At 73.1% G+C, this 113,307-nt stretch carries 97 protein-coding genes and 1 tRNA gene (2 of these 98 cut by a window edge); 34 read left to right on the plus strand and 64 right to left on the minus strand.

Annotated features, from left to right (window positions below):
• Positions 1-1,003 carry the 3' portion of an aminopeptidase N gene (pepN, locus tag ACIGW4_RS08880; protein ID WP_399579339.1) on the plus strand. Its footprint begins 1,574 nt before the window's first position, so 1,003 of the gene's 2,577 nt are visible here — the last part of the coding sequence; its start codon lies beyond the left edge, outside the window; the stop codon is at positions 1,001-1,003.
• A 185-nt stretch (positions 1,004-1,188) separates the two neighbouring features.
• Here the strand turns inward: pepN and alc are convergent, their stop codons facing one another.
• From alc to ACIGW4_RS08900, 4 genes are all read right to left on the minus strand, one after another.
• Positions 1,189-2,313, minus strand: coding sequence for an allantoicase (alc, locus tag ACIGW4_RS08885; protein WP_123452345.1), 1,125 nt, complete (start codon positions 2,311-2,313; stop codon positions 1,189-1,191).
• Between the two features lie 193 nt (positions 2,314-2,506).
• The gene (locus ACIGW4_RS08890; protein WP_399579342.1) at positions 2,507-3,433 is read right to left on the minus strand and encodes a LysR family transcriptional regulator; all 927 of its coding nucleotides are present in this window, start codon (positions 3,431-3,433) and stop codon (positions 2,507-2,509) included.
• Between the two features lie 24 nt (positions 3,434-3,457).
• A complete protein-coding gene (locus ACIGW4_RS08895) occupies positions 3,458-4,435 on the minus strand; it encodes a DMT family transporter (RefSeq protein ID WP_399579344.1) in 978 nt (325 codons plus the stop codon).
• Between the two features lie 5 nt (positions 4,436-4,440).
• A complete protein-coding gene (locus ACIGW4_RS08900) occupies positions 4,441-5,439 on the minus strand; it encodes an EamA family transporter (protein WP_399579346.1) in 999 nt (332 codons plus the stop codon).
• A gap of 144 nt (positions 5,440-5,583) precedes the next feature.
• Here ACIGW4_RS08900 and ACIGW4_RS08905 point away from each other — a divergent pair, with 144 nt between their 5' ends.
• Entirely contained in the window at positions 5,584-6,096 is a 513-nt protein-coding gene (locus tag ACIGW4_RS08905) for a MarR family winged helix-turn-helix transcriptional regulator (RefSeq protein ID WP_123452353.1), read from the plus strand.
• A 141-nt stretch (positions 6,097-6,237) separates the two neighbouring features.
• Here ACIGW4_RS08905 and ACIGW4_RS08910 read toward each other — a convergent pair whose 3' ends face one another.
• From ACIGW4_RS08910 to ACIGW4_RS08920, 3 genes are read right to left on the minus strand one after another with little or no spacing between them, the layout of a single operon-like run.
• Positions 6,238-6,468: a hypothetical protein gene (locus ACIGW4_RS08910; protein WP_123452355.1), complete on the minus strand. Its 231-nt coding sequence runs from the start codon at positions 6,466-6,468 to the stop codon at positions 6,238-6,240.
• 20 nt (positions 6,469-6,488) lie between these two features.
• Positions 6,489-8,630: a 4-alpha-glucanotransferase gene (gene malQ / locus ACIGW4_RS08915; protein ID WP_399579348.1), complete on the minus strand. Its 2,142-nt coding sequence runs from the start codon at positions 8,628-8,630 to the stop codon at positions 6,489-6,491.
• Between the two features lies 1 nt (position 8,631).
• On the minus strand, positions 8,632-8,832 hold the full coding sequence (locus ACIGW4_RS08920) for a hypothetical protein (protein ID WP_185094539.1): 201 nt from the start codon (positions 8,830-8,832) through the stop codon (positions 8,632-8,634).
• 304 nt (positions 8,833-9,136) lie between these two features.
• On the opposite strand from ACIGW4_RS08920, the gene ACIGW4_RS08925 reads away from it, so the two are divergent.
• Positions 9,137-12,316, plus strand: a complete 3,180-nt coding sequence (locus ACIGW4_RS08925; RefSeq protein WP_399579350.1) for a beta-N-acetylglucosaminidase domain-containing protein — start codon at positions 9,137-9,139, stop codon at positions 12,314-12,316.
• 76 nt (positions 12,317-12,392) lie between these two features.
• On the opposite strand, the gene ACIGW4_RS08930 is transcribed toward ACIGW4_RS08925, so the two are convergent.
• Entirely contained in the window at positions 12,393-12,956 is a 564-nt protein-coding gene (locus ACIGW4_RS08930) for an HNH endonuclease (RefSeq protein WP_123452363.1), read from the minus strand.
• Positions 12,957-13,212: 256 nt separating this feature from the next.
• Here ACIGW4_RS08930 and ACIGW4_RS08935 point away from each other — a divergent pair, with 256 nt between their 5' ends.
• The 14 genes from ACIGW4_RS08935 (at position 13,213) to ACIGW4_RS09000 (ending at position 32,129) form a co-directional block, all read left to right on the plus strand.
• The gene (locus ACIGW4_RS08935; RefSeq protein WP_398708683.1) at positions 13,213-14,274 is read left to right on the plus strand and encodes a mechanosensitive ion channel family protein; all 1,062 of its coding nucleotides are present in this window, start codon (positions 13,213-13,215) and stop codon (positions 14,272-14,274) included.
• A 169-nt stretch (positions 14,275-14,443) separates the two neighbouring features.
• The gene (locus tag ACIGW4_RS08940) at positions 14,444-15,658 is read left to right on the plus strand and encodes an ROK family transcriptional regulator (RefSeq protein WP_123452365.1); all 1,215 of its coding nucleotides are present in this window, start codon (positions 14,444-14,446) and stop codon (positions 15,656-15,658) included.
• Between the two features lie 53 nt (positions 15,659-15,711).
• Positions 15,712-17,055 carry an ABC transporter substrate-binding protein gene (locus tag ACIGW4_RS08945; protein WP_123452367.1) on the plus strand — a complete coding sequence of 448 codons (1,344 nt, stop codon included), beginning with the start codon at positions 15,712-15,714 and terminating at the stop codon, positions 17,053-17,055.
• Positions 17,056-17,061: 6 nt separating this feature from the next.
• On the plus strand, positions 17,062-18,003 hold the full coding sequence (locus ACIGW4_RS08950; protein WP_123452369.1) for a carbohydrate ABC transporter permease: 942 nt from the start codon (positions 17,062-17,064) through the stop codon (positions 18,001-18,003).
• Positions 18,004-18,006: 3 nt separating this feature from the next.
• Complete coding sequence (locus ACIGW4_RS08955; RefSeq protein ID WP_398708678.1) at positions 18,007-18,909, plus strand: carbohydrate ABC transporter permease; 903 nt, start codon at positions 18,007-18,009, stop codon at positions 18,907-18,909.
• 6 nt (positions 18,910-18,915) lie between these two features.
• Positions 18,916-20,181 carry a 6-phospho-beta-glucosidase gene (locus ACIGW4_RS08960; protein WP_123452372.1) on the plus strand — a complete coding sequence of 422 codons (1,266 nt, stop codon included), beginning with the start codon at positions 18,916-18,918 and terminating at the stop codon, positions 20,179-20,181.
• Positions 20,172-21,161, plus strand: a complete 990-nt coding sequence (locus ACIGW4_RS08965; RefSeq protein WP_399579354.1) for an N-acetylglucosamine kinase — start codon at positions 20,172-20,174, stop codon at positions 21,159-21,161. The genes ACIGW4_RS08960 and ACIGW4_RS08965 overlap by 10 nt, the downstream gene beginning before the upstream one ends.
• Positions 21,162-21,452: 291 nt before the next feature.
• A complete protein-coding gene (locus ACIGW4_RS08970; protein ID WP_399579357.1) occupies positions 21,453-22,880 on the plus strand; it encodes a hypothetical protein in 1,428 nt (475 codons plus the stop codon).
• Between the two features lie 11 nt (positions 22,881-22,891).
• Entirely contained in the window at positions 22,892-23,923 is a 1,032-nt protein-coding gene (locus tag ACIGW4_RS08975; RefSeq protein ID WP_399579360.1) for a glutamate ABC transporter substrate-binding protein, read from the plus strand.
• A 56-nt stretch (positions 23,924-23,979) separates the two neighbouring features.
• A complete protein-coding gene (locus ACIGW4_RS08980; RefSeq protein WP_399579362.1) occupies positions 23,980-25,266 on the plus strand; it encodes a hypothetical protein in 1,287 nt (428 codons plus the stop codon).
• 59 nt (positions 25,267-25,325) lie between these two features.
• A complete protein-coding gene (locus ACIGW4_RS08985; RefSeq protein WP_399579630.1) occupies positions 25,326-27,938 on the plus strand; it encodes a tetratricopeptide repeat protein in 2,613 nt (870 codons plus the stop codon).
• A gap of 2 nt (positions 27,939-27,940) precedes the next feature.
• Positions 27,941-29,329: a PP2C family serine/threonine-protein phosphatase gene (locus ACIGW4_RS08990; RefSeq protein ID WP_398708672.1), complete on the plus strand. Its 1,389-nt coding sequence runs from the start codon at positions 27,941-27,943 to the stop codon at positions 29,327-29,329.
• A gap of 65 nt (positions 29,330-29,394) precedes the next feature.
• On the plus strand, positions 29,395-30,720 hold the full coding sequence (locus ACIGW4_RS08995; RefSeq protein ID WP_123452382.1) for a VWA domain-containing protein: 1,326 nt from the start codon (positions 29,395-29,397) through the stop codon (positions 30,718-30,720).
• A gap of 41 nt (positions 30,721-30,761) precedes the next feature.
• A complete protein-coding gene (locus ACIGW4_RS09000) occupies positions 30,762-32,129 on the plus strand; it encodes an FHA domain-containing protein (protein ID WP_399579366.1) in 1,368 nt (455 codons plus the stop codon).
• 9 nt (positions 32,130-32,138) lie between these two features.
• Here ACIGW4_RS09000 and ACIGW4_RS09005 read toward each other — a convergent pair whose 3' ends face one another.
• The gene (locus ACIGW4_RS09005) at positions 32,139-33,089 is read right to left on the minus strand and encodes a methyltransferase domain-containing protein (protein ID WP_123452386.1); all 951 of its coding nucleotides are present in this window, start codon (positions 33,087-33,089) and stop codon (positions 32,139-32,141) included.
• 120 nt (positions 33,090-33,209) lie between these two features.
• Between ACIGW4_RS09005 and ACIGW4_RS09010 the strand changes: the two genes are divergently transcribed.
• Positions 33,210-33,614, plus strand: coding sequence for a globin (locus ACIGW4_RS09010; protein ID WP_123452388.1), 405 nt, complete (start codon positions 33,210-33,212; stop codon positions 33,612-33,614).
• Between the two features lie 159 nt (positions 33,615-33,773).
• On the plus strand, positions 33,774-34,409 hold the full coding sequence (locus ACIGW4_RS09015; RefSeq protein ID WP_359587536.1) for a hypothetical protein: 636 nt from the start codon (positions 33,774-33,776) through the stop codon (positions 34,407-34,409).
• Here the strand turns inward: ACIGW4_RS09015 and ACIGW4_RS09020 are convergent.
• The 8 genes from ACIGW4_RS09020 to ACIGW4_RS09055 form a co-directional block, all read right to left on the minus strand.
• Complete coding sequence (locus ACIGW4_RS09020; protein ID WP_399579372.1) at positions 34,399-34,788, minus strand: GNAT family N-acetyltransferase; 390 nt, start codon at positions 34,786-34,788, stop codon at positions 34,399-34,401. The two genes, ACIGW4_RS09015 and ACIGW4_RS09020, sit on opposite strands and share 11 nt — an antisense overlap.
• Positions 34,785-35,447: a hypothetical protein gene (locus ACIGW4_RS09025; protein WP_399579375.1), complete on the minus strand. Its 663-nt coding sequence runs from the start codon at positions 35,445-35,447 to the stop codon at positions 34,785-34,787. Before ACIGW4_RS09025 ends, ACIGW4_RS09020 begins: the two co-directional genes overlap by 4 nt.
• The gene (locus ACIGW4_RS09030; RefSeq protein ID WP_123452396.1) at positions 35,444-35,869 is read right to left on the minus strand and encodes a thioesterase family protein; all 426 of its coding nucleotides are present in this window, start codon (positions 35,867-35,869) and stop codon (positions 35,444-35,446) included. Before ACIGW4_RS09030 ends, ACIGW4_RS09025 begins: the two co-directional genes overlap by 4 nt.
• Before the next feature lie 7 nt (positions 35,870-35,876).
• Positions 35,877-37,541 (minus strand): energy-dependent translational throttle protein EttA, encoded by a 1,665-nt coding sequence (gene ettA, locus ACIGW4_RS09035; RefSeq protein ID WP_123452398.1) that lies wholly within the window; start codon positions 37,539-37,541, stop codon positions 35,877-35,879.
• Between the two features lie 198 nt (positions 37,542-37,739).
• Positions 37,740-39,164: an LAETG motif-containing sortase-dependent surface protein gene (locus tag ACIGW4_RS09040; RefSeq protein ID WP_399579377.1), complete on the minus strand. Its 1,425-nt coding sequence runs from the start codon at positions 39,162-39,164 to the stop codon at positions 37,740-37,742.
• A gap of 225 nt (positions 39,165-39,389) precedes the next feature.
• A complete protein-coding gene (locus ACIGW4_RS09045; protein ID WP_399579380.1) occupies positions 39,390-39,839 on the minus strand; it encodes a single-stranded DNA-binding protein in 450 nt (149 codons plus the stop codon).
• 193 nt (positions 39,840-40,032) lie between these two features.
• Positions 40,033-41,847, minus strand: coding sequence for a GTP-binding protein (locus ACIGW4_RS09050; RefSeq protein ID WP_399579382.1), 1,815 nt, complete (start codon positions 41,845-41,847; stop codon positions 40,033-40,035).
• A gap of 1 nt (position 41,848) precedes the next feature.
• A complete protein-coding gene (locus tag ACIGW4_RS09055) occupies positions 41,849-43,489 on the minus strand; it encodes a dynamin family protein (RefSeq protein WP_359587532.1) in 1,641 nt (546 codons plus the stop codon).
• A gap of 292 nt (positions 43,490-43,781) precedes the next feature.
• Between ACIGW4_RS09055 and ACIGW4_RS09060 the strand changes: the two genes are divergently transcribed.
• Positions 43,782-43,854: transfer RNA gene (locus tag ACIGW4_RS09060), tRNA-Arg, on the plus strand.
• 167 nt (positions 43,855-44,021) lie between these two features.
• Here the strand turns inward: ACIGW4_RS09060 and ACIGW4_RS09065 are convergent.
• From ACIGW4_RS09065 to ACIGW4_RS09125, 13 genes are all read right to left on the minus strand, one after another.
• The gene (locus ACIGW4_RS09065; protein WP_399579385.1) at positions 44,022-45,422 is read right to left on the minus strand and encodes a tyrosine-type recombinase/integrase; all 1,401 of its coding nucleotides are present in this window, start codon (positions 45,420-45,422) and stop codon (positions 44,022-44,024) included.
• Positions 45,422-45,619, minus strand: coding sequence for a helix-turn-helix transcriptional regulator (locus ACIGW4_RS09070; RefSeq protein WP_399579387.1), 198 nt, complete (start codon positions 45,617-45,619; stop codon positions 45,422-45,424). Before ACIGW4_RS09070 ends, ACIGW4_RS09065 begins: the two co-directional genes overlap by 1 nt.
• A 71-nt stretch (positions 45,620-45,690) precedes the next feature.
• A complete protein-coding gene (locus ACIGW4_RS09075; RefSeq protein ID WP_399579389.1) occupies positions 45,691-47,079 on the minus strand; it encodes a phage/plasmid primase, P4 family in 1,389 nt (462 codons plus the stop codon).
• Positions 47,076-47,972, minus strand: a complete 897-nt coding sequence (locus ACIGW4_RS09080) for a DNA primase (RefSeq protein WP_399579391.1) — start codon at positions 47,970-47,972, stop codon at positions 47,076-47,078. The genes ACIGW4_RS09075 and ACIGW4_RS09080 overlap by 4 nt, the downstream gene beginning before the upstream one ends.
• Positions 47,973-48,090: 118 nt before the next feature.
• A complete protein-coding gene (locus tag ACIGW4_RS09085) occupies positions 48,091-48,279 on the minus strand; it encodes a hypothetical protein (RefSeq protein ID WP_399579394.1) in 189 nt (62 codons plus the stop codon).
• Between the two features lie 30 nt (positions 48,280-48,309).
• Positions 48,310-48,666: a hypothetical protein gene (locus tag ACIGW4_RS09090; protein ID WP_399579396.1), complete on the minus strand. Its 357-nt coding sequence runs from the start codon at positions 48,664-48,666 to the stop codon at positions 48,310-48,312.
• Positions 48,663-49,259 carry a hypothetical protein gene (locus tag ACIGW4_RS09095; protein WP_399579399.1) on the minus strand — a complete coding sequence of 199 codons (597 nt, stop codon included), beginning with the start codon at positions 49,257-49,259 and terminating at the stop codon, positions 48,663-48,665. Before ACIGW4_RS09095 ends, ACIGW4_RS09090 begins: the two co-directional genes overlap by 4 nt.
• Positions 49,260-49,487: 228 nt before the next feature.
• Entirely contained in the window at positions 49,488-51,845 is a 2,358-nt protein-coding gene (locus ACIGW4_RS09100) for an FtsK/SpoIIIE domain-containing protein (RefSeq protein ID WP_399579401.1), read from the minus strand.
• Positions 51,846-51,926: 81 nt separating this feature from the next.
• Positions 51,927-53,123, minus strand: a complete 1,197-nt coding sequence (locus ACIGW4_RS09105) for a hypothetical protein (RefSeq protein WP_399579404.1) — start codon at positions 53,121-53,123, stop codon at positions 51,927-51,929.
• Positions 53,120-53,362, minus strand: a complete 243-nt coding sequence (locus ACIGW4_RS09110) for a hypothetical protein (RefSeq protein ID WP_399579407.1) — start codon at positions 53,360-53,362, stop codon at positions 53,120-53,122. The genes ACIGW4_RS09105 and ACIGW4_RS09110 overlap by 4 nt, the downstream gene beginning before the upstream one ends.
• Entirely contained in the window at positions 53,359-53,547 is a 189-nt protein-coding gene (locus ACIGW4_RS09115) for a hypothetical protein (protein WP_399579409.1), read from the minus strand. Before ACIGW4_RS09115 ends, ACIGW4_RS09110 begins: the two co-directional genes overlap by 4 nt.
• On the minus strand, positions 53,544-53,813 hold the full coding sequence (locus ACIGW4_RS09120; RefSeq protein ID WP_399579412.1) for a hypothetical protein: 270 nt from the start codon (positions 53,811-53,813) through the stop codon (positions 53,544-53,546). Before ACIGW4_RS09120 ends, ACIGW4_RS09115 begins: the two co-directional genes overlap by 4 nt.
• A 612-nt stretch (positions 53,814-54,425) precedes the next feature.
• Positions 54,426-55,205: a GntR family transcriptional regulator gene (locus ACIGW4_RS09125; RefSeq protein ID WP_399579414.1), complete on the minus strand. Its 780-nt coding sequence runs from the start codon at positions 55,203-55,205 to the stop codon at positions 54,426-54,428.
• Between the two features lie 57 nt (positions 55,206-55,262).
• Here ACIGW4_RS09125 and ACIGW4_RS09130 point away from each other — a divergent pair, with 57 nt between their 5' ends.
• Positions 55,263-55,691, plus strand: coding sequence for an NUDIX hydrolase (locus tag ACIGW4_RS09130; RefSeq protein ID WP_399579416.1), 429 nt, complete (start codon positions 55,263-55,265; stop codon positions 55,689-55,691).
• 260 nt (positions 55,692-55,951) lie between these two features.
• Here ACIGW4_RS09130 and ACIGW4_RS09135 read toward each other — a convergent pair whose 3' ends face one another.
• The 6 genes from ACIGW4_RS09135 to ACIGW4_RS09160 all read right to left on the minus strand — a co-directional run bounded on the left by ACIGW4_RS09135 (position 55,952) and on the right by ACIGW4_RS09160 (position 61,722).
• Positions 55,952-58,495, minus strand: coding sequence for a tetratricopeptide repeat protein (locus ACIGW4_RS09135; protein ID WP_399579419.1), 2,544 nt, complete (start codon positions 58,493-58,495; stop codon positions 55,952-55,954).
• Between the two features lie 13 nt (positions 58,496-58,508).
• A complete protein-coding gene (locus ACIGW4_RS09140) occupies positions 58,509-58,943 on the minus strand; it encodes a hypothetical protein (RefSeq protein ID WP_399579421.1) in 435 nt (144 codons plus the stop codon).
• A 748-nt stretch (positions 58,944-59,691) separates the two neighbouring features.
• A complete protein-coding gene (locus tag ACIGW4_RS09145) occupies positions 59,692-60,204 on the minus strand; it encodes a GNAT family N-acetyltransferase (protein ID WP_123452445.1) in 513 nt (170 codons plus the stop codon).
• On the minus strand, positions 60,201-60,620 hold the full coding sequence (locus ACIGW4_RS09150) for an arsenate reductase ArsC (protein ID WP_123452447.1): 420 nt from the start codon (positions 60,618-60,620) through the stop codon (positions 60,201-60,203). Before ACIGW4_RS09150 ends, ACIGW4_RS09145 begins: the two co-directional genes overlap by 4 nt.
• Entirely contained in the window at positions 60,617-61,333 is a 717-nt protein-coding gene (locus ACIGW4_RS09155; RefSeq protein ID WP_399579425.1) for an aquaporin, read from the minus strand. The genes ACIGW4_RS09150 and ACIGW4_RS09155 overlap by 4 nt, the downstream gene beginning before the upstream one ends.
• Positions 61,330-61,722, minus strand: a complete 393-nt coding sequence (locus tag ACIGW4_RS09160) for an ArsR/SmtB family transcription factor (protein WP_398708656.1) — start codon at positions 61,720-61,722, stop codon at positions 61,330-61,332. The genes ACIGW4_RS09155 and ACIGW4_RS09160 overlap by 4 nt, the downstream gene beginning before the upstream one ends.
• Positions 61,723-61,811: 89 nt before the next feature.
• Here ACIGW4_RS09160 and ACIGW4_RS09165 point away from each other — a divergent pair, with 89 nt between their 5' ends.
• Both ACIGW4_RS09165 and ACIGW4_RS09170 read left to right on the plus strand, forming a co-directional pair.
• On the plus strand, positions 61,812-62,234 hold the full coding sequence (locus ACIGW4_RS09165) for an ArsI/CadI family heavy metal resistance metalloenzyme (protein ID WP_399579429.1): 423 nt from the start codon (positions 61,812-61,814) through the stop codon (positions 62,232-62,234).
• Positions 62,235-62,372: 138 nt separating this feature from the next.
• Positions 62,373-63,245, plus strand: coding sequence for a PhzF family phenazine biosynthesis protein (locus tag ACIGW4_RS09170; RefSeq protein ID WP_398708653.1), 873 nt, complete (start codon positions 62,373-62,375; stop codon positions 63,243-63,245).
• Positions 63,246-63,283: 38 nt separating this feature from the next.
• Here ACIGW4_RS09170 and ACIGW4_RS09175 read toward each other — a convergent pair whose 3' ends face one another.
• On the minus strand, positions 63,284-64,171 hold the full coding sequence (locus ACIGW4_RS09175; protein WP_398708651.1) for a LysR family transcriptional regulator: 888 nt from the start codon (positions 64,169-64,171) through the stop codon (positions 63,284-63,286).
• 124 nt (positions 64,172-64,295) lie between these two features.
• On the opposite strand from ACIGW4_RS09175, the gene ACIGW4_RS09180 reads away from it, so the two are divergent.
• Entirely contained in the window at positions 64,296-64,751 is a 456-nt protein-coding gene (locus ACIGW4_RS09180) for a cupin domain-containing protein (protein ID WP_398708649.1), read from the plus strand.
• Here ACIGW4_RS09180 and ACIGW4_RS09185 read toward each other — a convergent pair.
• The gene (locus ACIGW4_RS09185; RefSeq protein WP_399579434.1) at positions 64,730-66,589 is read right to left on the minus strand and encodes an IucA/IucC family protein; all 1,860 of its coding nucleotides are present in this window, start codon (positions 66,587-66,589) and stop codon (positions 64,730-64,732) included. The two genes, ACIGW4_RS09180 and ACIGW4_RS09185, sit on opposite strands and share 22 nt — an antisense overlap.
• 238 nt (positions 66,590-66,827) lie before the next feature.
• Between ACIGW4_RS09185 and ACIGW4_RS09190 the strand changes: the two genes are divergently transcribed.
• A complete protein-coding gene (locus ACIGW4_RS09190) occupies positions 66,828-68,441 on the plus strand; it encodes an IucA/IucC family protein (RefSeq protein ID WP_398708646.1) in 1,614 nt (537 codons plus the stop codon).
• Here ACIGW4_RS09190 and ACIGW4_RS09195 read toward each other — a convergent pair.
• The 3 genes from ACIGW4_RS09195 to ACIGW4_RS09205 form a co-directional block, all read right to left on the minus strand.
• On the minus strand, positions 68,416-69,765 hold the full coding sequence (locus ACIGW4_RS09195) for an esterase-like activity of phytase family protein (protein ID WP_399579435.1): 1,350 nt from the start codon (positions 69,763-69,765) through the stop codon (positions 68,416-68,418). The two genes, ACIGW4_RS09190 and ACIGW4_RS09195, sit on opposite strands and share 26 nt — an antisense overlap.
• A 185-nt stretch (positions 69,766-69,950) precedes the next feature.
• Positions 69,951-70,817: a hypothetical protein gene (locus tag ACIGW4_RS09200; RefSeq protein WP_399579437.1), complete on the minus strand. Its 867-nt coding sequence runs from the start codon at positions 70,815-70,817 to the stop codon at positions 69,951-69,953.
• Positions 70,818-70,917: 100 nt separating this feature from the next.
• On the minus strand, positions 70,918-72,714 hold the full coding sequence (locus tag ACIGW4_RS09205; RefSeq protein WP_399579439.1) for a DUF2079 domain-containing protein: 1,797 nt from the start codon (positions 72,712-72,714) through the stop codon (positions 70,918-70,920).
• 51 nt (positions 72,715-72,765) lie between these two features.
• Between ACIGW4_RS09205 and ACIGW4_RS09210 the strand changes: the two genes are divergently transcribed.
• Entirely contained in the window at positions 72,766-73,911 is a 1,146-nt protein-coding gene (locus tag ACIGW4_RS09210) for a winged helix DNA-binding domain-containing protein (RefSeq protein ID WP_399579442.1), read from the plus strand.
• Here ACIGW4_RS09210 and ACIGW4_RS09215 read toward each other — a convergent pair.
• Genes ACIGW4_RS09215 through kdpF form a run of 4 tightly spaced genes read right to left on the minus strand, consistent with a single transcriptional unit; the run spans position 73,851 to position 78,414 of the window.
• On the minus strand, positions 73,851-74,540 hold the full coding sequence (locus ACIGW4_RS09215; protein ID WP_123452469.1) for a potassium-transporting ATPase subunit C: 690 nt from the start codon (positions 74,538-74,540) through the stop codon (positions 73,851-73,853). The genes ACIGW4_RS09210 and ACIGW4_RS09215 overlap by 61 nt on opposite strands.
• 6 nt (positions 74,541-74,546) lie before the next feature.
• Positions 74,547-76,655 carry a potassium-transporting ATPase subunit KdpB gene (gene kdpB / locus ACIGW4_RS09220; protein ID WP_399579445.1) on the minus strand — a complete coding sequence of 703 codons (2,109 nt, stop codon included), beginning with the start codon at positions 76,653-76,655 and terminating at the stop codon, positions 74,547-74,549.
• A complete protein-coding gene (gene kdpA, locus ACIGW4_RS09225) occupies positions 76,652-78,316 on the minus strand; it encodes a potassium-transporting ATPase subunit KdpA (protein ID WP_123452473.1) in 1,665 nt (554 codons plus the stop codon). The genes kdpB and kdpA overlap by 4 nt, the downstream gene beginning before the upstream one ends.
• 8 nt (positions 78,317-78,324) lie before the next feature.
• On the minus strand, positions 78,325-78,414 hold the full coding sequence (gene kdpF, locus ACIGW4_RS09230; protein WP_123452475.1) for a K(+)-transporting ATPase subunit F: 90 nt from the start codon (positions 78,412-78,414) through the stop codon (positions 78,325-78,327).
• Between the two features lie 408 nt (positions 78,415-78,822).
• On the opposite strand from kdpF, the gene pucL reads away from it, so the two are divergent.
• Positions 78,823-79,740, plus strand: coding sequence for a factor-independent urate hydroxylase (pucL, locus tag ACIGW4_RS09235; protein WP_123452479.1), 918 nt, complete (start codon positions 78,823-78,825; stop codon positions 79,738-79,740).
• A gap of 9 nt (positions 79,741-79,749) precedes the next feature.
• On the opposite strand, the gene crcB (ACIGW4_RS09240) is transcribed toward pucL, so the two are convergent.
• Positions 79,750-80,106, minus strand: a complete 357-nt coding sequence (crcB, locus tag ACIGW4_RS09240; protein ID WP_123452481.1) for a fluoride efflux transporter CrcB — start codon at positions 80,104-80,106, stop codon at positions 79,750-79,752.
• On the minus strand, positions 80,103-80,519 hold the full coding sequence (gene crcB, locus ACIGW4_RS09245) for a fluoride efflux transporter CrcB (protein WP_398708632.1): 417 nt from the start codon (positions 80,517-80,519) through the stop codon (positions 80,103-80,105). Before crcB (ACIGW4_RS09245) ends, crcB (ACIGW4_RS09240) begins: the two co-directional genes overlap by 4 nt.
• A 427-nt stretch (positions 80,520-80,946) precedes the next feature.
• Between crcB (ACIGW4_RS09245) and ACIGW4_RS09250 the strand changes: the two genes are divergently transcribed.
• Positions 80,947-82,209, plus strand: a complete 1,263-nt coding sequence (locus ACIGW4_RS09250) for a transposase (RefSeq protein ID WP_123452484.1) — start codon at positions 80,947-80,949, stop codon at positions 82,207-82,209.
• Positions 82,210-82,307: 98 nt separating this feature from the next.
• On the opposite strand, the gene ACIGW4_RS09255 is transcribed toward ACIGW4_RS09250, so the two are convergent.
• The 4 genes from ACIGW4_RS09255 to ACIGW4_RS09270 all read right to left on the minus strand — a co-directional run bounded on the left by ACIGW4_RS09255 (position 82,308) and on the right by ACIGW4_RS09270 (position 88,008).
• Positions 82,308-84,335, minus strand: coding sequence for a helix-turn-helix domain-containing protein (locus ACIGW4_RS09255; RefSeq protein WP_399579449.1), 2,028 nt, complete (start codon positions 84,333-84,335; stop codon positions 82,308-82,310).
• Between the two features lie 234 nt (positions 84,336-84,569).
• The gene (locus tag ACIGW4_RS09260; RefSeq protein WP_260174367.1) at positions 84,570-85,466 is read right to left on the minus strand and encodes an AfsR/SARP family transcriptional regulator; all 897 of its coding nucleotides are present in this window, start codon (positions 85,464-85,466) and stop codon (positions 84,570-84,572) included.
• 364 nt (positions 85,467-85,830) lie between these two features.
• Positions 85,831-86,313 (minus strand): DUF1772 domain-containing protein, encoded by a 483-nt coding sequence (locus ACIGW4_RS09265; protein WP_399579451.1) that lies wholly within the window; start codon positions 86,311-86,313, stop codon positions 85,831-85,833.
• A gap of 33 nt (positions 86,314-86,346) precedes the next feature.
• Entirely contained in the window at positions 86,347-88,008 is a 1,662-nt protein-coding gene (locus tag ACIGW4_RS09270; protein ID WP_399579454.1) for a von Willebrand factor type A domain-containing protein, read from the minus strand.
• Positions 88,009-88,223: 215 nt separating this feature from the next.
• Between ACIGW4_RS09270 and ACIGW4_RS09275 the strand changes: the two genes are divergently transcribed.
• Positions 88,224-88,955 carry a DNA-binding response regulator gene (locus tag ACIGW4_RS09275; protein WP_123452493.1) on the plus strand — a complete coding sequence of 244 codons (732 nt, stop codon included), beginning with the start codon at positions 88,224-88,226 and terminating at the stop codon, positions 88,953-88,955.
• Between the two features lie 3 nt (positions 88,956-88,958).
• On the opposite strand, the gene ACIGW4_RS09280 is transcribed toward ACIGW4_RS09275, so the two are convergent.
• From ACIGW4_RS09280 to iolC, 6 genes are all read right to left on the minus strand, one after another.
• Entirely contained in the window at positions 88,959-89,870 is a 912-nt protein-coding gene (locus ACIGW4_RS09280; protein WP_399579457.1) for an ABC transporter permease, read from the minus strand.
• A complete protein-coding gene (locus tag ACIGW4_RS09285; protein WP_359587506.1) occupies positions 89,867-92,569 on the minus strand; it encodes an alpha/beta fold hydrolase in 2,703 nt (900 codons plus the stop codon). The genes ACIGW4_RS09280 and ACIGW4_RS09285 overlap by 4 nt, the downstream gene beginning before the upstream one ends.
• A 174-nt stretch (positions 92,570-92,743) precedes the next feature.
• Positions 92,744-94,246, minus strand: a complete 1,503-nt coding sequence (gene mmsA / locus ACIGW4_RS09290; RefSeq protein ID WP_399579459.1) for a CoA-acylating methylmalonate-semialdehyde dehydrogenase — start codon at positions 94,244-94,246, stop codon at positions 92,744-92,746.
• Positions 94,247-94,269: 23 nt separating this feature from the next.
• Positions 94,270-96,132: a 3D-(3,5/4)-trihydroxycyclohexane-1,2-dione acylhydrolase (decyclizing) gene (gene iolD, locus ACIGW4_RS09295; RefSeq protein ID WP_399579460.1), complete on the minus strand. Its 1,863-nt coding sequence runs from the start codon at positions 96,130-96,132 to the stop codon at positions 94,270-94,272.
• On the minus strand, positions 96,129-96,941 hold the full coding sequence (iolB, locus tag ACIGW4_RS09300) for a 5-deoxy-glucuronate isomerase (RefSeq protein WP_123452503.1): 813 nt from the start codon (positions 96,939-96,941) through the stop codon (positions 96,129-96,131). Before iolB ends, iolD begins: the two co-directional genes overlap by 4 nt.
• A 9-nt stretch (positions 96,942-96,950) precedes the next feature.
• Positions 96,951-97,898 carry a 5-dehydro-2-deoxygluconokinase gene (gene iolC, locus ACIGW4_RS09305; RefSeq protein ID WP_399172347.1) on the minus strand — a complete coding sequence of 316 codons (948 nt, stop codon included), beginning with the start codon at positions 97,896-97,898 and terminating at the stop codon, positions 96,951-96,953.
• Positions 97,899-98,072: 174 nt separating this feature from the next.
• Here iolC and ACIGW4_RS09310 point away from each other — a divergent pair, with 174 nt between their 5' ends.
• Together ACIGW4_RS09310 and ACIGW4_RS09315 are read left to right on the plus strand one after the other, a co-directional pair.
• Positions 98,073-98,993 carry a sugar phosphate isomerase/epimerase gene (locus tag ACIGW4_RS09310; RefSeq protein ID WP_123452507.1) on the plus strand — a complete coding sequence of 307 codons (921 nt, stop codon included), beginning with the start codon at positions 98,073-98,075 and terminating at the stop codon, positions 98,991-98,993.
• Between the two features lie 305 nt (positions 98,994-99,298).
• Positions 99,299-99,496, plus strand: a complete 198-nt coding sequence (locus ACIGW4_RS09315; RefSeq protein ID WP_123452509.1) for an AlpA family transcriptional regulator — start codon at positions 99,299-99,301, stop codon at positions 99,494-99,496.
• 51 nt (positions 99,497-99,547) lie between these two features.
• On the opposite strand, the gene ACIGW4_RS09320 is transcribed toward ACIGW4_RS09315, so the two are convergent.
• From ACIGW4_RS09320 to ACIGW4_RS09335, 4 genes are read right to left on the minus strand one after another with little or no spacing between them, the layout of a single operon-like run.
• The gene (locus ACIGW4_RS09320; protein ID WP_399579464.1) at positions 99,548-100,831 is read right to left on the minus strand and encodes a tachylectin-related carbohydrate-binding protein; all 1,284 of its coding nucleotides are present in this window, start codon (positions 100,829-100,831) and stop codon (positions 99,548-99,550) included.
• Between the two features lie 32 nt (positions 100,832-100,863).
• Positions 100,864-102,177, minus strand: a complete 1,314-nt coding sequence (locus tag ACIGW4_RS09325) for a hypothetical protein (RefSeq protein WP_399579467.1) — start codon at positions 102,175-102,177, stop codon at positions 100,864-100,866.
• Between the two features lie 29 nt (positions 102,178-102,206).
• Positions 102,207-103,505, minus strand: coding sequence for a hypothetical protein (locus tag ACIGW4_RS09330; protein ID WP_399579469.1), 1,299 nt, complete (start codon positions 103,503-103,505; stop codon positions 102,207-102,209).
• Between the two features lie 30 nt (positions 103,506-103,535).
• Positions 103,536-105,821 carry an MMPL family transporter gene (locus ACIGW4_RS09335; protein ID WP_399579470.1) on the minus strand — a complete coding sequence of 762 codons (2,286 nt, stop codon included), beginning with the start codon at positions 105,819-105,821 and terminating at the stop codon, positions 103,536-103,538.
• A 164-nt stretch (positions 105,822-105,985) separates the two neighbouring features.
• On the opposite strand from ACIGW4_RS09335, the gene ACIGW4_RS09340 reads away from it, so the two are divergent.
• A complete protein-coding gene (locus ACIGW4_RS09340; protein WP_123452519.1) occupies positions 105,986-106,639 on the plus strand; it encodes a TetR/AcrR family transcriptional regulator in 654 nt (217 codons plus the stop codon).
• Here ACIGW4_RS09340 and ACIGW4_RS09345 read toward each other — a convergent pair.
• Positions 106,617-107,849, minus strand: a complete 1,233-nt coding sequence (locus tag ACIGW4_RS09345) for a cation:proton antiporter (RefSeq protein WP_399579472.1) — start codon at positions 107,847-107,849, stop codon at positions 106,617-106,619. The genes ACIGW4_RS09340 and ACIGW4_RS09345 overlap by 23 nt on opposite strands.
• A 134-nt stretch (positions 107,850-107,983) precedes the next feature.
• On the opposite strand from ACIGW4_RS09345, the gene ACIGW4_RS09350 reads away from it, so the two are divergent.
• Both ACIGW4_RS09350 and ACIGW4_RS09355 read left to right on the plus strand, forming a co-directional pair.
• Positions 107,984-108,208 (plus strand): heavy-metal-associated domain-containing protein, encoded by a 225-nt coding sequence (locus ACIGW4_RS09350; RefSeq protein ID WP_190156744.1) that lies wholly within the window; start codon positions 107,984-107,986, stop codon positions 108,206-108,208.
• A gap of 72 nt (positions 108,209-108,280) precedes the next feature.
• Entirely contained in the window at positions 108,281-110,485 is a 2,205-nt protein-coding gene (locus ACIGW4_RS09355; RefSeq protein ID WP_399579474.1) for a heavy metal translocating P-type ATPase, read from the plus strand.
• Between the two features lie 368 nt (positions 110,486-110,853).
• Here ACIGW4_RS09355 and ACIGW4_RS09360 read toward each other — a convergent pair whose 3' ends face one another.
• Together ACIGW4_RS09360 and ACIGW4_RS09365 are read right to left on the minus strand one after the other, a co-directional pair.
• Complete coding sequence (locus tag ACIGW4_RS09360) at positions 110,854-112,143, minus strand: citrate synthase (protein ID WP_030685223.1); 1,290 nt, start codon at positions 112,141-112,143, stop codon at positions 110,854-110,856.
• A gap of 179 nt (positions 112,144-112,322) precedes the next feature.
• A protein-coding gene (locus ACIGW4_RS09365) for an ATP-dependent RecD-like DNA helicase (RefSeq protein ID WP_399579476.1) crosses the window boundary here: on the minus strand, positions 112,323-113,307 show its 3' portion. It continues 1,241 nt past the right edge of the window; the window shows 985 of its 2,226 coding nt (coding positions 1,242-2,226); its start codon lies off the right edge, out of view; its stop codon occupies positions 112,323-112,325.

A 113,307-nucleotide genomic window follows, 5' to 3' on the forward strand; every position in this document is an offset into this window, starting at 1 on the left:
GCAGCTCGTCGGCAAGGCCCGCCCGGCGGTCGTCCTCCTCAACGACGACGACCTGTCGTACGCCAAGGTCCGCTTCGACGCGGAGTCCCTGGCGAACGTCACCGCGCACCTCGGCGACATCGCCGAGTCCCTCCCGCGCGCCCTGTGCTGGGCCTCGATCTGGGACATGACCCGCGACGGCGAGCTCCCCACCCGCGCCTACCTGGACCTGGTGCTCTCGAACATCGCCAAGGAGTCCGACATCGGCGTGGTGCAGTCGCTCCACGGCCAGGTGAAGGCCGCGCTCGACCTGTACGCGGCGCCGGAGTGGCGCGAGGTCGGCCTGACGCGCTGGACGGACGCGACGCTGGCGCACCTGCGCGCGGCCGAGCCCGCCGGCGACCACCAGCTGGCGTGGGCGCGCGCCTTCGCGGCGACCGCCCGCACCCCGCAGCAGCTGGACCTGCTGGCGGCCCTCCTGGAGGGACGCGAGTCGATCGAGGGCCTGGCCGTCGACACCGAGCTGCGCTGGGCGTTCGTCCAGCGCCTCGCGGCCACCGGCGTCTACGACGAGGCGGAGATCGCCGCCGAGCTGGAGCGCGACCGCACGGCGGCGGGCGAGCGGCACGCGGCCACCGCGCGCGCGGCCCGTCCGACGGAGGCGGCGAAGGCGGAGGCCTGGGCCTCGGTCGTCGAGGACGACAAGCTGGCGAACGCCGTGCAGGAGGCCGTCATCGGCGGCTTCGTCCAGGCCGACCAGCGCGAGCTGCTCGCCCCGTACGCGGAGAAGTACTTCGCGTCGATCAAGCACGTCTCGGAGACCCGCAGCCACGAGATGATCCAGCAGATCGTGGTCGGCCTCTACCCGACGCTCCAGGTCTCGCAGGAGACGCTGGACGCGACGGACGCGTGGATCGCCGCGAACGAACCGGTCCCGGCGCTGCGGCGCATGGTGACGGAGTCCCGCGCGGGCGTCGAGCGCGCCCTGAAGGCGCGGGCGGCGGACGCGGCGGCGGCGAAGTAGTCCGACCGGGTGAACTCTGGGCCGGGTGAAACCCCGGGCCGGGTGAAACCCCGGGCCGGGTGAAACCCCGGGCCGGGTGAACGACGAAGGGGCGCCCTCCCCCACGGGGGCGCCCCTTCGTGCTTGGAGTCCGCCCGGCGGACGGGCGTCGGCGCGCGGCCGCACCGCCGGGCGGAAGCCTTCCGTCAGCCGCCGAGGGCCGCGTACCGGGCGCGCAGGTCGGCCGCGCCCTGCTCCGTCAGCGTCCCGTGGAGCCGCATCCGGGCGACGCCGCCGTCGGGGAAGGCGTCGAGCCGGACGTGGGTGACGACGGCCTGGGCGGGCAGCTTGAAGCGGTGCAGGGTGTCGGGCTGGAGGCGGGTGCGCGGGATGATCTCGAACCACTCGCCGCTGTCCCCGTTGCGGCCCTGGAGGGCGATCCAGCCGGCCGAGTTGCCCTTGAGGTAGGCGGTGTCGATCTCGACGGCGCGGACGGCGCCCTGCGCGACCAGCCTGAAGCGGACCCAGTCGTTGGTGCCGCGGACCCGGCGGCGGCGGTTCTCCCAGCCGTCGTCCATCTTGCGGGAGGTGCCGGGCAGGATGATCTGGGTCGGCGAGGAGTAGAACCTGTCCGAGGCGTCCTCGTACGAACCGCCGTTGAGCACGGCGATCAGGTCGAGGGTGCCGAGGAGCTCCAGCCACTCGGGGTCGGGCACGACCTCGCCGTGGACGCGGAGCCGGGCGACGCCGCCGTCGGGGTGCTGGCAGAGCCGTACGTGGGTGAAGCGGCGCTCGGCGTCGATGGTGAAGCCGTTGGCGGCGTGGCCGCGGACGGGGGTCGGCGGGACGAGCTCCTCCCACTTCGCGTCGAGCAGCTCGGCGGGGCTGGGCGAGCCCTCGACGGCGGTGGCCTGGATGCTGACCTTCTGCGGGTAGTTGCCGCGGAAGTGGGCGGTGTCGACGATGATTCCGCGGATCACGCCGGGGGCGCCGAGGCGGACGATCGCCCAGTCGTGGTCCTCGGGGGCGGGGAAGACGTTCTCGGCGTCGACGCCGCGGCGGCGGCGGGTCTCCCAGCCGTCCATGATCTTGCCCTTGTGGCCGAAGTGCTCCGGGTCGAAGACGGCGCGCTCGCGGACGAGGAGGTTCTCCCGCTCGGCGAAGAACTCGTCGTTGGCGGCGACGACGCCGGCGCCGAGGCGGCGGTCGGCGAGGTCGACGAGCTCGGTGAAGGGGAAGTCACCGGTGCGGTAGTCGGCGTAGGGGTCCCCGCCGGCGTAGGGGGCGGCGTCGTTGGCGTGCGGGTCCTGGTTCGCGTCGAGGCTGCTCATGGGTCGAGCTTCCCGCCGTTCCGGCGTCCCGGTCCATCGAATGTTTTCGACGATGCCGTTCAGTTCTGCTGAACGATTGCGGCGGGCTCGCGGGGCAGGTCCGCCGAGAGGTCGCGGGGGCCGGTTCCGCCGAGAGGTCGTGGGGCCAGTGCGCCGAGAGGTCGCGGGGCCGGTCCGCCGGAAGGTCGCGGGGTCAGTTCTGCTGCACGGTCTCGCGGCCCGCCGCCGCCTGGCGGAGCGCGGAGAGGACCCGGGCCACCGCCGGGCCCTCCTCCGCCCCGCTCCGTACCGCCGCGACGACGTGGCGGCGCGGCTGGTCGGCGGAGAGGACCCGCATGACGACCCCGGTCCCGCTCCGGCGGTCCGCGGAGGCCATCCGGGGCACGAGCGCGATTCCCATCCCGGCCTCCACCATGGCGAGGATCGCGGTCCAGCCGGAGGCGCTGTGGGCCTGCTCGGGCACGAAGCCGGCGGCCTCGCAGGCGGCGGTGGTGATCTCGGACCAGGGCCCCGAGCCGCCGAAGATCCAGGGCTCGGCGGCGAGGTCGGCGAGCCGCAGGCCGGGGGCGTCGGCGAGCGGGTGATCGGCGGGCAGCGCGACGTCGAGGGGGTCGGCGAGCAGCGGGACCCGGCTGTACTTGGGGTCGCGCGCGGAGGGCGCGTGGGCGGCGAGCGAGAGCGCGAGGTCGACCTCGCCGGCCGTGAGCAGCTCGTACGCCTCCGCGGCCTCGGCCTCCCGGACCCGGACGTCGAGCCCGGGGTGGGCGGTCCGCAGCTGGCGCACGGCGGGGACGAGGAGCGCGGGCACGGAGGTCGGGAAGGCCGCGACCCGCACCTGGCCGGCCTCGCCCCGCAGATAGCCGTCGAGTTCGGCGTCGGCGCGCTCCAGCTGGGCGAAGACGACCTCCGCGTGGCGCAGCACCAGATGGGCGGCGTCGGTGAGGCGGACCCGGCGCCCCTGGGCCTCCAGGAGCCGCACGCCGAGCTGCTTGGCGAGGTTGGTGAGCTGCTGGGAGACGGCCGAGGGGGTCATGAGCAGCGCCTCCGCGGTGGCGGTGACGGTGCCGCGGTCGCGGAGGGTGCGGAGGATCTGGAGCTTCTTGATGTCCCACTCGGTCATGGGGCGCAACTTATCGGGCCCCGTCTACGTGGCCGAGCTCAGCGCCACCCCGCCGAGGATGAGGACCATGCTCGCGCCGCCGAGGAGGCCGAGCCGTTCGCCGAGGAGGGCGTACGAGAGGAGGGCGACGCAGACGGGCTGGAGGTAGTAGACGATCCCGGCGCGGGCGGCGCCGATCAGGGTGACGGCCTTGTTCCAGGCGAAGAAGGCGACGGCGGAGGAGAGCACGCCGACGTAGACGAGGGGGCCGACGGTGCCGGTGGTGGGCTCGAAGCCGCCCTGGACGGCGAGGCTGATCCCGTACGCCGGGAGGAGCATGAGGGCGCCGAGGGCGAAGGTGGTGAAGAGGAAGGCGAGGCCGCCGAGTTCGGCGGGGCGGCGCTTGAGGAGGGCGCTGTACGAGGCGAAGCAGAGGGCCGCGGCCATGACCCAGAGGTCGCCCGTGGCGAAGTCGGGGGCGAGGGAGCCCTTGCTGACGAGGAGCAGGACGCCGACGCAGGCGATGAGCATGCCGGTGGTGCGGCGCGGGCCGAGGCGGTTGCCGCCGAGGCGGGCGAAGAGGGCCATGAGGACCGGGGAGGCGGCCATGATCATGCCCATGTTGCCGGCGGAGGTGGCGGTCCCGGCCTGGTTGACCAGGGTGTTGTAGACGGTGATGCCGAGCAGCGACGCGAGGGCGAGGAAGCGGAGGTGACGGCGGATCAGGTGCCGCTGCCGCCAGGCCTCGCGGGCGGCGAGCGGGGCGACGGCGACGAGGGCGACGATCCAGCGCCAGAAGGCGGCCTGGACCGGGGGGACGGTGTCGTGGAGGGCGCGGGCGACGACGAAGCTGCCGGACCAGACGACGGTGGCGAGGAGGGCGAGGAGCACGCCGAGGCCGGCGCCCCTGGCGGGTGCCGGCCTCTCGGTGCGTGCGGTGTCGGTGGCGGTCGTGGCGGTTGCTGCGGTTGCTGCGGTTGCTGCCGGGGATTCGGTGGGGTTGCGGGCGGTGTCCAGGCTCATGACCCTTACCGTCGCACCGCCGAAACCTCCAGGTCCATCGAAACTTCCTGACCGGTCTTTTCAGTGGAGCTGAAAGGTGCCTGAGGGGCCTCGGGGGCCTCGACCGCCTTGGGGGCCTTGGGGGCCTTGGGGGCCTTGGGGGCCTTGGGGGTACGGGGGCTCAGCTGGCCGGCCAGGGTGGCGCCGAAGGCGATCACCATGCCGAGGACCTGCACCGCGCCGAGCGCCTGACCGAGCGCCGCCCAGCCGATGACGGCGGCGGTGATCGGCGAGAGCGGGCCGAGGAGCGTGGCCGAGGAGGCGCTGAGGCGCTCGATGCCGCGGAACCAGAGGAAGTACGAGATCGCGGTGTTGCCGAAGGCGAGGTAGGCGTAGCCGGCCAGGTTGGTGCCGGTCAGGGCCGGCGGGGCACCCTCGATCAGGAAGGCGAGGGGCAGGATGACCAGGCCGCCGGCGGTGAGCTGCCAGCCGGTGACCGCGAGGGCTCCGACGCCCTCGGGGCGGCCCCAGCGCTTGGTGAAGACGATGCCGGCGGACATCGAGAGCGAGGAGAGCAGTCCGGCCCCCACACCGATCAGGTCGAAGGCGGCTCCGGCCTTGAGGACGACGAGGCTGACGCCGAAGGCGGCGGTGACGGCGGTGAGCAGGGCCTTCACCGTGGGCTTCTCGCCGAGGAAGAGGGCCGCGAGGCCGACGACGAAGAGCGGGCCGACGGAGCCGACGACCGCGGCGACCCCGCCGGGCAGCCGGTAGGCGGCGAGGAAGAGCAGCGGGAAGAAGGCGCCGATGTTGAGGGCCCCGAGGACCGCGGACTTCCACCACCAGGCGCCCTGCGGGAGCTTGCGGGTGAGGGCGAGGAGGGCGAGGCCGGCGGGCAGGGCGCGCATGAGGCCGGTGAAGAGCGGCCGGTCGGGCGGCAGGAACTCGGTGGTGACGAAGTAGGTGGAGCCCCAGGAGATCGGGGCGAGGGCGGTGAGCGCGGTGACTGCTGCCTTGCGGGACATGACGGGTTCCCCCCTGGTTGGGCGGGCCGGTGACCCGGGGCTTGAGACCCCGGACCGGCTTGGCGGTAATTAACTTACCACTAAGCTACTTTCTTGCAAGAGGCTTTCTTGCGATCGAGTCACTCGAAAGAGGAGACTGGCGCCATGAACACGAAGAACCCCGGCCCCGCCCGCGACGCCGTCGACGCCATCGCCGACCAGTGGGCGGCCGTCCGCCCCGACCTCGACACCGTGCCGATGGCCGTCTTCGGCCGCATCTACCGGCTGTCCAACGCCATGCGCGGCAGGGTGGACAAGGCGTACGCGCCCTACGGCATGGCGCTCGGGGAGTTCGACGTGCTCGCGACGCTGCGCAGGTCCGGAGAGCCGTACACGCTCTCGCCGCGCGAGCTGACCGCCACGCTGATGATCACCACCGGCGGCATGACCGGCCGGCTGGACAAGCTGGAGAAGGCCGGGCTGCTCACCCGCAGCCCCGACCCGAACGACCGGCGCGGGCTGCGGGTCACCCTCAGCGAGCGCGGCAGGGAACTGGTGGACCAGGCCGTCGAGGCCGGCCTCGCGGAGCAGCGGGCCGCCCTGGAGGCCGCGCTCACCGAGGAGGAGGCGGCCCAGCTGACCGGACTGCTGCGGAAGCTGCTCGCGACCACGGTGTGAGGGGCCCCCTGAACGGGGAGGCCCCGCGGAGGAGGGCCTCCCCGCACGCGGAGGCCCCGCGGAAGAGGGCCCCGACGCATGCGAGGGCGCCGCACGGTACCTCGTACCGTGCGGCGCCCTCGGCGGAGACCTTCGAGGCGGTTACGCCTTCTTCTTGGACTTGTCGAGCACCATCACCAGGCCGGCGATCACCAGGAACAGCACCAGCGGCGTCGCCACGTACAGGCCGAGGGTCTCGGCGACACTCAGCTTGGGGGCCGGGTCGTCGCCGTCGTCTCGGGCGTTCGCGAGCGCCGGGGACGACATGAGCAGCATCATCAGCGTCGTACCGGCCGCGAGCGAGCCGGCGCGCAGAGCGTTCTTCTTGTCCACGGTGCAAACGTAGCGAACACCTAAACGTGCCGCGCGCCCGGGGGTGCCGTACGGGCGTCCGAAGCCCCCGCACCGGCGCCCGGGGCCTCCGCACCGGTGCCCGAAGCCTCCGTCCCGGCCCGGAGCTCGCGCAGCAGGCCGTGGGCCCGGGGCGAGGCGGCGAGCCGCTCCAGGGTGAGCGGCTGGCCGTCCGGGCCCGCGAGCGGCAGCCGCCAGTTGGGGTACTGGTCCCAGGTGCCCGGCAGGTTCTGCGGTCTGCGGTCCCCCACCGTGTCCGGCAGCCAGACGCCGACCATCCGGGCCGGGGTGGCGAGCAGGAACCGGTGGACGGCCCTGATCTCCGCCTCCTCGTCCCCCGGGCCCTCCGGCAGCAGCCCCTTCCGTTCGAAGAGGCCCAGCCACTCGGCGGTCTCCGCCGTGTCCGCCGCCCGCTCGCGCTCCAGGTCTCCGGCGAGCAGCCCGAGCCGGTGCCGCAGGCCGACGTGGTCGCCGGAGAGCCGGGCGGCGGTGGAGGGCAGGTCGTGGGTGGTGGCGGTGGCGACGCACTCCGCGCGCCACTCCGCCGCGGGCAGCGGCCGGCCGGTGCCCTCCCAGTCCCGCTCGAACCAGAGCACGGAGGTCCCGAACACCCCGCGCCGCGCCAGCTCCTCCCGTACGCCCGGCTCGACCGTGCCGAGGTCCTCGCCGATGACGAGGGCGCCGGCGCGGTGCGCCTCCAGGACGAGGACCGCGAGCATCGCCTCGGCGTCGTACCGGACGTACGTGCCCTCGGTGGGCTCGCGGCCCTCCGGCACCCACCACAGCCGGAACAGGCCCATCACGTGGTCGATGCGCAACGCGCCCGCGTGGCGGAGGAGTTCCCGGAGGAGGCCCCGGTACGGGGCGTAGCCGGCGGCGGCGAGGGCGTCGGGCCGCCAGGGCGGCAGGCCCCAGTCCTGGCCCCGGGAGTTGAAGGCGTCGGGCGGGGCGCCGACCGACATGCCGGTCGCGAAGGCCTCCTGCTGGGCCCAGGCGTCCGAGCCCTCGGGGTGGACGCCGACCGCCAGGTCGTGGACGATCCCGATCTCCATGCCGGCCTCGCGGGCGGCCGCGGCGGCGTCGGCGAGCTGCCGGTCCGTCAGCCAGGCCAGCCGGCAGTGGAAGTCGACCCGGGCGGCCAGGTCGGGGTCGGCGCGCACGGCGGCCTCCGCGGCGCGCGGCGCGCGCAGCTCCTCGGGCCAGGTCCGCCAGTGGGGGCCGTGCCGCTCGGCGAGGGCCTGGTAGGTGGCGTGGTCCTCCAGGGCCCGGCCGCGCCCGGCGAGGAAGTCGTGGAAGTCGGCGCGGCGGCCGGGGCCGGGCTCCACGGTGCCGAGCACCAGCTCCAGGGCCCGCCGCTTGACCTCCCAGACCGCGTCCCGGTCGATCAGGGCGCCCTTGTCGAGGACCTGTTCGCGCAGTTCGGCCGCCTCGGCGAGGATCCGGTCGAGCTCCTCGCGGCGCTCGGGCCCCACGAGGGCGTACTCGGGGACCTCCTCGATCCGCAGGTGGACGGGGTCCGGGAAGCGGCGCGAGGACGGCCGGTACGGAGAGGGGTCGCTCGGCGCCCCGGGCACGCCCGCGTGGAGCGGGTTGACCTGGACGAACCCGGCGCCGTGCGCGCGGCCCGCCCAGGTGGCGAGCTCTCGCAGGTCGCCGAGGTCGCCCATGCCCCAGGAGCGGGTGGAGAGCAGCGAGTACAGCTGGATCAGCAGTCCGTAGGCGCGGCGCCGGGGGCCGGGCACGCGCGCGGGGCTCACGATCAGGGTGCCGGTGGCCGCGCGCCCGTCGGGGGCCTGCGCCTCGACCGTGTGGACGCCGAGCGGCAGTCCGGACCAGTCCCGGCCGGTGACCACGGCGCCGTCCTCGGTGGTGACGCGCAGGCGGGTGCCGGGCGGCAGGTCGGCCGGCGGCCGGGCGGGCCCGCCGTCCCGCCACCGCACCAGGGTCGGCGGCAGCAGGCGCTCCCGGTCGGCCCGCTCCGCCGCGTCGAGGGCGTCGGCGACCGCCTCGGGGGTGGCCGCGTCGACGCCCAGGGCGGCCAGGACGGCCACCACGGTGGCGTCCGGCACGGGCACGGTGACGCCTTCTGACGGGCTGTGGGCGGTGGCGACGCCGTGACGGGCGGCGAGACGGGCCAGGGTCACTTCACACTCCGGGGGACTCCGGGCCGCCCGCGCTGCCGGGGGCGGTGGGTTCGCTGGTCAGGGGTGCCGCCACGGCCAGCGGCGGCTCGCTGGTGAGGGGGGAGGCGTCGGGCAGGGGCGGTTCGCTGGTCAGCGGTTCGCCGGCCTGGGCCGACTGCTGGGGGACGCGTATCCGTCCGAGATGACGGGCGGTCGTGGTCACGGGGGTCTCCCGGTTCGTCTCGACAGGTTTGACCTGGGCAATGACAGAGCCCTACCCAGCGCACCTCGTTTTACCGGCGGAACACCACGAAATGGCGTCACCTCGCCGACGGCTCGCCGGGCAAAGCCGACACATCGGCCACGCGCATTGACACCCCTGTGCGACGGGTGGTGGGCTCGTGACCCACTCGTGACCAACCGGCGGAGCCGCCGGGGCCTGTCTTTCGGGTCAGCCCGGCCTGATCCGTCGGGTCAGCCCGGCCTGATCCGAGAGACGGGCCCTACCAGGCCGAAGGGAGACCCTCGTGCACCTCGGGGGCAGGAAGCGCACCGCGACGGCCGTCGCCGCCGCCGTCATCGGCGGCCTCCTCGGCGGCGCGGTGCCGGGCTCGGCGCAGGCGGCCCCGAAGGCCCCCGCGACCCCGACGGCACCTGTTGCTCCGACGGCGCCGGCCGCCCCGACGGCTCCCGCGACGCCGTTCTCCCCGTCCCCCACGGCCCCCGCCACGACCACCACGAGCGGCTCCGCCGCGCGCGTGCCCGCCGTCTGGCCCCGGCCGCAGTCCCTGACCGCCGCCGGGCCCTCCGTACGCCTCGGGGACGAGGTGACGCTGCTCGCGGACGCCGACGCCGATCCGTACGCCCTCGCCGCCCTGCGCGCGCTGCTGCGGGGCGCCGGGGTGCGGACCGTCCACCCCGGCCTGCCCGGCCGGGGCCCGGTCCTGCGGGCCGCCGGGCCCTCCGGCGGGGGCACCGGCTCCGGCTCAGGCGCCGAGGAGGTCCTGGCCGCCCTGCGCGTCCCCGAGCGGCTCGACCTCCCGCGCGGCGGCTACCGGCTCGCGACGGGCCGCTTCCAGGGGCGGGACACCGTCGTCCTGGACGGCGTCGGCGAGGACGGCCTGTTCCACGCCGTGCAGACGCTGCGTCAGCTCCTCGGCAACGGCCGGGAGGTCCCCGGCGTCCTCGTCCGCGACTGGCCCGGCACGGCCGAGCGCGGCATCACCGAGGGCTTCTACGGCCGCCCCTGGACCCTGGAACAGCGGCTCTCCCAGCTGGACTTCCTGGGCCGGACCAAGCAGAACCGCTATCTGTACGCGCCCGGGGACGACCCGTACCGCCAGGCGCAGTGGCGCGAGCCCTACCCGGCCGCGCAGCGGGACGGGTTCCGCGCGCTCGCCGAGCGGGCCCGCGCGAACCACGTGACGCTCGGCTGGGCCGTGGCGCCCGCCCAGTCCATGTGCCTGGCCTCGGACGGCGACGTGACGGCGCTGACGCGGAAGCTGGACGCGATGTGGGAGCTCGGGGTGCGCTCCTTCCAGCTCCAGTTCCAGGACGCCTCCTACGACGAGTGGCACTGCGACCGGGACGCCGACGAGTTCGGGCGCGGCCCGGAGGCCGCGGCCACCGCCCACGCGCGCGTGGCGAACGCCGTCGCCCGGCGCCTCGCCGAAGGGCACCCGGGCGCCGAGCCGCTCACCGTGATGCCGACGGAGTACTACCAGGACGGCGCGAGCGCCTACCGGACGAGGCTCGCCGAGGCGCTCGACGCGGACGTGCGGGTGGCGTGGACGGGCGTCGGCGTCGTCCCGCGCACGATCACCGGCCGCGAACTGGCGGGGGCGCGCGCGGCGCTGGGCGACCACCCGCTGGTCACCATGGACAACTACCCGGTCAACGACTACGCCCAGGACCGGCTCTTCCTCGGTCCCGCCACGGGCCGCGAGCCCGCCGTGGCCGCCGGCTCCGCCGCCTTCCTCGCGCACGCCATGGAGCAGCCCGCGGCCTCCCGCGTCCCGCTCTTCACCACCGCCGACTACGCCTGGAACCCGCGGGGCTACCGGCCCCGGGAGTCCTGGCGGGCCGCGGTGGACGACCTGGCGGGGCCGGACCCCGCCGCCCGCGAGGCGCTGCGCGCGCTCGCCGGGAACGGCTCCTCGTCGATCCTCGACCCGTCGGGCGAGTCGGCCTATCTGAAGCCGCTCCTGGCGGCGTTCTGGGCGTCCCGCGCGGGCACCGACGCGGCCGTACGGGAGAAGGCGGCGCGCGAGCTGCGGTCCGCGTTCACCGTGATGCGCCGCGCCCCCGAAGGGCTCACGGCCGCGGCCGGCGGCACCCTCGACGACGAGACGGGCCCCTGGCTGGAGCAGCTCTCCCGGTACGGCCGGGCGGGCGAGGCGGCGGTCGACATGCTCCTCGCCCAGGCGCGCGGCGACGGCGCGGCGGCCTGGCGGGCGCAGCTGGACCTGGAGGGGCTGCGGAAGGAGCTGGAGGCGAGCCGGGTGACGGTCGGCCCGGGGGTCCTCGATCCGTTCCTCACGCGCGCGGTGGCGGAGTCCGCGGCCTGGACCGGCGCCGACCGGGCCCCTGCGGCCCGGGCCGACCGCGCCCCCGGCTCGTACACCGTGCGGCTGGACCGGGCGCGGCCCGTGGAGGCCCTGACGGTCATGGCCGAGCCGGGCGGGGCCGGTGGCCGGGGGGACGCGCGCGTGGAGGCGTACGTCCCGGGCGAGGGCTGGCGGCCGCTCGGTCCGCTGTCGGCGTCCGGGTGGACGCAGGCCGAGCTGAAGGGGCTGACGGCGGAGGCGCTGCGGGTGGTGTGGAGCGGCGACGGTCCGGCGCCCGGGGTGCGCTCGCTGGTGCCGTGGTTCGCGGACGGGCCGCGGGTCGGTCTCGCCCTCGCGCGGACCGAGACGGACGCGGAGATCGGCGGCCCGGCGCAGCGGGTGGACGTGGAGCTGACGGGCCGGCGCGCGGGCGAGGTGCGCGGGGCGCTGACGGCGAAGGCCCCGAAGGGGATCACGGTGCGGCTGCCGGCGCGGGCCGTGGTGGGGCGCGGCGCGCGGACCGGCGTCCCGCTGGAGGTGTCGGTGGCGGCGGGCGTGCCGGCCGGTTCGTACCGGGTGCCGGTGTCCTTCGCGGGCGAGGAGCGGGTCCTGACGGTCCGGGCGTTCCCCCGGACGGCGGGCCCGGACCTGGCGCGGACGGCGACGGCCTCCTCCTCGGGCGACGAGACCCCGGACTTCCCGGCCTCCTCGGCGGTGGACGGCGACCCGGCGACCCGCTGGTCCTCGCCGGCGGAGGACGGCGCCTGGTGGCAGCTGGAGCTGCCCGAGCCGGCCCGGATAGGGCAGGTGGTGCTGCACTGGCAGGACGCGTACGCCTCCCGTTACCGGGTGCAGGTCTCCGCCGACGGACGGATCTGGCGGACGGCGGCGACCGTCGCGGACGGCAGGGGCGGCCGGGAGTCGGTCCGGATGGACGCGGCGGACACCCGTTTCCTGCGGGTCCAGGGGGAGGCGCGGGCGACCCGCTTCGGCTACTCGCTCTGGTCGGTGGAGACGTACGCGGTGGCCCCGCAGCAGCCGCCGCAGAGCCCGCGGAAGCCGCAGGCCCCGGAGACGCCGTCCGAGGGCACGTCGACCCAGGGCACGCCGGAGGACGGCGCGCCGACCCAGGGCGCGCCGGAGGAGCGGCCCGCGCCCTGAGGCGCGCGCCGCTCCGTCCCGTACCGGCGGAAGCCCCCGCGTACGCGAAAGGCGCCGCGCACGCGAAAGGCCCGGCTCAACCCGTCGTCAGCGCCCTCGCGGGGGCGTCTGCGACGGAGTCGATCCGGGCCATCACGTCCACGGCGCCGTACGGCTCCAGGTACGGCAGCCAGCGGGGGTCCCGGTGGCCGGTCCCGATGATCCGCCAGGCCAGGCCGGTCGGCGGGGCGGGCTGGTGCCGCAGCCGCCAGCCCAGCTCGCGCAGGTGCCGGTCGGCCTTGACGTGGTTGCAGCGGCGGCAGGCCGCCACCACGTTCTCCCAGGCGTGCGTGCCCCCTCGGCTGCGCGGGATGACGTGGTCGACGCTGGTGGCGACGGCCCCGCAGTACGCGCAGCGCCCGCCGTCGCGCGCGAAGAGCGCCCTGCGGGTCAAGGGAACGGGCCCCCGGTAGGGGACCCGCACGAAGCGCTTCAGTCGCACCACACTGGGAGCGGGGAGGACTTGGGACTCGCTGTGCAGGAAGGCGCCGGACTCCTCGAGACAGAGAGCCTTGTTCTCCAGTACGAGGACGAGTGCGCGGCGGAGCGGTACGACGCCGAGCGGCTCGTACGACGCGTTGAGGACCAGGACGTGCGGCACGGATGCCTCCTATGACGCCGGCGGCGCGTGGCTCGCGCCGGGACGAACTGCTCTCAGTCTCTCCTCATGCCTGGTCGCGGCGCCACCACGTATCGGGATCGGGGTGGTGGCCCCGGGGTGTTCTCGACCACATCGGCATCTCTCCCTGCTATGTGCCCAGGTGAGGTCGGTCTCTCCCTCGAACAGGGCTACGGGACCACGTCCGACGCCCCGTTACTGTGGATGGCCTGCGTACGCGATGCCTGGAGGTTGTCCCGTGTCCTGGTCCGCCCTGGCGGCTGCCACCGAACCCGAACCGATGCCGGTGACCCTGGACGAAGCCGCGGAGAGGGCCACGAACGCGGCCAGCTGGGTGGAGGAGAACTGGTCCACCTGGCTGAACACCGGGCTGCGCATCCTGCTGATCCTGGTCGTCGCGCTGCTGCTCCGGATGGCCGTCCGCCGGGCCCTGACGAAGCTGATCGAGCGGATGAACCGCTCGGCGCAGGCGGTGGAGGGGACCACGCTCGGCGGTCTGCTCGTCAACACCGAGCGGCGGCGGCAGCGCTCGGAGGCGATCGGGTCGGTGCTCCGCTCGGTGGCGTCGTTCCTGATCCTGGGCACGGCCGCGCTGATGATCCTCGGCGCCTTCAAGATCGACCTGGCGCCGCTGCTCGCCTCGGCGGGTGTGGCCGGTGTGGCGATCGGTTTCGGCGCGCGGAACCTGGTGACGGACTTCCTGTCCGGCGTCTTCATGATCCTGGAGGACCAGTACGGCGTCGGGGACTCGATCGACGCGGGCGTGGCCTCCGGCGAGGTCGTGGAGGTGGGCCTGCGGGTGACGAAGCTGCGCGGCGTGGACGGCGAGATCTGGTACGTGCGCAACGGCGAGATCAAGCGGATAGGGAACCTCAGCCAGGGCTGGGCGACGGCCGGCGTGGACGTCACCGTCAGGCCGACGGAGGACCTGGAGAAGGTGCGGGCCGTGATCGCCGAGGCGGGTGACGCCATGGCGAAGGAGGAGCCCTGGAACGAGCGCCTGTGGGGCCCCGTGGAGGTGCTCGGCCTGAGCGAGGTGCTGCTCGACTCGATGACGATCCGGGTCTCGGTGAAGACGATGCCGGGCAAGAAGCTGGGCGTGGAGCGCGAGCTGCGCTGGCGCATCAAGCGGGGCCTGGACGAGGCCGGCATCCGGATCGTGGGCGGTCTCCCGCCCCAGCCCGAGGAGTCGCCGGCCGACCCGACGGCCGGAGTGGCGGCCCCGTCGGTCTTCGCCTCGACGACCTCCCCGCAGTCGACGGCGGCGACCCCCCTGCCCAAGTCGGACCTCTCCAAGTAACCGCTCCCACGAGCCGCACGCCCCCGCAGGTGACGCTTCGGCCGCCTTCGGGGGCGTGTCGCGTCCCCGGGTATTGACGTCCCCGTGACGGCCGCCTTACCTTCCTCCCAACTCAATAGGAAACTTTCCTAACAGTGTGTGGAACCAGACGAGGGCAGGTGCGAGTCCCATGGCCGGTACGACCCCGGGAACCCCCGGCACCCCGCGCGTCCTGCGGGCCATGAACGACCGTGCCGCCCTGGACCTGCTCCTGGAGCACGGGCCCCTCTCGCGGACCCGGATCGGCAGGCTCACCGGGCTGTCCAAGCCGACCGCCTCCCAGCTCCTCGCCCGTCTCGAAGCGGCCGGTCTCGTCGTCGCCACCGGGACCACCGAGGGACGGCCCGGGCCGAACGCGCAGCTCTACGCGGTCAACGCGCGGGCCGCGTACGCCGCCGGGCTCGACGTCGACCAGCACCGCATCCACGCCGCCGTCGCCGACCTCACGGGCGGGATCGTCGGCGCGTACGAGCTCCGCACCCCCGGCCGCTCCGCCTCCGACGTCGTCCGCCAGGTCACCGAGGCCCTCGCCGGGGCCGTCGCGGCGGCCGGGATCGCCCGCGAGGACGTGCGGCGCCTGGTCATCGGCACCCCCGGCGCCTTCGACCCGGCCACCGGTCGCCTGCGCTACGCCTCCCACCTGCCCGGCTGGCACTCCCCCACCCTCCTGGAGGAGCTGGCCGCCGCCCTCCCCATGCCGTTCGAGTACGAGAACGACGTCAACCTCGTCGCCGTCGCCGAGCAGCGCCTCGGCGCCGCCCGGGGCCACACCGACTTCGCCCTGCTGTGGAACGAGGGCGGGCTCGGCGCGGCCCTCGTCCTCGGCGGGCGACTGCACCGGGGCTTCACCGGCGGCGCCGGCGAGCTCGGCTTCATGCCCGTGCCCGGCACACCGCTCGTCCGGCAGGTCACCAAGGCCAACTCCGGCGGCTTCCAGGAGCTCGCGGGCATCCAGGCCGTGCCCCGGATCGCCCGCGCCGCCGGGATCGAGACGCCCGACCACCCCTTCGTGCCGGTGGTGACCGGGCTGCTGTCCCGGGCCGCCGAGACCCACGAGGACGACCCGCGGTACGCGGAGCTGCTCGACCGCTACGCCGAACGCCTCGCCACCGGACTCGCCTCCCTCGTCGCCGTCCTCGACCCCGAACTGATCGTGCTCGCCGGGGACGCCCTCGTCCACGGCGGCGAACCCCTCCGCGCGCGTGTGCAGTCCGAACTCGCCGACCTCGCCCCTTCCCGGCCGCGGCTCGTCCTCTCCGCCGTGCGCCGGAGCCCCGTGCTGCGCGGCGCCCTCGAAAGCGCCCTCGCCACCACGCGCGACGAGGTCTTCGACACCTCGCGCTGACCGCCCCCGCTCCTCCGCCCCCGCCCGAAACCCGCCCTCAGGGAGACCTCGTCATGCCCGTACGTCCACGCAGAGCCGCCGCCGCGCTCGCCGCCACCGCCTCGATCGCCCTCTTCGCCTCCGCCTGTACCGGCTCCGCGAACAACGCCGCCACCGACGACCCGAACGCGCGGACGACGATCACGTTCTGGCACGGCTGGTCGGCGCCCGCCGAGGTCAAGGCGATCGAGGACAACGTCGCCCGCTTCGAGAAGGCCCACCCGAACATCAAGGTGAAGCTCGTCGGCGACATCAACGACGAGAAGCTCGGCCAGGCACTGCGCGCGGGCGGCTCGAACGGACCGGACGTCGTGTCCTCGTTCACCACCTCCAACGTCGGCAAGTTCTGCTCCTCCGGCGCGCTCGCCGACCTGGGGCCCTTCATAGCGAAGTCGAAGCTGGACCTGGACAAGACCTTCCCGAAGGTCCTCCAGGAGTACACCCAGTTCGAGGGCAGGCGGTGCGCGATGCCGCTGCTCTCCGACGCGTACGGCCTCTACTACAACAAGGACGCCTTCAGGAGGGCCGGCCTCGACCCCGAGGCGCCGCCGAAGACCTGGTCCCAGTTCGCCCAGGTCGCCAAGAAGCTCACCAAGCCCAAGGGCGACTCCTACGAGCAGCTCGGCTTCATGCCGAACTACCTCGGCTACGAGACCGTCGTCGAGCACTACATGTCGCAGTGGGACCACGCCTACTTCGACGAGGACGGCAGGTCGAACGTCGCCAAGGACCCGGCCTTCGCCGAGATGATGACGTACCAGAAGTCCCTCGTGGACTCCCTCGGCGGCTTCGAGAAGCTCGACAGGTACCGCACCACCTTCGGTGACGAGTGGGGCGCCAAGCACCCCTTCCAGACCGGGCAGGTCGCCATGCAGCTGGACGGCGAGTGGCGGCTGAACTTCATCAAGGAGGCCAAGGTGAAGTTCGACGTCGGCGTCGCGCCGCTGCCGGTCGCGGACGACGAGATCGCCGAGTACGGCAAGGGCTACCTCTCCGGCACGATCATGGGCATCGCGCCGCAGAGCAGGAAGCAGAACGCGGCCTGGGAGCTGGTCAAGTACATGACCACGGACACCGACGCCGTGGTGGGCTTCGCGAACGCCATCGGGAACGTGCCCTCCACCTTCGAGGCGCTGAAGTCCCCGAACCTGAAGTTCGACGACCGCTTCAAGGTCTTCCTGGACATCGCCCGCCACCCGGAGTCCACCACCCCGGACGGCGCCGTGAACGGCCCCGCCTACCAGGAGACCCTCTCCAGCCTCGCCCACAAGTACGAGAGCGGGAGGATCACGGACCTCAAGAAGGGCCTCGCGGACGCCGCCGCCCAGATCGACCGCGACATCGCCGCGGCGAAGTAGTCCGCCATGACCACGTACACGCTCCGCGCGAAGCGACGGCGCGACGCGCTGCGCGCCGCGCTGTTCATGTCGCCCTGGCTGATCGGGTTCGGCTTCTTCTTCGCCTATCCGCTGGTCTCCACGGTGTACTTCTCGTTCATGCGCTACGACGGCCTCAACCCGCCGACCTGGCGCGGCCCGGAGAACTGGACGTACGTCTTCTCCGACCTGCCCAAGTTCTGGCCGGCGATGCAGAACACCCTCTGGCTGGCGGTCGTCATGGTGTCCTGCCGGGTCGTCTTCGGCCTCGGCGTCGGCATGCTGATCACCAAGATCAAGCAGGGCGCCGGGATCTACCGCACCCTCTTCTACCTGCCGTACCTGGCGCCGCCGGTGGCCGCCACGCTCGCCTTCGTCTTCCTGCTCAACCCCGGCACCGGCCCGGTCAACTCGTTCCTGGAGGCGGTCGGCATCCCCGCCCCCTCCTGGTTCAACGACGCGGACTGGGCCAAGCCGGCCCTCACGGTCCTCGCCGTGTGGGGCGTCGGCGACCTCATGGTCATCTTCATGGCCGCCCTGCTCGACGTGCCGAAGGAGCAGTACGAGGCCGCCGAACTGGACGGCGCGTCCCCGTGGCAGCGGTTCCGGTACGTCACGCTGCCGAACATCTCGCCGATCGTGCTCTTCGCGGTCGTCACCGGGGTCATCGGCGCGATGCAGTACTACACCCAGCCGATCGTGGCCGCCAAGGTCGCCTCGGGGGTGATGGGCGGCTCCGGCGTCACCTTCCAGCCCGGCTACCCGGACGACTCCACGCTGACCCTCCCGCAGCTGATCTACAGCCTCGGCTTCAGCCAGTTCAACTACGGCGCGGCCTGCGTGGTGGCGCTCGTGCTCTTCGCCTTCTCCATGGCCTTCACCGCGCTGCTGATGCGGCGGCGCGGCGGCCTGATCGGCTCGGGTGACTGAACCATGACGACCGCGACCGCAACCGCCCCCTCGCCCTCCCCCGCCCAAACCGCGGCGAGCCCCGCCGAGAAGCGGGCCCGCCGCAAGGCGCTGCTGCACTGGATCGCCGTGCACTCGCTCGGCATCGCCGCCGCCCTGTTCTTCGTCCTCCCGTTCGTCTTCGTCTTCCTGACCTCCCTGATGAGCGACGAGCAGGCGCTCACCCGGGACCTGACGCCGAACTCCTGGCACTGGGACAACTACGTCCGGGTCTTCGAGACGGCCGGCTTCCTGACCTGGTGGAGGAACTCCCTGCTGTACGCGGGACTCGGCACCCTCCTCGTCGTGGTGTCCTCGATCCCCGTGGCGTACGCGCTCGCGAAGTTCCGCTTCCGGGGCCGGCACCTGTCGCTGCTGCTCGTCATCGCCATGATGATGCTGCCGCCGCAGGTCGTGATCATCCCCATGTACCTGTTCTGGGCGAAGCAGATGGACCTCTCCGGCACGCTGTGGCCGCTGATCGTCCCGATGGCGTTCGGCGACGCCTTCGCCGTCTTCCTGCTGCGCCAGTTCCTGCTGACCATCCCGAACGAGTACGTCGAGGCCGCCCGGATCGACGGCTGCGGCGAACTGGGCACCCTGGTGCGGGTCGTGCTCCCGATGGCGAAGCCGGGCATCGCCGCCGTCGCCCTCTTCCAGTTCTTCTACTGCTGGAACGACTACTTCGGGCCGCAGATCTACGCGTCCGAGAACGCGGCCGCCTGGACGCTCAGTTACGGCCTGGAGTCCTTCAAGGGCGCGCACCACACCGACTGGAATCTGACCATGGCCGCGACCGTCCTGGTCATGGCCCCCGTGATCCTCGTGTTCTTCTTCGCGCAGAAGGCGTTCGTCGAGGGAGTCACACTGACCGGAGTGAAGGGCTGATACGAGATGAAGCTCGCTGTCGTGGGGGGCGGTTCCACCTACACCCCCGAACTGATCGACGGATTCGCGCGCCTGCGCGACACCCTGCCCCTCACCGAACTCGTCCTCGTCGACCCCGCCGCCGAACGCCTGGAGCTCGTCGGCGGCCTGGCACGGCGGATCTTCGCCAAGCAGGGCCATGACGGCAAGGTCGTCACCACGGGCGACCTCGACGCCGGGGTCGAGGGCGCCGACGCCGTCCTGCTCCAGCTGCGGGTCGGCGGACAGGCCGCCCGCGAGCGGGACGAGACCTGGCCGCTGGAGTGCGGCTGCGTCGGCCAGGAGACGACGGGTGCCGGCGGTCTCGCGAAGGCGCTGCGGACCGTGCCGGTGGTGCTGGACATCGCCGAGCGGGTGCGGCGCACCAACCCCGACGCCTGGATCATCGACTTCACCAACCCCGTCGGGATCGTCACGCGCGCGTTGCTGCGGGCCGGGCACAAGGCCGTCGGGCTGTGCAACGTGGCCATCGGCTTCCAGCGGAAGTTCGCGAAGCTCCTCGGCGTCACCCCGTCCGAGGTCCACCTCGACCACGTCGGGCTCAACCACCTGACCTGGGAGCGGGCGGTACGGCTCGGGGGCCCCGAGGGCGAGGACGTGCTGCCCCGGCTGCTCGCCGGGCACGGCGACGCGATCGCCGGGGACCTGCGCCTGCCGCGCCCGGTCCTGGACCGGCTCGGCGTCGTCCCCTCGTACTACCTGCGGTACTTCTACGCGCACGACGAGGTGGTGCGGGAGCTCGGCACGAAGCCCTCGCGGGCCGCCGAGGTCGCGGCGATGGAGCGGGAGCTCCTGGAGATGTACGGGGACCCGGCGCTCGACGAGAAGCCGGCGCTGCTCGCCAAGCGGGGCGGCGCCTTCTACTCGGAGGCGGCGGTGGACCTGGCGGCCTCCCTGCTCGGGGGAGGAGGGTCGCCGTACCAGGTGGTGAACGCGTACAACAACGGCACGCTGCCGTTCCTGCCGGACGACGCCGTCATCGAGACGCAGGCGGCGGTCGGCCCCCACGGCGCCACCCCGCTGCCGGTCGCGCCGGTGGACCCGCTCTACGCCGGGCTGATCGCGAACGTGACGGCCTACGAGGACCTGGCCCTGGAGGCGGCGCTCCTCGGCGGCCGTGACCGGGTGTTCAAGGCGCTGCTCGCGCACCCGCTGGTCGGGCAGTACGCGTACGCCGACGGGCTCACCGACCGGCTGATCGCGCACAACCGGGAGCACCTCGCGTGGGCGTGAACCTGGACGGAACGCTCCTCGCGGTCGACGCGGGGAACAGCAAGACCGACGTCGCGGTGGTCTCCCGGGGCGGGACGGTCCTGGGGGCGGCGCGCGGCGGCGGGTTCCAGCCCCCTCTGGTGGGGGTGGGGGCGGCGATCGACGGGCTCGTGGAGATCGCCGGGAGGGCGTGGGCGGAGGCCGGCGGCGCCGGTCTCCCGCCGGAGTTCGCGCACGTCACGGCCTGTCTCGCCAATGCCGACCTGCCGGTGGAGGAGGCCGCGCTCCGGGAGGAGCTGCTCGGCCGGGGCCTGAGCCGGTCCGTACGGGTGCACAACGACACCTTCGCCGTCCTGCGGGCCGGACTCGACGAGCCGCGGGGCGTGGCCGTGGTGTGCGGGGCCGGGATCAACTGCGTCGGGATGACGCCGGACGGGCGGACCGCGCGCTTCCCCGCGATCGGGAAGATCTCCGGGGACTGGGGCGGGGGCGGCGGACTGGCCGACGAGGCCCTGTGGTTCGCGGCGCGCGCCGAGGACGGGCGGGGGCTGCCCACCGCCCTCGCCGGCGCGCTGCCCGCGCACTTCGGCCTGGAGTCGATGTACGCGCTGATCGAGGCGCTGCACCTGGGCGAGATCCCGATGGCGCGGCGGCACGAGCTGGCGCCGGTGCTGTTCGCGGTCGCGGCCGGGGGCGATCCGGTGGCGCTGTCGCTCGTGCACCGGCAGGCCGAGGAGGTCGTCGCCCTGTCGTACGTCGCGCTCCGCCGGCTCGGGCTGCACCACGAGGAGGCGCCGGTGATGCTGGGCGGCAGCGTGCTCGCCGCCCGCCACCCGCAGTTGGAGGAGCGGATCCGCGAACTCCTCGCGGTGCGGGCGCCGAAGGCGGTGATCGGCTTCGTGACCGCGCCGCCGGTCCTCGGCGCGGGGCTCCTCGCCCTGGACGAGGTGGCGGCGGGCCCGGAGGCGAAGGCCCGGCTGCGGGAGCGGTACGAGGGCTGAGCCCGGCGGGTGCGGGGCGTTCCGTCATGGGCGACGGGGCGCCCCGCACGCATGTTCACCTGTTCGAGCGATGGCCGATACGGAACCGATCCGGGCCGGACGACGTATTCAGAGTGAGGGGTTCGCCCGCTGATGCGTGGGAGGCATGGGGCACGATAGGTACAAGATCCAGTCAATCCCGGTGTGCGGACGGCCCCCTGCGGCCATACTGCTGGCCGGGTGGTCCACCACCGGAACCGGACCCACCGGCCGGCCGGACGGGCCGACGTCAGCGACCGAGGGGGAGGTCAAGTGACACACCCGCCGAACGCGCCCGCCGCCTCGGCGGCGCGGGGCACGGCTCAGGCGCCCGTGCGCCCCGGCGGCCTGCCCGCGCAGCCGTCGCCCGCGCCCGTCGCCGCCCCGCCCGCGGGGCGCGGCGCCTGGGCCGTGGGACGGGAGCGGCTGCGGGAGGCCGCGACCACCGAGCCCGGCCGCCTCCAGATCCTCGGAGCCGTACTGGCGCTGCTCGTCGTCGCGTTCGGGGCCGTCACCGCCCTGGAGGTCACCGGCCGGGCCTCCGCCGCCGACGACGTCGTCAGCCGCAGCCAGCCGCTGAGCGCCGACGCGGCCGCCATCTACCGCTCCCTCGCCGACGCCGACACCACCGCCGCGAGCGGATTCCTGGCGGGCACCCTGGAGCCCGCGGAGTCCCGCGCGCGCTACACCCGGGACATCACCACCGCCTCCCGGCTGCTCGTCAAGGCCGCGGCGAACACGGACGGTTCGTCCGCGTCGGCCCGCGAGATCGCCACCCTCAACGAGCAGCTCCCCCGCTACACGGGCCTGGTCGAGCGCGCCCGGGCCGCCAACCGGCAGGGGCTGCCGCTCGGCGGCGCCTACCTGCGGTACGCCAACCAGCAGATGACCAGCGCGCTCCTGCCGGCCGCCGAGCGGCTGTACGCGGCGGAGACGGAGCGGCTGCACCGGGACGACGACTCGGCCCGCCTCTGGCCGTTCCTGTCGCTCGTGCTCGGCCTGCTCGCCCTCGGCGTCCTCCTCTGGGCCCAGCGCCGCGACTACGCCCGCACCAACCGGGTCTTCAACCACGGGCTGCTCGCCGCCACCGCCGCCACCGTGGTCACCCTGCTGTGGCTCCTCGCCGCGCACACCGTGACGCGGGCCGAGCTGAACAGCGCGCGGGCGCACGGGCAGGAGTCCCTCCAGGTCCTCAACACCGCCCGGATCAGCTCGCTCACCGCCCGCGCCAACGAGAACCTGACCCTGGTCGCCCGGGGCGCCGTCCTCACCGAGGACGGCAGGAACGACAAGTACGAGGCGGACTACACGGCGAGCATGGGCGCCCTGACGACGGCGCTCGCCGCGGCGCGCGAGCTCGCCGACGACGACGCCGGGCGCGGCCCGGTGGACGACTCCGCCGCGCGCGCGGCGGACTGGCGCGAGCGCCACAAGGAAGCCCGCGCGAAGGACGAGGCCGGCGACTACGAGGGCGCCCTCGCCCGGGTCGTCGGCGCCGAGGACTCCACCGGCCGGTCCTTCGACCAGGTCGACGCGGCCCTGGAGCGGGCCCTCGCGCACGAGCAGTCCGAGTTCACCCGCTCCGCCGGGGCCGCCAGGGACGCGCTGACCGCGCTGCCGCTGGGCGCGGCGGCCCTAGGGATCCTGGGTGCGGCGGGCGCCGTGCTCGGCATCAACCGCAGACTGTCGGAGTACCGGTGAGAGGGGGCGGCATGCCGAACGGCACGGACCCGCTGATGCGGCGGGTCGCCAGGCGGCTGCGGGGCTGGGGCGGGGTGGCCACCATGGCCCTGGCCTGCGGGCTCACCGCCTCGCTGACCCTGCTGCCCCTCGCGCACGAGGGGAGCGGCGCGGCGGCCGCGCCCCGGACGCCCGGCCCCGGCGTGGGCACCGGCGTCCAGATCAAGGCCGACACCTGCGAGCACCCCGAGGCCTCCCTCACGCCCTCGTCGGCGGACGGCCCGTCGGTCCGGGCGATCAAGGACCGCGGGAAGCTGATCGTCGGCGTCGACCAGTCCAGCTACCGCTGGGGCTACCGGAACCCGGAGAAGGGTGTCCTGGAGGGCTTCGACATCGACCTGGCCCGGGCCATCGCCAAGGACCTCCTCGGCGACCCGACGGCGATCATCTTCCGCGCCATCCCGACCAACCAGCGGATCGCCGCGCTGAACAGCGGCAAGGTCGACCTCGTCGTGCGCACCATGACGATCAACTGCAAGCGGATCGAGCAGGTCGCCTTCTCCACCGCCTACTTCCAGGCCGGCCAGCAGGTCCTGGCGCCCAAGCTCGACAAGGGCATCACCGGCTACGACGCCTCGCTGCGCGGCAAGCGGATCTGCACCGCCGAGGGCTCCACGGCCTACGACGCCCTCGCGGAGAACTCCTTCGGCGCGGTCTTCAAGGACGAGGCCGACGGCACCAAGGACGACAAGGACCTGCTGACCGTCCCCAACCAGCTGGACTGCCTGGCCCGGCTCCAGATGGGCGAGGTCGACGCCGTCGTCACCGACAACGCCCTCGCGGCCGGCCAGGCCGCGCAGGACCCGGCGGTCGAGCTCAAGGGCCGGCCGTTCACGAAGGAGTACTACGGGGTGGCGGCCAAGCTGGGCAACGACGACCTGGTGCGCCGGGTCAACCAGGTCCTGGTGGGCTACCGGCAGGGCCCCTGGCAGGCCGCGTACAAGCAGTGGCTGGAGAAGGACCTCCCCGGGATATCGGGGCCACCCGCTCCGTTGTACAAGTAGCGGCCTTGTCCGCGCCCCGACGAGCAACCCTGTACACGAAGCGGAAGAGGTGACCGATGGGCGTCACGGGACCCCCCGGGCCGGTGATGGACCGGGACGAGGTGGACCGTGCGCTGGCGCGGCTCGGCGCCGAGCACAAGGCGATCGAGGACTCGCTCCTCGCGCTCCAGGACCACGCGGGCCGCAGGCTGCTCGAAGGGGCCGAGCTGACCGGGACGACCCGGGACCGGTGGGCGGCCGCCGAGCGGACCATCACCCTGCTCTGGACCTGCTTCGACGTGTACACCGGCGCCCTGCGGGAGGCCCGTGAGGTGCGCGCGCGGCGCCGCTGGCCCGGCCGGGAGGAGCTCGCGGAGCTGACCGACCGGCTGCGCGGCGACACCGTGCTCGTCCCGGGCGGGGCCGCCGAGGGCGCCCTGCTCACCGAGCGGTTCAGCCTGGAGGGGCTGGTCCGTCGGATGAACGAGCTGTACGCCTCCTCGCTCGACCTGGTCGTCACCGCCGACGCCGTCTGGTCGGCGCTGCCCGCCCGGATAGACCTGCTCGCCGCCGAGCTGGGCCGGACGCGTTCGCTGGCGCACTCGGTCGGCGTGCGGCCCGGGGAGCACCCGGCGGGCGACGAGCTGGAGGCGATCACGGCCGAGCTGACCGCGCTGCGCTCCCAGGTCGTGACCGACCCGCTGGCGTTCTGGCGACCGGCGGCGGGGAGTTCGGCGCCGGGCGGCGGGCGGCCCGACACCGAGCGGTACGACCGGGCCGCCCTGGCCCTGGAGGACGTCCGGCGCGAGATCGAGGCGGTCCTCGCGGTCCGGCAGGACTCCGAGGACCGGCTGCTCCGGCTGCGGGACGTGCTCTCGCGGGCGGACCGGACGCTGGCCGAGGCCCGTTCGGCGCGCGGCGAGGTCCTCGCGAAGATCGCCGCCTCCGAGGTGCCGGCCGTCAGCGGGCCGCCGATCGTGCTCCAGGAGCGGCTCGCGGCCGCCGCCGAGTACCGTCGGCGCGCCCAGTGGCACCGGCTCTCCCCGCTCCTGGAGTCCCTGGAGCGGGAGGCGGAGGACGAACTGATGCGGGCCCGCGAGCAGTTGACGGCGGTCACGGCGCCGCTGGCGGTCCGGGCCGAGCTGCGCGGCCGGCTCGACGCGTACCGGGCGAAGGTGGCGCGGCTCGGCGCGGCGGAGGATCCGCTGCTCGTCGAGCGGTACGACGCGGCGCGCCGGATGCTGTGGAGCGCGCCCTGCGATCTGCGGGTCGCGGAGCAGGCGGTGCTGCGCTACCAGCAGGCGGCGGCGGACGTCCTGTCCGGGCCGAGGGACGCGGGAGACGCGGGAGGACGACAGTGGTGAGCGGGGAGACGGGCGTGGGGAGCTGTCAGCGTCCTTCGTGCGAGGGTTCGTACGAGGACATGGGGGGCGGCGAGCTGTACTGCGACACCTGCGGGCTCGCCCCCGTCGTCGCGCCCGGGGGTCTGATCGGGTCGACGCCGACCGGGATGGCCGTGCCCGGCAAGGGGACGAGCGGTGTCGGCGGGCCGGACTCCGGCTCCTCGCGGAGCGGTTCGCGGGCCTCGTCCCGGGCCTCGTCCCGGTCCTCGACCTCGCGCCGGTCGGTCTCCGGCCGGCTCTCGCGCTCGCTCTCCGGCGCCTCCGGCGTCTCCACGGGCCGCTCGGTGTCGGTGCGCAGCTCGGGCTCGTCGACCGGGCAGTCCGCCCGGAACCGGCTGGGCGCGGGCCTGGTGACGATCCCCGAGGTGCCGCGCCCCGACCCGCGGGCGGCGGTGATGGAGAACGCCGAGGTCCCCGAGCGGAAGCGTTTCTGCTCCCGTTCGGACTGCGGGGCCCCGGTGGGCCGCGCGCGGGGCGACCGGCCGGGCCGCACGGAGGGCTTCTGCACCAAGTGCGGGCACCCGTACTCCTTCGTGCCGAAGCTGCGCGCCGGCGACATCGTCCACGGCCAGTACGAGGTCGCGGGCTGCCTCGCGCACGGCGGACTGGGCTGGATCTACCTCGCCGTCGACCGGGCCGTCTCCGACCGGTGGGTGGTCCTCAAGGGCCTCCTCGACACCGGCGACCAGGACGCCATGGCCGCGGCCATCTCCGAGCGCCGCTTCCTCGCCGAGATCGAGCACTCCAACATCGTCCGCATCTACAACTTCGTCGAGCACCTCGACCAGCGCACCGGCTCCATGGACGGCTACATCGTCATGGAGTACGTCGGCGGCAAGTCGCTCAAGGAGATCGCCAACGACCGGCGCACCCCCGACGGCCGGCGCGATCCGCTGCCGGTGGAGCAGGCCTGCGCGTACGGCATCGAGGCCCTGGAGGCGCTCGGGCACCTGCACAGCAGGAACCTGCTGTACTGCGACTTCAAGGTCGACAACGCCATCCAGACCGAGGACCAGCTGAAGCTCATCGACATGGGCGCGGTCCGGCGGATGGACGACGACGAGTCCGCGATCTACGGCACGGTCGGCTACCAGGCGCCGGAGGTGGCCGAGGTCGGTCCGTCGGTGGCGAGCGACCTGTACACGGTGGCGCGCACGCTCGCCGTGATGACCTTCGACTTCCAGGGCTACACGAACGTCTTCGTGGACTCGCTGCCCGACCCGGAGCACATCGAGGTCTTCCGGACGTACGAGTCGTACTACCGCTTCCTGGTCCGCGCCACCGACCCGGACCCGGCCCGCCGGTTCGCCTCCGCCCAGGAGATGGCGGAGCAGCTGACGGGCGTGCTGCGCGAGGTCGTGGCGCTCCAGTCGGGGCGGCCGCGGCCGGCGCTCTCCACGTTGTTCGGCACGGAGGTGCGGGTCACGGACACGGAGCTGTTCGCCGAGCTCACGGAGGACGTGTCACTGCTGGGCGCGCGCCGGGCGCGCGGGCGGCGAGGGGCCCCCGCCGCCGGGGCGCTGCCGCCGGGGGCGATCCCGGGGCAGGCGCCGGCCGCCGGGTCCGGTGCGGCACCGGGACGGACGCCTGGGGCGGTTCCGGGGCAGGCCCCCGGTGCGGCTCCGGGGCAGACCCCCGGTGCGGTTCCGGGGCAGGCGCCGGCCGCCGGGGCGTCCTCGTCCGCCGGGGCCGGGCTCGGAGGGGCGCTCGCGCCGCTCGACGCGCCCGCCACCGCGCTCGCGCTCCCCGTGCCGCGCGTCGACACGAGTGACCCCAACGCCGGTTTCCTCGCCGGTCTCGCGGCCGCCGCCCCGGGCGAGCTGCTCGGGGCGCTCCAGGCCGCGCCCACCCCCTCCGCCGAGCTTCGACTGCGCACCCTGCGGGCCCAGTTGGAGCTGGGCGACCTGCCCGCCGCCGCGCGGACCCTCGCGGGCCTGGAGGAGCGGGACCCGGACGACTGGCGGGTCGTCTGGTACCGGGGCGTGGCCTCCCTGGTGACCGGCGACCACGAGCACGCGGCGCTGGCCTTCGACGCCGTCTACGACGCCTTCCCCGGCGAGCCGGCGCCGAAGCTGGCCCTCGGGATCTGCGCCGAGGTCCTCGGCCAGCTGGACAACGCCGCCGAGTACTACCGCCTGGTGTGGGCCACGGACCCCGGCTTCGTCAGCGCGGCCTTCGGACTCGCCCGGGTGCGGCTCGCGGCCGGCGACCGCACCGGAGCCGTACAGGCCCTGGAATCCGTACCGGAGGCGTCGATCCACTACACGGCGGCGCGGGTCGCGGCCGTGCGGGCGCGGCTGCGGCGGCGCCCGGCGCACGAGCCGCTCGGCGCCGATCTGACGGCGGCCGCGGCGCAGGTCTCCGCGCTCCAGGGCTTCGGTCTGGACGCGGTGCGCCGGGAGCGGTTGTCGACGGAGGTGCTCGGGACGGCCCTCGACTGGGTACTCTCCGGGAGTCCCGGTGCGGCACCGGGCGGCGGCGCGCTGCTGCTCGGAAGTGAACTGGACGAGCGCGGACTGCGCTTCGGCCTCGAACGCTCGTACCGGGTGCTGGCCCGGCTCGCCCAGCGGGGCGAGGAGAGGATCGAACTGGTGGAGCGGGCCAACCGCTTCCGCCCCAGGACGTGGGTGTGAGGATGTCCCAGAAGCCGAAGCCGTCGCACGGACTCGCCGCCTGCCCGGGCTGCGCGGAGCCGCTGGACTCGGGTGACCGGTTCTGCGGGGCGTGCGGCTACGACCTGTCGGCCGTGCCGTCCGCCGAGGCCGGTCCCGACCGCCCGACCGTGGCGATCGGCACCCCCGTGACCTGGCCGGACGCCCCGCCCCGCGAACCCGGTTCGCTCTCGACCATGACCCAGCATCCGGGCGACCTCCCGGGCACCGACTCCGGCGGCCGTGACCTTCCGACGACGGAGATCCGCACGGACGGCCCCACGCCGCCCGAGCCGGTCCCCGCGTCCGGGTCCGCGTCCGCGTCCGCCGCGTCCGGTGGGGACTTCGAGCTGGCCGCGCCCGATCCCCGTGCCGCCGTGCGGGTCGACCAGGCTCCGGCCGCCGAGGCCGTACCCGCGCCCGCTCCCGCTCCCGAGGCCGCCCCCGCCGCCGTGCTCTGCGTGGCCTGCCGGGCCGGGCGGGTGGACACCGACGGGTACTGCGAGAACTGCGGGCACGCCCAGCCGCGCGAGCGCGACCACATGGAGCGGGAGCTCGCCGGCGTCGCCGCCGTCAGCGACCGCGGGCTGCGCCACCACCGCAACGAGGACGCGTTCGCCGTCTCGTCGACCACCCTGCCCGACGGCTCCCCCGCCACCCTCGCGATCGTCTGCGACGGCGTCTCCTCGGCGACCCGCCCCGACGAGGCCTCCGCCGCCGCCGCCGAGGCGGCCGGCGCCTCGCTGCTCGCCGCGCTGCCCCGGGGCACGCACCCGCAGCAGGCGATGCACGAGGCGATCGTGGCCGCCGCCGAGGCCGTCAACTCCCTCGCGGAGGAGCCCGGTCAGGACGGCGCGGAGCACGATCCGCACCGCCACCGCAACGCCCCGGCCTGCACCATCGTGGGCTCCGTCGTCGCCTCCGGCCTGCTCGTCGTGGGCTGGGTCGGCGACAGCCGGGCCTACTGGGTGCCGGACGACCGCAGCACCCCGCCCGCCCGGCTCACCGAGGACGACTCGTGGGCCGCGCAGATGGTCGCGGCGGGCCTGATGAACGAGGCCGAGGCGTACGCGGACGAACGCGCCCACGCGATCACCGGCTGGCTCGGCGCCGACTCGTACGAACTGGACCCGCACACCGCCGCGTTCAAGCCGGATCGTTCCGGCGTGGTGGTGGTCTGCACGGACGGACTGTGGAACTACGCGGAGGCCGCGGAGGACATGGCCCGCGTCGTCCCGGCGGACGCCGCGGACCGTCCGCTGGGCGCCGCGCAGGTCCTCGTCGGCCACGCCCTGGACGGCGGGGGCCACGACAACATCACGGTCGCCCTCGTCCCGTTCACCGCCGCACCCCGAGGGGCAGGATCCGCCTGAGAGCGGTCGCCGATCCCCGTCCCCTTCACCGTATGTCGCGCCTGTCGCGTAGGAGCCGAAAACAGATGGCGAACTTCTCCAAGCCGACCGTGCCCCAGTTCTCCGTGGACGTCTACCAGAACGAGTTCCTGCCGGAGGGCGGCCGGGACGTCAACGCGATCGTCACGGTCACCTCGACCGGCGGCGGCACCACCGGAGCCCTCGCGGGCGGCGGCCCGGCCTCCGCCGGTGTCGTGATCATGGTCGACTGCTCCGGCTCGATGGACTACCCCGCGACCAAGATGCGCGGCGCGCGGGAGGCCACCGCCGCCGCCGTCGACACCCTGCGCGACGGCACGCACTTCGCCGTCGTCGCCGGGACGCACGTCGCGAAGGAGGTCTACCCGGGGAACGGCGGCCTCGCGGTCGCCGACGCCCGGACCCGCGCCGAGGCGAAGGAGGCGCTGCGCCGGCTCTCCGCGGGCGGCGGCACGGCGATCGGCACCTGGCTGCGCCTCGCCGACCGGCTGCTCTCCTCCGCCGAGCTCACCATCCGGCACGGCATCCTGCTCACCGACGGCCGCAACGAGCACGAGTCGCCGGAGGAGCTGCGGGCCGCGCTCGACGCCTGCGCGGGCCGGTTCACCTGCGACGCGCGCGGGGTCGGCACGGACTGGGAGGTCAAGGAGGTCACCGGGATCGCCTCGGCCCTCCTCGGCACCGCCGACATCGTCGCCGACCCGGCCGGGCTCACCGCCGACTTCACGGCGATGATGGAGCACGCGATGGGCAAGGGCGTGGCGGACGTCGCGCTGCGCCTGTGGACCCCGGTGGGGGTCGAGATCATGTTCGTGAAGCAGGTGGCGCCGTCGGTCGAGGACCTGACGGGCCGGCGCACCGAGGCCGGGCCGCGCGCCGGGGACTACCCGACGGGCTCGTGGGGCGACGAGTCCCGCGACTACCACGTGAGCGTGCGGGTGCCGCAGGCGGCGGTCGGCCAGGAGATGCTCGCCGCCCGGGTCTCCCTGCTCGCCCCTGACCCGGCGGGCGGCGATCCGCGCCCGCTGTCTCAAGGACTGGTACGGGCGGTGTGGACGGACGACCTCGCGATGTCGACGTCGATCAACCCGCAGGTCGCGCACTACACGGGTCAGGCCGAGCTCGCGGACGCCATCCAGCAGGGTCTGGATGCCCGCAAATCGGGCGATCGCGACGGCGCGACGGCCAAACTGGGCCGTGCCGTGCAGCTCGCGGCGGCCTCCGGCAACGCGGACACCGCGAAACTGCTTTCGAAGGTGGTCGACGTGGTCGACGCGGCGACCGGTACTGTGCGTTTGAAGGCGAAGGTCGCGGAAGCGGACGAGATGACACTCGAGACCCGTTCCACCAAGACCGTTCGCGTCAAGAGGTAGCCCGGCCACCGGGCCGGACGACGAGAGGGGGAAGCACCGACATGCCGACCTGCCCGAACGGACACCAGTCGGTCTCCGACGACTGGTGCGAGGTCTGCGGCCATCGCATGGCCGGGGCGGGTGCGCCGACGGGTGCCGTACCGCCGCCTCCCCCGCCGCCGCCCCCCGCCTACGGATACCCCGGCCCCGCGGGCCCGGGCCAGCACGGTCCCGGCCCGGCCGGTCCCGGTCAGGCCCCGCCCGGCCCGCCGCCGGGCGCTCCCGGCGGCTTCGGTCCGGGAGGCCACGGTGGGCCCGGTGGCCCCGGCGTGCCCCCGCCCCCGGCCCCCGGCGGCTTCGGCCCCGGTGGCGACCCGAACGCGACGGCCCAGGCGGAGCTGTGCCCGCAGTGCCGTACGCCGCGCGAGCACATGGCGCCGTTCTGCGAGGAGTGCCGCTGGAACTTCCTCACGAACACGGCGACCTCGTACACGCCGCTGTCCCCGCACAACGCGCCCCACGGCGCCCCGCCGCAGCAGCCCGGGCCGCCGCCCGGCCTGAACCTGCCGCCGGGCTTCCAGTCCCCGCCGCCCGCGCCGCCGCAGCAGCAGCCGGACCCGTTCGGCTACCAGGGTTCGCGGCCCTCGCAGGTGAACCGGCCGGCCGAGCCGCTGGGCGCCGAGCCCACGCACCACCAGGCCCCGCCGCAGCGCCCGTCGGCGCAGCAGCAGCCGCCCGCCCCGCCCGCGTACCTCCAGGCGCCCGCCCAGGCCCCGGCCCCGCCCGCGCCGCCCCAGCCGCGCGCGGACGACGACTGGGTCCTGTCGCCGCCGTCGCAGCACCAGCCGCCCCAGGCCCCGCCGGCCCCGCCGCAGCACCAGGCACCGCAGGCGCCGCCGTACCAGGCACCCCCGCAGCACCAGGGGCACCAGGGCCCTCCGCCGCACCAGGGACCCCCGCCGCAGCACCAGGGGCAGCAGCAGCCTCCGCAGCAGTTCCAGCCGCCGCGGCAGCCGCAGCAGCCCCTGAGCTGGACCGCGGTCATCGGTCCCGACCGCGAGTACTTCATGGCGATGATGCAGCGCAGCGGTCCGGAGGCGACGGGCCTGAACCTGCCCGCGTACTCGCCGGACAAGCACGTGCCGCTCCGGGGCAACCAGGTCTCCATCGGCCGCCGTCGGCACTCCACCGGCGAGTCCCCCGACATCGACCTGTCGGTGCCGCCGGAGGACCCGGGCGTCTCGCACCAGCACGCCGTGCTGGTGCAGCAGCCGGACGGCTCGTGGGCGGTGGTGGACCAGAACTCCACCAACGGCACCACGGTCAACGGCGGCGAGGAGCCGATCCAGCCCTACGTCCCCGTCCAGCTCCAGGACGGCGACCGGGTGCACGTCGGCGCCTGGACCACGATCACGGTCCGGCTCGCCTGAGCGGCGGCCTCAGCGCAGGGGCCAGGCGTACGGCCCTCCGGGGTCGTCCAGCCAGGCCCACTGCCGGTCGCCGCTGACCGTCACCCCGAAGCGCTCCCGCCCCGGCCGCCGCTCGCGCAGCCAGAGCGAGAGCGCTTCGCGCCGGTCGAGGGTCCCGCCGACCAGACCCCACAGGAAGAGGAAGCGCTCGTCCCCGGCGGGCCCGGGGCGCGGGTTGTCGTGCTCCGGGGCCCCGGCGGCGACGCCCCGGAGCGCCACGAAGTACGCGGAGGTCGCGAGGAACCGCCCCTCCGCGTGCGCGGCGTCGCGCACCCGCAGCAGGATCAGCCCGGTGGACAGCGGCGCGAGGACGAGCGCGCCGGGCCGGCACTGGGCGAGCCAGGGATACGGGACGGAGGGCACCGCGCAGGTCGCCACGATCCGGTCGTACGGGGCGTGCTCGGGGCAGCCGCGGGCGCCGTCGGCGGCGAGCACGGCGGGCCGGTACCCGGCGGCGGCGAGGTGGGTCCGGGCGGACTCGGCGATCTCCTCGTCGAGGTCGACGGTGGTGACGTGCTCCTCGCCGAGGCGGTGGCAGAGCAGGGCCGCGTGGTAGCCGCTCCCGGCGCCGATCTCCAGGACGTCGTCCCCGTCGCGTACGTCCAGGGCGTCGAGCATCAGGGCCATCAGGGAGGGCTGGCTGGCGGAGGAGACCAGCTCCCCGTCCCGCACCCGGGTGGCGATCGCGGTGTCGGCGTACGCCCCGCGCAGCCAGCGGGCCCGGCGCTCCGGCTCGGGGTCGCCGGCCCAGAGCCGCTCGTAGCCGCCGGGCGCGGAGACGTAGTAGTACGGGACGAAGAGGTGGCGCGGCACCTCGGCGAAGGCCGCCCGCCAGGCGGGATCGGTCAGCAGGCCGTCCGCCTCGATCTCCCGCACGAGCGCGCGCCGCTCCCGCGCGCCTGCCTGGGCGAACTCGTCCATGGGTCCACTCTCCCGCCCTCCGGGGCTCCGGGGCGAGCGGCCGTACGGGCGGTCCGGGGGCGGTCGGGGAACGGTCCTAAGCCTCCGGTCCTCGGCCGGGGCATCTGAGACGATGGAACGGTGAACGAGATTCCCGGGGAAACGACGCAGGAGCAGACCTTCTACGAGCAGGTCGGGGGCGAGGAGACGTTTCGCCGCCTGGTCCGCCGCTTCTACGAAGGGGTCGCGGCCGACCCGCTGCTGCGCCCGATGTACCCCGAGGAGGACCTCGGCCCGGCCGAGGAGCGACTCGCCCTCTTCCTGATGCAGTACTGGGGCGGCCCCCGCACCTACAGCGACCACCGCGGCCACCCCCGCCTCCGGATGCGCCACGCGCCGTTCACCGTGGACCGGGCCGCCCACGACGCCTGGCTGCGCCACATGCGCGACGCCCTCGACTCGCTCGGCCTGGCGCCGGAGCACGAGAGCGAGCTGTGGCGGTATCTGACGTACGCGGCGGCCTCGATGGTGAACAGCGCGAACTGAGGGTGAGCAGCGCGGACTAGCGGGTCGCCGCCCCGCGGCCCGCACGGCGGGAGCGCCCCCGGCCCACGGCGCGGCGCAACCGGACACGGTGGAAAGGGCGTCCCCACCCACGGATCCGGCGGATCCGGCCGACTGCCGAAGCCGTTCACGGGGGTGCCCATGCGCAAGGCCGTGCCGTACGCCGGGGCGCTGCTCGTGCCCGCCGTCGCCGGAACGCTCCTGTGGCGGTGGGCGGACCGGAGCCTGCGGAGCCCGCACGGCCTGCCCACCGTCCTGGCGCTGGTCGGCGGCCTCGCACTGACCGCCGTCGCGCTCCTGGCGCACAACGCGCTCTTCCGCGAGGGCGGCGGCATCGCCGCGGTCGTCCTGCTCCTGGCGGGCCTGACGGCGGTCTGGGTGGAGGCGCGGGATTCCGCGGTCCTCGGCGCGGTCACCGACTGCGTCGTGGTGGGCGAGGTCCGGGTGACCCACCACCCGACCTTCGGCGAGGGCGCGCCGGCCCCCAAGACGCTCTACCACCACACGCTGGACTGCGTCGGCGGCTATCCCGCCGAGTTCTCGGCCGAGGAGCGGATCGCCGGGCCGGGCGGGGCGGTCCGGATCGCGTACGACCCCGACCGCCGCATGGATCCGGTCCTCGCCCGCGACAACGAGTCCCACGGCTCCCCGGTGATCCCGACGTCCCTGCTCGTGCTCTCGGCGGCGCTGTCGGTGACCGCGATCGCGCGGGAGGGACAGGGGGAGGGAGACGGGGAAGGACGTGGGGAGGGCCGTCGGAAGGGACTCAGCTCGTGAGGTCCATGAGCCCGGCGGCGGTGGGCCGGAAACCGCAGCGCTCGTGGAAGGCGGCGAGGTGCGGCTCGTAGTCCACGTGCAGCCAGTGCGCGCCGCGCTCGCGGGCGGCCGCGGCGGCGGTCCGCACGAGGGTGGCGCCGAGGCCCCGGCGGCGCTCGTCGGGGTGGACGGTGGTGTCGAGGAGGAAGGCGTGGACGCCGCCGTCCCCGACGACGTTCACGTATCCGACGAGCCGCCCGGCGCGGCGGGCGGTGACCCGGAGCAGGCTGCGGGCGAGGACGGAACCGAAGTCGGTGTCCCGGTGTCCGGGCCAGGCGGCGCGGAAGAGGACGTTGAGCTCGTCCCCGCCGAGAGGCCCGTCGACCTGGACCTCGGTCATCGGGGGGCGACGCCCAGCGAGAGCGGGGGCACGGTGCGCAGCGCGATCGAGCCGTACGGGGTACGCAGCCGCAGCCACGGCCCGGAGGCGAACAGGGCCGTCGGCGCCTCCCCCGGGGGAAGGAAGCCGAGGGACTGCGCGGCGTGCACGGCGCGCAGCGGCAGCCCGGTGGCGCCGAGGGTCCGGGACCAGATCTCGCGGCCGAGGGCGTCGCGCTCGGCCCGGGTGCGCCGCTCCTCGGGCAGTTCCTCGTCCCGCGCCCGGAACTCGGCGACGGCGGCGGCGACCGCGCCCCGCAGCTCCGGGACGCCCGGCAGCCCGGGGACCGGCTCCCAGCCGCCGCGCGGCGGGAGGACCCCGGTCCACGGCGGGCCGGTCACGGAGTCCGGGACGACCGCCTTGCCGGCCGACTCCTCGATGCCGTCGAGGAGTTCACCGGCGGAGACGGTGACGTCGAGGTCCACCGCGTCGACGAGCCGGGCGGTGCGGATCGCGAGCACCTCGAACGACGGCGGCCGCCCGAAGACCGCCAGCGCCCCGCCGCCGGCCTGGAGGCGGACGGCGGCGGCCCGGTCGTAGTGGACGAGCCGGGTGAGGAAGGCGGCGAGGGCCGCCGCCTCCCGGGCGTCGGCGAAGTGCAGCGGAGCGAGCACGGTCATGCGGCCGACGACATCCCGTCGTCCACGTACTCCTGGAGGAACTCGCGCTCCTCGGCGGAGATCCGCCGGGGCCGCTGCGCCTCCAGGTCGAAGGGCACGACGACCGTCGAGGCCCGCACGTACGTGACGTCCGGATCCTTGATCTCGTACGCGATCGTCAGGGACGCCGCGCCTATCTTCGTGACCCACGACTCGATGGTCACCGGCTCGTGCCGGTGGACCAGCGGCCGCACGTAGTCGATCTCGTGCCGGGCCACGACGGACCCGCCGGAGAACGAGGGGGAACCGTCCCCCGGCGCCAGCCGGAACATGAAGTCGATCCGCGCCTCTTCCAGGTACCGCAGGAAGACGACGTTGTTGACGTGCCCGAAGGCATCCATGTCCGACCAGCGCAGGGGACAGCTGTAGATGTGCCTCGCCATGAAGTGATCAGCCTCGGGTCAGCTTCTTGTACGTGGCACGGTGCGGACGGGCCGCGTCCGGGCCGAGGCGCTCGATCTTGTTCTTCTCGTACGACTCGAAGTTGCCCTCGAACCAGAACCACTTCGAGTCGCCCTCGTACGCGAGGATGTGGGTGGCCACTCGGTCCAGGAACCAGCGGTCGTGGGAGATGACCACGGCCGCGCCGGGGAACTCCAGGAGCGCGTTCTCCAGCGAGGACAGGGTCTCGACGTCGAGGTCGTTGGTCGGCTCGTCGAGGAGCAGCAGGTTGCCGCCCTGCTTGAGGGTGAGCGCGAGGTTCAGACGGTTGCGCTCACCGCCGGAGAGCACGCCGGCCGGCTTCTGCTGGTCCGGGCCCTTGAAGCCGAACGCGGAGACGTAGGCGCGGGAGGGCATCTCGACGTGGCCGACGTTGATGTAGTCGAGCTCGTCGGAGACGACGGCCCACAGCGTCTTCTTCGGGTCGATGTTGGCGCGGCTCTGGTCGACGTACGAGATCTTGACGGTCTCGCCGACCTTGACGGAGCCGGAGTCCGGGGTCTCCAGACCCTGGAGCATCTTGAAGAGCGTGGTCTTGCCGGCGCCGTTCGGGCCGATGACGCCGACGATGCCGTTGCGCGGCAGGGTGAAGGACAGGTCGTCGATGAGGACCTTGTCGCCGAAGGCCTTCGACAGGTTCTCGACCTCGACGACGATGGAGCCCAGACGCGGGCCCGGCGGGATCTGGATCTCCTCGAAGTCCAGCTTCCGCATCTTGTCGGCCTCGGCCGCCATCTCCTCGTAGCGCGCGAGACGGGCCTTGGACTTGGCCTGACGCCCCTTGGCGTTCGACCGCACCCACTCGAGCTCTTCCTTGAGGCGCTTGGCGCGCTTGGCGTCCTTCTGGCCCTCGACCTTGAGGCGCTCGGACTTCTTCGTCAGGTAGGTCGAGTAGTTGCCCTCGTAGGGGTGGGCGCGACCGCGGTCGAGCTCCAGGATCCACTCGGCGACGTTGTCGAGGAAGTACCGGTCGTGGGTGATGGCCACGACGGTGCCCTTGTACTGGGCGAGGTGCTGCTCCAGCCAGTTCACCGACTCGGCGTCGAGGTGGTTGGTGGGCTCGTCGAGGAGCAGCAGGTCGGGGGCCTCCAGGAGGAGCTTGCAGAGCGCCACGCGGCGCTTCTCGCCACCGGAGAGGTTGTTCACCGGCCAGTCGCCGGGCGGGCAGCCCAGGGCGTCCATGGCCTGCTCCAGCTGGGCGTCGAGGTCCCACGCGTTGGCGTGGTCCAGGTCGTCCTGGAGCTTGCCCATCTCCTCCATGAGCTCGTCGGTGTAGTTCGTCGCCATCTCTTCGGCGATCGCGTTGAACCGGTTGAGCTTGCCCTTGATCTCGGCGACGCCGTCCTCGACGTTCTCCAGGACGGTCTTGGACTCGTCGAGCTTCGGCTCCTGCATGAGGATGCCGACGGAGTAGCCGGGCGACAGGAACGCGTCACCGTTGGACGGCTGCTCAAGGCCCGCCATGATCTTCAGAACGGTGGACTTACCGGCACCGTTCGGGCCGACCACACCGATCTTCGCACCCGGCAGGAAGCTCAGCGTCACGTCATCCAGGATGACCTTGTCGCCGTGCGCCTTGCGCGCCTTGCGCATCGTGTAGATGTACTCAGCCAAGAGAAACCGTCCGGCAAAGAGTGAGTGGGCAGATACACCCCATCTTGCCTGACCGCCACCCCTGGGTGCGAACCAGTAGGCGGGGAGCCCCCTGATCCGCGCTTCTCCGGGGCGGCCCCGCGGGCCTTTCGGACGTGCGACGACCCCGGCCGCGGGTGCGGTCCGGGGTCGTGCGGGGTCACGCGGTCAGGCCTGGGCTCACTGGCCGGCGGCCTTCTTCTTGCGGAGGAAGAACACCGCGCCGCCGCCGATCACGACGAGCGCGGCGGCGATGCCGGCGATCATCGGGGTGGCGCTGGAGCTGCCGGTCTCGGCGAGGTCGCCGCCACCGGTCGTGGTGGCGCCGGTGGTGTCACCGGTCGTGCCGCCCGTGGTGGACGGGGTGGAAGGCGTGGCCGAGGGGGTGGTGGAGGGGGTCTCCGACGGCTTCGGGCCGGGGGTGGCCGTCTTGCAGTCCAGGACGCCCTCGAAGGTCTCCTCGAAGCCGTTCGGGCCGGTGATCGTGAACTTGTACGCCTCGTCCTCGGCGAGCGGGAGGGCGATGTTCTTCGTCTCACCGGCACCGACCGTGTACGAGGTGCCCTTCAGGTCGAAGGTCCAGGCCTCGTCGCCCTTGTTGGAGGCGATGATCTCCAGGCCGCCCTTGGCGCAGTCCTTGGCGACCGTGACGGACGGGACGGCACCCTTCTTGGCCCACGTGGCGGAGGCCTTGGCGGTGACCGTGGAGTCGCTGGAGCCGGCCAGGATCAGGGTCTGCGACGGGCCGTCGACGGAGACGAAGGCACGGCCGAGCGAGACCTTGGTGGTGGCCTCGGCGGTCAGCTCGGCGGTGCCGTCGGCGGTGCCGGCCGGGACGTCGAAGTAGATCTGGTCGCCGTTCTTGGCGTCGGTGACCGGCTTGCCGTCCTTGTCGACGACCTTGACTCCGGCGGAGGCACCCGGGGCGGCCGCGAGCTTGGCGGTGGCGTTGGTGGTGACGGTGATCGGGCCGAGCTTCTCGCCGGCCTTGCCCGCCACGGTGGCCGGGGAGAGGCTCAGGGAGGCCGTCGGCTCGTCGAGCTCGACCGCCTTCTCCAGCAGGTACTCCTTCAGCTTCTCCGCGTCCTCGTCCTTGGGCGTGGCGACGACGTTGTCAGAGAGGGTCCAGATGGCGGCCTGCGTACCGGCCGCGGCCTCCTGCTTGGAGAGGTCGACCCCCACGTTGCCGCCGAGGGTCTCGGCGGACAGCTTCGGGTAGGCGTGCTCCAGGATCCAGAGGATCTTGCCCGCGTTGCCGTTGTTGTGCAGGGAGGACTCGTCCCAGCCGACTTCCTTGTAGTTGAAGTCGCGCTTGGCCGGGGTGCGGAGGTCGATGCAGTAGGTGAAGAGGCTTCCTCCGCCGTCCACCTCCATCTTGAACAGACCACCGTTGACGGACCACTTGGTGCCGTCCTTCTCGGTGATCTCGACGGCGCCCGCGTCCTCCGTCATGCCGCCGAACTTCGCCATGGCGCCACCGGCACCCGGGGCGTTGTCATCGGCCAGGGCCGGACCGGCGGTCGCCATCGCGCCGGTCGCGACGAGGCCGGAGACCAGGATCGTGGCGGCGAGACGGGCAACGCCACGCCCACGAACTGAAAACATTGGATTCCCCTCCGGGCGAGACACTCCGCGAACTTGGTCGATTCGCGTGGGGGGAGCGCACGCCAGCAAGACTCACAGACTCGATGGGCTCACGTGCCACATGAGTATTCGGGAATCCTAGGGACGCGGAACCCCCCGGTGCCCTGTCGTACGGTCAGATAACCATTCCGACTCGGAATCGTTATCGGCAAGGCGAGTTGGTCGACAAATCCCCACAACACAAGGTCAGGACGCGGTTACCAACTGGGGTGGCACGGCCGTCCCCTCCTCCGCCGCCACCGCCCACGGGTCCTGCTCCGACTGCGGTTTGGGCTCCACCCGGGCGGCGCGCCGGAAGGCTGCCGTCCCCCTGCTCAGGTCGTGCCCCACGGCCGTCGCGTCCACGTCCACGAAGGTCTTGCGCTGTCCGTCGCGCTCCTCCTCACGGACCTTCAGCCGCCCGTGCACGACGAGCGGTTCCCCCACGGAGACCGAGGCGGCGAGGTTGGCACCGAGCGAGCGCCAGGCCGACACCGTGTAGAAGCTGGTGTTCCCGTCGGACCAGAGTCCCCGCTCCCGGTCCCAGCGGCGCGCGGTCACCGCGAACCGGAAGCGGGCCACTCCGCCCGCCGCCGTGTCCCGGTACTCCACCGCCGTCGCCACGTTCCCGACGAGCGTCACGGTCGTGTCGTTCATGGTTCCGCCCCCATTCTTCCGGCTCTTCCGGTTTCTCCGGCTCTTCCGGTGTCCTGCTGCGTGGACACCCCGTGGGAACCATGCTGGGGCGGCCGGGCGCACCGCGCTCCGGCCTGTGCACAACCGCGCGCCTGGGGACGACGCCCTCACCCGGGAGGGGGAACCGTCCCGCACCCGACGCCCCGGCGACCGGTCACCTCACCCGCGCTCCCGCCCGCGTCGCGCCCAGCCGGCCCGTACCGGAGCGGCCGCCGCCTCGGCCGCCGACGACGATCCGGGACGTCGGCGGGCGCGAGCCCACCACCGTCGCGTACTGCTCGCGCACCTCCCGGTAGCGCATCAGCTCCGCCGCCACCGGGTCGAGGACCCGGGCCCGTCCGCAGGCCGCGGCGGCCTCCCGCAGGCGGCGTTCGGCCTCCTGCCCGTACCGGCGGGCCGGGCCCTTCACGGCGCCCTCGCAGGCCCATTCGACGAGCGGGCCGCCGATGATCCCGCCGAGCATCACGAGGACCGGCGGCAGCAGGCCCGGCTCGACGACGCCCAGGATCTGCCCCACCAGCCACAGCGCGCCGAAGATCTGCAGGAGCGTCATCACCGCCTGGGCGAGGACGGCCGCGGGCCACCAGGCGGGCCGGGGCGGCCGGGCGGCCGGGTCCCCCATGGAGACCGTCAGCTCGTCCAGGGCCTCCGGCAGCCCCTCGGCCCCGCGCACCGCCGCCTCGCGCACCGCCTGGGCCCAGGGCACCGGAAGGCCCCGCGAGGCCTCGTCGGCGACGATCCGTACGGCCTGCTCGACGCGTTGGCGGGCCGTCAGCTCGTCCTCGACGGGGACTTCGAGGCGGGGGTCGGTGGAGCCGTGCGCACGCATCCGCTCGTACCAGCGGTAGAGCCGCAGCCAGGGGGTGCCGCAGGCGCGGATGGCGCCCCGGCGCCAGACCCGCTCGGCGGCCTCGCCCGCGGCCTGGGCGCCGACGGCGACGGCGAGCCGGTCCGTGAAGGCGTCCCGGGCCCGTTCGTCGAGGCCGGTCCGCCCGTCGGCGACGTACGCCTGGCGCAGCCGGGCCGCGGCGGCGTCGACGTCGGCGGCGAGCCGGCGCTCGGGAGCGGTGCGTTCCTGGACGAACCGGGCGACGGCCTCGCGCAGTTCGGGCACGCCCTCGCCGGTCAGGGCGGAGACGGCGAGGACGGTCGCGCCGGGTTCGCCGTGCTCGCCGAGCGCCACGCCGTCCTCGTCGAGGAGGCGGCGCAGGTCGTCGAGGACGAGGTCGGCGGCCTCGGTGCCGAGCCGGTCGATCTGGTTGAGGACGACGAAGGTGACCTCGGCGTGCCCGGCGAGGGGCTGCAGGTAGCGCTCGTGGAGGGCGGCGTCGGCGTACTTCTCCGGATCGACGACCCAGATCACGGCGTCGACGAGGCCGAGGATCCGGTCGACCTGGTCGCGGTGGGCGGTGACGGCGGAGTCGTGGTCGGGCAGGTCGACGAGGACGAGTCCCTGGAGCTCGGTGTCGCCGGCGCCGCCCGCGAGGGGGCGGCGGCGCAGCCTGCTGGGGACCGCGAGCCGGTCGAGCAGTCCGGCGGCGCCGTCGGACCAGCTGAGCGCGATGGGCGCGGAGGTGGTGGGGCGGCGCAGTCCGGTCTCGGAGACGGGCACGCCGGCGAGGGCGTTGAAGAGCGTGGACTTCCCGCTGCCGGTGGCGCCGGCGACGGCGATCACGGTGTGCCGGGAGGAGAGCCGCTGGCGGGCCGCGGCCTCGTCGAGGACGCGTCCCGCCTCGGCAAGGGCCTCGCTCTCGACCCGGGTGCGGGAGAGCCCGACGAGCTCGTGGAGGGCGTCGAGACGGCGGCGGAGGGGCCCGCCGTAGCTGCCGCCGAGGGGCGGCAGGTCGTCCTCCTCCTGCGGCTTCGCCGGCGCCTTCTCCTCCGCGACCACGGCCTTCTCGGCCGCGCGCCGCGCGATCAGCCCGTCGTCCCAGCGCGCGCGGTCACGCTCCCGGTCGTCGTCCACCACGTCACTTCTCCTTCTGCAGTACGGAGAGCGCGGCGATCAGCTCCGCCTGCGGCTCGGGGGTCACGTCGAGGGCGTCGAGGGGGGCGAGGCGGCGGTCGCGCTCGGCGTGCAGGACGCGGTCGACGTACGAGAGGACGAGTTCGCCGCCCTTGTCGCGCAGCCGCAGGGCGGTCTGGGCGCCGAGGAGTTCGGCGAGGCGTTCTCCGGCGGCGCGGGCGCGGCGGCCGCCGAGGAGGGAGGTGGCGAGGAGCGCGGCGACGGTGTCGGGCTCGGGGACGGCGCCGGAGGAACGGGAGCCGGAGCGGCGGGACCCCGGGGGGCGGTCGACGCCCCGTGCCTCCTCCTCTGCCAGCTCCTCCAGCTCACGGCGCCAGCGCCGCGCCGCGACGCCGATCCGCTCCGCCGCCTCCCGGTCGGCGCCGGCCCGCGGCGGGCCGAGGGGCGCGGAGGCGGGTTCGCGGCGCCAGGTGTCCCGGACGTGCTCCTCGGCCGCGGAGACCGCGCAGTGGAGGAGGGCGGCGAGGGACTCGGTGAGGGCGTCCAGGAGCTCCTCGGAGGTGCTGTCGCGGGGGTAGGCGCGCCAGCGGGTGCGGGCGTCGCCGGCGAGGACGGCGCCGCGGCCGAGCTCCTTGCGCACCCGCTTGCCCTGCTCGCGGTAGGCGGCCTCGACGACGCCGCCGAGGCGGACGGCCGCGGCGTACTGGGCGGCGACCGCGCCGGCCAGCTCGGGCAGCCGGGTGTCGAGGGAGTCGATGACCCCGGAGGCGGTCCGGTCGGCGGCCTGCTGGCGGGCGGCCGGGTCCTGGGCGCGGTGGGCGAGCCAGGCGCGCAGCTCGGCGACGGCGCTCTCGGGCAGCAGTCCGCTGCCGCCGCACGCGGACTCGGGCAGCTCGGGGATGGTGAACCGGGGCACGTGGCCGAGGCCGGCCTTGTCGAGCAGCGCCGCGTACTGCCGGGAGACCTCGCCGATGACCTGGTGGGGGACGCGGTCGAGGACGGTGACGAGGGTGGCGTCGTACTCCTTGGCGGTACGGAGCAGGTGCCAGGGCACGGCGTCGGCGTACCGCGAGGCGGTGGTGACCATGACCCAGACGTCGGCGGCGCAGATCAACTCGGCGGCGAGGAGCCGGTTCTCGACGACGAGGGAGTCGATGTCGGGCGCGTCGAGCAGGGCGAGCCCCCGGGGCAGCGAGGAGGCCGTCTCGACGCGCAGCGCGTTCTCCTCGGGGGCGGGTTCGTCGACGGGGTGGTCCTCGTCGGCCTGGGGCAGCCAGACGCGGGTCAGCTGCGGGAGGACCCGCATCCCGGCGAACCAGTGGTGGTCCTCGGGGTGGCAGACGAGGACGGGTGTCCGGGTGGTGGGTCTGAGCACTCCCGCCTCGCTGACGCGGCGCCCGACAAGGGAGTTGACGAGGGTGGACTTGCCGGCTCCGGTGGATCCGCCGACGACCGCGAGGAGCGGGGCGTCGGGGTCCTTCAGCCGGGGCACCAGGTAGTCGTCGAGCTGGGCGAGCAACTCGGTCCGGGTCTGGCGGGCGCGTGGGGTGTCGGGAAGGGGCAGTGGGAGACGCACGGCGGCGACACGGTCGCGCAGGGCGGAAAGTGCGTCGATCAGCTGAGGCCGTTCGTCCAAGGTCACCACATGCGAAGAATGCCCAATTTATGAGTGTTTTTGAAGCGTATGAGTACCCTGCGCGCCGAAGAGAAGGGTGGCGACCGGAAGGCCGGGCATAACGAGTGCACAACACCCGCCCCGAGCGACGTGAAAACCGCTGCGCGAATCGCACCTGCCTGCGATTATCGGTTCGCTTCACCGAACCTCCACATCGTGCCACGCAGGTGAAGCAACCGGGCCAAGGCGATCGGAGCCCTATCCTTGTCCCGGCAGGCACACCCCACCCACCAGGGGCTCCTGGCCACACGGCCACCACCCGGCCCCCGTAGCTCAGTGGATAGAGCAGGTGCCTTCTAAGCACTTGGCCGCAGGTTCGAGTCCTGCCGGGGGCGCAAGATCGGGACCCTCCTTCGGGAGGGTCCTTTTTGCTGGTCAGAGCAGGTTTCCGGAGAGCGGGCCGGAGCCGGATACGCCCCCTGGCGGGCAGCGGACGTATCCGGCTGGCTCCGGCTCATCCTGCGTTTCTGCGGGTGGCCTCGGTGAATACGCGGTGGAGTTTTCAGACCCCCGCCGCGGCAGGGTCGGGCAGCTCCCCCGCTCCCTCGATCCGCTGCTTCAGGTCGTCGAGCTGTCCGTCGATGCACCGGGCGTAGGTGGCGAGGAGGACGGGGACGCTGTTGCCCGCCCACTCGGCCACGGTCGCGGGTGGGACGCCGGCATTGAGCCAGTTCGTCAAGCAGGTGTGGCGGAGGTCGTACACGCGCCGGCCGAGCGGGGAGCCGAACTCGTACGGCGTGAGCACTTCCTTCCGAGCCCGCCGCCACGCTCGCCGGATCACGGACCCGGCGAGGTCCCCGCCCTTCTCCCCCTGCATCAGCAGCTCACCAGGCTTCAGCGCCTCCTTCTCGATGTGGGCCCGGAGGATCCGCGTCAGGGCGGGGCGGCAGGGCACCGTCCGGGTGTCGTCGGCGGCCCGTCCCTTGAGGCCGCGCTGCTCGCGCACCTCCCCCGTGTCCGTCCACTGCCTGCCGACCTCGGGGTGGGCGGTGTGGAGCAGCAGCTCGCCCCACTGGTCGTCGGCGTCCGCGTCGGGCAGGCGGACGTCGCCGACATCGATCGCCACAACCTCCTCGGGCCTGGCGCCGGCGTAGTACATCGTGGCGAAGAAGGCGTGCAGCCGCGGGCCGCCCCTCGGCCGGGCGTAGACCCAGCCGAGGAGCTTGGCGGCCTGCTCCTTGTTGAGCAGGGAGCGCTTGTCGACGGCCGAGGAGGTCTTGGACGCGGCGGCGCCGGCGCCCTTCCCCTTCGGAAGCGGGTTCTCCTTGAGCACCTTCTTCTTGATGGCGTGCTCGATGAGGACGTTCAGGACCCGCTTAGTGCGCCGTGCCGTGCTGGCGGCCACGGGGGTCCCGTCCAGCTTCGTCCCGGCGGCCCGCAGCACCATCTCCACGGTGCCCTCGTCCTCCCAGGCCGCCATGGTGAGCGAGTTCCGCTCCACCCACTGCAGGATCACAGCGATCTCCGGCGGGGCCTGGTCGCGCCGCAGGGTGTTGAAGGCGTACTCGCGGAGGGCCCGGCGCACGTCGACGCCCTTGAACGCGGTGGGCTGGGATCGGAGCAGGGCGATCGTGACAGGCGTGAGCGCCTTCGCCACGTTCCGCCGGTTGTTCGCGGACGTCCGCCCCCAGAGCTGATCCACGAACTGGATCGCGAAGTCGTACCACGTCACGCCGGCCGCCTGGGAGATGTGCGAGACCGGGAGCCCGGTGGAGAGGCTGAACGCCTCCCCCTTCCGCGCCGCGGACACCAGCCCGGCGCGGAAGGACTCGGCGAGGGCCGCCGTGACGAACGTCTGGCGGTGCTCCCGGCCGTTCAACTCCCAGCGCACGGTGTGGGTGGTTTTCCGCTTGCCCACGTTGACGCCGGTCTTCCAGAACTTCACGTTGTACGTCGTGTCCATCAAGCGGCGTCCTCGTGCTCGTTCAGCCAGAGCTCCAGGTCGACCCGGCGGACGCGGAGGGCTCCGTTCGGGAGCTTGATGCAGCGGGGTGCGCGCCGCTTCAGGCGCCAGTCGTAGAAGGTCGAGCTGCTGATGCCGAGTTCCTCGCAGATCTCGGGGACGGTGAGCATCTCGCGGGCCTTGGCCGTGCCAGCCATCTAGTGCCCTCCTCGGGCGAAAAAGTTGGGATGACATTGCACTGAGTCGCGACTCAAGCGACTCAAGTCGCTCAGGAAGTCGGGTTGAGGGTGATTCCGGAGTACTTGGCCACCTGACGGCCGTAAGCGTCGCGGGGCCGGGTGCGGTGGAGCTGGGGGACGACGGAGAGCAGGTTGCGGCCGAAGAGCTGCTTGCTCCCGATGACCTTCACGCCGTTGTCCTCGGCCCACTCGCGCCAGGCAGCCCACAGGACGTCCACGGGGACTTCATGGGTGGGGCCGGTGGTGCAGCGCTCGCGGACGAACGCGGAGGTGGGCGAGGCGGTGTCCTGCATCATCGTGACGGCGTCCTGCGAGGAGGCGGGCTCGGTGATCCGGCCGGTGCGCTCCAGGCGGGCGAGGCCGTCGAGGGCCCAATTGATGATGCCGGGCATCTCCGCAGCGAGCTTGCCGGTCAGGCCGGTGTCCTCCTTGCCGAGCCAGGAGACGGTCATGTTGAGGACGATGAACCGGCGGGCGATGACGCCGGAGGAGTCGCCGAAGTTCGGCAGCTCGTTGGTCAGCACCATGAGCCGGGTCGGGAGCTTCCCGGTCCAGGGCTCGCGGTACTTCCGATCGATGTCGATCGTGTCCTCGCCGGAGATGGTCAGCAGCCGCTCGACGACCTGGCCGCCGTCGCCGGACAGGCGGGCGTCGGAGATGACGGCGAGCGGCTTGCCGACGAGGGTAGAGAGCCCGAAGTTCGTGCCCAGGCCGGCGAGCGTGGGACCGGCGAGGTTCTCCTTGCCGACCAGCTCCTTCAGGATCCGGGCGATGGTGCCTTTCCCGGAGCGGGAAGGGCCCTTCATGAGCAGGATCTTCTGCTGGTCGGTCCGGCCGGAGAGCACGTAGCCGAACCACTCTTGAAGGGCGGCGATGGACTCGGGGTCGTTCGGCCAGATCCCCGCCAGAAACGCCTCCCACGTGGGCGCGGTCGCGGCGGGGTCGTAGTCATACGGGACGGAGACCAAGTTGAAGAACCCGGGCCCGTGCGGCAGGAGCTCACGATCCCGGATCCGCAGGAGTCCGTTCCGGCAGGCGACGATCGGGCTGGTGTCATTGCGGTCGTGCTCGCCGTCGATCCACGACGGCGCATCCACGTCCGAGGGCAGGAGGGTAATGGCGCTCAGCGCGTCGAGCAGGTTGCTGATCTTCGTCTTCGTCGGCGCCCACTCCCGCATTTCCGGCTCACCGTTCTTGTCGACGCCGGCGAAGAAGGTGACGTGCTCCAGGCGCTTGTAGAGCCCGGCGCGCATCTGCTGCTCGTCGTACTCCCGCCAGCACGTTCCGGTCCACCGCATCCACGACCCGCGCCAGCGGCGCAGCCGCAGGTGTCCGTCCTCGGTGTGCCAGGCGGGCACGATCCTGCGGGCGACGGCCATCGGGTTGGACGGCGAGGGCAGCTCCTCGATGCCGGTCACGCGGTTGCTCCCAGAGCCGCCTGGAGGCCGTTGGTGATCGCCCGGCGGGCGTACGACTCAGGGACGCCGACGGACACGGCGGCGTCGATGAGGTCCTCGCCCAGGGCGTCGAGCCCGCACGGGCCGGGGCAGGCGGTGTGCTGCTTGGCAAGGAACCGGGCGGCCCCGTACGCGGCCGTCCCGGCGCCCTTCTCGGAGCGGGCCCGGACGTGTGCGACACCTCGAGAGAGGCCGGTGCGGATGTAGGCGTCGGTGTGGCGGCAGCCGGTGGCCACGCTCCGGTCCCACCGGGCACGGGGCACCGACGAAGAGTCCACGGCCTCCCCGGGCCGGGTGGGCTCTTCCCTCTCGACGAGGGCGAGGACGACCGGCGGCAGCACCGCCATGCCGCCGGTGCCCGGGCCGAGCCACCGGGCGTAGGACATGAGGGACTTGATGTCGACGCCCGGCCGAACGTGGTTGGCGGAGCGCATCACGCCCCGATAGATCCAGTGTTCACCGCGCGTCGTGGCCACGGTGCGAGTGGGCGGCAGGGTGGTGCGGGCCCAGGTGACGGCGTCGACGTCGTCCAGGTCGACCACGGTGACCCCGGCGCCGCCCGGGTGGTACCCGACGACTCCCGCGCCGCGCCAGGCCATCGCCCATGCGGGCGAGGCGAGGACGCGGGGGTCGGTAGTGGCGGCAGCCCAGGCGTGACACGGACGCGGGCAGGAGCAAGGCCCGGGGGCCTTCATGTTCGGCCGGCCGCCACACGCGTTGTCGGCGCAGTCGGGGCAGTTGCCGAACGGGCCCTTCCCCGCTCGCAGCGGCAGCACCGGCACGCGGCCCGCCGCGAGATGCAGCGCGGTGGCGAGGTGGCGTCCATCTCGCCGGATCGGGATCGGATGGGTCATGCTGGGTGTCTCCAGTTCTATTGACGGTGCTGGTGAGCGAGGGCGGCCCCGGTTTCTTTGGCGAGATGAGGGGCCGCCCTCGGCGTAGCTATGGGTTGGTACGGGACGCAGGTTCTCCTCAGAAGGTGGAGAGGGCGTCGATGACGCTGTTGGTGAGCTGGTCGATGGGGGTGGCGGCGCCGGTGGAGGCGAGGAAAAACCCGAATCCGGCGGCGATGAACGCCGAGCCGTAGCCAAGGTTTCCGGCGCGCAGGAGGAAGTACAGGACGAGTCCGAAGAGGGCGACGAGCGAGACGGTGATGGCCACGGCGGTTCTCCTTTCGGGGACGGGGTGCGGTCAGTGGCGCTTGTGGTGGATCAGGTCGCGGCAGGCGCCGGGGAGGTCGGCGAGCAGGTCCCAGTCGTCGAGCGTGAGCCCGTACTGGGCGCCGGCCGCCAGGAGCAGGACGAGCAAGTCATGCGCCTGGTCGAGCTCGGCGGCGGTGGGCGGCGTGCCGTACCGGTGCACGGCGGTGATGCGCTGGGCGAGGGTCCGGCCCTTGGAGTCGGTCATGCCGTGCACGGCGGTGTGGACGGCGTGGCGGGTCTCGGCCTCGGTCAGGAGCTCGTCGATGACGCGGTCGGCCCACTCGTGGGTGCGGTGCTCGGAGTCGTGCTCGGCGCGGATCTGGCGGATGCGGTTACGGGAGATCATGCGTGGGCCTCCTGGCGGGCGTGGGTGGCGGCGGTGCGGACGAGGGCGAGGGCTTCCTCGCGGGTGCGGCCGGTGGCGTCGTTCCAGCGGTGATAGGGCTCGGTGATCCCGCGTGCGGTGAGGACGGCCTGGAGGCGGTGGCCGGCGGCCAGGGCGGTGGTCTCGTCGCCGTAGCCGAGGCGGAACAGGACGGCCTGGGCACCGAGGATGCAGCGGCGGCCCGATGTCGAGCGCAGCGCGCCGCGGTGCCAGCCGTAGCGCTCGATCACGAGGGCGGTGAGCTCCAGGTGCTCGGCGACGCTGATCTGCCGTCCGCCGCCGTGGAGCTGACGGAGCAGCGGGAAATTCAGCACCCAGTCGGGCAGGAGGCGCAGCGCGCGGGCCGGGACGGTGAGGACCGGCGCGGCCGGGGCCGCCGGGGCGGTGCCGAGGGCCTCGGCGATGAGTTCGGCGGTGGTCTTGGTGACCAGCGGGTGGGCGGTCGTGCGGACGCGGGCGGTGAGGTACTGCTCGATCTCGCGGACCAGAAGCACCGCCTCGTCGGCGAGCTCGGGGGCCGGGGCGGCAGGGGCGGTGAGGGTCTGGGCAGTCACGGTGCCTGACTCCTTATGTACCGGTTTGGGCTAAGACAGAGACCGGGACGAAGCCCGGACGGCTCCGCGTTTGCGCAGGCCAGAGAGGTGGGCGACCCGGACGGATCCGGGCCCGACCCGGACGCGGGTGGCCGGGTCGGGCCCTCCGGCGTCCGGGTCGGAGCCCGGTCCGCCCGGGGGCATTCCGGGTCAATCCGGGCGCCGGTCCAGGTGGTGTCCGGGTCGGAATCAGGCGGTAAGCCCGAATCGGGCGGTGGCGGCGGCCTCGACGCGGGCCAGCGGGTAGCCCGCGAGGCGGGTCTTCTTCTCGCCCCACGGGCGCTTGGCCTTCTCCTCGTCCGTGCGCTGGACGAGGGCGCCGAGCTTCTCGGCGGTGACCGAGTGGCCGGCGGTCTTGAGCTCGTCGAGCAGGAGCTGTCCGGGCAGCCACTCGGCCGGGCCGTCCTCGCCGGCGTGGGCGGCGAAGACGTCCAGGACGGCGGCCAGGAGCAGCGCCTCCTCGTCGCCCTGGGCGCGCAGCTGGTCGACGAGGGAGACCGGCCCGCTGGGCAGGGTCCCGGCCGCACGCCGCCACTCGGTGGCCCGCTCGATGAGGGCGGTGACCTGCTCGTCGGTGTAGTAGTCGGCGCGGACCATGGTCGGGTTGGTGCCCTCGGCCCACAGCAGGCCGGCGCCCCGCATCTCGGACTGGATCGTCTTCGCGCTGTAGCCGGACGCGGCGGCGCCCTTGCCGAGGATCGTGTCCGAGGCTTCCGGGGTGGTGCAGCGCAGCGCCCACCGGATCGACAGCAGGTCCCGCAGCGAGGTGTCGACGACGTCGGAGCCGGGCTTCTGGGTGGCGCAGAAGGTGATGATCCCGGCCGCCCGGCCCCGGGAGACGAGGTTGCGGAGCTTGCGGGTGATCTTCTTCCCGAACTCGTCGTCGGTCGTGTAGAGCATCAGCTCGTCGACCCACAGCAGGAGCTGGCGCAGCTCGGGGTGCTTGTTCGCGAGTTCCTCGGTGACCTTGCGCTTGCCGAGCTTCTTCAGCAGCGTGTACCGGGCCTTCATGACGTCGAGGAGCTCGTCGAGCATCGTGTCGAAGGCCTCGGGGTCGGCGTCGCCCTCGTAGCGCTCGCAGAGGTGCTCGAAGGGCTCCAGGTCGCCGCCGCCCTTGCCGTCGGCGAGCCAGAGGATGACGCGCGGGTCGAGCGCGGCCGCGAGCAGGATCGTGTTCCCGGACGCGGACTTTCCGGCGCCGGGCTCGCCGCCGATCAGGCCGGAGCGCTCGACGACGGAGATGGACTGGTGGATGCCGCGCACGTCGGGGCCGATGGAGATGCGGCCCCAGAAGTCGGCGGGCGACTCCAGGGCGAGGAGCGGGCCGGGGGCGGCCTTGTCGGTGAACGGCAGGTCGCGGCTCACGTAGAGCTCGATGCGGCCGGCGCGGCCGCGCTTGGCGACGGAGACCTGGGCCTCCTCGACGCCGAACGCGGCGGCCAGCTCGTCGGTCGCGCGGATCGCCTTCTTCGCCGGGACCCCCGGCGGGAGGTCGAGGACGGCCGTCCAGGCGCCGCGGGCGTCGAGCATCGGCATCTGCACGACGCCGAGGGACTCCTCGGAGCCGATCACCTTCGCCGCTCGGAAGGACTGGTCGAGCATGGGGGCGGTCATGCGGTCGCCGTCGCCGAGCGAGCGCCAGTCGCTCGTCCAGTCCGCCTCCTCGTCGTACGGCTTGCGGCCGACGAACGCGCCCCCGGCGAACGTCGAGAGCAGACCGGCCGCGAGGCCGAGGCCGCCGCCGTAGGCGTAGCCGGTGCCGAGCGCGGCGAGCGGCGGGCCGTAGACGACGCCGGCCCGCAGGTTCCTCGCGCGGTTGCGGTCCTTCTTCGCCTTCTTGTGCAGCAGCACGGCCTCCTCGGCGGCCTTGGTCGCCTTCTCCGCGGCCTTCATCGCGAGCTCCTTCTTCGCCCCGAGGATGCGGGGGGTGAAGCGGGCGTGGCGGGCGGCGAGCTTGGCCTCCCTCGTGAGGACGTGGGCGGTGTGGGCGGCGGACTGCACGCGCACGCCCTCGAAGCCGACGACCCACTCGTGGGCGCGGCGGGCGCCGCGGCCGAACTGGCGGACGTGACCCTTGCTGGTGGGCTGGCGGCGGACCCAGCGGCGGAAGTCCCTCCGGCGGGCCCGGTAGAAGACCCCGGCCCAGGCGGCCCAGCCCTCTGCCGAGTACATCCAGGCGGGGATCAGCGGGGCGTCGTCGAAGTCGTCCAGGTCCACGGTCCCGGCGAACTTGCCCGGCCGGACCACCGGCTCGGCGGCCGGGGTCTTGTCGAGGATGACCCGGGCGGTCTCCAGCACGACGGTGCGGTCGTCCGGGCCGATGGCCGGCGGCTCGGTCGGCATCGGCGGGACGACGACCGGCGCCGCACCGGCCGGGGCCGGGCCGGAGTCGAAGGAGTCGTCCTCGTCGCCCTCCTCCCAGTCCTCCCAGGCGTCACCGTCGGCGGGCGGGGTGGCGGGGTGGAGGAAGGTGACGGTCGCGATCGTCGGCTCGGCAGGGGTGATCGGAGTGAAGGGGGCGTTGGTTTCGGGCAGGTGCTCGGTCATGCTTGCGGTGCCTCCTGGTGAGGTAGCGGGGCCCGGCCGGTGCTGCCAGGCGAGGGCCGGGCCCCGCGTACGTGGGGTGGGTCAGGCGACGTGCAGGCGGCGCTGTTCGATGACGCGGTCGCGGAGCTTGAGGGCGTCCTCGCGGCGGATCTGGAGCTTCTTCGCCAGACCGGTCGCGGAGATCTGCTTGCCCTCGGCGACGAGCTCGGCGGCCGCGCTCAGGGCGTCCGGCAGGAGCTCGTTCAGCTCTTCGTCGGACCGTCCCCGGGCGGGCGTCTCACGGGGCTTCTCGGCGGGCGGTTCGGGAGGGTTCGACCCAATTCCCGCTTGGGCTGTAGGGGTCTGGGTCAGCTCGGCGAAGGGGTTGAGCCGGGCGGCCTTGAAGCCGGTCTCCAGCAGCTCCTCGCGCACGTTGTCGCCGAGCTCGAACGCCGCGCCGAGCGAGAGCACGGCCTCGGTCGCGGTGGCGTACAGCTCGGCCGACAGACCGGGCTCGGCGCCGGTGTGGATCCGCCAGGCGGCGGCGAACGCCGCCTCGTCGTCCAGCACCCCGAACGGCAGCGCGGCCTGAAGCTTCACCGCCTGCTCGACGATCTCGGGGTGGTGCTTACGCCGGGCCAAGACGTGCGCCTTGCGCGCCTTCTCCGCCTGCTTCTGCGCCTTGGTCTTGCCGTGGGAGCCGTGGGTCTTCAGGTCCCAGATGTAGATCGCGAACAGCGAGCTCGCGCCGAGGACGAAGGCGACCCAGGGGTGGGCGGCGTAGGCCTCCAGGCCGTGCCAGAAGTTCACCGCCGCGGCGACGGCGGCGACGGCCCAGGTGCCGATCCGGTACTTCCGCGGTTCGCGGCCGGCGTCCTCGGCCTGCTTGCCCATGAACGTGATCGCCCAGGCGCCGCCCTCCAGCATCGCCGCGAGCAGGCCGGCCATCGGCGCCGCCACCCTCGCGCCGGTCAGCGCGCCGATCTGGGACAGGATCGCCGGGACGATAGAGGCGACCATCACGAACGCCACGAACAGCGTCGCCGGGTTGGTCTTCAGCCAGCGCAGCAGCTTGGCGCGCTTGGCGGCCGCGGCCGCCTTCTTCGCCGCCTGCTCGGCCTGCTTGGCCTTGCGGTCGGCCTGCTCCTGACGCCGCTTGGCCTCGGCGTCCTTGCGCCGCTCCTCCGCCTTGATCTGCTCGCGCTGGGCGGCGGCCTCCAGCTCCAGGCGGCGGTCCTCGCGGTCCTGAGCCCGCTCGGCGGCCCGGTCGGCCCGCCGGTCCTCGCGGTAGGTGCTCATCGGGTACCTCCGGCGGGCGTCGTCGTGATCCCGTACAGGACGTCGGCGAGCTCCTGGCGGAGCTTCGGGGAGAGACGGGCGAGCCGGAACCGGCGGGCGAAGGCCTCGTCGAGACCGGCGACCGCGCGGGCGACCGTCTCGGTGATCAGGCTGAGCAGAGCGACCGTCCCGGCCAGCAGGCCGAGCGAGAGCTCCAGGACAGTGAGGACGAACAGCAGCACCTGGGCGAGCGTCTTCACCGCTCCTCACCCGCCCCGGCGAACTCCTCGTAGCGGTCGGCGCGGAGCAGGAGCCGGTCGACACCCCACACACCGAACGCCGCGATCGCGCCGACGAACATGACGTCGTTCATGCCGGCGACGGCGCCCCAGATCTCGACGCCGATGCACAGCGACAGCAGCACGTAGTAGGCGATGGTGTTCACGCGGCACCCCGCTCGAAGCCGAGGGCGGAGCGGCGGGGGAAGGCCAGCACCCGGGCGCCGAGCAGGCCCCGGTAGTGCGCGAGGTCCTCGGCGTCGACCTCGGTCACGGCCTCGGTCTCCAGGGTGGCGACGAGGTCGCGCAGCGCGTCCTGGCCGGCGGCCGAGTCGAACTCCAGCGGCTCGACGGGGTCGGCGTCGAAGCCGAGCGCGGCCTCGATCAGCTCGGCCCTGGTAACGATCCTCTGACCAGCAACGATCACGTTCATGGGTCGTACTTCCTTTCACCGGGTTGGAACGGCCCGAACCGAGGCCCCGGTGTTCGAGCACCGGGGCCTCTCGCCGTTGGAGTCGTGGGTACTTCCGGCTCCCCACCACCCCGCCCGTACGGCACCCCAAGCGGGGCCCGGACGGGCGGAGGAGGCAGCCGGCCGCAGCCGAGCGGCTGCGGTAGCCAGGTGACGCGGTGGGCGCGGCCACTCCCGCCGGTCAAGCGGGGGCGGCGCCCAGGGTCTTAAGCGCTTCACGTCGGCCTCCAGGGGCGGACATGGTGCGTGGCGTTGGTCGCGATCTTCGCCCTTGTCTCACCGCACGTACGGATCGCTTGTCCGCCCCACAAGGGCGGCCTGGGAAAAGGTGCTTGCTGCTCGCGCGGCAGGGCCTACGGCTTGTCGCAGATGCCTGTGTCCACTGTTCAGTTCTCAACCGTGACTGGCGCTTCCATCGAGCCCCTCTCGAGAGCCCTCCGGGCGACATAGGTAACTCCTGCACTCCTGCACTCATGTGCAGGAGTGATGTGTACGAGAGTGGCCAACTCCTGCACATGAGTCAACCCGCCGTACGTCCGTGGCGCGGCGGGTTGGGCTCAGAGCTGCCTGTTTTCAGTCACCGGCGGGGATGCGGTACTCCAGAACGAACTGGTCAGCGGCCATGAAGGTGTCGCAGACCTCTACTACTCGGCCATTCGAGGATTCGGCGTTCCTGGTCAGGTGGATGATGGGTGACCCGGGGCTGAGGCTCAGGGCTGCGACTTCCTGCTTGGTGGCGAGACGCACGCGGACCGTCTCAGTGAACTCGACCAGCGAGTGACCATGCTCCTCCAGGCGTGCGTAGATGCCTCCGCCACCCGGGTTCTCCTCGAAGAGTTGCGGGATGTCCTTGGCGACATCCCACGGCAGGTAGGAGATCGCCTCCTCGGTCGGGATGCCGTCGCTGAAGTACAGGCGGCGCCGGGCGAGGATCTTGGAGCCGGTGGGGACCGACAGCCGTTCGGCGATATCCGTCGGCGCATCGACCGGGCCGACGTACAGCACGCTGACGCTGGGCTTGCTGCCGGACTGCTCGGCTTCGGCCAGGTAGGCGGCCTTGCCGGCCGTACGGTGGGCCCTCCTGAACCGATCGGACGACTTCCGGCGGACCGGTGGCCGGCGCTTCACGAAGGAGCCCTTGCCGTGGAGGGTGTCGATAAGGCCCGTGGCCCGAAGCTCGGCCATCGCCTTCCGTACGGTGCCCTGCGAGGCCGCGTACTTCTTCATGAGGTCCGACTCGCTCGGTACCTGCTCGCCGGGCTCAAGCACAGCCTCCTTGATCTGCTGGACGAGATCATCGGCGATCTGGAGATACCGAGGCTTTCCGGAGTCCCGTGCGGGGGTGGATGCCATGTCCTTCAGTTCCTCCTAAACTCCTATACATAAGCAACGCTACTGGAGGGCGCAACTATGCCGCTGCACTCGGTGTCGGTAGCTGGAGTGGTGGTGCGGGAAGACGGCCGCATCCTCGCGATCCGGCGCGCGGACAACGGCACCTGGGAGCCCCCTGGCGGGGTGCTCGAACTGGACGAACAGCCCGAGCAAGGCGCGGCCCGGGAAGTACTCGAAGAGACCGGCATGCGCGTCGAGGTCGAGCGCCTGACCGGGGTTTACAAGAACATGACCAGAGGTGTGGTCGCCCTCGTCTTCCGATGCAGGCCGACCGGCGGCGAGGAGACCACTTCCACCGAGTCGACGGCCGTTGAGTGGCTCACGCGCGACGAAGTCGAGACGCGGATGGGTGAGGTGTACGCCGTGCGGATCCTGGACGCGTTGGACGTGGTGAGCGCGCCGTATGTTCGTGTACACGATGGACGGCACCTGATCGAGAGCGCCTGACCCTCGGCAGAGCCCGGTATCAGCAAAGGGGGCGTTCAGGGTCCTGTGGGCCTTGCATGGGCCACAGGACCCTGAAACGACTCCCCACACTCAGGAAACGCGCAATTCAGAGCACGTACGGCCACTGTGCATTATTCAGCCTTGAAAGCCGTCGTGGCGCCTCACGATGACTGCCGGCACCTGGGCCACAGTCCAGTCGCGCAGCGCCGACCCCTCGGTGGCAGTAAGCACCGGATGAAAGTAGCTGGACTATGGGCATGTCACGTGATGCAGCTCTCTGCGCTCGCATGTGATTTAGCTGCCGCCTCATGGTTGCCACCGCGGGCGTAGGCCGTGGCTGACTGCTGCCATGCCTCCTGGATTCGGGATTTCTCGCCATCGGATGCGCTCAGCGTGGTGGCAAGTTCACCCCATGCCTCTCCGACGAGCGACCAGCCCTCTGCTTGGGTCAGCATTGCGACTGCCGTCTCAGCGGCTGTGATGGCCTCCACGTGGCGCCCCAGAGCCCGGCAGGTAGTACCAATGTTGTTCCAGGCCATGCCTTGACCACGAACGTCGCCCCTCTGCTGGTGGAAGCGTAGGGCGGTTTCGTGAGCTTCGAGTGCTTCGTCATAGCGATGAAGCTCTCTAAATGCGTTACCGAGGCCGTTCCAGGCATTTCCTTGACCGTTAATGTCGCCGATCTGCTGGTGGAGACTGAGGGCTTTCTCGTTAGCCTCGATCGATTCTTCGAACCGCTTGAGCGATCCGAGCGTTAAGCCAATGTTGTGCCAGGCAGCGGCCTGGCCGTTAATGTCGTCCATTTGTCGATGTAGGCGGAGGGCGGTTTGGTGAGCCTCGAGCGATCCGTCGTAGTCCCCGATCTCACCATACGGGAAGCCGAGGTTGTTCCAGGCAGTAGCCTGCCCTTGAATATCGCCATTTTGCTGGTGGAGACGGATGGCTGTTTGGAGAGCCTCGAGCGATCCGTCGTAATTTCTGAGCTCACTGCGCACGGTACCGATATTGTTCCAAGCCGTGGCCTGGCCGTGAATGTCGCCGATTTGCCGGTAAAGACGGAGGGAGGTTTCATTAGCCTCGAGTGATTCCTCGTACCGCCTGAGGTCCGATAGTGCGCTGCCGATGTTTTGCCAGGAACTGGCCTGACCCTCAATTCCACCGATCTTCTGGTAGAGACGAAGGGAGGTTTCGTGGGCCTCGAGTGCTTCATCGTGACGCCCAAACTCTCTGAGTACGCCGCCGAGGTTACTCCAGGCGCCAGCTTCATTGTTTGTGTCACCAAGCGCCTGGCAGGAATTGAGCGCATGGGCACGCATGGTGAGCAAGTCCTGCAGGCGCCGTCGCCATTCCAGGTAGCGACCAAGAGCGAATCCAAAACGGGCCGTATCTTCGTGGGTGCCGAGATTAGCGTGGGCGGTGGCGAGAAGATTCTCACGTTCGGCATCGAACCACGCCAACGCATGCTCCCTGCTGGCAAACAGCGTAGACACAGGCCGACCGGGCGGGCGCAGATGGGTGTTGGCCGCTTCTGCGTGGCGGATGTAGTAGTCAGTTAGCCGCGTGCGTGCCTGTTCCATGCGCCTACGAGAGGCGCGGCCACCGTCCATGCTGCCCCGGGCCTGCTCCTGGGCATGTACACGCAAGAGGTCGTGCATGGACCAGCGGTCGCGTGCCTGACTGTTCTGGATGAGAAGCCGCGCCTGAACCAATTGCCTCAGTAGCAGAGTGATCTGTTCGGCAGGCTGGTTAGTGAGGGCCGCGACGGCAGGTGTGGAAATATCAGGGCCGGCGTGGAGACCAAGAAGGCGATAGAGGTCGGCCTGCTGGTGGGTGAGGCGGGTAAGGCATTCATCGAAGACTGCGCGCAGGTTGCGCTCACCGTCGTCGAGGCCACCGAGACGGCTGCCAGCGTCGGCGAGCATCCGCACCCGCTCGGAAAGTGGCTGATATGGGTCGTCAGCGAGAAGAGCCGCAGCGATCTGCAGCGCTAGGGGCAGGTAACCGCAGAGCGCGGCGAGTTCCTCCGCGGCCGCGGGCTCTTCCTCGACGCGCCGGTCGTCGGGATCGGCGACTTCCAGTCGCTGCTGCAAGAGATCGACAGCGGCATCCGGCTGCAGAGGATGGAGATTGACCAGCCGGGCGCCGAGCCCAGGCAACGTGTGGCGGGAGGTCACCAGCACCGCGTGGTGACGGGCCGGCAGCAGCGGCCGGATCTGCTCGGAGGTGGAGGCGTTGTCTGCCAGGATCAGAAAACGCTCCCCGTCTCTCGCAAGGGCATCGAGTTGAGAGCGATAAAGCCCCGCACGCTCGTCGAGAGTTGGCGGAATGTGGTCGGCCGCGACACCCAAGGCTCGCAGCAATGCCTCCAGCGCGTCCTGCGGCGGCACAGGGTTCGGGTCGTAGCCCCGCAGGTTCACCAACTGCACACCGGTGAACCAGCCCTTGTCGAGCGCGGCATGACCTACGGCGTAAGCGAGCGTGGTCTTGCCAACACCCGGCAGCCCCGCGACCGACCCGACCGCCGCACCCGCACCGTTCCCCGGGCTCAGCAGAGAAAGAATCTTCGCGATCTCGTCCTCACGGCCGGTGAACTCCTGCGGCAGCCCCGGCAGCGCGTTCAACGCGGTCGGCACCGCCGCATATGCCTGCACGTTGATCTTCGTGCTCTGCGTCCCGCTACCGAGCACCTGACTGCGTTCGAACGACGCCCCCACGAAGCTGTTCCCGGCCCACTGTCCTTGTCCCGGAAGTTTTTTCTTCGTACCGCCGTTCTTGCGCTTGCCGGACTTCTTCTTCGCCCCCATACCGCCCGCCTCGCTACCGGTTGATCGTGTTGTTCTGCGTGCCGCTGCCGAGAACCTGGCTGTCGGTGAACGTCGCGTTGCTGAAGTCGTTGTGCGTGCTCTGTGACGGAGCCTGGGATCGAATCTGCTCGACCAGAGCCTGCAGCTCAGCAGCCACCTGCTGTCGCTCCCCATCCGGAAGCTGCTCGAGAAGCATCTCCAAGCGGGTCTGCCAGCGCGTCACAAGAACCGTCTGTACTCGCTCTGCCCCAGCGCCGTCACCGGCCGACTCCAACTCGGCCCGCGTCTGATCCAGCCGTTCCAACTCAGCCTGTTCACGGCCCGTGTCGCCGCGCCCGAGGATCCGCGCCACGCCGCTGCGCATCCCGGCCCAGGCATCGGTCGCCGCCGCCTGCACGATCGCCCCGCCACCAGCCGCAGCCACCGCCATCAAACCCTCAACCAACACGACGACACCTCCACACACCAGCGGACAAGAAGCCCAGCGTAGGCCGATACTCCCCGCCCGATCAGCCGAACCACAGACCTTTCTCTGGTACTTCAGGTCCAAGCGGAAGCGCAGTAGTCGCACGCTCCAGGTGCCGGGAGATGGAAGCAACAAGCTGCGGGCCCTGGTCTCTCGATCACGGGCAGGACCCCGTCGTGCTTGAAGAGACCACCAGCCCGCCGCGCGCGGTGGTCTCTTCTGTGCTGCGGGCTGAGTCGCAATCTGAGACGCGATGAGTCACGATGCTCGTCTCGTGGGCATCCCCTCTGACCTGCACTGAGACGCGATGAGTCGCTTGAGTCGCGATGATTCAGAAACTAGATGGAACGTGCTCTGCCAACACCCGGAACCAGGCCCTCCGGTGGATGCGCGGGGGAGGCTCCGAGAGAGCGCATCAGAGAGCATCGAAGTGGCTGGTCAGCGGCCCAGGCGTGCTGCTGCGGCCTAGTCCCTTCTAAGCACTTGGCCGCAGGTTCGAGTCCTGCCGGGGGCGCACGGCGAAGACCCTCCTTCGGGAGGGTCTTTTTGCTGGTCAAGAGCGATTTTCGGCCGACAGCAAGGGGGCGGGGGCGAGCGGGCCGCGGAGGTCGTGCCGGGTCGTGCGGCGTGCTGCCGTGCGGGGGCCGGGGACGAGGAGGTCGGCCGGCGTCTCGTGGGGACGCCGGCGGTGAACTGCCCCGGCGGGGAGAGCTGGTGGGCGGACCCGTTCTCAGGTGATCCGTGGGCTGCGGTGTTCGAGGAGGAGGACGTCGCGCCAGACGCCGTGGTGGCGGCCGATGCGTTCGCGGGTGCCGATGACGCGGAAGCCGGCCCGTCGGTGGAGGGCGAGGCTGGCGGTGTTCTCGGGGAAGACGCCCGACTGGACGGTCCAGATGCCCGCCGACTCGGTGGAGGCCAGGAGGGCGGTCAGCAGGGCCAGGCCGACGCGGCGGCCTCGGGCCTCGGGGTGGACGTAGACGGAGTGCTCGACGACGCCGGCGTACGCGCACCGGTCGGAGACCGCCGACACGGCGGCCCAGCCGAGCACCCGGTCGCCGCCGTCGTCGACGGCGACCAGCCGGTGCGCGGGCAGCTTGGCCGCGTCGAACGCCTCCCACGTCGGGGCGGTGGTCTCGAAGGTGGCGTTCCCCTCGTCGATGCCCAGTCGGTAGATCGCGAGGACCTGTTCGGCGTGCTCCGGCCCCATGGGCACGACGCGGGGGCCGGGCGGCGGGGTGGTCATGCGCGGTCCTCGGCGTCGAGTTCGGCGAGGAGGCCGCGGACGCGGCGCTCGATCTCGTCGCGGATGGGGCGTACGGCTTCGACGCCCTGGCCGGCGGGGTCGGCGAGCCGCCAGTCGAGGTAGCGCTTGCCGGGGAAGACGGGGCAGGCGTCCCCGCAGCCCATGGTGATGACGACGTCGGAGGACTCGACCGCTTCCGCGGTGAGGGTCTTGGGGGTCTCGGCGGTGATGTCGATGCCGGCCTCGCGCATGGCTTCGACCACGGCCGGGTTGACCGTGTCGGCCGGGGCGGAGCCCGCGGAGCGGACCCGCACGCGGTCGCCGCCGAGGCGGGCGAGGAAGGCCGCGGCCATCTGGGAGCGGCCGGCGTTGTGCACGCAGACGAACAGGACCGAGGGGGCGGCGGGGGTGCTCATGGGACCAGGACGCTTTCTGCCGCTTCCGCGACGGTACGGGTGGGGGCGGGGCGGCGGCCGAAGGTGACCGCGACCAGGACGAGGCCCGCGGCGGCCCCGAGGAGCTGGGCGCCGACGAAGGGGGCGACGGAGGCGGGGGCGATCCCGGCGAAGGTGTCCGTGAAGGCGCGTCCGATCGTCACGGCCGGGTTGGCGAAGCCGGTGGACGAGGTGAACCAGTACGCCGCACCGACGTACGAGGCGACGAGGATCGGGGCGAGGTGGGTGCGGCCCGCGCGGGTCAGGCCGAAGACCAGCCAGACCAGTCCTGCCGTGGCCACGGCCTCGGCCGGCCAGAGGTGCCCGGCGGAGCGGTCGTGGGTGGAGAACTCCACCAGGGGTCGGCCGAACATCGCGTCCGCGAGCACCGCGCCGCCGATCGCCCCGGCGATCTGGGCGGGTATGTAGGCGGCCGCCTCGCGGAGGGACGGGCCGTCGCCGTCGTACCAGGCGGCGAGCGTCACGGCCGGGTTGAAGTGCGCACCGGACACCGGGCCGAGCAGGGCGATGAGCACGCCCAGGCCGAAGACGGTCGCCAGGCAGTTGGCGAGGAGCTGGAGGCCGACGTCCTGGGTGAGCCCGGTCGCCTGGATGCCGGAGCCGACCACCACGGCGACCAGGGCGGCCGTACCGAGGCACTCGGCCGCCGCACGCCGGATCAGAGGGGCGTTCACGCCCGGTCCCTCGCGGGCGCGGCGGGGATCTGGAGCAGCGCGGACAGCCGGGCCAGGGCGTCGGGCAGCACCCAGTAGTAGACCCAGGTCCCGCGCCGCTCGGAGTCGACGAGGCCGGCCTCGCGGAGCACCTTGAGGTGGTGGGAGATGGTCGGCTGGGAGACGTCGAAGGGGCCGGTCAGATCGCAGACGCACGCCTCGCCGCCCTCGTGCGAGGCGATCAGCGAGAGGAGTCGCAGCCGGACGGGATCCCCGAGCGCCTTGAACATCCGCGACAGCTCGACCGCGCTCTCCTCGCCCAGGGGCTCGCGGACCATCGGCGCGCAGCACGCCGCCGTCTCGTCGTCGCCCTGCCCGACCAGCGGCAGCAGACCAGCTTGTTTCGACATGCCTCGATATTGACAGTCATCGATCCCGGTGGCAACGTCAACTGTATCGACAGATGTCGATACAAGCTGCTTTCCCGAGGGAGACCGCCATGTCCCGCGTCCAGCTCGCCCTGCGCGTCGCCGACCTCGAAGGCTCGATCGCCTTCTACTCCAAGCTCTTCGGCACCGAACCCGCCAAGCGCCGCCCCGGCTACGCCAACTTCGCCGTCACCGAGCCCCCGCTCAAGCTCGTCCTCATCGAGGGCCAGCCCGGCGAGGACACCCGCCTCGACCACCTCGGTGTCGAGGTCGCCACCACCGAGGACGTCGCCGCCGCCACCGGCCGCCTCCAGGACGCCGGGCTCGCCACCTTCGAGGAGAACGACACCTCCTGCTGTTACGCCCTCCAGGACAAGGTCTGGGTCACCGGCCCCGGCAGGGAGCCCTGGGAGGTGTACGTCGTCAAGGCCGAGGCCGACACCCTGGAGAAGGGCTCCACGGCTCCGGCAGCGGCCGGGTGCTGCGGCCGCTGACCACCCGCGCCGACGGCGGGATCCGGTGCCCGGGGCGCCGGGGATCGCCTTCCCGTGGATTCCCGGGCGGCGGGGAGGTGTCGAGGCGTCGTCCTGCCGTCGACGGGGTACGGGACGTGGGTGGCTTTCCCGGGGAGGATGTTCGTGACCGTCGTTCAGGCCTGTGTGCGAGGCGGGGCGGGCGGGTGGGGCGGCAGTCCCACGGCCGTCCTGGACGACGGGGCGTACGGCGAGGACGAGCGGCGGCGGGTGCCCGGGGTGGCGGGGGCCTCGCACGCCGTCTTCGTCGCGAGCGAGGGCGAGCGGGACGGGCGTCCCGCCTTCTCCCTCCGGTTCTTCACCTCCGAGGGGGAGTTGCCCTCCTGCGGGCACGGCACGATCGCCGCCCTCGGCTTCCTCGCCGCGCGGGCCGGCACCGACACGTACGAGGTGTCCCTCCGCGTCGCGGGCCGTACGTTCGCCGGCCGGGCCGTGCGGAAGGGGCCGTACGCCGAGGTCGACTTCGCCTACGGCCCCGTGGAGCTCCGCGAGCCGACCGGGGCCGAGTCCGCGCTCGTCCTGCCGGCCCTCGGCCTCGCCCCGGACGCGCTCGGGCCGGGGGTGCGGGTCGCCTCCGTCGGGCGGCCGCGCCTGCTGGTCCCGGTGGCCTCCCGGTCCGCGCTCGCCGCCCTCGCCCCGGACATGGGGCGGCTCCGCGCCGCCTGCGACCGCTTCGGGCTCCTGGGTTGTTACGCGTACTCCGCGCCCTCGCCCTCGGGGCGGGCGGCCGCCCGCATGTTCGCCCCGTCGATCGGCGTCCCGGAGGACATCGCCAACGCCAACAGCACGGCCTGTCTCGCCGCCCACCTCGCCGGCCGGGGCATCGACCGCATCACGGTCGACATGGGGGATTCCCTCGGCAGTCCCGCCACCATCGGCGCCACGATCCAGGCCGGCCCGCCCGGTTCGTCCGGTCCGGCGGTACGGCTCGGCGGCGGCGTCCTCGTCAGACGGCCGGGCCACCGTCCGTAGGACCTCCGTTCCCCGTCGCCCCCTGACCGGCGCCGGGCTCAGCCGACGGTGCGCAGGGCCCCCAGCAGGTGCCGCAGGGCCGGTCCCGGCGGGCCCGGCCGGACGGCCAGCGAGGTGGCGACGGTGAGGCCGGCCAGCGGGCGCACCGCGACCCTGGGGACCCTCGGCAGCCCCCGCACCTCGTAGAAGAGGGTCCACGACGGTTCCCGGGCCGTGCCGATCGCCGTGAGCGTGGCCTGGAGGTCGCTGAACGGCGGCCCCGGGACCGGCCGGCCCCCGACCGCCCCGAACGCGCCGGTGACCAGTGCGTGGAAGGGCGGGTTCTCCTCCCGGGGAGCGAGCCGCAGCGGGAGGCCGGCCAGCTGCTCCAGGCGCGGTTCCGGCTCGGTCGCGAGCGGATGCTCCTCGGGCAGGGCGGCGTACAGCGGATCGCTCCACAGGGGGAGCAGCGTCAGGCCGGGTGCCGCCCCCGGCTCGTCCGGCAGCGCCCGTACGAAGGCCGCGTCCAGCTCTCCGTCGCGTACGGCCGCCAGGCGGCGGGTGACGGGCAGCCGGCGCAGACGCACCTGCAACCGGGGTGCCCCGGAAGCGAGTTCGCCCAGGACGCGGTTGATCCGGTCCCCCGGGCCGTGGATGCCGCCCAGGCGCAGGATCCCGTCGTCGCCCGCCGTGATGTCGGCGGCCACGCGCGCGGTGCGGTCGGCGGCCGCGAGCACGGCGCGCGCCTCGGGCAGCAGCCGCTCGCCGGCGGCGGAGAGCCGCACGCGCCGGGTGGTGCGCTCGAAGAGCTCCACTCCCCAGGCCCGTTCGAGCCGCCGGACCTGCTGGCTGACCGCCGACTGGACGACGCCGAGGCGCTCGGCGGCCCTGCCGAAACCGCCCTCCTCCGCCACGGTCACGAAGTACCTCAGCTGTCTCAGCTCCACCGCCGCCCCTCCCCCGCATTCATCACGAACGGTGATCCCCGCCGTCTGCAACCGCCTGTGGTGCGGGCTCTCTTCCCCGGATCGAATGGACCCCGAAGTCCCCGGCAGGAAGGAGCCGTGAGCCATGTCCGAGGTCCGGAAGGCGCTGGTCGTGCACGCCGAGGAGGCCGAGCGGGTCGACCTCCCCCACGGGGGCGGTTTCCGCCTCCTCGCCGACGCGCGCGACACCGGCGGCGCGTTCGGCGCCAACCGTCTCTCCCTCGGCGAGGGCGCGGCCGGCGCCCCGCCGCACTTCCACGCGCGGTCGACCGAGCTGTTCCACGTACTGGACGGGGCCATGCGGTTCGTCCTGGACGGCCGTACGGCGACCGTGGCCGCCGGCGGGCTGGTCTCCGTGCCGCCCGGGACACCGCACTCCTTCGGCGCGGCACCCGGCTCGACCGCGGAGGTGCTCGTGGTCCTGACCCCCGGCGTCGACCGCTTCGGCTACTTCCGGTCGCTCGGCCGCGTCCAGCACGGCCTGGAGACCTTCGACGCCCTCCTCTCCGCACAGGACCGCTACGACGTGCACTTCCTGTGAGCCGTGCCGGCCAGGGGGTTGCGGAGGGGGATCCACTCGTCCCGGTCCACGCCGCGCAGGCGCATCAGGGTGAGGGCCTTGACCCGGAGCTCCGGGGCGAAGAGGGCCGCCCGGTCGGCGCGGTTCTCCGGGGTCGACGGCAGGTCGTCGTAGGCGCGGTCGGCCGCGGCGGCGACGACCGCCCAGAGCCGGGCCCCGGCGGTCCGGTCACGGTCCGCGAGGGCGGAGACCAGGGTCCCGAAGGTCGTTCCGAAGAGGTGGCCGAAGAGCATCGTGCGGAGCACGGCCGGGTCGTCGTCGACCACCCGCCCGCCGACCGGCGCGGCGTCGAAACCGTGCCGGGCGAGACGGGCCGGGCTCAGCCGGACGTCGGCGAGGTCCCGGTAGACCAGTCGGCGGGGCCGGGCGTGCGCGTCGAGCACGACCAGGAGGTTCTGCCCGTGGGCGGCGGGGGCGACGCCCCGGCTCAGGAGGCGGACGAGCGGCGGGACCGCGAGGGCCGCGAAGGCGGCCAGCCAGTCGGCGCCCGCGTCCGGAGCGCCGGCCGACGCCAGGAGCGTCCGGATCAGGGGCGGCCCGTCGCCGGCGGGGCGGGCGGCGAGCGCCGCCACCGGCACGACCGTCTCCCCCGCCCGCAGGCCCGCGGCGGCGGACGGGGACTCGCGGAGCAGCACCGCGAGGTCGCCGCTGGGCTCGCCGCGCACGAGCGCGGAGGCGCCGGCGATGTTGCGGGTGACCCGCAGCGTGTCCGCCAGGTCGGCCACGACGTGCGCGAGGAGCTCCGAGAGCGGCGCGCTGTTCTCGACCCCGCTCGCCGAGATGTCGCGGACCGCGCTGGTCATCCGCGTGGACAGCGCCGTCTTCAGGTGCGGTCCGCCGTCGAGCGGCGCGAGGGTCCGTACGCTCATCAGCGGCCGGGCGGGGATCGCCCCGGTGGCGAACGGCCGGTGTCCGAGCCCCGGCAGGACGTGCTCGCTCTGCCAGGGGTGCACGGGCAGCAGCAGCCGGTCGCCGTCCCTCAGCCGGTCCGGCCACGCGCCCGCGACCCGGCACCGGTCGGCGGGGACCGCCACCAGGTCGAGGCCGACGACCGGGCGGTGCTCGGGGGCGTACGCGAGCTGCTCGGCCACGGAGAGCCCGGGACGGCTGCGGCAGGAGGGGTGGTACGGGTGGCCGTCGACGATGCTCTGCTCGACGTACGCGAGCGGGTCGTCGCCGCCGGGGCGGGGGGCCGGGCCCTCGGCGTACGCGAACGGGCCGGCGCCACGCGGGCCGGAGGCCGGGTCCGCCGCCCCCGCCGCGTCGAGCCGGTCGTCGCCGCCCGGGCCGGAGACCGCGCCCGCCGTGTACGCGGCCGATCCGTCGCCGTCCGGCCCGGGGGCCGCGCCCGCCGCCCCCGCCCGGGACAGTGCCAGGGAGGCGACGCTGTGGCCGAGCTCGGCGATCAGGGGGGCCGCGCCCGGGAGGTCGAGGGCGGCGAGGAGGGCGGCCGGGTGGTCGTGGGCGCGGTCGTCGAGCCGTACGGTCACGTCCTCACCGGGAACGACCAGGTCGTACGGGAGCCGGGGCGGGCCGCTCAGGACGCGCCCGTCGGCGAGCCGCACCCGGCCTGCGTCCCCGTCGCGCTCCACGACCCCCGGCAGCGGCTCGTGCAGCAGCGCACGCCACAGCCGGGCGAGGACCGCCGCCCGGGCCGGGGCCAGCTCCTTCCGGTAGGCGGGGAGGAGCCGGGGAGCCACCTCCGCCAGCTCGACGACGAAGGCCGCCTCGGCCGTCCCGGACGCCTCGGCCATCTCGGACGTCCCGGCCGCCTCGGACGTCCCGACCTCTTCGGCCATTCCGGCCGTCCCGGCCGCGAGAACGGCCCCGGCAGCGGAGGCCGCCCCCGGGGCGGGGGTCCTCGCGGCGGCAGCCGTCCCCGGAGGGGAGTCCTTCGCGGTGGCCGTCTCGGGGGCGCGCGGCGTGGGACGCGCGCTCGTATCGTGATCCGGAGCGGAGTGCATGAAGGCTCACTACCCTGCACAGGATGTCCCTATCGGCGGACGTTCCGCCGGGGACCGTGTGGAAGGCGCTGTCGTGAGTGAAGCCAAGGGTGGGGCCGACGCCCTCTCCGCCACCGCCCTCCTCAACTGCCTGATCCGGGAGGTGGCCGAGACCGGGCCGCGCACGGATCCGGACCACGCCGTGCACCGGCTCCCGGCGACCGGCCGGCTGCTTCGGGTGCGGGCCGGGCGGCGGCCCGCCGACCCGTGCGTCCGCACCGACGGCGGCTGGCTCCCGCTGACCTTCGAGGCCCTCGTCGCGCTGACCGCCGACGAGCTGGCCCGGCGCACCGGCGTCACCAACAGGACCGTCGTCGGCGAGATGACCGACAGCAGGGACGTCGTCGCGGCGCTGCAGGACGCGCGCGCGTCCGCGTGCCCGCCGGAGGACCCGTACCTGCGGTCGGAGCAGGCGCTGCTCGCGGGGCACCGGTACCACCCGGCGCCGAAGTCGCGCGGGGCGGGCGCCCCGGAGAGCTGGCTGCCGTACGCGCCGGAGGCGTACGCCCGGTTCCCGCTGGAGCTCCTCGGCGTCCGGGCCGACGTGGTCGCGGAGGACGGCGACCTGTCGCTCCTGGACGTGCTGGGCACGGAGGCGCCCGAGGGCCACGTCGTCCTCCCCATCCACCCCTGGGAGCTGGAGCTGCTCCGCGAGAGGACGCTGCCCGCGTTCCGTGACGGGCGGCTGCTGCGGCTCGGCCCCGGTGCGCCACGGGCGGGCCTGGCCGTGCCGACGTCCTCCGTGCGGACGGTGTACCTGCCGGAGGCCGACCTCTTCTGCAAGTTCAGCCTGGACGTGCGGATCACCAACGGGAACCGCCGTCTGGAGCTGCGCGACCTGCTGTGGCTGCGGACGGTCGGCGAGCTCCTCGCGCCCGTCTTCGAACCGCTCCCCACCGCGAGCTTCCTCGCCGACCGGGGCTACCGCACCGCCGACCTCGGCGGGCAGCACGCCTACGAGGGCCTCGCGGTGATCGCCCGCGAGGGGTTGCGGCCGCACCTGCTGCCGGGGGTGACGCCGCTGCTCGCGGCGGGCATCGGCGAGGGCTTCCCCGGCAATCCGGTCGACGGGCTGACGCCGGAGCGGGCGCTGGCGTGGTGGCGGCGCTACCTCGACCTGCTGGTGCCGCCGGTGCTGCACGCCTGGCGGGCGCACGGCCTGGTCCTGGAGTGCCACCTGCAGAACGTCCTCGTGGGCGTGGACGCCACCGGCCGGCCGGCGCAGGTGGTCTTCCGCGACCACGAGGGGGTGCGGATCGTCGCCGAGCGGCACCGGGGGCTCCTGGACCGGTACGCGTCGCGGGGGGCCGCACCGGTCCTGGACGCGGCGCACGGCTGGGAGCGGCTGGCGTACTGCCTGGTGACGAACAACCTCTCCGAGATCGCCGGCGCCCTCACCGACCGCCACCCGGAACTGGCCGGCGAACTGTGGCCCCTGGCCCGGTCGGTGTTCGCCGGGTACGCGGCGGAGCACGGCGGCCCGGCGGAGGTCTCCGCGCTGCTCGACTCGCCGCACGTGCCCGCGAAGACCAACCTCCTGCTGCGCTGGCTCGACGTGGACGGCGCCGACGCCCGCTACGTACCGATGGCCAATCCGCTGCGGCCGCCCTCCCGCGGGGGGCTCAGCGGACCGGGCGGTCCAGCCTGACCCGTACGAGAGTGGTGTCCACGCCGCTGTCGACGAGGCGGCCGTTCGGGTCGAAGGCCTCCGGGCCGTCCGTCATGCCGAAGTCGTTGTCGTTGAGCAGGACGAGGGTCGAGGAGCCCTCGACGGCGACGCCCTCGATCTTGCCGGGGACGCCCCCGACGGTGTGGAGGTCGATCACGAGGCGCTTGTCGAGGACCGGGACCCCGGCCGCGGCCGTGTCGTCGAGCTGTTCCAGGGTAGGGGTCGCGGCGGTGTCCCAGGAGGAGCCGAGGATGTCGGAGCCGCGGCGGAGGCGGACCTCGTAGAGGCGGGCGGCCTTGTCGGTGCGCTCCTGGACCAGGAGGCGGTCGCCGCCGACGGCGACGAGCGCGGAGAGCTTCAGCTCGGAGGTCCTGGTCTGGCCGGGCTCGACGACGTCGACGGCGTCGAAGCGGTAGGCGTACTCGGCGGTGACCCGGTTCTCGCGGGGCGAGAAGCGCAGGAGCCTGGTGGTGCGGGAGTTCTCGCCGGCGGCCTTGTCGGGGTTGAGCAGCGGGCTCTGCAGGCCGAGGACGAGGTCGCCGTCGGGCAGCAGCGCGAGGCCCTCGAAGCCCCGGTTGGTCTTGCGCTGGAGGAAGATCGACGGCAGCGACTCGACGACGGGGTAGTCGGTGCCGGTCAGGCCGAGGCCCCGGGGGACGTGGCGGGCGAGGACCCGGCCCTTCGCGGAGACGTGCACGAGCGAGGGCCCGTACTCGTCGACCAGCCAGAAGCCGCCGTCCCGGTCGCGGACGAGGCCCTCGGTGTCCAGGCCGTTCGGGTCGTACGCGAGCGGGGTGGAGGCGTCGTACGAGTACGGGGCCTCGTCGCGGCCGGGCTGGTTCGGCAGGCCGGTGACGGGGGCGCCGGAGGCGGTGGTGAGCGGGATGGACTTCACGACCCGGATCCGGTCGCCGACGGTGCGGATCTTCACGATGGCCGGGTCGAAGCCGGGCACGGGGAAGGTGCGCCGCTTGTCCTTGCCGACGGCGATCTGGCCGTTGGGGCCCCGGTCGGTGACGGTCCAGTACTCGCCGCGCCGCCCGGCCGGGTACAGGTCGCTGCCGATGCCGCCGAGGTCGACGCCCCGGTCGTCGGCGACGCTGCCCGGCAGCAGGGCGTTGCTGAAGGCGGCCAGCGGGATGTCGGGCAGGGTCGCGGTGGAGACGACCCGGGCGGCGGGGGCGCCGTGGTGCGTCGGCGTGGCGTCGGCCGTCCCGACGACCACCGAGAGCGCGAGCGCGGCGGACAGCGGCAGGACCACGAGGGCGGGCCGGCGCGGGAGGCGCGGATTCAGCGGATGCATCAGAACTCCCTTGAGCACGTGGAAAGTCGCCGGTGAGGGCGGCCTCATGGTCCGGTCCTTCGCTCAACTCCGGGCGACGCGTCCGCGACGCCCGGGCGAGTCCTGGGTGAACGTGCGTCTCCGTGCGCCCCCCGTTCACCACCGACGAGGATCAGCGCCGGTCGAGGATCAGCACCGGTCGAAGATCAGTACCGGTCGAGGATCAGCTGCGTCTTGAGGATGTCCCCGTGGTAGAGCCAGCCGTGGGACTCGGCGACGGCGACGGCGTCCGCGTGCAGGTCGGCCGCGTCGGCGTACGAGTCGGTCTTGAAGGAGAGTTCGACGACGTACTCCGTGCCGGTTCCGTTCGCGCCGACGACCGGCAGCACCTCGATGCTCGCGTCGTCGGAGGGGCCCCAGGCACCCCCGTACACCTTGGCGGTCACCGGCCCGTGGGCGCGGGAGGCCTGGAGGGTGGCCTTGCCCCAGCCGGCGCCGTTCCAGTTCTCCAGCTTGCCGGGGACGTCGTTGACGAGCCAGGTGCGGCCGGTCGTGCTCGTCGGCATCGTGGTGCCCGAGTAGCCGCTGGAGCTGTGGGACTTCTCGTTGGAGAAGCTGAGGGTCTGCTTGGCGTAGCCCCAGTCGACCTCGGCCTCGTAGTTGGTGTCGCCGCTGTCGAAGCCGGCGGCGTTGGCCGTGGTGAGCGCCGCGTCGATGTCTCCGTCGGTGACGGGGAACCGCTTCTTGTACGTCTCCTCGAACGACGAGCCGCTCTTGTGGCGCAGGCGGACGCTCCAGCCCTGGGCGTCGAGCGCGAGCGCGTCCGTGTCGTAGTAGCTGTACGAGCGGGCCTTGGCGGAGCCGGTGATCCCGAAGGCCGACCTGACCGCCGTGCTCGGCGCGAAGCCCGCTTCGAGGGCCGCCGTGGTGAGGTTGATCTTCACCTCGTACGTCGGGACGGCGTTGGCCGCGGCGTACGCCGGCGAGCTCGGGGCGAGGAGTGCGGCGGCGACGGCGAGGGCGACGGCCGGGCCGGCGGCGGCCGGGCGGGTGGTGCGGGACAGGAAGGTCATGCGCCGATGCTCACGAGCGCGGGTGAGGACCGCGTGACCCCTGGAGGTGGGCCCGGTGAACCGGCGGCGTCGGAACCGGAAGACCTCCCCCTCAACGGCCCTACCGCAGCAGCAGGTTCGTGCCCACGTCCTCCGGGACGGCCTCCCGGACGGGGGTGCTGTCCGGGCCCGGGACGCGCAGGCCGGGGATCGGTACGGGGCGCGTGCGGTGGAGGAGGACGGTGCCGTCCCGGTGCCAGGCCGTCGTGTAGCCGTGGGCGAGGAGGAGCGCGACCCGCTGCCGCTGTTCCTCGACGGAGGCGAAGGGGAAGGTCCGGTCGTCCGTCCGGAGGAGGACCCAGTCGGCGCCGCGCGGGGACCCGTCGGCGATGACCACGTCCGTACGGGCGGTCAGGCGGGGCGCGACGGTGTTGTCGGCCTCGACCCTCGCGCCGTCGGGTATGAGCGCGGCGGCCGTGACGAGGGGCCGTTTGTCCGGGGAGGGCCGCCAGGAGTCCGGCCGGACGAGGAGGTCGAGCCCGAGGACGACGGCCGCGGCGGAGGAGAGGGCGAGCGCGCCGGCGGCCCAGCGGCGCAGGAGGGCCCGCCGCCCGTGCAGCCGGGCCAGGGTCTCCAGGGCGGCCGTCAGGAGGACCGGCCAGAGGAAGGCGTCGTAGTGGTTGATCACCGGCCAGTGGTTGGGGTTGTCGGAGAGGACGCGTTCCGCGAGGAGGGGGACGGCGAGCAGGCAGGTCGGGGAGCCGAGCGGGAGCAGGGCGAGGGTGCCGAGGATCCAGGCCACCATGGCGACCTTGACGAAGGGGGTGACGGCGACCTGGAGCAGGGTCCAGGGGGCGGTGAGGACGTGGGCCAGGGCTTCCGCCGGATCGGCGCCGAGGCGTCCGTACGACCAGTAGTAGCCCTCGGGGCCGCCCATCGCCGGCAGGAACCAGGAGATCACGAGGGCGGAGACGAGCGGTCCGGCCAGGGCGAGCGCGAGGCCCGTGGCGCGGCCCGCCCGGTGGCCGGCGCGGTGGGCGCGGACCGCGAGGACGAGGCCGTACGCGCCGACGACGAGGCCCATGTCCTCCTTGGCGGTGCACAGCAGGGCCGCCCAGAAGGCGGCGGCGCCGTACCGGTGGGCGAGTCCGCGCTCCAGCATGAGGAGGGTGAACGGCACGGCGAAGGCCACCTCGTGGAAGCCGTTGTAGGAGGAGCCGAGGAGCGGCCAGCCCAGCGCGTACACGAGCCCGCCGAGGTCGGCGGCGCGGCGCCCGACGAGGGGCGGCGCGTCCTGGAAGGCGTGCCGGGCGATGCGCCGGACCACGGGCACGCCCGCCGCGAACAGCGCGGCCTGGGCGAGGATCAGCGTCCGCGGGTCGTCCCACAGCAGGTAGAGCGGGGCGAGGAGGGCGAGCGCGGGCGTGAAGTGGTCGCCGAGGAGCGAGAAGCCGGGCGGGAACTCGTGGTGGACGTTCTTGATCGGTGACCTGGGGAGCTCGCCGTGCGCGTAGGCCCGCACGGCCTGGTCGAAGATGCCGAGGTCGAAGCCCGTGGCCCGCAGGGCCGTCCAGGACTGCAGCCCGAGGCCCGCGCAGACGAGGAAGCAGAGGGCGGTGAGAGCGACGCCCCGGCGCCTGTCCCGGGCCTTGTCCCGGCCCTCGTCCCGGCTCCCGTCTCGCCCCTCGGCCCGACCCCTGTCCCGCGCCCCGTCCTGATCTCCGCCCCGCGCCCCGCCCTGCCCCCCGGTCCGCGCGCCGTCCCCCGCCTCCCGTGGTCCGTCGGGCGCCGCCGTCGGGTCCCCTCCGCCGACCGGACTCGGACTCGGGCTCGGATGCGGGCTCGGGATCAGGCTCGGCGCGAGGCCGGCGTCCTCGTCGGACGGGCGTATCGGCAGATGCGGCGGTGCGTTCCCCATGATCAGGACAGTACGTGGCGGGTCCGGCCGCGCCGGAGGGAGAATCGCGCCATGGTGATCTCCGCGCGCGCCCTCAACCGCTCCACCCTCCACCGGCAGTTGCTCCTGGAGCGCGCGCCGCTCGGTGTCGCGGACGCCGTCCGGCGGGTGGTGGGCCTCCAGGCGCAGCATCCCGGTTCGCCCTACGTGGCCCTGTGGAACAGGATCGCGGACTTCGCCCCGGAGCGCCTCGACGAGGCCGTGAACGGCTTCGAGTTGGTCAGGTCGACGCTGATGCGGATCACGCTGCACCTGGTGCACGCCGAGGACTACCGGGTCTTCCGGGAGGGCATGGAGCCGACGCTGCGCGGTTCGCGGCTGCACGATCCGCGGTTCACTAAGGCGGGGTTCACGGCCGCCGACGCCGACGCGCTGCTGCCCGGCCTCCTGGAGTACGCCGGGAGCGCGCGGACCGGGGCCGAACTGCGGGGGCACATCGAGGAGGGCCGGGGCGGGCCCGTGGAGAACGTGGTCTGGCGGATGGTGCGGCAGTACGCGCCGCTGTGGCACGTGCCGACGGGCCCGCCGTGGTCGTTCGGCACCGCGCAGTCCTTCGTCACGGCGTCCGAACTGCCGGTGCTCGGGGACCCGGAGGTGTCCGCCGCCGGTCTCGCCGCCCTGGTCCGGCGCTGTCTGGAGGGCTTCGGGCCCGCGTCCGTACCGGACATGGCGCAGTTCACGACGGCCCCGCGCCGCCTGGTGCGGGAGGCGGTGACGTCCCTGGAGGGGGAGCTGGACCGGCTGGAGGGGGCCGACGGGACGGTGCTGTACGACGTGCCGGGGGCGGTGCGGCCCGACGAGGACGTCCCGGCGCCGCCCCGTCTCCTTGCGATGTGGGACAGCGTCCTGCTGGCCTACGCGGACCGCGGCCGGGTCATACCGCCCGCGTACCGCAAGCACGTCATCCGCGTGAACGGCGACACGCTTCCGACCGTCCTCGTCGACGGGTACGTGGCCGGGGTGTGGCGGCCGGTCGACGGCGGGATCGAGGTCTCGGCCTTCCACCCGCTGCCGGCGGACGTCTGGGAGGCCCTCGCCGTCGAGGCGGGGGCGCTCGGGCGGCTGCTCGCGGCCCGGGACCCCCATGTCTACCGCCGCTACGACCACTGGTGGGTCAAGGGGCTGCCGGCGGTCGAGTCCCGGGTTCTGCCCTCCTGACGTCCCGCCAGTGCCGCGAGGGCGACGTTGAGTTCGAGGACGTTGACGCGGGGCTCGCCGATGAAGCCGAGGAGGCGGTCGTCGGTGTGGTCGGCGACGAGCTTCTCGACGCGGGCGACGGCGAGGTGGTTCCTCTCGGCGACCCGGTGGACCTGGAGCCCGGCGTACTCCGGGGAGATGTGCGGGTCGAGGCCGGAGCCGGAGGAGGTGACGGCGTCGGCGGGGACGTCCGAGGGCTTCACGGCGTGGCCCTTCACCGAGTTGTCCCTCACGACGGCCGCCTTGGCCTCCTTCACCCACTGGATCAGCTCCGCGTTGTCGCCGGAGCGGTTGGTGGCGCCGGAGAGGATCAGCCCGTACCGGGTGTTGACGGTGTTCGCGCCGAGGCCGCGGGACGGGCGCGGCTGGAACCAGCGGAGGTCCTCGTACGTCTGGCCGATGAGCTTCGAGCCGACGACCTTCCCGCTTCCGTCCTTGATCTCGGAGCCGTTCGCCTGGGCGGGGAAGGCCACCTGGGCGATCCCGGTGACGGCGAGCGGGTAGAGGACGCCGCAGATCACGGTGAGGACGAGGAGCGCGCGCAGGCCCGCCCAGAGCACACGGCCGGTGTTCGCTGCTGAGTTGGTCATCGTGGGTCAGCCGATTCCGGGGATGAGGGAGAGGAGGAGGTCGATGAGCTTGATGCCGACGAACGGGGCGACGAGGCCGCCGAGTCCGTAGAGGCCGAGGTTGCGGCGGAGCATCGAGTCGGCGCTGGACGGCCGGTAGCGGACGCCCTTGAGGGCGAGCGGCACCAGGGCCACGATGATCAGCGCGTTGAAGACGACGGCGGACAGGATCGCGGACTGGGGCGAGGCCAGGTCCATGATGTCGAGCTTGTCGAGCGAGGGGTAGGCGACGGCGAACATCGCGGGGATGATCGCGAAGTACTTCGCCACGTCGTTGGCGATGGAGAAGGTCGTCAACGCCCCGCGGGTGATGAGGAGCTGCTTGCCGATCTCGACGATCTCGATGAGTTTGGTCGGGTCGGAGTCGAGGTCGACCATGTTGCCGGCCTCCTTCGCGGCCGACGTGCCCGTGTTCATCGCCACGCCGACGTCGGCCTGGGCGAGCGCCGGGGCGTCGTTGGTGCCGTCGCCGGTCATCGCGACGAGCTTCCCGCCGGCCTGCTCGCGCTTGATGAGGGCCAGCTTGTCCTCGGGGGTGGCCTCGGCGAGGAAGTCGTCGACACCGGCCTCCTCGGCGATGGCCTTGGCGGTCAGCGGGTTGTCACCCGTGATCATGATCGTCTTGATGCCCATGCGGCGCAGCTCGTCGAACCGTTCCCGCATCCCCTCCTTCACCACGTCCTTCAGGTGGACGACGCCGAGGACCCGGGCCCCGTCCGCGTCCTCCACGGCCACGAGCAGCGGCGTGCCGCCGGCCCGGGAGATCCGGTCCGTGAGCGCCCGCGCGTCCTCGGCGACCCGGCCGCCGCGCTCCTCCACCCAGTCCGCGACCGAGCCGGCCGCCCCCTTGCGGACCTTGCGCCCGTCGACGTCGACGCCGGACATGCGGGTCCGGGCGGTGAACTCGATCCATTCGGCAGGGGCGAGTTCGCCCCGGTGGCGCCCGCGCAGCCCGTACTCCTCCTCCGCGAGGAGCACGATCGAGCGGCCCTCGGGGGTCTCGTCGGCCAGCGAGGACAGCTGTGCCGCGTCGGCGACCTCGACGGCCGTCGTCCCGGCGACCGGGACGAACTCCGACGCCCGGCGGTTGCCGAGGGTGATCGTGCCGGTCTTGTCGAGCAGCAGCGTGGACACGTCGCCGGCGGCCTCGACCGCCCGCCCGGACATCGCGAGGACGTTGCGCTGCACGAGCCGGTCCATGCCGGCGATGCCGATCGCGGAGAGCAGGGCTCCGATCGTCGTCGGGATGAGGCAGACGAGCAGGGCCGTCAGCACGATCATCGAGGTCTGCCCGTCGGCGCCCGCGTAGATCGCGAACGGCTTCAGCGTCACCACGGCGAGCAGGAAGACGATCGTCAGCGAGGCGAGCAGGATGTTCAGGGCGATCTCGTTCGGGGTCTTCTGCCGGGCCGCGCCCTCGACCAGGTTGATCATCCGGTCGATGAACGTCTCGCCGGGCTTCGTCGTGATCCTGACGACGACCCGGTCGGAGAGCACCTTCGTACCGCCCGTGACCGCGCACCGGTCGCCGCCGGACTCGCGGATGACGGGGGCGGACTCGCCGGTGATCGCGGACTCGTCGACGCTCGCGACGCCCTCGACGACGTCACCGTCGCCGGGGATGACGTCGCCCGCCTCGCAGACCACGAGGTCGCCGATCCTCAACCGGGTGCCGGGGACCCGCTCCTCGCCCGTGCCGGTGACGCGGCGGGCGACGGTGTCGGTCCTGGCCCTGCGCAGGGTGTCGGCCTGGGCCTTGCCCCGGCCCTCGGCGACCGCCTCCGCCAGGTTGGCGAAGACCGTGGTCAGCCAGAGCCAGGCGGTGATCGCCCAGCCGAACCGGTCGCCCGGGTTCTTGATCGCGAGCGCGGTGGTGACGACCGAGCCGACCAGCACCACGAACATCACCGGCGACTTCGCCATCACGCGCGGGTCGAGCTTCCTGAGCGCGTCCGGCAGGGACGTGACCAGCTGCTTCGGATCGAACAGTCCGCCGCCGACGCGTCCGGTGCCGGCCGGCCGGCCGGCGGTGGGCGCCCCCGACTGCGGGGGCCGGGTGGGAGTGAGGGTGCTCATGCTGCGAGTCCTTCGGCGAGCGGGCCAAGGGCGAGGGCCGGGAAGTAGGTGAGACCGGCGACGATCGTGATCGTGCCGACCAGGAGGCCGGTGAACAGCGGTTTCTCGGTCCGCAGGGTGCCCGCCGTCTCCGGTACGGGCGTCTGCTCGGCCAGCGCACCGGCGAGCGCGAGGACGAACACCATCGGCAGGAAGCGGCCGAGGAGCATCGCGAGGCCGATCGTGGTGTTGAACCACTGGGTGTCGGCGTTCAGGCCCGCGAACGCGGAGCCGTTGTTGTTCGCGCCGGAGGTGTAGGCGTACAGGATCTCGGAGAAGCCGTGGGCGCCGGAGTTCGTCATCGAGTGCGCCGGGGTGTCCAGGACGAACGAGGCCGCCGTGAAGCACAGCACGAGCGCCGGGGTGATCAGGATGTAGCAGGCCGCGAACTTGATCTCGCGGGTGCCGATCTTCTTGCCCAGGTACTCCGGGGTGCGGCCGACCATCAGGCCGGCGAGGAACACCGCGATGACCGCCATGACCAGCATGCCGTACAGGCCGGAGCCGACACCGCCGGGCGCGATCTCGCCGAGCTGCATGCCCAGCATCGTGATCCCGCCGCCGAAGCCGGTGTACGAGGAGTGGAAGGAGTTCACCGCGCCGGTCGAGGTCAGCGTCGTGGCGACCGCGAAGATCGACGAGCCGCCGATCCCGAACCGCGTCTCCTTGCCCTCCATCGCGCCGCCCGCGAGGTCGAAGGCGGGACCGTGGTGCGCGAACTCGGTCCCCATCATCAGCGCGGTGAACCCGAGCCAGATCACGGCCATCGTGCCGAGGATCGCGTACCCCTGCTTCAGGGACCCGACCATCCGGCCGAAGGTCCGCGTCAGCGCGAACGGGATGACGAGGATCAGGTAGATCTCGAAGAGGTTGGAGAGCCCGTCGGGGTTCTCGAAGGGATGGGCCGAGTTGGCGTTGAAGTACCCGCCGCCGTTGGTGCCCAGCTCCTTGATGACCTCCTGGGAGGCCACCGCCCCGCCGTTCCACTGCTGCGAGCCGCCCGCGAACTGCCCGACCTCGTGGATGCCGGAGAAGTTCTGGATCGCACCGCAGGCGACGAGGACGAGCGCGCCGACCACCGAGATCGGCAGCAGGACGCGGACGGTGCCGCGCACCAGGTCGGCCCAGAAGTTGCCCAGCTCGCCGGTGCGGGACCGGGCGAAGCCGCGCACCAGCGCGACCGCGACCGCCATGCCGACCGCCGCCGACACGAAGTTCTGCACCGCCAGGCCGCCGGTCTGCACGACGTGACCCATGGCCTGCTCGCCGTAGTACGACTGCCAGTTGGTGTTGGCGACGAAGGAGGCGGCGGTGTTGAAGGCCTGGTCGGGGTCGATGGAGACGAAGCCGAGCGAGCCGGGCAGGGAGCCCTGCACCCGCTGGAGCAGGTACAGGAACAGCACGCTCACCGCGGAGAAGGCGAGCACCCCGCGCAGATACGCCGGCCAGCGCATCTCCACCGAGGGATTCGCACCGATCGCCCGGTAGACCCACTTCTCGGGCCGGTGGTGCTTCTCCGAGGAGTAGACACGCGCCATGTGGTCGCCCAGCGGCCGGTACGACAGGCCCAGGGCGACGATCAGCGCCAGAAGCTGGAGGATTCCAGCCAGGACGGGACTCATCTGGAACCTCAGAACCTCTCGGGCTTGACGAGGGCGAGGACGAGGTAGCCAAGGAGGGCGGCCGCGACCAGCAGACCGACGACGTTCTCGGCACTCACAGCCTGGCCACCCCCTTGGCGATGAAGGCCACCAGCGCGAAGACCGCGATCGTGGTGACGACGAAGGCCACGTCGGCCATCGTGAGCTCCCGGATGAAGGAAGAACGGATTCTCGGACGAGACGAGGAAACCCCCCCTCCGGGCCGTCCGCCGCCTCCGTTGACGCGCCTCTGACGCCGCTCGCGCCCGTCTTGACGGTTCCCCTACGCGAGGCGCTGCCCATTGCCAGCCACCGGGAACGGACATATCTTCGAGCCGACACCTACGGACCGGGATGCTCGTCAGTCCCGGGGCGGTCCGCCGTTCACGGGCCGGACGGCGGGGAGCGACCTCCTGGACGACGGAGGGCGCTGGACGCCGGGCGTACGGGATATCCGTATCCACGTACCCGCAGGAGCTGAGCAGCACATGAGCAAGCACGTCCTCGCCCAGAACCAGTACGGCAAGGCCGAGAACCGCATCGTCACGGTCACCCGCAAGGGCAACGACGGCGCGTGGCACGAGATCCGCGACCTGAACGTGTCGGTGGCGCTGCGCGGTGAGTACCGCGACGTCCACCTGACCGGCGACAACGGCAACTGTCTGCCGACCGACACCACGAAGAACACGGTCTACGCCTTCGCCAAGGAACACGGCGTCGACTCCCCCGAGGCCTTCGGCATCCACCTCGCCAGGCACTTCGTGTCCTCCCAGCCCGTGATCCACGAGGCGCAGATCCGGATCGAGGAGTACGCCTGGGAGCGGATCTCGGTGCCCTCGCGCAAGGAGCAGCACTCCTTCGCGCGCAAGGGCCAGGAGGTCCGCACGGCGCAGATCACGTACTCGGAGACCACCGGGCTCCAGGTCCTGTCGGGCCTGAAGGAGCTGACGGTGATGAACTCGACGAACTCCGAGTTCCACGGCTTCATCAAGGACGAGTACACGACGCTCCAGGAGGCGTACGACCGCATCCTGGCCACCAAGGTCACCGCCCGCTGGGCGAACTCGGCCTCGGCGGCGGCGGACGCGGAGCACGACTGGGACGCCTCGTACGCGAAGGTGCGGCGCCACATGCTGGAGGCGTTCGCGGAGACGTACAGCTACTCGCTCCAGCAGACCCTGCACGCGATGGCGGACCGGGTCCTGGACCACGTCTCCACGGTCAACGAGGTCCGGCTCAACCTGCCGAACAAGCACCACTTCCTGGTGGACCTGGAGCCGTTCGGGCTGAAGAACGACAACGAGGTGTACTTCGCGGCCGACCGGATGTACGGCCTGATCGAGGGCACCGTCCACCGTCAGGGCGTCCAGCCGGTGATCGCGACCAGCGACTGGATCACCGCCTGACCCGGCGGATCAGCCGAGCCCGGCCGCCGTCTCCACTCCCAGCCACACGGCTCCGAGTCCGGCGGCCAGGCTCCCCGTCACGTTCAGCGCCGCGTAGCCCTTCGCCCCGTTCTCGTACAGCCGGAACGTCTCGTACGAGAAGGTGGAGTACGTCGTCAGCGCCCCGCACAGGCCCGTGCCGAGCAGCAGCTGCGCCTGCGCCGAGGCGACGCCGGTCAGGAGTCCGAGGACGAACGAGCCCACGACGTTGACGGTGAAGGTGCCCCACGGGAAGACCGAGTCGTGGCGCGCCTGGACCGCGCGGTCGGTGAGGTAGCGCAGGGGCGCGCCGACGACGGCGCCCGCCACGACGAGCAGCCAGTTCACGCGTGCCTCCCCCGGCTCCGTACGACCGCCCGGGCGAGGGCGACGCCCGCCCCCACGGCGGCGAGGGCGGAGAGCAGGGTCCCGCCCAGGTAGAGCAGCCCGCGCGCCGGGTCGCCTCCGTCCAACAGGCGCTGGGTGTCGAGGCCGTACGTCGAGAAGGTGGTGAACCCCCCGCAGAAGCCGGTGCCGAGGAAGGGCCGGAGCAGCGGGTGCGGGGCGGTCGTGGTCTCGGTGAGCAGGACCATGAGGACGCCGAGCAGCAGGCAGCCGGTGACGTTGACGGTGAGGATCGTCCAGGGGAAGGCGCCGGCGGGGGTGGGCCGGGCGAGGGTGGCGCCGTAGCGCGCGGCCGCGCCGAGGGCGCCGCCGGCGGCGACCACCGCGACGACCGGCAGTTCCTTGCGCAGCCCCATGCGCCCAAGGTTACGAGAGCGGGGGCACCGGTCGGCCGCGAGGGGCCGGCGACGGCCACGGCCACGACCGCGGCGCCGGGGGACGGCCACGGCGCCGGGTGAAGGCGAGGGCACGGGCGCGGATCCCGGCCTGGGGCATTAACCGGGATCCGGCCCGTGCAGCCTCGCTCTGCGATGGTCCGGCCACGCCCTGCGACGGGTCAAAGCCGGGCCGTCGAGTCTGTCAGATCCCCCCACGGGGTATTCCGGAGCGTCCGTACGCTTCCCCGTCACGGGCCTTCCGACCTGCGGCGACACGGCGAGAGGTGGCCGGGTCACCATCCGGCGGCCGATTCGGGTGCCGGGTACACCTCGTCCCCGGGAGCCGACCCGCGCGAGGGTGGTGGAGCAGCGGGAGGGAGCTGCTCAACCTGAGGGCAGGAGTGTCGTGAGTACATCCGTCGCAACCAAGCGCAGGGCCGCCACCGGAGCCGTCGCCCCGGCCGTGCCCCTGGGCGTCGTCAGGTCCTCCGGCGGCGCGGCCGACTCGCGCGAGGACGCCTACGCCGAGCTGTGTGCCGCGCTGTTCTCCGGCTTCCCGCGCCGCGACCAGCGCCTGAAGGCCGAGCAGTACCTGCACGGCCTGCTCACCGCGCAGGGCCGCAAGTCGATCCGCAACATCGCCGCCCAGATAGGCGGGCCGGCGGCCGAGCAGAGCCTGCACCACTTCGTCTCCAGCTCCACCTGGGACTGGCAGCCCATGCGGGCCGCGCTCGCCCGGTACCTGGAGCGGCACAGCTGCCCGCAGGCGTGGGTGGTGCGGCCGATGCCGATCCCGAAGGCCGGGGAGCACTCGGTGGGCGTGGACCGGCGCTTCGACCCGGAGCGCGGGCAGGTCTTCCACGGGCAGCAGGCGTTCGGCGTGTGGTTCGCGAGCGATGAGCTGAGCGTGCCGGTCAACTGGCGGCTGTTCCTGCCGGACCCCTGGGTGAACGACCGCACGCGGCGCGACCGCGCGGAGGTCCCCCAGGAGGCCGGCGAGGAGACCATGGAGGAGTGCGCGGTCGCCGCGGCGCTCGACACCGCCCGCTGGTCCGACGTCACCCGCAAGCCGGTGCTGCTCGACATCCGGGGCGGTGCGGGGCGGGCCGCCCTGTCGCGGCTCGCCGGGGCGGGCGTGCCGGTGGTGGCCCGGATCAACCCGGGCTCGCGGCTCGCGATCGCCGACCGCTCTCTGCCGGGCTTCGGCGCGGGCCCGCTGTCCGCCGTCCAGATCCTGGAGTCGCTCAAGGGGCTGCGCCGGCCGGTGAGCTGGGTGGACACGGTGGCGGGCGCGCGGACCTCGCGGACCTCGCTCGCGACGGCCGTCCGGGTCGCGCTGCCCACGCCCGGCGGGGAGCGGATGCGTCCGCTGGTGCTGCTCGGCGAGTGGGACGACCCGCGTCGGGCCCCGGCCCGGGTGTGGATCAGCGATCTGACGAACTCCCCGGTGGGTTCGCTGGTGCGGATCACGAAGCTCGGCCGGCGGGTGGAGCGGGACTTCGCGGAGGTCGGCGAGGGGGCGGGGCTGCGGGACTTCGTGGGCCGTTCGTTCCGCGGCTGGCACCGTCACATCACGCTGGCGTCGGCGGCCCACGCGGTGACGGTCATGGCCGGCGGGTGGGACGCGGCGTACGACACGGGCTACGGCTCACGGCGTTCGGCGAGCTGAGCCGGGCCGGGGGGCCGGTTCTTCCGCCCCTCCGCGTGACGCGCCTCTTCCGCATGACGCGCCTCTTCCGCGTCACGCACTTCTTCCGCCCCTCCGCGTCACGCACCGCGCTCCGGCGGGCCCGGCTGACGGGCCGGGTCCGCCGTCGTGCGTCCGCGGGCCAGGACCTCGCGGGTGCGCTGGAGGCGCAGCGCCAGCTGGACCTCCAGGACCTGGCCGGGCTTCTGCCACTCGGGGCCGAGGAGTTCGCCGATCCGTTCCAGGCGGCGGGAGACCGTGTTGGGGTGGACGTGGAGCGCCTCGGCCGCGGCCGAGGGGCTGCCGCCGGAGGCGAAGTACGCCTCCAGGGTGTGGGTGAGGTCGGTGAACCGCTCGGCGTCGTAGTCCAGTACGGGTCCGATCGCCGACTCGACGAAGCCGTCGACGTCGTTGTCGTCGGAGAGCAGCAGCCCCAGGAAGCCGAGGTCCTGAGCGGAGGCGGCCGAGCCGGTGCCGCCGAGCGCGCTCATCGCGTCCAGGCAGCGGTGGGCCTCCTGGTGTATCCGCCCGACGCCGTCCGGGCTCTGGGCGGGTCCCGCGGCGGCGACGGAGACGGGATGCCCGAGCAGCGGGGACAGTTCGGCGGCGACGGCCTTGGCGGCGGCCGAGGCGTCGATGCCGGGGAGCAGCAGCACGATGCAGCCGCCCTGCACGGTCTTGAGGCCGGAGAGGCGGTACGCGTACGAGGACGCCCAGACCACCGCCCGGCCCTGCTCGCCGCCCTCGGGCCGGGCGAGCACGAGGACGTGCGGCCGGCCCAGGTCGACGCCGAGGCGGCGGGCGCGCTGGGCTATCTGCTGGGGGGCGTGCGGCGGGTCGGCGATGAGGTCGTCGAGGAGTTCGTCGCGGACGGGACCTTCGGCGACGGCGGTGGAGCGGCGCATCAGGAGGAGGAAGGCGACGCACTGGGCGGCCAGTTCGAGGAGGCGTTCGTCCTCGCCGGTGAGTCCGCCGGCGGCGCGGACGACGAGGCCGCCGAGGTCCTCGGAACCCGCGATGACGGGCGCGACCCAGGTGTCGTCGTCGGTGAGGACCGGGCGGCGCCGGGCGTGGGCGTCGAGGGAGGCCTTGGCGACGGCCTCCTCGTCCAGGCCGGGGATGTCCCCGGCGGCGGCGAGCGGCCGGCCGCCGGGATCGCGGATCAGCACGGTCGCGTCGAGGGCGTCGGCGGCGGCCTTGGCCACGTTGCACAGGTCGCCGCCGGCGAGGACGAGGTTCATGATGCGGCCGTGGGCCTCGCTGACGTGCCGCATCCGGGCGAGGCTGGTGCGCACCCGGGAGCTGTCGCGCTCCAGTTCGGAGACCTCGGCGCGGGTGCGGTCGAGGAGGCCGGCCTTCTCGACGGCGAGGGCGGCGAGGTCGGCGAGGCCCGCGAGGAGTCCGATCTCCTCCGGGGTGTGGTGGCGGACGCGCCGGTCCGCTCCGTAGAGGGCACCGACGACGGTGTCGCCGCTGCGCAGCGGGGCGGCGACGATGGCGTGGACGCCCTCGGCGCGCAGGGCGGATTCGGCGGCCTCGTCGAAGGCGGGGGCGTGGACGCCGGCGTCGAGGGAGCCGGAGGGGGCGAAGCGCTCGTCGGCGAGGTAGTCGGCGGTCCAGACGGGGCCGCCGTGGAGCTGGACGGCGCCGCCGAGTCCGTACCCCTCGGCGATCCGGAGCCCGGGGGTGAGGCGCGCGCCGGGGCCGGTCGCGGGGCGGGAGCCTTCGGAGGTGTGGACGTAGCTGGCGCCGTGCGGGCCGCGCAGGGTCACGTAGGCGAGGTCGAGGCCGAGGAGGCGCCGGGTGCGGCGGGTGACGACGCGCAGCAGGCTGTCGAGGTCGTAGGAGAGGGTGAGGTCGCGGGCGGTGTCCGTGAGGGCGGCGAGTCCGGCCTCGCGGCGGGTGTCGCGCGCGCGTCCGGCGTGGACCGCGCCGGCGAGGTCGACGGCCCGCTCCAGGCGGTGGAGTTCCTCGCCGGCGAGTCCGGTCCGCCGGGCCTCGTCGAGGAGGGTGTCGAACTGGGCGGGCGGGGCCTGCCGGGCGAGCAGTTCGAGGACCGTGAGCAGCGCGTCGGCACCACCGGCTCCGTCCGCGCCGTGCACTGTCATGGCCCCTGCCCCCGTGGTCGAGCGAAATCGGGCACCTGGGAGGAAACCCGTACTGCTCGCCGAAAATAATTCGGCTTCGGGAGTCGGTCAACGGTGAGTTGCCGCACTTCATTCCCGTTGACGGGCGGTCACACCGCCGGGCGGCACCGCGCCGCCGCCGTCATGCCGCCGCCGTCATGCCACCGCCGTCGTGTCACCACCGTCGTGTCGCCACCGTCGTGTCGCCACCGTCGCTCAGCCGACGGAGCCCGCCGGGACGAGCCGGGGGCGGGCGGGGCCGTACTGCGCCGTGCCGTACTGGGCGGGGACGTACGGGGCCGGGACGTGCCGGCTGGGGATGTACTGCGTGGGGATCCGGGGGCCGTACGCGGGGCGGCCGGCCGTGTCCCGCACGGCCAGGACCGAGCGCTGGAGCCGGCGGAGCCGCGCCGAGGGCTCCATGCCGCTCTCGCTCTTGAGGGCCGTGCGCAGCCGCTCGTACACGAGGAGGGCCTCGTCGTGCTGGCCGCAGCGCAGCAGGGCGACCATGAGGTGGGCGTGGAGGGGCTCGTTGGTGCGGTAGCGGGCGACGAGTCCGGTGAGTTCGGAGAGGAGTTCGGCGTGCCGGCCGAGGCCCAGCTGGGCTTCGAGCCACTGGTCGAGGACGCTGAGCCGGGACGTCTCCAGACGTTCGATCTCCCGGCGGAGGCGGGGCCCCGCGGCCACGCCCGCGTAGGGTTCGCCGCGCCAGAGGGCGAGTGCCTCGCCGAGGCGGAGGGCGGCCCGGGACAGGTCGCCGGCCTCCATGGCCCGGTAGCCGGCGCCGGCCGCGCGCTCGAACTGCCAGGCGTCGTTGGGGCCGCCGCCGGTGTCGAGGCGGTAGCCGCCGGGCTGGGAGACGAGGATCGCATCGGCGCTGCGCCGGTCGGACCAGCCGGGGCGCGGTTCCGCCGGGCCGGCGGCGCGCAGGGCGCCCGCGATGAGGGTCCGCAGCTCCGTTATGTGCGCCTGCAGTTCGGCGCGGGCGCCGCGGGGCGCGCCGGACGGCCAGAGCTCCTCGGTCAGGACCGTCACGGGGACGACCTGGTCGGCGCTGGCCGTGAGCAGGGCGAGCAACTGCCGGGGCGCGGCCGCCGTCGGGGTGATCGACACCCCGTTCTCACGTACCGAAAGTCCCCCCAGAATCCGGACGTCCACCTTGCCCCCTCAGTGTCTGTGCGGTGCCTGCGCGCGGATGGCTCTCGATGATTAGAAAAGACCCCCGTAGTCATGTCAATAAGAAACCGGAGGGTACGGAATCACACTCCGGGATATCAGGGTGATTCACCCTGTTCGTCCGGTTATCTAGGAGTCGGTTTCCGTCACTGGCGCAGATCTTGCGTATGCCGAAAGACTGTTTCCGGACTCGGGGGTACGCTTTCGAAGGGCCCTTGCGGATGCGGAGGGGGTCGCCACCCGCGAGTTCACGCCAGAAACCGGCACGCGGGTACGGTTTGCCGGGGGCTCCGCGGCTCGTCTAGAGCACCGCGGCGGCGGTGAGCAGTCCGAAGGCGAGGGTGATCAGGGCCGTGCGGACGCGGTGGAAACCGTTCCAGCGCTTCTCGAAGGCGGCCCGGACCGCGGACGGATCGCCCGCCGGATCGGCCGCCGGGGCCCTCTCCGACGCCGCGAGGGCCGTGTTGAGCGGGACGTTCCCGCCGATGGTCACCGCGTGGTTGAGGACCGCGGCCACGAGCCCCGCGAGGACCAGCCACTTCTGCGCGTCCGTCCGGCCGTCGGCGGGGACGAGGAACGCGGCGGCGGGGAAGGCGACCACGCCGAGGAAGACCGTGAGGAACACGGCCCTCGGCACGTACTCGTTGATCCGGCGCATCGCCGTGACGAACTCCGGGTCCGTCAGACGGCCGAGCGCGGGCATGATCCCGGTCTGGAAGATCAGCAGGAAACCGGCGTAGAGCCCGGTGCTTCCGACGGCGAGGGCGAGCAGCAGGGTGGCCATGCGGCCATTCTGTCCCGCCGCCCGCCGCGCACGTCAGCTGTAGGGGTCCCCGGACTTCAACTCGCCTTCCCGCGAAGGGCCTTCTTCCTGACCGGGACCGAGCAGGCCGGAGGCCTTCCGGATGGCGTCGGCCAGTTCGGTGACCACCGCCGAACCGGACCGGTCGGCGATCGCCCCGGCGTGCTTCGCGAGGGCCGGGAGGCCGGGGGCGCCCGGCAGGTCGCCGCGGCGCAGGGCGTCCGCGAAGTACGCGGCGATCGCCGTCAGTTGCAGGCTGTCGTGGCCGTCGCCCCAGACGTCCCCGGTCAGCGCGGTCGCCCCGAGGGTGCCGGACCGCTCGTGCGGGGCCCGGGTCGCCGGGTCGAGCCAGCGGACCGTCGCGGTGGCGAGGGGACCCGTGGCCCCGGGGCGGGTCTTGACCGCGTAGAGCGCGGTGACCGTGTGACCGGCCCCGATCTCGCCGCCGTCCACCCGGTCGTTCCGGAAGTCGTCGTCGGCGACCGCCCTGTTCTCGTACCCGATGAGCCGGAACCTCTCGACGGTCCGCCGGTCGAAGGTGACCTGCGCCTTGGCGTCCCGGGCGCGCAGCTCGACATGGGAGGGCAGTTGGTCGACGAAGACCTTCCGGGCCTGCGCCGGGGTGGAGACGTACGTGGTCTGCCCGTCGCCCTTGTCGGCGAGCCGTTCCATGAACGCGTCGCCGTACTCGCTGCCGACGCCGACGCCGAAGAGCGTGATGCCGTACTCCCGGCGCTCCTCCTCGATGCGCGCGAGGATCGGATCGGCCTCGGTGTCACCGGTGTTGGCGAGCGCGTCGGAGAGCAGCACCACCCGGTTGGTGGCGCCCTTGCGGTGGCCCTCGACGGCGACGTCGTAGCCGGTGCGGACGCCCGCCCCCACATTGGTGGAGGAGCTCGTCGCGAGCGAGCCGACGACCTCGTGGATCCGGTCGCGGGCGCCTCCGACGCGGGTCATGGGCAGCCGGGTCTCGGCCTCGTCGCTGAAGGTGACGAGCGCGATCGAGTCGTCGTCGCGCAGCTGGTCGGCGAGCAGCCCGAGGGACTCCTTGACCAGGTCGAGCCGGCCCGGCTCGTCCATCGAGCCGGAGACGTCGACGACGAAGGTGAGGGCGGCGGGCGGGCGTTCGGCGTTCCGGTCCGCGCCCCGGGTGGCGAGGCCGACCCGGAGCAGGGACCAGCCGTCGGCGCCGGTGCGGGCCCCGTCGAGGGTCACGCTGAAGCCGTTGTCCTTCGGGCGCGGGTAGTCGGGCCGGAAGCTGTTGACGAACTCCTCGGGGCGCACGGTCGCGGGGTCGGGCAGCCGCCCCTCGGCGAGGGTGCGGCGGGCGTAGCCGTACGAGGCGGTGTCCACGTCCAGGGCGAAGGTGGACAGGTAGTCGGGGGCGGGCGTCGGGGAGCGCTGCTCGCCCTCCCGGGGCGCGGCGGTCCCGGCGCGCCCGCCGTCGGGGACCGTGCCGCCTTCCTTGAGGTCCCGGGCGCCGGTCCTGTCGGTGCCGCCCGCGCTGCAGCCGCCGACGGCGAGTCCGGCCGCGAGCAGGGCCGCGACCACGGCGGGGAACCGGGTCCCGCGGCGCGGCCCCCTGTCCTCGCGCTGCCGTTCGCCCTGTCGTCCGTTCCGGTGTTCGTCCTGTCGTCCGTTCTGGTGTTCGCCCTGTCGTCCGTTCCGGTGTTCCATCTCATCTCCCCCTCGTCGTCCGGCACTTGTGAATGTGACGAACGGGAGGCCCGCGCGGAGCCGTCGAAGGAGTTGCGGATGGATCTCGATGCGGCAACGGCGACGCGGGTGAAGCGGCGTGGCATGGATTCGCCATCCTTTTCAACAGGGGTTGTCACCGTGTGCAGTCACATGCGTACATGGAGTGGACATCGATCGGGCGGGGGTGGTCAGCGGTGGCAGAGAGCGCGGGCTCCGTGATGCTCGCCCGTTCGGCGATGAACCGGGCCGTGACCGAGGGACAGCGGCCCGCCGGGCGGCCGGTCCGGGGTGCGCGGCGGATCAGTGCCGCACTCGCCGGGCTGGCCGCCTCCACCCGGCACGAGCTGCTGACCTTCGACGACCCGGTCGCGTCCGCGGGCTTCGCGATCCCCGAGCCGTTCCTGGAGCTGGCGGGAGCGTGCATGCGGGCCGCGGTGGAGCGGGCCGAGGAGGTCAGACGGATCGTCCCGAGGCACGCCCTGCCCCGGCTCGAAGGAGGGCTCCGGTTCCCCGGCCGGGCCCGCCTGGCGGAGGCCATCCCGTTCAAGATGATCGTCGTCGACCGGACGGTGGCCGCGGTCCCGCTCGACCTGGAGCTGCTGTACAACGGGCTGCTGCTGATCCGGGACCCGGTCGTGGTGCAGACCCTCGTCCGGACGCACCACGCCTCCTGGGCGGCGGCCGAGGAGCTGAGCTGCGCGGCGGCACCCCCACCGCCCTCGCCACCGCCGCCGTGCGAACCGCCCGCCCAGTTGCGCCCGGTGCTCGACGCCCTCCTGTCGGGGGTCACGGACGAGACGGCGGCCGCCCGGCTCGGCATGTCCGCGCGGACGTACAGCCGCAGGGTGGGCGAGCTGATGGCCGCCCTCGGCACGACGAGCCGCTTCCGGGCGGGCGCGGAAGCGGCTCGAAGGGGGTGGGTGTAGGCGCTAGGAGACGATGTCCTTGCGGGCGAAGCCGCGGAAGGCGAGTGCGAAGAGGACCAGGGCGTACGTCACGGAGATCGCCGTGCCCTTCACCATGCCGCCCCACTCCAGCTGGGGCTGGAGCGCGTCGATCCAGGCGAACTGCCAGTGCGCGGGCAGGTAGTCGCGCCAGTCGCCGAGCGCGGTGACGGCGTCCAGGACGTTGCCGACGATGGTCAGGCCGACGGCGCCGCCCACCGCGCCGAGCGGGGCGTCCGTGCGGGTGGACAGCCAGAAGGCGAGGCCGGCGGTGACCAGTTGGGAGGCGAAGACGAAGACGACGGCGATACCGATCCGCAGCAGGGCATCCCCGGCGGGGACCGAGCCGCCGGTGGGCAGCCGGAGCGGCCCCCAGCCGTAGGCGACCGTGCCCGCGACCAGAGCCACGAGCGGGAGGAGGACCATCGCGGCCGCGCTGTAGCCGAGGGCGACCGTCAGCTTGGAGGCGAGGAGCCGGGAGCGCGGGACGGGCGCGGCGAGCAGGTACCGCAGGGAGGACCAGCTCGCCTCGGAGGCGACCGTGTCCCCGCAGAACAGGGCCACCGGAATGACGAGGAGGAAACCGGCGGAGACGAAGAGGCAGGTCGCGGCGAAGTTGGCGCCGGAGGCCGTCGCCGTGTCCATCAGGGTGATGCGGTCGTCGCGGCCGCCACCCCCGGAGCCGCCGATCGCGAAGGCCGCGATCAGCACGAACGGCAGGGCGACGAGGACGCCGCCCATGACCAGGGTGCGGCGGCGCTTCCACTGGCGGAGGGCCTCGACGCGCAGGGGCAGGGTGCGCCCGGGCCGGTAGCCGGGGGCGCTCGTCGACGAGGCGGACGAGCCGGGCGGGGTGGCCGGAGCGGCCGGGGCGGGCGGGGTGGCCGGGGCGGTCACGCGGCTCCTCCGATCAGGGTCAGGAACGCGTCTTCCAGACGCCGGTGGGGGCCGACGCCGGTCAGCGGCACGTCCAGGCGGACGAGTTCGCCGATGAGGGCGGTCGGGTCGGTGCCGTCGAGGCGGACCAGGAGCCCTCCGTCGGTGCGGGTCGCCGCGCCGATGCCGGTGAGGGCGTCGATCTTCGCGACGAGGGCGTCGTCGATCTCCTCGGCCAGGCTCACGAGGAGGGTGTCGCCGGAGCCGGTGATCTCGGCGACCGGTCCGGCCTGCACCAGTCGGCCCCGGTCCATGACGACCAGATGGGTGCAGGACTGCTCGACCTCGGCGAGGAGGTGGCTGGAGACGATGACGGTACGGCCCCCGGCCGCGTACCGGATCATCACCTCGCGCATCTCGCGGATCTGCGGCGGGTCGAGCCCGTTGGTCGGTTCGTCGAGGATGAGCAGGTCGGGCAGGCCGAGCATGGCCTGGGCGAGGGCGAGGCGCTGGCGCATGCCCTGCGAGTAGGTGCGGACGGCGCGTTCGAGGGCGCCGCCCAGGTTCGCGATCCGCAGGGCCTCGTCGACGTGGGCGTCCTCGGCGGGGCGGCCGGTGGCCTTCCAGTACAGGTCCAGGTTCTCCCGGCCCGACAGGTGCGGCAGGAAGCCCGCGCCCTCGACGAAGGCGCCGACGCGGGAGAGGACCGGGGCGCCCGGCCTGATGGCCTGGCCGAAGACCCGGATCTCGCCCTCGTCGGGGGTGGTGAGGCCCATCAGCATGCGCAGGGTGGTGGTCTTTCCGGCGCCGTTCGGCCCGAGGAGGCCGAGGACCTGGCCCTGCTCGACGCGGAAGGACAGGTCCCGGACGCTGTACCGATCCCCGCCCTTGTACTTCTTCGACAGGCCGGTGATCTGGAGGGGCACGGCGGCGAGTTCCGGATCGGGTGCGGGGGCGGCCGCCTTGCGGCGGGCGGTGAGCAGGAGGGCGGCGGCGCCGGCGAGGCCGAGGAGCGGCAGGCCCCACACCCACCGGGGCAGGGCGGCGGCCTGGGTGGCGAGACCGGGCGCGGTGGGGACGGTGAGCGGGCCCTCGACGGCGACGGTGTAGCCGGCTGGGACGGCCGGGGAGGCGTAGCCGAGGTCGGTGGCGGCGACGACGAGCCGCAGCCGGTGCCCGGCCTCCACCTCGTGGTCGATCGCGGGCAGGGTCAGCGTGAGGCTCTTCCCGGCCTTGGCGCCGTCGACGCGGACGGGGGTGACGAGCTGGGCGGGCAGCACCTGCTGCCGTCCGTCGGGCCCCACGTCGTACGCCTTGGCGAAGAGGACGGCGGAGCCGTCGGCGGCGGTGGAGGTGACCTTGACGCGGACGGTCGGCGTGCCGGTGATCCGCAGGGGCGCGGTCTGCGGCGCGGCGTCGAAGCGGGCGTGCTGGCCGGGGAAGTCGAGGGAGAGGCCGACGCCGAGGGAGGAGAGTCCGGAGAGTCCGCCGCCGAGGCCGGGGACGGCCGACACGGCGGGCGGTGCGGCGCCCGGCGGGTTGGTGAAGGTCTGCGGCGGTCCGCCGAGGGCGAGGCGCGTGGTGCCGGCGGTGAGGCCCGGGTAGCGGTCGGCGGTCGCGGCGCGGAGGGTGGCCTGCCCGTCGGTGGAGTCGACGCCGCCGGTGCGGCTGACGCGGAAGGCGGGGCCGGTGTCGACGGAGGCGTCGCGCTTCAGCCAGCGGTCGAACCAGGTGGTGATCCGGTGCTCGACGCGCTCGGTCTCGCGGTCGCCGCCGTCGTGGCCGCCGGCGATCCAGTCGACGGCGACGGGGGCGCCGTTGGCCGTGAGGGCGCGGGCCGTGGCGTCGGACTGGGCGAGGGTGAAGAGCGAGTCGGACTGGCCCTGGACGAGGAGCGCGGGGACCTTGATCCGGGAGCCGACGGCCGAGGGGCTGCGGGCTTCGAGGAGGGCGCGGGCCGCGGGGTCGGGCTTCCCGGAGACGGCGACGCGCTGGTAGAGGGAGCAGAGTTCGGCGGTGAACCGGCCGCAGGAGCCGGCCGGAGCGGCTCCGGGGCGTCCCGCCGGCCGGTCCCCGGTGGCCCGGCCGGCGTCCTGGCCGGTGGGTCGGCCGGCCTCGGGCGACTCGCCCGTGGAGAAGAAGATCCCGGCCCACAGCTTCTTGAAGACGCCGTTCGGGAAGAGGGCGTCGGCGAGGTTCCAGTAGGTGATCTGGGGGGCGATCGCGTCGACGCGCGGGTCGTGGCCGGCGGCGAGCAGGGAGATCGCGCCGCCGTAGGAGGCGCCGGTGACGCCGACGCGCGGGTCGCCCGGCTTGTCGAGGAGGACCTCGGGACGGGCCGCGAGCCAGTCGATCAGCTTCCGGACGTCCGCGACCTCGTGGCCGGGGTCGTTGAGGCCGATCTCGCCGGTGGAGGCGCCGAAGCCGCGGGCGGACCAGGTGAGCACGGCGTAGCCGTCGCGGGCGAGGCCCTCGGCCTGGGCGCGGACGTCGTCCTTGGAGCCGCCGAAGCCGTGGCCGAGGAGGACGGCGGGGCGCCGGCCGGTGGAACCGTCGGTGAAGTACGAGGTGTCGATGCGCACCCCGTCGATGTCGAGGGTCCGGTCCGCGCGCCGCACGGGAGGCGCCTCGTCCGTGGCGACGGCGGTCCAGGTGCCGGCGCCGGCGAGGACGGCGAGGACGGCGGTGACCGCGGCCCACCGGGGAAGTCGGAGTCGCATGGCGTCGAGCCTAGGCGCCACCGCCGCGGAACACGGCTGTCCACGGAGGGAGATCGGCGGCCTTCTCAGGTCGTACGCGGCCGTGTCCGCGTACCGCGCCCGCTGTACGCGGACACGGGAACGGCCCCCGGGGCGTGCTGTCCGGCACCCCGGGGACCGTCGGTCGTCCGTGGATCAGTGGTTGCGGGGGAAGCCCAGGTCGACGCCCGCGGGGGCCTCGGACGGGTCCGGCCAGCGGGTGGTGACGACCTTGCCGCGGGTGTAGAAGTGCACGCCGTCGTTGCCGTAGATGTGGTGGTCGCCGAAGAGCGAGTCCTTCCAGCCGCCGAAGGAGTGGTAGCCCACCGGCACCGGGATCGGCACGTTCACGCCGACCATGCCGGCCTGGACCTCCAGCTGGAAGCGGCGGGCGGCGCCGCCGTCGCGGGTGAAGATCGCGGTGCCGTTGCCGAACGGCGAGGCGTTGATGAGGGCGAGGCCCTCCTCGTACGTCTCGGCGCGCAGCACGCACAGGACCGGGCCGAAGATCTCGTCCTGGTAGGCCTTGGCCGTGGTCGGCACGTGGTCCAGGAGGGAGAGGCCGATCCAGTGGCCGTTCTCGTGGCCCTCGACGGTGTAGCCGGTGCCGTCGAGGACGACCTCGCAGCCCTCGTCCGCCGCGCCCTTCACGTACGAGGCGACCTTGTCGCGGTGGACGGCCGTGATGAGCGGGCCCATCTCGGAGGTGGGGTCGGTGCCGGGGCCGATCTTGATCTTCTCGGCGCGCTCGCGGATCTTCTCGACGAGCTCGTCGCCGATGGAGCCGACGGCGACGACCGCGGAGATCGCCATGCAGCGCTCGCCGGCGGAGCCGTAGGCCGCGGAGACGGCCGCGTCGGCGGCGGCGTCGAGGTCGGCGTCGGGGAGGACCAGCATGTGGTTCTTGGCGCCGCCGAGCGCCTGGACGCGCTTGCCGTTGGCGGAGGCGGTGGTGTGGATGTAGCGGGCGATCGGGGTCGAGCCGACGAAGGAGATCGCGGAGACGTCCGGGTGCTCCAGGAGGCGGTCGACGGCCACCTTGTCGCCGTGGACGACGTTGAAGACGCCGTCCGGCAGGCCCGCCTCGGCGAGCAGCTCGGCGAGCTTCAGGGACGGCGAGGGGTCCTTCTCGCTGGGCTTGAGGATGAAGGTGTTGCCGGTCGCGATGGCGATCGGGAACATCCACATCGGGACCATGGCCGGGAAGTTGAAGGGCGTGATGCCGGCGACGACGCCGACGGGCTGGCGGATGGACGCCACGTCCACGCGGTTCGACACCTGGGTGGAGAGCTCGCCCTTGAGCTGGGTGGTGATGCCGCAGGCCAGGTCGACGATCTCCAGGCCGCGGGCGACCTCGCCGAGGGCGTCGGAGTGGACCTTGCCGTGCTCGGCGACGATCAGCTCGGCGATCGCGTCGCGGTTGGCGTCGAGCAGCGCGCGGAACTTGAAGAGGATCGTGGTGCGCTGGGCGAGCGAGGAGGCGCCCCAGGTGGCGAAGGCGTCCTTCGCGGCGGCGACGGCCGCGTCGACCTCCTCCACCGAGGCGAGGGCGACCTGCGTGGTGACGGCTCCGGTGGCCGGGTCGGTGACCGGGCCCCAGTTGCCCGACGTGCCCTCGACGGTCTTGCCACCGATCCAGTGGTGGACGCTCTTCGTCATGACGAGTTACTCCTTCAGAGCCTTCAGAGATGGCGGCGTCGGGCGGTGACGTGCCGGTCGTACTCCTCGCGGGCCTTGACCGCCGACGGGCGGGTCGAGATCTCGGCCACGGGCACATCCCACCACGCCTGGGCCGGAGGCGGGCCCGACACACTGTCTGCCGTTTCGGTCTCGACGTAGACACATGTGGGATCCGTGGCCGCCCGGGCGTCCGCGAGGGCTTCCCGCAGGTCACGGATGGTGCGGGGGCACAGTACGCGCATCCCGAGGGAGGCCGCGTTGGCTCCGAGGTCGAGGGGGAGCGGGGGGCCCGTGAAGCTCCCGTCGTCGGCTCGCAGGCGGTAGTCGGTGCCGTACCGCTCGGCGCCGACGGCCTCGGAGAGGCCTCCGATGGAGGCGTACCCGTGGTTCTGGAGGATGACCAGTTTCAGCGGGAGGCGTTCCTGCACGGCGGTGACGATCTCGGTGGGATTCATCAGGTACGTCCCGTCTCCGACGAGCGCCCAGACGGGCCGGCCGGGCGCGGCGAGGAGGGCGCCGACGGCGGCGGGGATCTCGTAGCCCATGCAGGAGTAGCCGTATTCGACGTGGTACTGCTCCGGGGAGCGGGTCCGCCACAGCTTGTGGAGGTCGCCGGGGAGCGAGCCTGCGGCGTTGATCAGAATGTCGCTCGCGTCGACCAAAGTGTCGAGTACGCCGAGGACCTGGGTCTGGGTGGGGCGGGCGTCCTCGTCGGGGACGGCGTACGCGGCGTCGACGCGGGCCTCCCAGCGGAGCTTCTCCTCGGCGTACTCGTGGACGTAGTCCTCGGTGACGTGGTGCTGCTCCAGGAGCGCGTGGAGCTGTTCGAGGCCCTCGCGGGCGTCGGCGACGAGCGGGAGCGCCGCCATCTTGTGGGAGTCGAAGGCGGCGATGTTGAGGTTGACGAACCGTACGTCGGGGTGGCCGAAGAGGGTGCCGGAGGCGGTGGTGAAGTCGGTCCAGCGGGTGCCGACGCCGAGGACGAGGTCGGCGGTGCGGGCCAGGTGGTCGGCGGCGGCGGTGCCGGTGTGGCCGATGCCGCCGACGTCCTGGGGGTGGTCGTGCGGCAGTGAGCCCTTGCCGGCCTGGGTGGAGGCGACGGGGATGCCGGTCCGGGCGGCGAGGTCGGAGAGCGCCTCCTCGGCCGCGCTGTGGCGGACGCCGCCGCCGGCGACGATCAGCGGGCGGGCGGCGCGGGCGATCGCCGTGGCCGCCGCGTCCAGCTCGTCCTCGTCCGGGGAGGGGCGGCGGACCCGCCAGACCCGCTCGGCGAAGAACTGCTCCGGCCAGTCGTACGCCTCCGCCTGGACGTCCTGGGGCAGGGCGAGGGTCACGGCGCCGGTCTCTGCGGGGTCGGCGAGGACCCGGACGGCGGCGAGGGCGGCCGGGACCAGGGCCTCGGGGCGGGTGACCCGGTCGAAGTAGCGGGAGACGGGGCGGAGGCAGTCGTTGACGGAGACGTCGCCCGCGTACGGGAGTTGGAGCTGCTGGAGGACGGGGTCGGCGGGGCGGGTGGCGAAGGTGTCGCCGGGGAGGAGCAGGACGGGGAGGTGGTTGACGGTGGCGAGGGCGGCGCCGGTGACGAGGTTGGTGGCGCCGGGGCCGATGGAGGTGGTGACGGCGTGTGCGGAGAGCCGGTTCGTCCGGCGGGCGTGGCCGACGGCGGCGTGCACCATGGCCTGTTCGTTGCGGCCCTGGTGGAAGGGCATGTGGTCCTCTTCGACCAGTGCCTGGCCGATCCCGGCGACGTTCCCGTGGCCGAAGATGCCCCAGGTGGCGGCGATCAGCCGGTGCCGTTCGCCGTCGCGCTCGGTGTACTGGGCGGCGAGGAAGCGGACGAGGGCCTGCGCGACGGTGAGCCTCATGCGTATCCCTCCGTGTGGTCGGGGTGGAAGCGGATCTTCCACTCCCGTTCGGGGCCGGGGCCCGCCATGACGTTGAGGTAGTAGAGGTCGTGCCCCGGCTGGGCGATGGAGGGACCGTGCCAGCCGTCGGGGACGAGGACCGCGTCGCCGCCGCGGACCTCGGCGAGGAGCTCGGCGCCGCCGGGCCGGGAGGGCGAGATCCGCTGGTAGGCGAGGCCGTCCGGGCCGTCGACCTCGTAGTAGTAGATCTCCTCCAGGACGGACTCGGTGCCCGGGCGGTGCTCGTCGTGCTTGTGCGGCGGGTAGGAGGACCAGTTCCCGCCGGGCGTGACGACCTCGACGGCGATGAGCCGGTCGCAGGCGAAGGCGTCCGCCGAGGCGAAGTTCCGCACCCGGCGGGCGCGGTTGCCGCTGCCCCGGGTCTCGACGGGAACCTCCGGCGCGGGGCCGTAGCGGGCGGGGAGTCGTCGCTCGCACTTCGCTCCTGCCAAAGCGAAGCGGCCTCCCGCGCCGGAGGCGATCTGGGCGTGGGCGTCGCGGGGCACGTAGGCGAAGTCGCTCACCCCGTCGAACACGCTCGCGCGGCCCAGGAGTTCGATGGTCTCGCCGTCGACGCGCACGCTACAGGCACCGGAGAGGGGAAGCACGGCCCATTCGGAATCCCCGCTCTCGAAGGAGTGGATCTCCCCCGGTCCGAGGACGAGGACCCGCAGCGCGGAGTACGCCCATCCGGCCCGCCCGGGGTCGATGTCGACGGCGTACGGGCCGTGGGCGGCGGTCCCGGCGGGGAGGTGGAGGCGCGTTTCCATGACCGTTTCCTACCCCTTTCGCGGGAGCGTTCCCGTGCCCGCCGCGAGGGCTTCGGCGATCTCGTCCTCGGTCGGCATCGCGGAGGAGCAGGCGAGGCGGCCCGCGACGATCGCGCCGGCGGCGTTCGCGTGGCGCAGGACCGTGCCGAGGTCGTGGCCGGCGAGCAGCCCGTGGACGAGCGCCCCGCCGAAGGCGTCGCCCGCGCCGAGCCCGTTGACGACCTCGACCGGCAGCGGCGGCACCTCGGCGCGGGTCCCGTCGGCGGCGAGCGCGAGGACGCCCGCGGGGCCCCGCTTGACGACGGCGAGCCGGACCGTGCCGGTGGAGAGGAGGGCGCGGGCGGCGGCCTCCGGCTCCCGTTCGCCGGTGGCGACCTCGCACTCGTCGAGGTTGCCGACGGCGACGGTCGCGTGCCGCAGCGCCTCGGCGTAGTACGGGCGGGCCGCCGCCGGGTCCGTCCAGAACATCGGCCGCCAGTCCAGGTCGAGGACCGTCGTCCCCCGGCCGGACCTGGCCCGCAGCGCCTCCAGGGTCGCGGTGCGGCTGGGTTCGGCGCACAGGCCGGTGCCGGTCGCCCAGAAGACGCGGGCGGCGCGGATCGCGTCGGGGTCCAGCTCGTGCGGCCGGATCTCCAGGTCGGGGGCGCGGGGGCGGCGGTAGAAGTACAGCGGGAAGTCGTCGGGCGGGAAGAGGGCGCAGAAGGTGACGGGGGTGGGGTGCTCGGGGACCTCGGTGACCCAGCGGTCGTCCACGTCGAAGCCCTTGAGCTCGCGGCGCAGATAGGTGCCGAAGGGGTCGGCGCCGGTGCGGGAGACGAGCGCGGTGCGGCGGCCGAGGCGGGCGGCGGCGACGGCGACGTTGGCCGCGGAGCCGCCGAGGAACTTGCGGAAGGTCTCGACCCGGTCGAGTCCGACGCCGGTCTGGAGCGGGTAGAGGTCCACGCCGAGGCGTCCCATGGCGATCAGGTCGTACGGCTCCGTCTCCACGCGCCACCTCTCGGTCGGGCCGCCGTCGGCTCGCATCCAGGTCTAACCGTCCGCCGGGAGGCGTGTCAACGATATGTCCGGACATTCGGACGACCGGACCGTACCGCTTGACGGTGCTCTCGGGGCGCCCCCAAGGTGGCAGGCATGACGAAGCCGTCGCCGCAGCCGTCGCCACCGTCCCGGATCCGCATCGGATCGGCCCCCGACTCGTGGGGGGTCTGGTTCCCCGACGATCCCCGGCAGGTGCCGTGGCAGCGGTTCCTCGACGAGGTGTCGGGCGCCGGCTACACGTGGATCGAGCTGGGTCCGTACGGCTATCTGCCCACCGATCCGGCCGTCCTCGCCGAGGAGACCGCGCGGCGCGGGCTGCGGGTCTCGGCGGGGACCGTCTTCACCGGGCTGCACCACGGCCCGGACGTCTGGGACCGGACCTGGGCGCACGTCGCGGAGAACGCCGCCCTCGCGCAGGCCGTGGGCGCGGGCCATCTGGTGGTCATCCCGTCGTTCTGGCGGGACGACAGGACCGGCGAGGTCCTGGAGGAGCCGGTGCTCACCGGCGGGCAGTGGCGGGACCTGACCCGGCTGACGGAGCGTCTGGGGCGGGAGGTGCGCGAGCGGTACGGGCTGCGGATCGTGGTCCATCCGCACGCCGACACCCACATCGACGGCGAGGAGAGCGTGACGCGGTTCCTCGACGCCACCGACCCGGACGCGGTCGCGCTCTGCCTGGACACCGGGCACTACGCCTACGCCGGCGGGGACAGCGTCAAGCTGATCGAGACGTACGGGGAGCGGATCGGCTACCTCCACCTCAAGCAGGTCGACCCGGAGGTGCTGGCCGGGGTGGTGGCCGAGGGGGTGCCGTTCGGGCCGGCGGTGGCGCGGGGCGTGATGTGCGAACCGCCGTCCGGGGTGCCCGCGCTCGAACCGGTGCTCGCGGCCGCGTCGGCGCTGGACGTGGACCTGTTCGCGATCGTCGAGCAGGACATGTACCCGTGCGAGCCGGACGTGCCGTACCCGATCGCGCTGCGGACCCGGCGCTTCCTCCGCTCCTGCGGCGTATGACGGCGGACCGTACGACGCGGACCCGGCGCCCGGCCCGGCGCATACCGCTCTGACCAGGTGTGACGCACGCGGACACACCGATGGGCGTGTGTGCCGCTTCCGTCACACGGGTCCCTCCGCCGTCACATATGTCTTCCTTACGCGGGCTTTGCGTCACAGACGTTCGACAGCCGCTCTCCTCCGGTCGGGAGGGGGCGTTGCACGGGGCAGAGGCTGATTGATCGCTTGATCGCAACCGCCCGCCGCACAGCGCCCCCGAACGGCACCCCCGCCGCCGCTGCGCGGCGCGCAGGGAGGTACCGGGCATGACGGACAGAAGGCTCTGGTCGTACAAGGACATCGCGGCGCACATCAAGGTGCAGCCCGACACGGTCCGCTCCTACCGGAAACACGGGCTTCTCCCGGCACCGGACCGGGTGGAGTCGGGCAAGCCCTACTGGTACGCGGACACGATCCGCGCCTGGGTCGCGAGCCGCCCCGGCAACCGGGCCCGCCGCGACTGACCCCGCCCGCCCCGGAGAAGGTCCCGGCCCCCGCCGGGGCCTTCTCCGGACTCAGACGAGCAGGTCGTAGATGTTCCAGCCCCAGCCGCCGGGCCGGGGGTAGTACGGCTCGCTCTTGCCGTCGAACCGCACCACGCCGTAGACCACGAGCCTGCCGTCCCCGGTCCGGGCCGCCAAGGACGGATCTTCGAAGGTCCGGCCCGCCCCGGCCAGGGCGGTGTAGACGTTCCAGCCGCCGCCGACGCGGCGGCGGGGCTCGAAGGGCACGGCCGGGTCCCAGTCGTCGGCCTTCTCGTAGCGCCACTGCCGGCCGTCCGGGGTGTGGGCGATCAGGCCGTCCCCGAAGGCGACGATGCTCCGGTACGCGTTCCACCCGCCGCCGACCCGCACCCGGCGTCCGAACGGCTGCGTGGCCGCGCCGGTCCCCGGGTAGCGCCAGAGGACGCCGTCGCGGTCGCGGGCGAACAGGTCGCCGCCGGGCAGTCCGACGAGGCTCGTGTACGCGTTCCAGCCGCCGCCGACCCGCCGGCGCGGCTCGAAGGGGGCGCCCTCCCGGCCGCTCCCCCGGTAGTACCAGAGCACACCGGCCCGGTCGCGGGCCACGAGGTCGCCGCCGCCCGCGGCGGTCGTGCGGTCGAGCTTGGTGAGGGCGGTGTACGCGTTCCACCCGCCGCCGACCCGTTTGCGCGGCTTCAGCGGGGTGTCGCCGCGGCCGGTGGCGTCGTACTGCCAGAGGACGCCGTCCCGGTCGCGGGCGTGCAGCGAGCTCCGGAGCCGGGCCTCCGGGGTCCCCTGCACGAAGGAGAAGGCCAGTTCGCCCTCGGCGACGACCGTGCCGGCCGTGTCGCGCAGGTCGACGGCGGTGCAGAGGTGACCGAGCGGGGCGAGGTCCGAGCCGGCGTCCACGGTGATGTCGTACGTGACGGTGGCGGCGCCGGCCGGCACGTGGGCCGCCGGCAGGTCGAACAGCAGCCAGACGCCGTCGACCGTCTCCGGGTCGGGCGAGTCCCAGGCGCAGGGCGCGAAGGCCCCGCCGTCGACCGCGCAGGTCGAGGTGATCCGCGGGCCGGGCCGGTCCCCCGGGATCCCGGAGAGGGCCTGGAAGGCGAGGCGCTGTCCCGGGATCGTCCCGGAGAAGCCGGGCGGCAGGGTGACGGTGAGCCGGGTGGTGACGGGCCCCTCCTCGCCGGCCGGCACGGTGAGCGCGCCGCCCTCCTGGACGAGGGTGCCGGGCTCGGGCGCGGCGGCGGCCGTGGCGGCCCCGCCGGCCGGGGCGGTGGTGGTGAGGGCGAGAGCGAGGCCCGCCGTGACGAGGACTCTGCGCAGTTGTCTCATGGCGTTTCCCCCGGGCTTCCGTCGAACTTCCGTCAGAGGAGGGTGTCGTAGATGTTCCAGCCCCGGCCGACCGCCGTCCGGGGCGTCCTGGGCACTCCGAAGTAGTTGCCCTCGTACGCCCAGAGCACGCCGTCCCGGTCGCGGGCCAGCAGGTCGCGGGAGGTCTGGAAGCCCAGGTCGCCGGTGCCGGCGAGGGCCGTGTAGACGTTCCAGCCGCCGCCGACGCGGACGCGCGGCCGCAGCGGGACGGCGGGGTCGGGGGAGCCGCTCGGGTGGTAGGCCCAGAGCACGCCGCCCGTGTCCCTGGCCAGGACGGTCCCGTCGAGGGCGGTGAGGGAGGTGTACGCGTTCCACCCGCCGCCGACGCGGACGCGCGGGGCGAAGGGCGCGGAGGGGGGAGCGCCGTACAGGCTCCGGTAGTGCCACAGGACGCCGTCCCGGTCGCGGGCGAGGAGCCCGGTGGAGGTACCGGTGAGGGAGGTGTACGCGTTCCAGCCGCCGCCGACCCGCACGCGCGGCCAGAAGGGGGCGGAGAGGTCGCCGGAGCCCCGGTAGTACCAGAGGACGCCGTCGGTGTCGCGGGCCACGAGGTCGCCCTTGCCGTCGGCGGTCGGCGCGCCGAGCCGGGTGAGCGCGGTGTAGCCGCCCCAGCCGCCGCCGACCCGCTGACGGGGCTTGAGGGGCGTCGCCGCCTTGCCCGTGCCCTCGTACTGCCAGAGCACTCCGCTCCGGTCCCGGGCGTGCAGGACCGTGCGGTGCTCGGCCTCGGGGGTGCCGAGGTCGAACTCGAACCCGGCCCCGCCCGTGGCGATCCGGTGGCCCGTCGTGTCGGTGACGTCGAAGGAGCCGAAGAGGAGCGGGTTGCTCGCCGCCCCCGAGTCGGCGTCGACGCGGACGGCGTAGGTGAGGAAGGGAGCGGCCTGGGCCTCCGGCAGGACGAAGCCCTCGCCCCCGTAGGGGCAGTCGACGAACGCGCCGCCGTTCACGGAGCAGGACCATCGTGTGTGGTACAGCTCGGAGGGGATGTGTTCGTCGGAGCCCTCGGGCGGCCAGTCGAGGTTGGACAGGAGCAGCCGGGCCTTCACGGTGCCGGTCGTGGCGCTGGGCAGCGCCGCCCCGAAGTAGGTGGTGACGGGCCCCTCTTCGCCGGAGGGGACGTGGAGCGTGCCGCCCCGCTGCACGACGGTGCCGGGGGTCTGCGCGGAGGCGGCCGCCGGTGACGGCGGCATGGAGGCGGGCGCCGTGAGGGGCGCGGCGAGTGCCGTCGCCCCTCCGGCGGCCGGGGGGACCAGAGCGGCGAGCAGGGCGCTCGCCGCGACCAGGAACGTTCGGGTGGTGTGTCTCATGGATCCCCTCGGAATCTTCGTCGGATCGCTCAGATCACGGTGTCGTAGATGTTCCAGTTCCAGCCGACCTTGGTGCGGGTCGTCGGGACGTACCCGAAGCCGGACGTCTTGCCCTGGTAGGCGTAGACGTCGCCGCCGGTGGTGCGGGCGAGGAGGTCGAGGTGGTTCCAGCGGCCGAGGTCCTCGGTGCCGGCGAGCGCGTTGTAGACGTTCCAGCCGCCGCCGACCTTCGCCCGCGCGTCGAACGGCTTGCTCGGCGACGGCGCGACGGTGCGGGGGTTGTACTTCCACAGGACGCCGGCCGCGTCACGGGCGACCAGGCCGCCGGCGTATCCGCTGATCCGCGTGTAGACGTTCCAGCCGCCGCCGACGCGCACGCGCGGCTGGAACTTGCCGTGGAAGTCGGAGAGGTAGTTCCACAGGACGCCGTCCCTGTCGCGGGCGACCAGGTCGTGCCCGTTGGTCGCGAGGGCGGTGTAGACGTTCCAGCCGCCGCCGACGCGCACGCGGGGCTTGAAGGGGGCGTCCGGGTCGCCGGAGCCCTGGTAGTACCAGAGGACGCCGTCCTTGTCGCGGGCCACCAGGTCGCCCCGGCCGTCCGCGGTGGTGCGGCCGAGGGGGACGATCGCGGTGTACGCGCCCCAGCCGCCGCCGACGCGCTTGCGCGGCGTCAGCCTGCCGTCGGTCCTGCCGGTCGCCTCGTACCGCCACAGGACGCCGTCCTTGTCGCGGGCGTGGACGGCGCCGCGGAGGGCCGCCTCGGGGGTGCCGAGGACGACGTCGACGTCGGCCTTGCCCTGCGAGACCACGTTCCCCCGGGCGTCCTTCAGCTGGACCGACAGGTAGAACGAGCCCAGCCAGTCGTGGGAGGAGGAGAGGTCGAGCGTCACGGCGTAGTCCAGGGTGGAGCCTGCCTGGACGGCGGGAAGGTCGACGACGATCGGCTCCGTCTCGTCCGCGCGGGCCGGGTACCAGGCCACGGGCACCGGGGCGGACCCGTTCACCGAGGCGGTCGTGCGGAGCCCTGCCGCGAGCCGGTCCGGCGTGACACCGCCGCCGGGCCACGTCGAGACCGGCTTGCCGAACCCGAGCGTCGCCGTCACCGGACCGGTCACCCCGGCCGGCACGTCGGCGCGGAAACGGACGGTCCCCGGGCCCTCCTCGCCGGCCCAGACCTTCGCCGGTCCCCCGTCCTGCACCACCGTCCCCGGTTCCACGGCGGCCTCCGCCCGGTTCACCGCCGGCGCGGCCGTGGCCGCCGCTCCCCCGAGCGCCACCGGTGCGATGCCGGCGACGAGGGCCGTCGCCAGAACCAGGCCTGCACGCATACGTGCCACGAAATCCCCCTGATTTTCATGTCATTGACGTGAGGAGGCGGCTTCCCGCCATTCCTCGGACACCTCTATGACATCCGGGGTACGCGAAGGGTTGTGCGTGTCGTTCTCGCTGATTCCGAAGCGGTCGTGGAAGCGGCGCAGCGGCCCCGGCGCCCACCAGGTGAGGCGGCCGGTCAGCTTCATCACGGAGGGGACGAGGAGGCTGCGGACCACCATCGCGTCCATGAGGACGGCGAGGGCGACGCCGAGTCCGAGCATCTTCGTGTTGGTGACGCGGGAGGTGCCGATGGCGACCATGACGACGGCGAGGATCACGGCGGCGGCGGTGATCAGGCCGCCGGTGTGGCGCAGTCCGAAGCGGACGGAGCGCTCGTGGTCGCCGGTGGCGTCGTACTCCTCCTTGATGCGGGAGAGCAGGAACACCCCGTAGTCCATGGAGAGTCCGAAGGCCACGCAGAACATGAGGACGGGCAGGGTGGTCTCGATGTCGCCGGTGGAGGTGAAGCCGAGGAAGCCGGCGAGGTGCCCCTCCTGGAAGACCCAGACGACGGCGCCGAACATCGCCGTGAGGCTGAGGGCGTTGAGGAGGACGGCCTGGACGGGGACGACGACGCTGCCGGTGAGCAGGAAGACGAGGAGCAGGGTGACGAGGACGATGATCCCGGCCGCCCAGGGCAGCCGCTCGGCTATGGCGTCCTTGGAGTCGACGAGGACGGCGGCCGGTCCGGTGACGGAGGTGGCGAACGGCGCCTCGGCCGTGCGCAGTTCCCCGACGACCCGCTGGGCGTCGGCGCCGACGGTCTCGCCGTCGGGCACCACGGTGAAGTAGGCGGCGCCGCCGCCCTCGGTGACGGGTCCCTCGGCGCGGGCGACGCCGTCGAGGGCGGAGATCCGCTCGCGGTAGTCGGCGTACTGCGCGGGGGTCGCGGTCCCTTCGGCGAGGACGGTGATGCCGCCGCCCGGGTTGCCGGGGAAGCCGTCCCGCAGCTCGTCCTGGACGATCCGGGAGGAGGCGGTGACGGGGAGCTGGCGGTCGTCGGCGGTGCCGAACCTCACTCCCAGGAACGGCAGTCCGAGCAGGACGAGCCCGGCGGTGGTGACGACGGCGAAGACGGGCGCGCGGCGCATCACCAGGGCGGCGGCCCGCCCCCAGCCCGCGCCGTCGCCGGCGTCCCGGCCCGCGCCGGTCTCCTTCGGCGTCCGGCCGCGCCGGAGGAGGCGCCGCAGGTCGAGGGCGTTGACCCGGTCGCCGAGCAGCACGAGGGCGGCGGGGAGCAGGGTGAGGGCGGCGGTGGCGGCGAGCAGGACGACGGCGATCCCGGCGTACGCGAAGGAGCGCAGGAAGTACTGCGGGAAGACCAGCATCGCGGCCAGCGAGACGGCGACGGTCAGGGCGGAGAAGAGCACGGTCCGCCCGGCCGTGCGCAGGGTGGTGCGGACGGCGGTGTACGTGTCGGCACCGGCGGCGAGCTCCTCGCGGTAGCGGCGGACGACGAACAGGGCGTAGTCGATGGCGAGTCCGAGCCCGAGGGCGGTCGTCAGGTTCTGCGCGAAGACGGAGACGTCGGTGAACTCGGTGATGCCGCGCAGGACGGCGTTGGTGCCGAGGATGGCGACGATGCCGACGCCGAGCGGCAGGAGGGCGGCGACGGCGCTGCCGAAGACCATGACGAGCAGGACGAGGGTGACGGGCAGGGCGATGAGCTCGGCCCGCAGCAGGTCCTCCTGGATGACGGTCTGCATCTCGTGGCGGACGGCGAGTCCGCCGCCGAGGGAGACCTCGACGGGGCCGTGGGCGCCCCGGTAGGTCGGGGCGATCCGGTCGAGGACGGCGGCGGCGTCCTTCTCCTCGCCCGGTATCCGGGCGGCGATCACGGCCTGGCGGCCGTCCTCGGAGCGGAGGGCGGGCGAGCCGGTGGACCAGTAGGAGCCGACGCCCTCGACGCCCGGTTCGGCGTCGAGCCGCTCGGCGAGCCTCCGGGCCTCGGCGACGACGGCGGGGGTGTCGACGGGGGCGGTCCCGCCGGCCCCCGTGGCTCCGGCCGCTCCCGCGTCCACGAGGAGGAGCACGTTCGGCTGGGAGCCGGGGAACTGCCGTTCCAGGGCCTTGGTGGCGTACGTGGACTCGGCGGCCGGGTCCTCCCAGCCGCCGCTGCCCATGCGGTCGGCGACGCCACCGCCCGCGAGGACGGCGAGGGCGGTGAGCACGAGGGCCACCAGGAGGGTGAGGCGCGGCCGGGCGGTGACGAACCGCGTCCATCCGCCGCCGCGCCCGCCCCCGGACGCCGATTTCTTGACTTCGGACATGACGCGGTGTCCCCTTCACCGTGGCCCCTGCACGCGCTTCCCGGCAGGTCGCAGGGGCCGCCCATTGCCATAGACTGGCAAACACGAGTGATCACTCGCGTTTCCCAAGAATGCGAGCGACCTCTCGCGTTTGTCAAACGTGCCGAGGAGAGCTGGGGACAGCCATGTCCGGAGACGTGTCCGAAGAACCGAAGCCGCGCCGCCGCCAGGCCCGTGGCGAACGCCGCATCGCGCAGCTGCTCCAGGCCGCCGCGAGGGTCTTCTGCGCGTCCGGCTACACGGCGACCAGCACCAACGCGATCGCCCGGGAGGCGAGCGTCTCGCCCGGCACGCTCTACCAGTACTTCCCGAACAAGGAGGCCATCGCCATAGAGCTCGGCGAGCGCCTCCTGAACGAGATGCGGGAGGCCCACGGCCAGGCGTTCACCCCGGAGAACCTCGCCCTGCCGCTGCCCGAGATGCTGGACGTCGTCGTCGACCCGCTGATCGCGTTCAACTGCGAGAACCCGGTCTTCCTCGCCCTGATGCACGGCTCCGAGGTGCCCGGCCGGATCGCCGAGGAGCACGACGCCCTGCACGCCAACCTGCTGGCCTCGGTGCAGGAGGTGATCGGGCACTACGCCCCGGGACTCTCCGCCGCCGACCGCGCCCGGATCGCCGGCATGACCTTCGCGATCTTCAAGGGCGGTCTGGGGCTCGTCCTGGCCGCACCCGAGGGCCCCGAGCGGGACGCGACGGTCGCCGAGCTGAAGACCGCCCTCCTGCGCTACCTCTCCCCGCTGGTCGAGACCCCGGTCACCACGTCTCCGAGCCGCTGACCGACTCCGAGGGCCGCTCCGCCTCCCCCGGACCCTTCCCCCGCCCCGACCGCGCCCGCAGCTTCATCGCGAGCAGCGGGAAGAGGAGTACGGAGAGCATGGCGGCCCCGACGAGCGCCGCCGCCTCGCCGGCCGTCATCTCCTTGTCGTCCACGCCGATGGTGGTGATGGCGACGACGAGCGGCAGCGCCGTGGAGCCGTACAGGACGAGACCGCGTCGGTCCTCGCGGCCGAGGTCGCGCGGGGCGAGGAACCCGATCGGCCCGCCGCGCACCACCAGGAAGAGCACCAGGAAGACCGGCAGCAGGAGCAGGGTCCCGCCCCCGCCGAGGAGCGAGTCGAGGTCGAACTCGACCCCGGTGACGACGAAGAAGACCGGGACGAGGAAGCCGAAGCCGACGGCCTCGACCTTCTCCAGGATCTGCGGCCCGGTGTCGGGCGCGGCCCCGGTCAGCACGAGCCGGGTGACGAGGCCGGCCGCGAAGGCGCCGAGGAGCACGTCGAGCCCGAGGGCCGTCGACGCCCCGAGCATCAGGGCGAGCAGCAGGAAGACGAAGCGGACCGCGAACTGGCCGCTGCTGTGCAGGGTCCTGGCGATGACCTTCGAGAACCACGGCGGGCGGGGCCGCAGCGCCCAGAGGACGGCCGCCGCCGTGAGCGCGGCGAAGGCGGCGAGGAGGACGGTGGACTCGGCGGCGCCCCGCCCGCTGAGCAGCAGCGCCATCGCGATGATCGGGCCGAACTCGCCGACCGCTCCGAAGGCCATGACGACCGAGCCGAACCGCCCGTGGAGGTCCCCGGCGTCCCGCAGGACCGGCAGGACGGTGCCGAGCGCGGTGCTGGTCAGGGCGACGCCGATGAAGACGCCCTTGGTGTAGCCGCCGCCGAGCAGGACGCCGGTGGCGAGCCCGAGCCCGAGGGCGATCACCCAGGCCCACACGGAGCGCCGGAGGGTGTCGCCGCGGACCTTGCCGAACTCGATCTCGTACCCGGCGAGGAAGATCAGCATGGTGAGGCCGAGCTGGGAGAGCCCGTCGATCAGCGCGTCGGGCCGGGCCCAGTCGAGGACGTCGGGGCCGATGAGGATGCCGAGCAGGATCTCGAAGATGACGAGGGGGACGGGGAGCCTGCGCCCCACCGCGTAGGCGAACAGCGGCGCCAGGACGGCGATCGCCATGATCAGGATGAGCGTGCTCCCCGAATGCGACATATCGGGTGTTTACCATGGGCTCCGGCCGGAACCGGGCCACCCGGCCCGCCGTCGCCGTCCCCGACTGGAATTTATACCCCCTGGGGGTATAGTCTCGTTCTCGTAAGACCCTGAATCCCCAGGAGGAGAGCGCCATGTCCGCAGAGACGAAGACCGAACTCACCACCGTCTACCAGGTCAAGGGCATGACCTGCGGCCACTGCGAGGGCGCGGTCTCCAGCGAGATCTCCGCGATCCCCGGCGTCTCCTCCGTCACCGCCGTCGCCAAGACCGGCGAGGTCACCGTCGTCTCCGCCGCCGCCCTCGACCGCGAGGCCGTCGCCGCCGCCGTGGACGAGGCCGGCTACGAGCTGGTCTGACCACCCGCCGAACAGGCGTCGCAGGGCCGTACCGTTACCTGGTACGGCCCTGCTCCCCTTTGGAACCCGCACATGCCAAGCCTCACCGTCACCGAGCTGACGATCGGCGGGATGACCTGCGCCTCCTGCGCCGCCCGCGTCGAGAAGAAGCTCAACCGGATGGACGGCGTCACCGCCACCGTCAACTACGCCACAGAGAAGGCGCGCGTCGAGCACGCGCCGGACGTCGGCGTCGACGAGCTGATCGCCACCGTCGTGAAGACCGGCTACACCGCCGAGGAACCCGCCCCGCCGGTGGAGGAGCCGGACGAGCCGGAGGACCCCGAGCTCGCCTCCCTCCGACAGCGGCTCACCGTCTCCGCGCTCCTCGCGGCGCCCGTGGTCCTGCTCGCCATGGTCCCCTCGCTCCAGTTCGACGACTGGCAGTGGCTCTCGCTCACCCTCGCCTCCCCCGTCGTCGTCTGGGGCGGACTGCCCTTCCACCGGGCCGCCTGGGCCAACCTCCGGCACGGCGCCGCCACCATGGACACCCTCGTCTCGGTCGGCACCCTCGCCGCCTACGGCTGGTCCCTCTGGGCCCTCTTCCTCGGCGACGCCGGCATGCCCGGCATGCGGCACGGCTTCGACCTCACCGCCGACCGCGCCCACGCCTCCTCCGCGATCTACCTGGAGGTCGCCGCCGGCGTCGTCGCCTTCATCCTCCTCGGCCGCTACCTGGAGGCCCGCGCCAAGCGGAAGGCCGGCGCCGCGCTGCGGGCCCTGATGGAGCTCGGCGCCAAGGACGTGGCGGTCCTGCGCGAGGGCGGAGAGGTACGGATCCCGGTCACCGACCTCCGCACCGGCGACCTCTTCGTCGTACGCCCCGGGGAGAAGATCGCCACCGACGGCACCGTCGCCGAGGGCGCCTCCGCCGTCGACGCCTCCCTGCTCACCGGCGAGTCGTTGCCCCTGGACGTCGCCCCCGGCTCCGCCGTCACCGGCGGCTGCGTCAACGTCTCCGGCCGGCTCGTCGTCGAGGCGACCCGGGTCGGCGCCGACACCCGGCTCGCCCGGATCGCGCGGCTCGTCGAGGAGGCCCAGAGCGGCAAGGCCGAGGTGCAGCGGCTCGCCGACCGGATCTCCGCCGTCTTCGTCCCGGCGGTCCTCCTCGTCGCCCTCGCCACCCTCGTCACCTGGCTCCTCGTGACCGACGACGTCACCGCGTCCTTCACCGCCGCCGTCGCCGTCCTGATCATCGCCTGCCCCTGCGCCCTGGGCCTGGCCACCCCGACCGCCCTCATGGTCGGCACCGGGCGCGGCGCCCAGCTCGGCATCCTCATCAAGGGCCCCGAGGTCCTGGAGTCCACCCGCCGCGTCGACACCGTCGTCCTCGACAAGACCGGGACGGTCACCACCGGCCGCATGCGGCTGACCGGCGTCCACGTGCACGGCGGGCGGTACGGCACCGACTCCGCCGACGAGACCGAGCTGCTGCGCCTCGCGGGCGCCCTGGAGCACTCCTCCGAGCACCCCGTCGCCCGCGCCGTCGCGGCCGGCGCCGCCGAACGCTGCGGGGAGCTGCCCGCCCCGAAGACCTTCGAGAACGTGCCCGGCCTCGGCGTGCGCGGCTCCGTCGACGGCCGGCTCGTCCTCGTCGGGCGCGCCGCCCTGCTGGAGGCCGAGGGCGTCGAGGCGCCCGCCACGACCGAGCCCGGCGCCGTCCACGTCGCCTGGGACGGGGTGGCCCGGGGCACCCTCACCGTCGCCGACACCGTCAAGGACACCAGCGCCGAGGCGGTCGCCCGGCTGCGGGCCCTGGGGCTGCGGACGGTGCTGCTCACCGGGGACCACCGGGCGGTCGCGGAGGCGGTGGCGGCCGAGGTCGGCATCGACGAGGTGATCGCGGAGGTGCTGCCCGAGGAGAAGGCCGAGGTGGTCCGGCGGCTCCGGGCCGAGGGCCGTACGGTCGCGATGGTGGGCGACGGGGTGAACGACGCCGCCGCGCTCGCCGTCGCCGACCTCGGGCTCGCGATGGGGACGGGCACCGACGCGGCCATCGAGGCGGGCGACCTGACGCTGGTCCGGGGCGACCTGCGGGTCGCGGCGGACGCCATCCGGCTGGCCCGGCGGACCCTGGCGACGATCCGGGGGAACCTCGGCTGGGCCTTCGGCTACAACCTCGCCGCGCTGCCCCTCGCGGCGGCCGGTCTCCTCAACCCGATGATCGCGGGCCTGGCCATGGCCTTTTCGTCCGTCTTCGTCGTATCCAACAGCCTTCGTCTGCGGCGGTTCACGTGAATTCACCCACGTGTATCGCACAGGACCTTCACAAGGAGACCTAGATCACAGATATTGGGGGGTAACCATCTGGGCTGTTCGCGAGTCTAAGTGGGCGATGCCAAGAACGTCTTGGGGGACGTTCATGGGATGTCTTGGGGGACGTCCCAGGCAAGCGCGGCCGGGGCACGTGCACCGGGGAGCTTTGAGCGGCCCTCCCGTACGTACCCCGGCAGACCGCGCGGAGGACGCCCGGCCCGGATCCCGTGGGGGGAATCCGCACCGGGATATGGAAAGCGCCCCGCTCGCCGACCCGTGGGGGGATCGGCGGCGGGGCGCTTTTCGCTTGCTTCGGGGCCCGGTTCGCCTCCGGGCGCGTCAGCCGAGCGTCAGCGGGCCTCGACCGGGACGAAGTCGCGGAGGACCTCGCCCGTGTAGATCTGGCGCGGGCGGCCGATGCGGGAGCCCGGCTCCTTGATCATCTCGTGCCACTGGGCGATCCAGCCGGGAAGGCGGCCGAGCGCGAAGAGCACGGTGAACATCTCGGTCGGGAAGCCCATCGCGCGGTAGATGAGGCCCGTGTAGAAGTCCACGTTCGGGTAGAGGTTGCGCGAGACGAAGTACTCGTCGGAGAGCGCGTGCTCCTCCAGCTTGAGCGCGATGTCGAGCAGCTCGTCGGACTTGCCGAGGGCCGAGAGGACATCGTGCGCCGCCGCCTTGATGATCTTGGCGCGCGGGTCGAAGGACTTGTACACCCGGTGGCCGAAGCCCATCAGGCGGACGCCGTCCTCCTTGTTCTTCACCTTGCGGATGAAGGAGTCGACGTCGCCGCCGTTGGCCTGGATGCCTTCCAGCATCTCCAGGACCGACTGGTTGGCGCCGCCGTGCAGCGGACCCCACAGGGCCGAGATGCCGGCGGAGATCGAGGCGAACATGTTCGCCTGCGAGGAGCCGACCAGGCGCACGGTGGACGTCGAGCAGTTCTGCTCGTGGTCCGCGTGCAGGATCAGCAGCTTGTCGAGCGCGGAGACGACGACCGGGTCGAGGTCGTACTCCTGCGCGGGGACCGAGAAGGTCATGCGCAGGAAGTTCTCGACGTAGCCGAGGTCGTTGCGCGGGTAGACGAACGGGTGGCCGATCGACTTCTTGTACGCGTACGCCGCGATCGTCGGAAGCTTGGCGAGCAGCCGGATCGTGGAGAGGTGACGCTGCTGCTCGTCGAACGGGTTGTGGCTGTCCTGGTAGAAGGTGGACAGCGCGGAGACCACCGAGGACAGCATCGCCATCGGGTGGGCGTCCCGCGGGAAGCCGCGGAAGAAGTTCTTGACGTCCTCGTGGACCAGCGTGTGCTGCGTGATCTCGTTCTTGAAGGTCGACAGCTCGTCGACCTTGGGCAGCTCACCGTTGATCAGCAGGTACGCCACCTCAAGGAAGGTGGAGCGCTCGGCCAGCTGCTCGATGGGGTAGCCGCGGTACCGCAGAATGCCCTGCTCACCGTCGAGGTAGGTGATGGCGGATTTATAGGCGGCGGTGTTGCCGTATCCGCTGTCCAGGGTGACCAGTCCGGTCTGGGCTCGGAGTTTGCCGATGTCGAAGCCCTTGTCGCCGACGGTGCTCTCGACCACCGGGTAGGTGTATTCACCGTCCGCGTACCGCAGTACTACAGAGTTGTCGCTCACGTCATCCCTCACCGACGTAGTGCCTCTTCTTCGAGGTGCCCTGACTGTCTCTACCATCCCCCATTTGGCTCAGGAGAGTGCACTCGGGGTCGCTCATTGGGCCATTCGGCGGCACTCAGTGCCGCCAACCTTCATATCCTGCCCCCTTCGCCCCGGTTCCGGTAGCCCTCCGTGATCTTTCACACGAGGGCGTCCCCTGTGAGCCGATGGGCGAGTGCGGTAAAGCGCCTGCCCGCCGAGACCGTACGGACCGCCTGGGCGATCGCCCGCCGGGAGCCGACCAGGACGACCAGCTTCCGGGCCCGGGTCACGGCCGTGTAGAGCAGGTTCCGCTGGAGCATCATCCAGGCGCTCATGGTGACCGGGATCACCACCGCCGGATACTCGCTGCCCTGCGAGCGGTGGATGGTGACCGCGTACGCGTGGGCGAGCTCGTCCAGCTCGTCGAAGTCGTACGGCACCTCCTCGTCCTCGTCCGTCCGCACGGTCAGCCGCTGCTCCACGGTGTCCAGAGCCGTGACGACGCCGACCGTACCGTTGAAGACCCCGTTGGCCCCCTTCTCATAGTTGTTCCGAATCTGGGTCACCTTGTCACCGACCCGGAAGACCCGGCCGCCGAACCGCTTCTCCGGCAGGTCCGGGCGGGCCGGGGTGATCGCCTGCTGGAGCAGCCCGTTCAGCGAGCCCGCGCCCGCCGGGCCCCGGTGCATGGGGGCGAGGACCTGGACGTCCCGGCGCGGGTCCAGGCCGAACTTGGCCGGAATGCGCCGGGCCGCGACGTCCACGGCGACCCGGGCGGCGTCCTCCGTCTCCTCCTCCGCGAAGAGGAAGAAGTCCGGCAGGCCCTGGGTCTGCGGCGGGGTGCCGGAGTTGATCCGGTGCGCGTTGACCACCACCCCGGACTGCTGGGCCTGCCGGAAGATCCGGGTCAGCCGCACCGCCGGCACGGGGCTGCCCGGGGAGAGCAGATCGCCGAGGACCTCGCCCGCTCCGACCGACGGCAGCTGGTCGACGTCCCCCACCAGCAGCAGATGGGCGCCCGGCGCCACGGCCTTGACCAGCTTGTTCGCCAGGAGCAGGTCGAGCATGGAGGCCTCGTCGACGACGACCAGATCGGCGTCGAGCGGCCGGTCCCGGTCGTAGGCCGCGTCCCCGCCCGGCTTC

Origin of the sequence: Streptomyces sp. NPDC053513, assembly GCF_044544765.1 — a bacterium.
Classification (GTDB): domain Bacteria; phylum Actinomycetota; class Actinomycetes; order Streptomycetales; family Streptomycetaceae; genus Streptomyces; species Streptomyces litmocidini.

Excerpts from the sequence above, each read along its gene's own strand:
- ACIGW4_RS09120 (WP_399579412.1), bottom strand. The coding sequence starts at position 53,813 with ATGAACGTGATCGTTGCTGGTCAGAGGATCGTTACCAGGGCCGAGCTG.
- ACIGW4_RS09350 (WP_190156744.1), top strand. The coding sequence starts at position 107,984 with ATGTCCGCAGAGACGAAGACCGAACTCACCACCGTCTACCAGGTCAAG.
- iolB (WP_123452503.1), bottom strand. The coding sequence starts at position 96,941 with ATGGAAACGCGCCTCCACCTCCCCGCCGGGACCGCCGCCCACGGCCCG.
- ACIGW4_RS09355 (WP_399579474.1), top strand. The coding sequence starts at position 108,281 with ATGCCAAGCCTCACCGTCACCGAGCTGACGATCGGCGGGATGACCTGC.
- ACIGW4_RS09320 (WP_399579464.1), bottom strand. The coding sequence starts at position 100,831 with ATGAGACAACTGCGCAGAGTCCTCGTCACGGCGGGCCTCGCTCTCGCC.
- ACIGW4_RS09165 (WP_399579429.1), top strand. The coding sequence starts at position 61,812 with ATGTCCCGCGTCCAGCTCGCCCTGCGCGTCGCCGACCTCGAAGGCTCG.
- ACIGW4_RS09080 (WP_399579391.1), bottom strand. The coding sequence starts at position 47,972 with ATGACCCATCCGATCCCGATCCGGCGAGATGGACGCCACCTCGCCACC.
- ACIGW4_RS09270 (WP_399579454.1), bottom strand. The coding sequence starts at position 88,008 with ATGGAACACCGGAACGGACGACAGGGCGAACACCAGAACGGACGACAG.
- ACIGW4_RS09025 (WP_399579375.1), bottom strand. The coding sequence starts at position 35,447 with ATGACCGTGCTCGCTCCGCTGCACTTCGCCGACGCCCGGGAGGCGGCG.
- ACIGW4_RS09315 (WP_123452509.1), top strand. The coding sequence starts at position 99,299 with ATGACGGACAGAAGGCTCTGGTCGTACAAGGACATCGCGGCGCACATC.
- ACIGW4_RS09205 (WP_399579439.1), bottom strand. The coding sequence starts at position 72,714 with ATGGGGAACGCACCGCCGCATCTGCCGATACGCCCGTCCGACGAGGAC.
- ACIGW4_RS08905 (WP_123452353.1), top strand. The coding sequence starts at position 5,584 with ATGAACACGAAGAACCCCGGCCCCGCCCGCGACGCCGTCGACGCCATC.
- pucL (WP_123452479.1), top strand. The coding sequence starts at position 78,823 with ATGAGCAAGCACGTCCTCGCCCAGAACCAGTACGGCAAGGCCGAGAAC.
- ACIGW4_RS09105 (WP_399579404.1), bottom strand. The coding sequence starts at position 53,123 with ATGAGCACCTACCGCGAGGACCGGCGGGCCGACCGGGCCGCCGAGCGG.
- ACIGW4_RS09015 (WP_359587536.1), top strand. The coding sequence starts at position 33,774 with ATGCGCAAGGCCGTGCCGTACGCCGGGGCGCTGCTCGTGCCCGCCGTC.
- ACIGW4_RS09040 (WP_399579377.1), bottom strand. The coding sequence starts at position 39,164 with ATGTTTTCAGTTCGTGGGCGTGGCGTTGCCCGTCTCGCCGCCACGATC.
- ACIGW4_RS09285 (WP_359587506.1), bottom strand. The coding sequence starts at position 92,569 with ATGCGACTCCGACTTCCCCGGTGGGCCGCGGTCACCGCCGTCCTCGCC.
- ACIGW4_RS09145 (WP_123452445.1), bottom strand. The coding sequence starts at position 60,204 with ATGACCACCCCGCCGCCCGGCCCCCGCGTCGTGCCCATGGGGCCGGAG.
- ACIGW4_RS09030 (WP_123452396.1), bottom strand. The coding sequence starts at position 35,869 with ATGGCGAGGCACATCTACAGCTGTCCCCTGCGCTGGTCGGACATGGAT.
- ACIGW4_RS09195 (WP_399579435.1), bottom strand. The coding sequence starts at position 69,765 with ATGCATCCGCTGAATCCGCGCCTCCCGCGCCGGCCCGCCCTCGTGGTC.
- ACIGW4_RS09255 (WP_399579449.1), bottom strand. The coding sequence starts at position 84,335 with ATGACAGTGCACGGCGCGGACGGAGCCGGTGGTGCCGACGCGCTGCTC.
- ACIGW4_RS09070 (WP_399579387.1), bottom strand. The coding sequence starts at position 45,619 with ATGGCTGGCACGGCCAAGGCCCGCGAGATGCTCACCGTCCCCGAGATC.
- mmsA (WP_399579459.1), bottom strand. The coding sequence starts at position 94,246 with ATGACGAAGAGCGTCCACCACTGGATCGGTGGCAAGACCGTCGAGGGC.
- ACIGW4_RS09065 (WP_399579385.1), bottom strand. The coding sequence starts at position 45,422 with ATGGACACGACGTACAACGTGAAGTTCTGGAAGACCGGCGTCAACGTG.
- ACIGW4_RS08990 (WP_398708672.1), top strand. The coding sequence starts at position 27,941 with ATGTCCCAGAAGCCGAAGCCGTCGCACGGACTCGCCGCCTGCCCGGGC.
- ACIGW4_RS09130 (WP_399579416.1), top strand. The coding sequence starts at position 55,263 with ATGCCGCTGCACTCGGTGTCGGTAGCTGGAGTGGTGGTGCGGGAAGAC.
- ACIGW4_RS09200 (WP_399579437.1), bottom strand. The coding sequence starts at position 70,817 with ATGACCTTCCTGTCCCGCACCACCCGCCCGGCCGCCGCCGGCCCGGCC.
- ACIGW4_RS09000 (WP_399579366.1), top strand. The coding sequence starts at position 30,762 with ATGCCGACCTGCCCGAACGGACACCAGTCGGTCTCCGACGACTGGTGC.
- ACIGW4_RS08960 (WP_123452372.1), top strand. The coding sequence starts at position 18,916 with ATGAAGCTCGCTGTCGTGGGGGGCGGTTCCACCTACACCCCCGAACTG.
- ACIGW4_RS09160 (WP_398708656.1), bottom strand. The coding sequence starts at position 61,722 with ATGTCGAAACAAGCTGGTCTGCTGCCGCTGGTCGGGCAGGGCGACGAC.
- ACIGW4_RS09180 (WP_398708649.1), top strand. The coding sequence starts at position 64,296 with ATGTCCGAGGTCCGGAAGGCGCTGGTCGTGCACGCCGAGGAGGCCGAG.
- ACIGW4_RS08980 (WP_399579362.1), top strand. The coding sequence starts at position 23,980 with ATGGGCGTCACGGGACCCCCCGGGCCGGTGATGGACCGGGACGAGGTG.
- ACIGW4_RS09170 (WP_398708653.1), top strand. The coding sequence starts at position 62,373 with ATGTTCGTGACCGTCGTTCAGGCCTGTGTGCGAGGCGGGGCGGGCGGG.
- ACIGW4_RS09185 (WP_399579434.1), bottom strand. The coding sequence starts at position 66,589 with ATGGCCGAAGAGGTCGGGACGTCCGAGGCGGCCGGGACGTCCGAGATG.
- ACIGW4_RS09100 (WP_399579401.1), bottom strand. The coding sequence starts at position 51,845 with ATGACCGAGCACCTGCCCGAAACCAACGCCCCCTTCACTCCGATCACC.
- ACIGW4_RS09335 (WP_399579470.1), bottom strand. The coding sequence starts at position 105,821 with ATGTCCGAAGTCAAGAAATCGGCGTCCGGGGGCGGGCGCGGCGGCGGA.
- ACIGW4_RS08975 (WP_399579360.1), top strand. The coding sequence starts at position 22,892 with ATGCCGAACGGCACGGACCCGCTGATGCGGCGGGTCGCCAGGCGGCTG.
- ACIGW4_RS09345 (WP_399579472.1), bottom strand. The coding sequence starts at position 107,849 with ATGTCGCATTCGGGGAGCACGCTCATCCTGATCATGGCGATCGCCGTC.
- iolD (WP_399579460.1), bottom strand. The coding sequence starts at position 96,132 with ATGAGGCTCACCGTCGCGCAGGCCCTCGTCCGCTTCCTCGCCGCCCAG.
- ACIGW4_RS09325 (WP_399579467.1), bottom strand. The coding sequence starts at position 102,177 with ATGAGACACACCACCCGAACGTTCCTGGTCGCGGCGAGCGCCCTGCTC.
- ACIGW4_RS08985 (WP_399579630.1), top strand. The coding sequence starts at position 25,326 with ATGGGGGGCGGCGAGCTGTACTGCGACACCTGCGGGCTCGCCCCCGTC.
- ACIGW4_RS08950 (WP_123452369.1), top strand. The coding sequence starts at position 17,062 with ATGACCACGTACACGCTCCGCGCGAAGCGACGGCGCGACGCGCTGCGC.
- ACIGW4_RS09090 (WP_399579396.1), bottom strand. The coding sequence starts at position 48,666 with ATGATCTCCCGTAACCGCATCCGCCAGATCCGCGCCGAGCACGACTCC.
- ACIGW4_RS09150 (WP_123452447.1), bottom strand. The coding sequence starts at position 60,620 with ATGAGCACCCCCGCCGCCCCCTCGGTCCTGTTCGTCTGCGTGCACAAC.
- ACIGW4_RS08955 (WP_398708678.1), top strand. The coding sequence starts at position 18,007 with ATGACGACCGCGACCGCAACCGCCCCCTCGCCCTCCCCCGCCCAAACC.
- ACIGW4_RS09310 (WP_123452507.1), top strand. The coding sequence starts at position 98,073 with ATGACGAAGCCGTCGCCGCAGCCGTCGCCACCGTCCCGGATCCGCATC.
- ACIGW4_RS09340 (WP_123452519.1), top strand. The coding sequence starts at position 105,986 with ATGTCCGGAGACGTGTCCGAAGAACCGAAGCCGCGCCGCCGCCAGGCC.
- ACIGW4_RS09330 (WP_399579469.1), bottom strand. The coding sequence starts at position 103,505 with ATGCGTGCAGGCCTGGTTCTGGCGACGGCCCTCGTCGCCGGCATCGCA.
- ACIGW4_RS08945 (WP_123452367.1), top strand. The coding sequence starts at position 15,712 with ATGCCCGTACGTCCACGCAGAGCCGCCGCCGCGCTCGCCGCCACCGCC.
- ACIGW4_RS09125 (WP_399579414.1), bottom strand. The coding sequence starts at position 55,205 with ATGGCATCCACCCCCGCACGGGACTCCGGAAAGCCTCGGTATCTCCAG.
- ACIGW4_RS09020 (WP_399579372.1), bottom strand. The coding sequence starts at position 34,788 with ATGACCGAGGTCCAGGTCGACGGGCCTCTCGGCGGGGACGAGCTCAAC.
- ACIGW4_RS09215 (WP_123452469.1), bottom strand. The coding sequence starts at position 74,540 with ATGACCAACTCAGCAGCGAACACCGGCCGTGTGCTCTGGGCGGGCCTG.
- ACIGW4_RS08995 (WP_123452382.1), top strand. The coding sequence starts at position 29,395 with ATGGCGAACTTCTCCAAGCCGACCGTGCCCCAGTTCTCCGTGGACGTC.
- kdpA (WP_123452473.1), bottom strand. The coding sequence starts at position 78,316 with ATGAGTCCCGTCCTGGCTGGAATCCTCCAGCTTCTGGCGCTGATCGTC.
- ACIGW4_RS09045 (WP_399579380.1), bottom strand. The coding sequence starts at position 39,839 with ATGAACGACACGACCGTGACGCTCGTCGGGAACGTGGCGACGGCGGTG.
- ACIGW4_RS09210 (WP_399579442.1), top strand. The coding sequence starts at position 72,766 with ATGGTGATCTCCGCGCGCGCCCTCAACCGCTCCACCCTCCACCGGCAG.
- ACIGW4_RS08940 (WP_123452365.1), top strand. The coding sequence starts at position 14,444 with ATGGCCGGTACGACCCCGGGAACCCCCGGCACCCCGCGCGTCCTGCGG.
- iolC (WP_399172347.1), bottom strand. The coding sequence starts at position 97,898 with ATGGGACGCCTCGGCGTGGACCTCTACCCGCTCCAGACCGGCGTCGGA.
- ACIGW4_RS08900 (WP_399579346.1), bottom strand. The coding sequence starts at position 5,439 with ATGTCCCGCAAGGCAGCAGTCACCGCGCTCACCGCCCTCGCCCCGATC.
- ACIGW4_RS09265 (WP_399579451.1), bottom strand. The coding sequence starts at position 86,313 with ATGGCCACCCTGCTGCTCGCCCTCGCCGTCGGAAGCACCGGGCTCTAC.
- ACIGW4_RS09135 (WP_399579419.1), bottom strand. The coding sequence starts at position 58,495 with ATGGGGGCGAAGAAGAAGTCCGGCAAGCGCAAGAACGGCGGTACGAAG.
- ACIGW4_RS08895 (WP_399579344.1), bottom strand. The coding sequence starts at position 4,435 with ATGAGCCTGGACACCGCCCGCAACCCCACCGAATCCCCGGCAGCAACC.
- crcB (WP_398708632.1), bottom strand. The coding sequence starts at position 80,519 with ATGGGGCTGCGCAAGGAACTGCCGGTCGTCGCGGTGGTCGCCGCCGGC.
- kdpB (WP_399579445.1), bottom strand. The coding sequence starts at position 76,655 with ATGAGCACCCTCACTCCCACCCGGCCCCCGCAGTCGGGGGCGCCCACC.
- alc (WP_123452345.1), bottom strand. The coding sequence starts at position 2,313 with ATGAGCAGCCTCGACGCGAACCAGGACCCGCACGCCAACGACGCCGCC.
- ACIGW4_RS08890 (WP_399579342.1), bottom strand. The coding sequence starts at position 3,433 with ATGACCGAGTGGGACATCAAGAAGCTCCAGATCCTCCGCACCCTCCGC.
- ACIGW4_RS09005 (WP_123452386.1), bottom strand. The coding sequence starts at position 33,089 with ATGGACGAGTTCGCCCAGGCAGGCGCGCGGGAGCGGCGCGCGCTCGTG.